This is a genomic window from Streptomyces sp. NPDC058701, assembly GCF_042715295.1.
Classification (GTDB): domain Bacteria; phylum Actinomycetota; class Actinomycetes; order Streptomycetales; family Streptomycetaceae; genus Streptomyces.
The window spans coordinates 54,086-165,627 of sequence record NZ_JBHXSY010000015.1 but is presented as its reverse complement, the minus strand read 5'-3'; the positions used below and the strand labels follow the sequence as shown (position 1 = coordinate 165,627).

Annotated in this window: 97 protein-coding genes, 2 tRNA genes and 2 pseudogenes; 66 read left to right on the top strand and 35 right to left on the bottom strand. The window is 73.1% G+C overall.

Translation table 11 applies throughout. The annotated features are described in order from the left end of the window. Nucleotides 1-124, bottom strand: a pseudogene (locus ACFWW8_RS18895) (RdlA protein); the annotation flags it as partial. A 269-nt stretch (nucleotides 125-393) separates the two neighbouring features. On the opposite strand from ACFWW8_RS18895, the gene ACFWW8_RS18890 reads away from it, so the two are divergent. Beyond that, the gene (locus ACFWW8_RS18890) at nucleotides 394-867 is read left to right on the top strand and encodes a hypothetical protein (protein WP_386530092.1); all 474 of its coding nucleotides are present in this window, start codon (nucleotides 394-396) and stop codon (nucleotides 865-867) included. Between the two features lie 156 nt (nucleotides 868-1,023). After that, the gene (locus ACFWW8_RS18885; protein ID WP_386530091.1) at nucleotides 1,024-1,263 is read left to right on the top strand and encodes a chaplin; all 240 of its coding nucleotides are present in this window, start codon (nucleotides 1,024-1,026) and stop codon (nucleotides 1,261-1,263) included. Nucleotides 1,264-1,347: 84 nt separating this feature from the next. Here the strand turns inward: ACFWW8_RS18885 and ACFWW8_RS18880 are convergent, their stop codons facing one another. From ACFWW8_RS18880 to ACFWW8_RS18865, 4 genes are all read right to left on the bottom strand, one after another. After that, nucleotides 1,348-1,695, bottom strand: coding sequence for a hypothetical protein (locus ACFWW8_RS18880; RefSeq protein ID WP_386530090.1), 348 nt, complete (start codon nucleotides 1,693-1,695; stop codon nucleotides 1,348-1,350). Nucleotides 1,696-1,874: 179 nt separating this feature from the next. Next, a complete protein-coding gene (locus tag ACFWW8_RS18875; protein WP_386530089.1) occupies nucleotides 1,875-3,023 on the bottom strand; it encodes a chaplin in 1,149 nt (382 codons plus the stop codon). A 121-nt stretch (nucleotides 3,024-3,144) separates the two neighbouring features. After that, complete coding sequence (locus ACFWW8_RS18870) at nucleotides 3,145-3,378, bottom strand: chaplin (RefSeq protein ID WP_383923061.1); 234 nt, start codon at nucleotides 3,376-3,378, stop codon at nucleotides 3,145-3,147. Between the two features lie 238 nt (nucleotides 3,379-3,616). After that, entirely contained in the window at nucleotides 3,617-4,027 is a 411-nt protein-coding gene (locus tag ACFWW8_RS18865) for a rodlin (RefSeq protein WP_267721697.1), read from the bottom strand. Nucleotides 4,028-4,510: 483 nt separating this feature from the next. On the opposite strand from ACFWW8_RS18865, the gene ACFWW8_RS18860 reads away from it, so the two are divergent. The 9 genes from ACFWW8_RS18860 to ACFWW8_RS18820 all read left to right on the top strand — a co-directional run bounded on the left by ACFWW8_RS18860 (nucleotide 4,511) and on the right by ACFWW8_RS18820 (nucleotide 15,686). Further along, the gene (locus ACFWW8_RS18860) at nucleotides 4,511-5,617 is read left to right on the top strand and encodes a DUF3344 domain-containing protein (RefSeq protein WP_386530088.1); all 1,107 of its coding nucleotides are present in this window, start codon (nucleotides 4,511-4,513) and stop codon (nucleotides 5,615-5,617) included. Between the two features lie 19 nt (nucleotides 5,618-5,636). Further along, nucleotides 5,637-6,824, top strand: coding sequence for a glycosyltransferase (locus ACFWW8_RS18855; protein ID WP_386530087.1), 1,188 nt, complete (start codon nucleotides 5,637-5,639; stop codon nucleotides 6,822-6,824). Continuing rightward, nucleotides 6,821-8,353 carry an exopolysaccharide biosynthesis polyprenyl glycosylphosphotransferase gene (locus tag ACFWW8_RS18850; RefSeq protein WP_386530086.1) on the top strand — a complete coding sequence of 511 codons (1,533 nt, stop codon included), beginning with the start codon at nucleotides 6,821-6,823 and terminating at the stop codon, nucleotides 8,351-8,353. The genes ACFWW8_RS18855 and ACFWW8_RS18850 overlap by 4 nt, the downstream gene beginning before the upstream one ends. Continuing rightward, nucleotides 8,353-9,729 (top strand): O-antigen ligase family protein, encoded by a 1,377-nt coding sequence (locus ACFWW8_RS18845; protein WP_386530085.1) that lies wholly within the window; start codon nucleotides 8,353-8,355, stop codon nucleotides 9,727-9,729. Before ACFWW8_RS18850 ends, ACFWW8_RS18845 begins: the two co-directional genes overlap by 1 nt. Then, on the top strand, nucleotides 9,726-11,726 hold the full coding sequence (locus ACFWW8_RS18840; protein WP_386530084.1) for a lipid II flippase MurJ: 2,001 nt from the start codon (nucleotides 9,726-9,728) through the stop codon (nucleotides 11,724-11,726). The genes ACFWW8_RS18845 and ACFWW8_RS18840 overlap by 4 nt, the downstream gene beginning before the upstream one ends. After that, entirely contained in the window at nucleotides 11,716-12,492 is a 777-nt protein-coding gene (locus ACFWW8_RS18835; protein ID WP_386530083.1) for a polysaccharide deacetylase family protein, read from the top strand. The genes ACFWW8_RS18840 and ACFWW8_RS18835 overlap by 11 nt, the downstream gene beginning before the upstream one ends. After that, a complete protein-coding gene (locus ACFWW8_RS18830) occupies nucleotides 12,489-13,751 on the top strand; it encodes a glycosyltransferase (RefSeq protein ID WP_386530082.1) in 1,263 nt (420 codons plus the stop codon). Before ACFWW8_RS18835 ends, ACFWW8_RS18830 begins: the two co-directional genes overlap by 4 nt. 73 nt (nucleotides 13,752-13,824) lie before the next feature. Next, nucleotides 13,825-14,547, top strand: coding sequence for a lipopolysaccharide biosynthesis protein (locus ACFWW8_RS18825; RefSeq protein WP_386530081.1), 723 nt, complete (start codon nucleotides 13,825-13,827; stop codon nucleotides 14,545-14,547). Next, entirely contained in the window at nucleotides 14,544-15,686 is a 1,143-nt protein-coding gene (locus ACFWW8_RS18820) for a GNAT family N-acetyltransferase (RefSeq protein ID WP_386530080.1), read from the top strand. The genes ACFWW8_RS18825 and ACFWW8_RS18820 overlap by 4 nt, the downstream gene beginning before the upstream one ends. 5 nt (nucleotides 15,687-15,691) lie before the next feature. Here ACFWW8_RS18820 and ACFWW8_RS18815 read toward each other — a convergent pair whose 3' ends face one another. Together ACFWW8_RS18815 and ACFWW8_RS18810 are read right to left on the bottom strand one after the other, a co-directional pair. Continuing rightward, a complete protein-coding gene (locus ACFWW8_RS18815; protein WP_386530078.1) occupies nucleotides 15,692-17,233 on the bottom strand; it encodes a glycosyl hydrolase in 1,542 nt (513 codons plus the stop codon). A 51-nt stretch (nucleotides 17,234-17,284) separates the two neighbouring features. Then, complete coding sequence (locus ACFWW8_RS18810) at nucleotides 17,285-17,500, bottom strand: hypothetical protein (RefSeq protein ID WP_386530076.1); 216 nt, start codon at nucleotides 17,498-17,500, stop codon at nucleotides 17,285-17,287. Between the two features lie 78 nt (nucleotides 17,501-17,578). On the opposite strand from ACFWW8_RS18810, the gene ACFWW8_RS18805 reads away from it, so the two are divergent. The 5 genes from ACFWW8_RS18805 (at nucleotide 17,579) to ACFWW8_RS18785 (ending at nucleotide 22,987) form a co-directional block, all read left to right on the top strand. Then, the gene (locus ACFWW8_RS18805) at nucleotides 17,579-19,018 is read left to right on the top strand and encodes an ATP-grasp domain-containing protein (protein WP_386530074.1); all 1,440 of its coding nucleotides are present in this window, start codon (nucleotides 17,579-17,581) and stop codon (nucleotides 19,016-19,018) included. Nucleotides 19,019-19,043: 25 nt separating this feature from the next. Further along, nucleotides 19,044-20,327 (top strand): NAD(P)-binding domain-containing protein, encoded by a 1,284-nt coding sequence (locus tag ACFWW8_RS18800; RefSeq protein WP_386530073.1) that lies wholly within the window; start codon nucleotides 19,044-19,046, stop codon nucleotides 20,325-20,327. A 23-nt stretch (nucleotides 20,328-20,350) separates the two neighbouring features. Then, a complete protein-coding gene (locus tag ACFWW8_RS18795; RefSeq protein ID WP_386530071.1) occupies nucleotides 20,351-20,632 on the top strand; it encodes a hypothetical protein in 282 nt (93 codons plus the stop codon). A gap of 98 nt (nucleotides 20,633-20,730) precedes the next feature. Beyond that, nucleotides 20,731-22,734 (top strand): SpoIIE family protein phosphatase, encoded by a 2,004-nt coding sequence (locus ACFWW8_RS18790; protein ID WP_386530101.1) that lies wholly within the window; start codon nucleotides 20,731-20,733, stop codon nucleotides 22,732-22,734. A gap of 85 nt (nucleotides 22,735-22,819) precedes the next feature. After that, on the top strand, nucleotides 22,820-22,987 hold the full coding sequence (locus ACFWW8_RS18785; RefSeq protein WP_383921939.1) for a hypothetical protein: 168 nt from the start codon (nucleotides 22,820-22,822) through the stop codon (nucleotides 22,985-22,987). 36 nt (nucleotides 22,988-23,023) lie between these two features. On the opposite strand, the gene ACFWW8_RS18780 is transcribed toward ACFWW8_RS18785, so the two are convergent. After that, complete coding sequence (locus ACFWW8_RS18780; RefSeq protein WP_386530068.1) at nucleotides 23,024-23,470, bottom strand: DUF6299 family protein; 447 nt, start codon at nucleotides 23,468-23,470, stop codon at nucleotides 23,024-23,026. A 178-nt stretch (nucleotides 23,471-23,648) separates the two neighbouring features. On the opposite strand from ACFWW8_RS18780, the gene ACFWW8_RS18775 reads away from it, so the two are divergent. Together ACFWW8_RS18775 and ACFWW8_RS18770 are read left to right on the top strand one after the other, a co-directional pair. Continuing rightward, on the top strand, nucleotides 23,649-24,245 hold the full coding sequence (locus ACFWW8_RS18775) for a DUF4352 domain-containing protein (RefSeq protein ID WP_386530066.1): 597 nt from the start codon (nucleotides 23,649-23,651) through the stop codon (nucleotides 24,243-24,245). A gap of 56 nt (nucleotides 24,246-24,301) precedes the next feature. Beyond that, nucleotides 24,302-24,799: a DUF5949 family protein gene (locus ACFWW8_RS18770; protein ID WP_386530064.1), complete on the top strand. Its 498-nt coding sequence runs from the start codon at nucleotides 24,302-24,304 to the stop codon at nucleotides 24,797-24,799. Nucleotides 24,800-24,946: 147 nt separating this feature from the next. Here ACFWW8_RS18770 and ACFWW8_RS18765 read toward each other — a convergent pair whose 3' ends face one another. Next, the gene (locus ACFWW8_RS18765; protein ID WP_386530062.1) at nucleotides 24,947-26,212 is read right to left on the bottom strand and encodes a cytochrome P450; all 1,266 of its coding nucleotides are present in this window, start codon (nucleotides 26,210-26,212) and stop codon (nucleotides 24,947-24,949) included. Between the two features lie 133 nt (nucleotides 26,213-26,345). Further along, complete coding sequence (locus ACFWW8_RS18760; RefSeq protein ID WP_386530060.1) at nucleotides 26,346-27,512, bottom strand: low temperature requirement protein A; 1,167 nt, start codon at nucleotides 27,510-27,512, stop codon at nucleotides 26,346-26,348. 316 nt (nucleotides 27,513-27,828) lie between these two features. On the opposite strand from ACFWW8_RS18760, the gene ACFWW8_RS18755 reads away from it, so the two are divergent. From ACFWW8_RS18755 to ACFWW8_RS18710, 10 genes are all read left to right on the top strand, one after another. Then, nucleotides 27,829-29,235: a NarK family nitrate/nitrite MFS transporter gene (locus ACFWW8_RS18755; protein WP_386530058.1), complete on the top strand. Its 1,407-nt coding sequence runs from the start codon at nucleotides 27,829-27,831 to the stop codon at nucleotides 29,233-29,235. A gap of 207 nt (nucleotides 29,236-29,442) precedes the next feature. Further along, nucleotides 29,443-31,713, top strand: a complete 2,271-nt coding sequence (gene pflB, locus ACFWW8_RS18750) for a formate C-acetyltransferase (RefSeq protein WP_386530056.1) — start codon at nucleotides 29,443-29,445, stop codon at nucleotides 31,711-31,713. Between the two features lie 132 nt (nucleotides 31,714-31,845). After that, entirely contained in the window at nucleotides 31,846-32,736 is an 891-nt protein-coding gene (pflA, locus tag ACFWW8_RS18745; RefSeq protein ID WP_386530054.1) for a pyruvate formate-lyase-activating protein, read from the top strand. 68 nt (nucleotides 32,737-32,804) lie between these two features. Continuing rightward, on the top strand, nucleotides 32,805-33,914 hold the full coding sequence (locus ACFWW8_RS18740) for an MFS transporter (protein ID WP_386530052.1): 1,110 nt from the start codon (nucleotides 32,805-32,807) through the stop codon (nucleotides 33,912-33,914). After that, nucleotides 33,911-36,247 carry a molybdopterin oxidoreductase family protein gene (locus tag ACFWW8_RS18735; RefSeq protein WP_386530050.1) on the top strand — a complete coding sequence of 779 codons (2,337 nt, stop codon included), beginning with the start codon at nucleotides 33,911-33,913 and terminating at the stop codon, nucleotides 36,245-36,247. Before ACFWW8_RS18740 ends, ACFWW8_RS18735 begins: the two co-directional genes overlap by 4 nt. A gap of 7 nt (nucleotides 36,248-36,254) precedes the next feature. Next, nucleotides 36,255-36,854, top strand: coding sequence for a 4Fe-4S dicluster domain-containing protein (locus tag ACFWW8_RS18730; RefSeq protein ID WP_386530048.1), 600 nt, complete (start codon nucleotides 36,255-36,257; stop codon nucleotides 36,852-36,854). After that, entirely contained in the window at nucleotides 36,851-37,510 is a 660-nt protein-coding gene (locus ACFWW8_RS18725; protein ID WP_386530046.1) for a ubiquinol-cytochrome c reductase iron-sulfur subunit, read from the top strand. Before ACFWW8_RS18730 ends, ACFWW8_RS18725 begins: the two co-directional genes overlap by 4 nt. Beyond that, nucleotides 37,462-37,875, top strand: coding sequence for a hypothetical protein (locus ACFWW8_RS18720; protein ID WP_386530044.1), 414 nt, complete (start codon nucleotides 37,462-37,464; stop codon nucleotides 37,873-37,875). The genes ACFWW8_RS18725 and ACFWW8_RS18720 overlap by 49 nt, the downstream gene beginning before the upstream one ends. Before the next feature lie 2 nt (nucleotides 37,876-37,877). Beyond that, nucleotides 37,878-39,305, top strand: a complete 1,428-nt coding sequence (locus ACFWW8_RS18715) for a NarK family nitrate/nitrite MFS transporter (protein ID WP_386530042.1) — start codon at nucleotides 37,878-37,880, stop codon at nucleotides 39,303-39,305. 55 nt (nucleotides 39,306-39,360) lie between these two features. Continuing rightward, complete coding sequence (locus ACFWW8_RS18710) at nucleotides 39,361-39,594, top strand: hypothetical protein (RefSeq protein WP_386530041.1); 234 nt, start codon at nucleotides 39,361-39,363, stop codon at nucleotides 39,592-39,594. A 31-nt stretch (nucleotides 39,595-39,625) separates the two neighbouring features. On the opposite strand, the gene mscL is transcribed toward ACFWW8_RS18710, so the two are convergent. The 6 genes from mscL to ACFWW8_RS18680 all read right to left on the bottom strand — a co-directional run bounded on the left by mscL (nucleotide 39,626) and on the right by ACFWW8_RS18680 (nucleotide 45,648). After that, nucleotides 39,626-40,153 carry a large conductance mechanosensitive channel protein MscL gene (gene mscL, locus ACFWW8_RS18705; RefSeq protein ID WP_386530040.1) on the bottom strand — a complete coding sequence of 176 codons (528 nt, stop codon included), beginning with the start codon at nucleotides 40,151-40,153 and terminating at the stop codon, nucleotides 39,626-39,628. Nucleotides 40,154-40,276: 123 nt separating this feature from the next. Further along, on the bottom strand, nucleotides 40,277-40,843 hold the full coding sequence (locus tag ACFWW8_RS18700) for a hypothetical protein (RefSeq protein WP_386530038.1): 567 nt from the start codon (nucleotides 40,841-40,843) through the stop codon (nucleotides 40,277-40,279). Nucleotides 40,844-41,054: 211 nt separating this feature from the next. Further along, nucleotides 41,055-41,888, bottom strand: a complete 834-nt coding sequence (locus ACFWW8_RS18695; RefSeq protein WP_386530037.1) for an S-methyl-5'-thioadenosine phosphorylase — start codon at nucleotides 41,886-41,888, stop codon at nucleotides 41,055-41,057. A gap of 68 nt (nucleotides 41,889-41,956) precedes the next feature. Then, nucleotides 41,957-42,271 carry an FmdB family zinc ribbon protein gene (locus tag ACFWW8_RS18690; protein ID WP_386530035.1) on the bottom strand — a complete coding sequence of 105 codons (315 nt, stop codon included), beginning with the start codon at nucleotides 42,269-42,271 and terminating at the stop codon, nucleotides 41,957-41,959. A 67-nt stretch (nucleotides 42,272-42,338) separates the two neighbouring features. After that, nucleotides 42,339-43,748: an MFS transporter gene (locus tag ACFWW8_RS18685; protein WP_386530033.1), complete on the bottom strand. Its 1,410-nt coding sequence runs from the start codon at nucleotides 43,746-43,748 to the stop codon at nucleotides 42,339-42,341. Between the two features lie 436 nt (nucleotides 43,749-44,184). After that, nucleotides 44,185-45,648 carry a potassium/proton antiporter gene (locus ACFWW8_RS18680; protein WP_386530031.1) on the bottom strand — a complete coding sequence of 488 codons (1,464 nt, stop codon included), beginning with the start codon at nucleotides 45,646-45,648 and terminating at the stop codon, nucleotides 44,185-44,187. 278 nt (nucleotides 45,649-45,926) lie between these two features. Here ACFWW8_RS18680 and ACFWW8_RS18675 point away from each other — a divergent pair, with 278 nt between their 5' ends. Next, a complete protein-coding gene (locus ACFWW8_RS18675) occupies nucleotides 45,927-48,785 on the top strand; it encodes a penicillin acylase family protein (RefSeq protein WP_386530029.1) in 2,859 nt (952 codons plus the stop codon). Here ACFWW8_RS18675 and ACFWW8_RS18670 read toward each other — a convergent pair. Next, entirely contained in the window at nucleotides 48,782-49,402 is a 621-nt protein-coding gene (locus ACFWW8_RS18670; protein WP_386530027.1) for a 5-formyltetrahydrofolate cyclo-ligase, read from the bottom strand. The two genes, ACFWW8_RS18675 and ACFWW8_RS18670, sit on opposite strands and share 4 nt — an antisense overlap. A gap of 94 nt (nucleotides 49,403-49,496) precedes the next feature. Between ACFWW8_RS18670 and galU the strand changes: the two genes are divergently transcribed. The 7 genes from galU to ACFWW8_RS18635 all read left to right on the top strand — a co-directional run bounded on the left by galU (nucleotide 49,497) and on the right by ACFWW8_RS18635 (nucleotide 54,951). Then, a complete protein-coding gene (gene galU / locus ACFWW8_RS18665; protein WP_386530026.1) occupies nucleotides 49,497-50,399 on the top strand; it encodes a UTP--glucose-1-phosphate uridylyltransferase GalU in 903 nt (300 codons plus the stop codon). 4 nt (nucleotides 50,400-50,403) lie between these two features. Beyond that, the gene (gene glp, locus ACFWW8_RS18660; RefSeq protein ID WP_386530024.1) at nucleotides 50,404-51,756 is read left to right on the top strand and encodes a gephyrin-like molybdotransferase Glp; all 1,353 of its coding nucleotides are present in this window, start codon (nucleotides 50,404-50,406) and stop codon (nucleotides 51,754-51,756) included. A gap of 75 nt (nucleotides 51,757-51,831) precedes the next feature. Next, nucleotides 51,832-52,311 carry a cyclic pyranopterin monophosphate synthase MoaC gene (moaC, locus tag ACFWW8_RS18655; protein WP_383922013.1) on the top strand — a complete coding sequence of 160 codons (480 nt, stop codon included), beginning with the start codon at nucleotides 51,832-51,834 and terminating at the stop codon, nucleotides 52,309-52,311. A gap of 41 nt (nucleotides 52,312-52,352) precedes the next feature. Then, nucleotides 52,353-52,901: a molybdenum cofactor biosynthesis protein B gene (locus ACFWW8_RS18650; RefSeq protein WP_386530100.1), complete on the top strand. Its 549-nt coding sequence runs from the start codon at nucleotides 52,353-52,355 to the stop codon at nucleotides 52,899-52,901. A gap of 17 nt (nucleotides 52,902-52,918) precedes the next feature. Next, entirely contained in the window at nucleotides 52,919-53,527 is a 609-nt protein-coding gene (locus ACFWW8_RS18645) for a GNAT family N-acetyltransferase (protein ID WP_386530022.1), read from the top strand. Between the two features lie 212 nt (nucleotides 53,528-53,739). Beyond that, entirely contained in the window at nucleotides 53,740-54,801 is a 1,062-nt protein-coding gene (locus ACFWW8_RS18640) for a hypothetical protein (RefSeq protein WP_386530020.1), read from the top strand. Nucleotides 54,802-54,877: 76 nt separating this feature from the next. Further along, a tRNA-Ala gene (locus ACFWW8_RS18635) sits at nucleotides 54,878-54,951 on the top strand. 217 nt (nucleotides 54,952-55,168) lie between these two features. Here ACFWW8_RS18635 and ACFWW8_RS18630 read toward each other — a convergent pair. Continuing rightward, nucleotides 55,169-55,666: a GNAT family N-acetyltransferase gene (locus tag ACFWW8_RS18630; protein WP_386530018.1), complete on the bottom strand. Its 498-nt coding sequence runs from the start codon at nucleotides 55,664-55,666 to the stop codon at nucleotides 55,169-55,171. Between the two features lie 38 nt (nucleotides 55,667-55,704). On the opposite strand from ACFWW8_RS18630, the gene ACFWW8_RS18625 reads away from it, so the two are divergent. Then, a complete protein-coding gene (locus ACFWW8_RS18625; protein WP_386530016.1) occupies nucleotides 55,705-56,508 on the top strand; it encodes an exodeoxyribonuclease III in 804 nt (267 codons plus the stop codon). Here the strand turns inward: ACFWW8_RS18625 and ACFWW8_RS18620 are convergent. Continuing rightward, a complete protein-coding gene (locus ACFWW8_RS18620; protein WP_386530014.1) occupies nucleotides 56,493-57,242 on the bottom strand; it encodes a MerR family transcriptional regulator in 750 nt (249 codons plus the stop codon). The two genes, ACFWW8_RS18625 and ACFWW8_RS18620, sit on opposite strands and share 16 nt — an antisense overlap. Before the next feature lie 152 nt (nucleotides 57,243-57,394). On the opposite strand from ACFWW8_RS18620, the gene ACFWW8_RS18615 reads away from it, so the two are divergent. The 4 genes from ACFWW8_RS18615 (at nucleotide 57,395) to ACFWW8_RS18600 (ending at nucleotide 61,159) form a co-directional block, all read left to right on the top strand. Then, complete coding sequence (locus ACFWW8_RS18615; protein ID WP_386530012.1) at nucleotides 57,395-59,077, top strand: flavin-containing monooxygenase; 1,683 nt, start codon at nucleotides 57,395-57,397, stop codon at nucleotides 59,075-59,077. Continuing rightward, the gene (locus ACFWW8_RS18610; protein ID WP_386530010.1) at nucleotides 59,074-60,000 is read left to right on the top strand and encodes an alpha/beta fold hydrolase; all 927 of its coding nucleotides are present in this window, start codon (nucleotides 59,074-59,076) and stop codon (nucleotides 59,998-60,000) included. The genes ACFWW8_RS18615 and ACFWW8_RS18610 overlap by 4 nt, the downstream gene beginning before the upstream one ends. Continuing rightward, on the top strand, nucleotides 59,997-60,878 hold the full coding sequence (locus ACFWW8_RS18605; protein ID WP_386530008.1) for an SDR family oxidoreductase: 882 nt from the start codon (nucleotides 59,997-59,999) through the stop codon (nucleotides 60,876-60,878). The genes ACFWW8_RS18610 and ACFWW8_RS18605 overlap by 4 nt, the downstream gene beginning before the upstream one ends. 92 nt (nucleotides 60,879-60,970) lie before the next feature. Further along, a complete protein-coding gene (locus ACFWW8_RS18600) occupies nucleotides 60,971-61,159 on the top strand; it encodes a hypothetical protein (protein WP_386530006.1) in 189 nt (62 codons plus the stop codon). A 73-nt stretch (nucleotides 61,160-61,232) separates the two neighbouring features. Here the strand turns inward: ACFWW8_RS18600 and ACFWW8_RS18595 are convergent, their stop codons facing one another. Beyond that, complete coding sequence (locus ACFWW8_RS18595; protein ID WP_386530005.1) at nucleotides 61,233-64,514, bottom strand: S41 family peptidase; 3,282 nt, start codon at nucleotides 64,512-64,514, stop codon at nucleotides 61,233-61,235. A gap of 152 nt (nucleotides 64,515-64,666) precedes the next feature. On the opposite strand from ACFWW8_RS18595, the gene ACFWW8_RS18590 reads away from it, so the two are divergent. Then, nucleotides 64,667-65,257, top strand: a complete 591-nt coding sequence (locus ACFWW8_RS18590) for a TetR/AcrR family transcriptional regulator (protein ID WP_386530003.1) — start codon at nucleotides 64,667-64,669, stop codon at nucleotides 65,255-65,257. Between the two features lie 122 nt (nucleotides 65,258-65,379). Further along, a complete protein-coding gene (locus ACFWW8_RS18585) occupies nucleotides 65,380-67,578 on the top strand; it encodes an MMPL family transporter (protein WP_386530001.1) in 2,199 nt (732 codons plus the stop codon). Between the two features lie 70 nt (nucleotides 67,579-67,648). On the opposite strand, the gene ACFWW8_RS18580 is transcribed toward ACFWW8_RS18585, so the two are convergent. Continuing rightward, the gene (locus ACFWW8_RS18580; protein ID WP_386530000.1) at nucleotides 67,649-68,050 is read right to left on the bottom strand and encodes an SsgA family sporulation/cell division regulator; all 402 of its coding nucleotides are present in this window, start codon (nucleotides 68,048-68,050) and stop codon (nucleotides 67,649-67,651) included. 182 nt (nucleotides 68,051-68,232) lie between these two features. On the opposite strand from ACFWW8_RS18580, the gene ACFWW8_RS18575 reads away from it, so the two are divergent. The 4 genes from ACFWW8_RS18575 to ACFWW8_RS18560 are packed head-to-tail and all read left to right on the top strand — an operon-like array spanning nucleotide 68,233 to nucleotide 72,028. Then, nucleotides 68,233-69,297, top strand: coding sequence for an energy-coupling factor ABC transporter permease (locus tag ACFWW8_RS18575; RefSeq protein ID WP_386529998.1), 1,065 nt, complete (start codon nucleotides 68,233-68,235; stop codon nucleotides 69,295-69,297). 1 nt (nucleotide 69,298) lies between these two features. Further along, complete coding sequence (cbiQ, locus tag ACFWW8_RS18570) at nucleotides 69,299-70,060, top strand: cobalt ECF transporter T component CbiQ (RefSeq protein ID WP_386529996.1); 762 nt, start codon at nucleotides 69,299-69,301, stop codon at nucleotides 70,058-70,060. After that, the gene (locus ACFWW8_RS18565; RefSeq protein ID WP_386529994.1) at nucleotides 70,048-70,809 is read left to right on the top strand and encodes an energy-coupling factor ABC transporter ATP-binding protein; all 762 of its coding nucleotides are present in this window, start codon (nucleotides 70,048-70,050) and stop codon (nucleotides 70,807-70,809) included. The genes cbiQ and ACFWW8_RS18565 overlap by 13 nt, the downstream gene beginning before the upstream one ends. Before the next feature lie 40 nt (nucleotides 70,810-70,849). Further along, on the top strand, nucleotides 70,850-72,028 hold the full coding sequence (locus ACFWW8_RS18560; RefSeq protein WP_386529992.1) for a serine hydrolase domain-containing protein: 1,179 nt from the start codon (nucleotides 70,850-70,852) through the stop codon (nucleotides 72,026-72,028). Nucleotides 72,029-72,065: 37 nt separating this feature from the next. On the opposite strand, the gene ACFWW8_RS18555 is transcribed toward ACFWW8_RS18560, so the two are convergent. Both ACFWW8_RS18555 and ACFWW8_RS18550 read right to left on the bottom strand, forming a co-directional pair. After that, nucleotides 72,066-72,551, bottom strand: coding sequence for a YbaK/EbsC family protein (locus ACFWW8_RS18555; RefSeq protein WP_386529990.1), 486 nt, complete (start codon nucleotides 72,549-72,551; stop codon nucleotides 72,066-72,068). Nucleotides 72,552-72,885: 334 nt separating this feature from the next. Then, a complete protein-coding gene (locus ACFWW8_RS18550; RefSeq protein WP_386529989.1) occupies nucleotides 72,886-74,517 on the bottom strand; it encodes a penicillin-binding transpeptidase domain-containing protein in 1,632 nt (543 codons plus the stop codon). A gap of 140 nt (nucleotides 74,518-74,657) precedes the next feature. Between ACFWW8_RS18550 and ACFWW8_RS18545 the strand changes: the two genes are divergently transcribed. Beyond that, nucleotides 74,658-75,320 carry a histone deacetylase gene (locus ACFWW8_RS18545; RefSeq protein WP_386529987.1) on the top strand — a complete coding sequence of 221 codons (663 nt, stop codon included), beginning with the start codon at nucleotides 74,658-74,660 and terminating at the stop codon, nucleotides 75,318-75,320. Nucleotides 75,321-75,369: 49 nt separating this feature from the next. Here the strand turns inward: ACFWW8_RS18545 and ACFWW8_RS18540 are convergent, their stop codons facing one another. Further along, nucleotides 75,370-77,139 carry a dolichyl-phosphate-mannose--protein mannosyltransferase gene (locus ACFWW8_RS18540; protein ID WP_386529985.1) on the bottom strand — a complete coding sequence of 590 codons (1,770 nt, stop codon included), beginning with the start codon at nucleotides 77,137-77,139 and terminating at the stop codon, nucleotides 75,370-75,372. A gap of 165 nt (nucleotides 77,140-77,304) precedes the next feature. Here ACFWW8_RS18540 and rsmI point away from each other — a divergent pair, with 165 nt between their 5' ends. The 13 genes from rsmI to ACFWW8_RS18475 all read left to right on the top strand — a co-directional run bounded on the left by rsmI (nucleotide 77,305) and on the right by ACFWW8_RS18475 (nucleotide 93,561). After that, complete coding sequence (gene rsmI, locus ACFWW8_RS18535; protein WP_386529983.1) at nucleotides 77,305-78,234, top strand: 16S rRNA (cytidine(1402)-2'-O)-methyltransferase; 930 nt, start codon at nucleotides 77,305-77,307, stop codon at nucleotides 78,232-78,234. A 139-nt stretch (nucleotides 78,235-78,373) separates the two neighbouring features. Continuing rightward, nucleotides 78,374-78,895 (top strand): hypothetical protein, encoded by a 522-nt coding sequence (locus ACFWW8_RS18530; RefSeq protein ID WP_386529981.1) that lies wholly within the window; start codon nucleotides 78,374-78,376, stop codon nucleotides 78,893-78,895. 10 nt (nucleotides 78,896-78,905) lie between these two features. Then, nucleotides 78,906-79,781, top strand: a complete 876-nt coding sequence (locus ACFWW8_RS18525; RefSeq protein ID WP_386529979.1) for a TatD family hydrolase — start codon at nucleotides 78,906-78,908, stop codon at nucleotides 79,779-79,781. 595 nt (nucleotides 79,782-80,376) lie between these two features. After that, nucleotides 80,377-81,588, top strand: a complete 1,212-nt coding sequence (locus tag ACFWW8_RS18520; protein ID WP_386530099.1) for a ubiquitin-like domain-containing protein — start codon at nucleotides 80,377-80,379, stop codon at nucleotides 81,586-81,588. 82 nt (nucleotides 81,589-81,670) lie between these two features. Next, complete coding sequence (gene rsmA / locus ACFWW8_RS18515; RefSeq protein ID WP_386529977.1) at nucleotides 81,671-82,591, top strand: 16S rRNA (adenine(1518)-N(6)/adenine(1519)-N(6))-dimethyltransferase RsmA; 921 nt, start codon at nucleotides 81,671-81,673, stop codon at nucleotides 82,589-82,591. Next, nucleotides 82,588-83,496, top strand: coding sequence for a 4-(cytidine 5'-diphospho)-2-C-methyl-D-erythritol kinase (locus ACFWW8_RS18510; protein ID WP_386529976.1), 909 nt, complete (start codon nucleotides 82,588-82,590; stop codon nucleotides 83,494-83,496). Before rsmA ends, ACFWW8_RS18510 begins: the two co-directional genes overlap by 4 nt. A gap of 116 nt (nucleotides 83,497-83,612) precedes the next feature. After that, entirely contained in the window at nucleotides 83,613-84,962 is a 1,350-nt protein-coding gene (locus tag ACFWW8_RS18505) for an acyltransferase (protein WP_386529975.1), read from the top strand. Between the two features lie 28 nt (nucleotides 84,963-84,990). Continuing rightward, nucleotides 84,991-86,793, top strand: coding sequence for an ABC-F family ATP-binding cassette domain-containing protein (locus ACFWW8_RS18500; RefSeq protein ID WP_386529973.1), 1,803 nt, complete (start codon nucleotides 84,991-84,993; stop codon nucleotides 86,791-86,793). A 155-nt stretch (nucleotides 86,794-86,948) separates the two neighbouring features. After that, the gene (locus ACFWW8_RS18495) at nucleotides 86,949-88,640 is read left to right on the top strand and encodes a PQQ-binding-like beta-propeller repeat protein (protein WP_386529971.1); all 1,692 of its coding nucleotides are present in this window, start codon (nucleotides 86,949-86,951) and stop codon (nucleotides 88,638-88,640) included. A gap of 41 nt (nucleotides 88,641-88,681) precedes the next feature. Then, a complete protein-coding gene (locus tag ACFWW8_RS18490; RefSeq protein WP_386529970.1) occupies nucleotides 88,682-90,388 on the top strand; it encodes a hypothetical protein in 1,707 nt (568 codons plus the stop codon). A gap of 155 nt (nucleotides 90,389-90,543) precedes the next feature. Continuing rightward, nucleotides 90,544-91,236, top strand: a complete 693-nt coding sequence (locus ACFWW8_RS18485; protein WP_386530098.1) for a LuxR C-terminal-related transcriptional regulator — start codon at nucleotides 90,544-90,546, stop codon at nucleotides 91,234-91,236. A gap of 103 nt (nucleotides 91,237-91,339) precedes the next feature. Further along, entirely contained in the window at nucleotides 91,340-92,299 is a 960-nt protein-coding gene (gene galE / locus ACFWW8_RS18480) for a UDP-glucose 4-epimerase GalE (RefSeq protein WP_386529969.1), read from the top strand. A 494-nt stretch (nucleotides 92,300-92,793) separates the two neighbouring features. Beyond that, entirely contained in the window at nucleotides 92,794-93,561 is a 768-nt protein-coding gene (locus tag ACFWW8_RS18475) for a LuxR C-terminal-related transcriptional regulator (protein WP_386529968.1), read from the top strand. Here the strand turns inward: ACFWW8_RS18475 and ACFWW8_RS18470 are convergent. Beyond that, nucleotides 93,520-94,017, bottom strand: coding sequence for a MarR family winged helix-turn-helix transcriptional regulator (locus ACFWW8_RS18470; RefSeq protein WP_386529967.1), 498 nt, complete (start codon nucleotides 94,015-94,017; stop codon nucleotides 93,520-93,522). The two genes, ACFWW8_RS18475 and ACFWW8_RS18470, sit on opposite strands and share 42 nt — an antisense overlap. A gap of 160 nt (nucleotides 94,018-94,177) precedes the next feature. On the opposite strand from ACFWW8_RS18470, the gene ACFWW8_RS18465 reads away from it, so the two are divergent. Beyond that, complete coding sequence (locus ACFWW8_RS18465; protein WP_386529965.1) at nucleotides 94,178-95,035, top strand: trans-aconitate 2-methyltransferase; 858 nt, start codon at nucleotides 94,178-94,180, stop codon at nucleotides 95,033-95,035. 87 nt (nucleotides 95,036-95,122) lie between these two features. On the opposite strand, the gene ACFWW8_RS18460 is transcribed toward ACFWW8_RS18465, so the two are convergent. The 3 genes from ACFWW8_RS18460 to ACFWW8_RS18450 all read right to left on the bottom strand — a co-directional run bounded on the left by ACFWW8_RS18460 (nucleotide 95,123) and on the right by ACFWW8_RS18450 (nucleotide 98,757). Beyond that, nucleotides 95,123-96,913 (bottom strand): FG-GAP repeat domain-containing protein, encoded by a 1,791-nt coding sequence (locus ACFWW8_RS18460; RefSeq protein WP_386529964.1) that lies wholly within the window; start codon nucleotides 96,911-96,913, stop codon nucleotides 95,123-95,125. Between the two features lie 192 nt (nucleotides 96,914-97,105). After that, the gene (locus ACFWW8_RS18455; protein WP_386529962.1) at nucleotides 97,106-97,780 is read right to left on the bottom strand and encodes a TetR family transcriptional regulator; all 675 of its coding nucleotides are present in this window, start codon (nucleotides 97,778-97,780) and stop codon (nucleotides 97,106-97,108) included. Next, nucleotides 97,777-98,757, bottom strand: a complete 981-nt coding sequence (locus ACFWW8_RS18450; RefSeq protein WP_386529960.1) for an acyl-CoA desaturase — start codon at nucleotides 98,755-98,757, stop codon at nucleotides 97,777-97,779. Before ACFWW8_RS18450 ends, ACFWW8_RS18455 begins: the two co-directional genes overlap by 4 nt. A gap of 388 nt (nucleotides 98,758-99,145) precedes the next feature. Here ACFWW8_RS18450 and ppc point away from each other — a divergent pair, with 388 nt between their 5' ends. Beyond that, on the top strand, nucleotides 99,146-101,917 hold the full coding sequence (gene ppc / locus ACFWW8_RS18445) for a phosphoenolpyruvate carboxylase (RefSeq protein WP_386529958.1): 2,772 nt from the start codon (nucleotides 99,146-99,148) through the stop codon (nucleotides 101,915-101,917). A 61-nt stretch (nucleotides 101,918-101,978) separates the two neighbouring features. On the opposite strand, the gene pth is transcribed toward ppc, so the two are convergent. The 5 genes from pth to ACFWW8_RS18420 all read right to left on the bottom strand — a co-directional run bounded on the left by pth (nucleotide 101,979) and on the right by ACFWW8_RS18420 (nucleotide 106,172). Further along, a complete protein-coding gene (pth, locus tag ACFWW8_RS18440) occupies nucleotides 101,979-102,569 on the bottom strand; it encodes an aminoacyl-tRNA hydrolase (RefSeq protein ID WP_386529956.1) in 591 nt (196 codons plus the stop codon). Between the two features lie 91 nt (nucleotides 102,570-102,660). Then, nucleotides 102,661-103,242: a 50S ribosomal protein L25/general stress protein Ctc gene (locus tag ACFWW8_RS18435; RefSeq protein WP_386529954.1), complete on the bottom strand. Its 582-nt coding sequence runs from the start codon at nucleotides 103,240-103,242 to the stop codon at nucleotides 102,661-102,663. 190 nt (nucleotides 103,243-103,432) lie between these two features. Further along, nucleotides 103,433-104,410 carry a ribose-phosphate diphosphokinase gene (locus ACFWW8_RS18430; protein ID WP_383806071.1) on the bottom strand — a complete coding sequence of 326 codons (978 nt, stop codon included), beginning with the start codon at nucleotides 104,408-104,410 and terminating at the stop codon, nucleotides 103,433-103,435. Nucleotides 104,411-104,545: 135 nt separating this feature from the next. Beyond that, nucleotides 104,546-105,991 (bottom strand): bifunctional UDP-N-acetylglucosamine diphosphorylase/glucosamine-1-phosphate N-acetyltransferase GlmU, encoded by a 1,446-nt coding sequence (glmU, locus tag ACFWW8_RS18425; RefSeq protein ID WP_386529951.1) that lies wholly within the window; start codon nucleotides 105,989-105,991, stop codon nucleotides 104,546-104,548. A gap of 109 nt (nucleotides 105,992-106,100) precedes the next feature. Further along, nucleotides 106,101-106,172, bottom strand: a tRNA-Gln gene (locus ACFWW8_RS18420). Nucleotides 106,173-106,323: 151 nt separating this feature from the next. Between ACFWW8_RS18420 and ACFWW8_RS18415 the strand changes: the two genes are divergently transcribed. Further along, nucleotides 106,324-107,589, top strand: a complete 1,266-nt coding sequence (locus tag ACFWW8_RS18415) for a sensor histidine kinase (RefSeq protein ID WP_386529949.1) — start codon at nucleotides 106,324-106,326, stop codon at nucleotides 107,587-107,589. Between the two features lie 132 nt (nucleotides 107,590-107,721). Here the strand turns inward: ACFWW8_RS18415 and ACFWW8_RS18410 are convergent, their stop codons facing one another. Continuing rightward, nucleotides 107,722-108,231, bottom strand: a complete 510-nt coding sequence (locus ACFWW8_RS18410; protein ID WP_386529947.1) for an SUKH-3 domain-containing protein — start codon at nucleotides 108,229-108,231, stop codon at nucleotides 107,722-107,724. Nucleotides 108,232-108,233: 2 nt separating this feature from the next. Next, complete coding sequence (locus tag ACFWW8_RS18405; RefSeq protein ID WP_386530097.1) at nucleotides 108,234-108,698, bottom strand: YwqJ-related putative deaminase; 465 nt, start codon at nucleotides 108,696-108,698, stop codon at nucleotides 108,234-108,236. A gap of 437 nt (nucleotides 108,699-109,135) precedes the next feature. Between ACFWW8_RS18405 and ACFWW8_RS18400 the strand changes: the two genes are divergently transcribed. Both ACFWW8_RS18400 and ACFWW8_RS18395 read left to right on the top strand, forming a co-directional pair. Next, entirely contained in the window at nucleotides 109,136-110,131 is a 996-nt protein-coding gene (locus ACFWW8_RS18400; RefSeq protein ID WP_386529945.1) for an SMI1/KNR4 family protein, read from the top strand. A 7-nt stretch (nucleotides 110,132-110,138) separates the two neighbouring features. Further along, nucleotides 110,139-111,542: pseudogene (locus ACFWW8_RS18395) on the top strand (hypothetical protein); the annotation flags it as partial.

The following is a 111,542-nucleotide window of genomic DNA, read 5'->3' as shown; positions in this document are numbered from 1 at the left end:
CGTTGCCGTTGACGGTGTTGACCCCGTTGTCGTTGCCGATGGCCATGGCCGGGGCCGCGGCAGCAGCGCCCGCGCCGACCGCAACGGCGGTGACCGCGGCGGCGGTCATGAACTTCTTGAACATCTTGATCCTTCTGTCGCACGAGTGCCCGCTGATGGAGCGCCCTGGTCAACTGCCCCACCGGGGGGTTGGTTCCGTTGCTTCACTCAAACGGCCTGCCCGGGCCGGACTTTTCCCCGACCCGGGTGAGACACCTCCGGACGCCTGCGCGAAGCCCGTACGCAGCCAGCACCGCACGCGCTCCTGTTGCGCTCCGTGCGAGGTGTTCGCACGGTGGGTAAGGAAGCGGATCGATCGGGTCCGTTTCTGTGCCACCAGGAGAAGGAACACCCATGCACCGCACGAAGCCGTCCCGCGCCCGCCTCCTCGTCCCGTCGGCCCTCGCCGTCGTCATACTGTCCGGCGCGGCCGCCCCCGCGGTCGCCGCGGAGGGTTCCGGCTCCGCCGAGATCACGAAGCGGGTCGCGGCCGTCCAGCAGAAGATCGAGACGATCGAGGGGCGCGCCGCGGCCGGTCCGATCGACGACCTCCTCGCCGGTCTCTCCAAGACCATCGCGGACCTCCTCAAGTCCCTGGAGGGCCTGCTGCCCGCCGGGGTGAAGATCCCGCCGATCGAGCTGCCGAAGCTCCCGGCCCTGCTGGCCGTACCGGGCCTGCCCGACCTCAAGCTGCCCCCGGTGGAGGTGCCGGCGCTGCCGCCGGCCGCCGGGGTGCCCGCGGTGCCGCCCGCCGCCCAGGTGCCCGCGCTGCCGGCGGATCTGATGCCCGCTCTCCCCGCCCTGCCCGAGATCCCCGCCGTCCCCTAGGGCGCCGGAACGCGGCCGGAGTTTCGCACCGGTGACGACCATTGGGCTGAACAGGTCTGATCGCGTGCGGAACCGTGTCCTCTGGGAAGCTGGAGCGTTTCGCTCGGTGTGAGCCCCGGGATCGGGGCAGAACATCGAACAGAAGGTGCACTTCCCATGAACTCTGCCAAGAAGGCCGCCCTGGTCATGGCCACCGCTGGTCTCGCCGTGGCCGGTGCCGCCGGTGCAGCCTCCGCCGACTCCTCGGCCGAGGGCGCGGCCGTGGGCTCCCCGGGCGTTCTGTCCGGCAACCTGGCCCAGGTTCCGGTCCACATCCCGGTCAACGTCTGCGGCAACTCCGTGAACGTGGTCGGCCTGCTGAACCCGGCGTTCGGCAACGTCTGCATCAACGACTGACGTCAGCCGCACCACCGCCTGTGGGCGCCCCGGCCTTGCCGGTGGCGCCCACAGTCATGTCGGCAGGTGTTCAGCCGGGACGGGTCAGCTGGTGCCGCCGTTGAGGGTCACGCCGCCGAGCATCGGGTTCGACTTGGTGGCGCCGTTCGCCAGGCCGAGGACCTCGCCGGGAAGGTCGTTGCGGGCCTTGTTGACCTTCTGGACCGTTCCCACGACCTTGTTGACGTGGTCACCCTGCTCGGCCAGTCCGTTGCCCACGGTCTGCGGGAGGGACTCGGAGACGGGGCCCACGGCGTTCAGGGTCTCCGTCACCCCGCCGGTCAGGCTCATGGGGGGCATCGCGGCGGGTGCCTCGGCCGCGAAGGCGGGAGCGGAGGCGCCGAGGGCGGCGACGGAGCCGACGACGACAGCGGCGATCTTCGTGAGCTTCATTATCGAAATCCTCTTCTTTCATGGACAGAGGTGTCAGCGGCGACCGTCGCGCCGCTATCGCTTTGGCTAACGATTCCCCGTCGCTGCGGAAACGCGGTCGCGCGGGTACACGGCAACGGCCGGAGAATCCGACAAGGAATTCTCCGGCCGATGTTTTTTCTGCTGACCGGTATTGCCGCTCAGGAGAGCCGGGACCGCCGGTACAGAATGGCGCCGCCCAGGATCAGGGCCGACGCCAGCGCGGCCGCCGCCGCGGGCTGGCCCGCGCCGGTCTCCGCCAGGACGGGAGCGGTGACCCGCGCCGGCGCGGGCGCCGGTTCGGGGGCCGGGACCGGGGCGGGAGCCGGCGCGGGCGCCGGAGCCGGGGTGGCGTGGACGGGGGCGTCACCACCCGGGGCGGCCGGCGGCTGGTCGGCGGGCGGCCGTACGGGCTCGGGCGCCGGAGCGGGGGCCGGGTACACCACGGGCATGCTCCCGTGCGGCGGCCCCGAGGGGCCCTCCTCCGGTCCGGGCGCCGGTGCGGGCAGCGGCTGCGGGGCCTCGACCGGGACCGGTGCGGGCTCCGGGAGCGGCGCGGGAAGCGGTACGGGAGTCTGCGCCTCCGGAGCCGGCAGCGGGGCGGGCGCCTCGTCGACCGGCGGCGGCTGCGGGGCCGGGTGCTCCCCGACGGGCTCGGGCCCCGGCTGCCCGGGGGCCGGCGGGACGTGGTGCGCGGGCGGGTGCGGCGCGGACCCGGGGTGGTCGTCGCACTCCTCCTCGGCCCGCTGCTCGCCGGGGCCGCCGTAGCCGCCCCGGTGCTCCTGCTCCTCGTGGCGCGGGGCCGCGTGCCGGGGGCCCGGCCGGGTCGGCTCGGCGTGCCGAGGAGCTTCGTGCCGCGGGGCTTCGGACTGCGGGATCTCGTGGCGCGGGGTCTCGTGGCGCGGGGCCGCGTGCCGGGGGCCCTCGTGCCGCGGCTCCCCGTGGCGCTGCTCCGGCACCGCGTGCCGGGCGTCGCGCTCGTCGAGGTAGCGCTCCAGGGCCTCGGCGTTCTCCGGGCTCAGGTGGCGCGCGTAGTCGTGGCCGGAGTCGCCGGTGGTGGTGACGCACCGGTTCCCCATCGCGGGGTTGAGCGCCGCACCGCCGTCCACGCTGTTGCCGCACACGTTCGGGGCGAAGGTGACCGGTACCGAGACGCTGTTGCCGGACAGCACGCCCGGCGAGTGCGAGGCCTCGGCGGCCGCTCCCTGGTGCGCGTAGGCCGCGCCGGTCGCGATCGACAGCAGGCTCGACGCGGCTGCCGCCGTGAGCATCCCCTTGCCCAGTACTTGTCGGCTCAGTACCTGTCGCATGGGTCCTTCCCTGTCTACCGGCGGTGCTGCCGGTGCTGAATCGAAGGTGGCCTCGGAGTGCACCGCCGTGCACTCCGAGGCCACCCCGAGGAGGTTCGCCCTCGCGGGCGGAGGCGCTTCGTCAGGCGTTGACGCAGGTGTTGCCGAACGCGGGGTTCAGCAGCGCGATCACGTTGACGGTGTTGCCGCAGACGTTGACCGGGACGTGCACCGGGACCTGGAGCAGGTTGCCGGACAGGACGCCCGGGGAACCCACGGCCGCGCCCTTGGCGTCGGCGTCGGCCATGGCGGGGGAGGCGGCACCGGCAGCCATCAGAACGCCGGCGGTCAGCACGAGTGCCTTCTTGTACGTCATTTGATTTCGATCCTTTCCCGCAGAGGCGTATCCACTGCAGAATTAACAACGAGCGGGTTCGGGAAAAGAAACCGCATGTTTTTGGCGGCGGTTCGGTAATTCACCCCGATGCGCGGCGCGAATTGGGGGCGGGTGGGGGACATGAGTCGCCCTTCGCGTGGGCGGTCGGCCCCGGCCCTACATGCGGCGAGGCCGCCGCGACCCGTGGGTGCGGCGGCCTCGCTGGCGCGGACCTCGGTCAGCTGCCGGAGGAGACGTTGCCCGACAGGACCGGGATGTTGCTGAGGATGTGCGACAGGGCCTCGTCACCCTTGGCCTGGGTGGAGTTCTCGGTGCACTGCTGGTTCTGCGGGCTGGACAGGACGGGGATGTCCTGGACGCCGACGTTGACCAGGGCCAGCACGGACTGCACGTTGGCCTTCGCGGGGAGGGCGATGCAGGGCTTGTTGAACGAGCCCTGGATCAGCGCCATCTGCGGGCTCATGTTGCCGTAGGTGGCCTGGTTGCCGTAGATCTGCGCGGCGTTGTTGCCGTTCGAGGTGTTGACGCCGTTGTCGTTCCCGATGGCCATCGCCTGCGGCGCCATGGCGGCACCCATGCCCACGACCGAGGCCGCAACCGCTGCCGTGGCCATCATCTTCTTGATCATTGTCGTCCCTTTTTTGCAGGATTGCCCGGTACTGGAGCACTCGGATCAACGGACCGGACCCTGTTGGGGTTGCGTGGCTTCACCCGGATGCCGACGTTTCGGGTGGCGCGGTTGACGTTCCGGTGCCCGGGCGTTGACGGCGGCGCCGCCGAACGGGGGTGAACCGGAGGGGGAACGGGGGCTCGGATCCGCCACGTCCGTTCACCGGGGCGCCGGGCGCCGGGTGCCGGGTGCGGCCCTCGTGTCGCCGGGCGGCGGAGCCGCGTCCGGGCCGGCCGTGGCCGGGCCCCGTGCCGGTGCCCTCTTCCTCTTCGCTTTTCCTTTTCATTCGAACAATGGTGCCTGCGATAACGATCCGCCCGCTTTGAGGGTGCGTGCTATCGCCCGAAAGGCCGTACAGGCGAGTCCGACGTGATTTCCAGCCTGATTTCTGACAAAGTTCACTCCTGTTTTGTCCCCCTGATCGAAAATGGAGACAGGGTCATGGGTTCCTCCCGCAGAATCCTCGGCACGCTCGGTCTGCTGTCCTGCCTCGCACTTTCCGTACACGTTCCCGCGGCGGTGGCGGCGGCCGCAGCTCCGGGAGTTCCCGCCTCCAGGGAGCTGGCCCGGGTTCCGTTCACCGAGCGTTACCAGGCCGTGCAGCACGGCGGGCTGGTGAGGGCCTCCAACTCGAGCATCGGCTGCCGCCGGGAGGAGTCCCCGGACGCCGAGCCGTGCGCCGAGGTCAAGCGGGGCGCGGCCGGGGTCAACGGCGACTTCGAGATGTTCTACAGCGACGTCGACAAGGACCCCGACACCTACAACTCCACCCGGGCCGAACTCAAGGTGCCCCAGGGGGCGAAGGTCTCGTACGCCCGCCTCTACTGGGGCGGCAACCTGCGCGTCGGTGAGCAGAAGCCGCCGCAGGACAACGGTCGGGTGCTGGTCGCCGAGCCGGGCGGCGCGTACAAGGAGGTCCTCGCCGACACGGTGACGGGCCACCGCGTGGACGCCGGCAGCGACGCCTACCAGGCCAGCGCGGACGTGACCCCGCTGGTCCGCGGGGGCGGCGCGGGGATGTGGACGGTGGCCCAGCTCAACATCGCCAGGGGCCACTCCGAGGTCGGGGCCTGGGGCGGCTGGACGCTGGTCGTCGCCTACGAGCACCCGCGGGAGCCGCTGCGCCGGATCTCGCTGTGGGACGGCTTCGAGGTGCTGGCCGCCCGGGCCGGTGACAGGACCGTCGAGGTCCGGGGCCTGGACGCGCCGCCCGGCTCGGCGGGGCGGGCCGGTGTGGTCGGGTACGACGGGGACCGCGGTGTTCTCGGGGACTCGCTCACCGTGACGGCGGACAGCGGCCGGAGGGTCAAACTCGGCGATTCAGAAAATCCTTTTAATGATGTTATGAATTCCACGATCACGGAATTCGGGCGTCACTCGTTCGTGCGACAGCCCGAACATATGAATAGTCTCGGATATGACGCGGACGTGTTCGACCTGAGTCCCGCACTGTCCGGTGGCGCCCGCAGCCTGAGCTTCAGGTTCACGGGCGAAAGTCAGGGTCATTTCCTCGGTGTGCTCTTCGTACAGACAGACGCGCGCCGCTGAACCCAGGGGACCACTCCACGTGCCCACACAGCCTTTGGCAGCTCAGCTGCCGACCGTCCTCCACCTCGTCCAGCCCGTCGACGGCGGGGTCGCCCGCGTCGTCGTCGACCTCGTCCGTGCGCAGAGCGCCGCGGGCCTGCGCGCCGTCGTCGGCTGCCCGCCCGGCGGCTTCCTCGCCGGCGCGGCCCGGGACGCCGGCGCGCAGGTCCTGCCCTGGCGCGCCGGGCGGGCCCCCGGGCCCGGACTGCCCGCCGAGGTGATCGGCGCCCGGCGGCTGCTCCGCCGCGTCCGTCCCGACCTGCTGCACGCGCACAGCGCGAAGGCCGGACTGGCCGGCCGGCTCGCCGCGCGGGGATCCGTACCCACCGTCTTCCAGCCCCACGCCTGGTCCTTCGACGCCGTCGGCGGGGCCACCGGCGCGCTCGCCCTGCGCTGGGAGCGGTACGGGGCCCGCTGGGCCGACCGGGTGCTCTGCGTCAGCGAGGCCGAACGCCGCGCCGGGGAGTCCGAGGGGATCACTGCCCGATGGTCGGTGGTCCGCAACGGCGTCGACCTCGGCCACTTCGGCCCGGGCGGGCCCGACGCCGACCTCGTCCGCGCCGGCGCGCGCGCCGAACTGCCCCTGCCCGCCGCCTTCCAGGGCGACGGGCCGCTCGTCGTGTGCGTCGGCCGGATCTGCCCGCAGAAGGGCCAGGACGTCCTGCTGCGGGCCTGGCCGGAGGTGCTGGGCGCGGTGCCCGGGGCCCGGCTCGCCCTTGTCGGGGACGGCCCCGACAGCGAACGGCTGCGCCGCACGGCGCCGCCCGGAGTCCTCTTCGCGGGCCCCGCCCCCGACATCCGACCGTGGCTTCGGGCCGCCGATCTCGTTGTACTGCCGTCGCGGTGGGAAGGCATGGCGCTCGCCCCGCTCGAAGCCATGGCCTGCGGCCGCCCGGTCCTGGTCTCGGATGTCAGCGGAGCCCGGGAGAGCCTGCCGTCCGGCCAGGGACGGCTGTGCCTGGTGCCGCCGGAGGACCCGACGGCCCTGGCCAAGGCCCTGGGACGGCTGCTCGCCGAACCGCGGCTGCTCGCCGAACTCGGCGAGCAGGCCCGGCAGCACGCCCGGACCGAATTCGACGTGCGGCGGACCACGGACGCGGTCACCGGCCTGTACCACGAACTGCTGGGCAGGCCCCGGCCCTTGAACCAGGAGCGCATCAGCCGATGACGATGGACAGCGCACCCGCCCGGCACACCGGGCAGGGCGGCACGGGGCACGGCGGCACGGCCGCCGGAACCACCGCCGTCCGCCGTTCCCGGGCCGCCATCCACCCCCCGCGCGGGCCCAGGGCCGACCAGGCGCGGCCCGCCCTGCGGCCGCGGCGGGTCCGCCGCCGGGACGGGGTGCTCCCGCTGCTCGCCGCCGACGCGCTCGCCGCCGTCCTCACCGCGGCGGCCCTGCCCGCGGCCGCCCCGCCGGGGACGGCGGCGCTGCCCGCCGCCGCGGCCGTGCCCGCCGCCGTGCTGCTGGCCGCGCTGCACGCGCAGGCCGGGCTGTACCGGCCGCGCCTCGCCCCCTCCGCCCTCCTCGAACTGCCCGCCCTCGCCGGGCGCTCCGCCGTCCTGTGGGCCGGCACCGCCGCGCTCGTCGCCGCCGTGGCCCCGGGCCGGGCGCTGGGCTGGGCCGCGCTGCTGACCGCCGTCTGCCTCCAGGCCGTCCTGGCGTGCGCGGGCCGCGGGCTCGTCAACCAGCTCAGGCGCCGCACCGCCGTCCGCCGGCCCGACTCCGCGCTCGTCGTCGGTCCCCTCACCGGGGCCGGGGCGGTGGCCGCCGCCCTGCACGGCCGCCCCGAGTACGGGCTGCGCCCCGTCGGCCTCGCCGACACCGCTTCCGGGGACGGAACGGACACCGGCCCGCTGCCCGTCCTCGCCACCCACGAGGACGTGCGCCGCGCCGTCATCCAGAACTCGGTGCGGCACGCGGTGTTCACCCGCCCGCCGGAGGCCGACGAGCGCACCGCCTCGCTGGTCCGCCTCTTCCACGACCACGGCTGCCGGCTCTGGCTCGCCGACCCGGCCGGGACCGCCAAGGTCACCGGCATGCGGGTGGCGCACCCCGCCGACCAGCTGTGGGGGTACGCCGTCCAGCCGCTGCTGCCGCGCCCCGCGCGGCCCCTGGAGCGCTGGGCCAAGCGCGGCATCGACGCCGCGCTCGCGCTGGTCGCCCTGGCCGCCGCCGCGCCCGTGATGCTGCTGTGCGCGCTGGCCGTACGGACCTGCGACGGCCCCGGCGTCATCTTCCGGCAGGAGCGCGTCGGCCTGTACGGACGGCCCTTCACCCTGCTGAAGTTCCGCACCCTGCGCGCCGACGCGCACGAGTCCGCCACCCGCTGGACGGTCGCCGGCGACCGCCGGATGAGCCGGGTCGGCTCCTTCCTGCGCAAGTCCTCGCTGGACGAGCTGCCGCAGCTGTGGAACGTCGTGCGCGGTGAGATGAGCCTGGTCGGCCCGCGGCCCGAACGGCCCTTCTTCGTGGCCAAGTTCTCCACCGTGCACCCCGGCTACGAGGCACGCCACCGGATGCCGGTCGGCATCACCGGCCTCGCCCAGATCAACGGCCTGCGCGGGGACACCTCCATCGAGGACCGGGCCCGCTTCGACAACCACTACATCGACACCTGGTCGCTCTGGCAGGACCTGTGGATCCTCGCCCGGACCGCGGCCTCCTTCTTCCGCTTCCGGCTGGGGGGCAGCTGATGAGCCTCGCCGTCCCCCTCGACGGCGTGCGGTCCGAGGTGCCGGGCCTGCTGCGCCGGCACTGGCCGCTGCTGCCGCTCGCCGCGACCGTGCTGTTGCTGCTCGCCCCGCTCCCGGCGGGCGACGCGACCGCCTCCGGCAAGGTGGGACCCGCCGACGCCGCCTCGCTGCTGCTGGTGCTCGTCTGCGCGGTCCAGGCGCTGCGCGGGCGGGTGCGGGAACTGAGCCCGCTCGGCGTGCTGGTCCTCGGGATGCCCGCCGTGGGGCTCGCCGTGGCGACGGTGACGGCGGGCGACCCGTACGCCGCCCTGCCGGGCTTCGTGCGCTACCTCCAGGTCTTCGTCCTGGTTCCGGCGGCCGTGGTGCTGCTGGTGCGCGACGCCGGGGAGTTCCGGATCGCCGCCGGGTGCTTCGTGGTGCTGGCGCTGGTCCAGGGCGCGGTGGGAGTCGTGCAGTTCGCGACCCGCACCGGGGCCTCGTACCAGGGCGAGGACATCCGGGCCGTGGGCACCTTCGGCCCCGGCGACGTCATGGGCATGGCCACCGTGGTGGCGTACGGGCTGATCGTGGCGACCGCCGCCGCGCTGTCGCCGGGGCTGCCCCGCACGGTCCGCCGGGTGGCCGCGGGCGCGGCGCTCGCGGCCACCCTGCCGCTGGCGCTGTCGTTCAGCCGGGGCGCCTGGATCGCGACCCTGGGCGCGGCGGTGCTCGTGATGGTGCTGGCCGGGATCCGGCGGGCGCTGAAGGTGCTCCTCGCACTGGCCGCGACGGGCGTGGTGCTGGTGGGCGGGCTCGGGGTCGGTTCCGAGATGGTCGCGGAGCGGCTGACCTCCATCACGCAGGTCTCCAGCGCCCCCGACCAGTCGGTGACGGACCGGTACACGATGTGGGCCGCCGCCGAGTCGATGTGGCGCGAGCGGCCGGCGGCGGGAGTGGGCCTCAAGGGGTTCCCCGCCCACCGCGACGGGCACTCCTCGCTGGGGCTGTCCTCCGGCAGCGACACCGCCGGCGCGGGGCAGGCGTACATCCGCCAGCCGCTGCTCTCCCCGCACAACATGTACCTGCTGATCCTCAGCGAGCAGGGGCTGATCGGACTGGTCGCGCTGGTGGGCGGCTGGGCGGCGCTGCTGGTGGCGGGCCTGCGACGGCTCGCCGTCGGCGGGTCGGTGCGGGACTGCGGGCTCATCGCGGTCGGCCTGCTCGTGTGGCAGCTGACCGACTTCCTCTACGCGGACATCGGCGGACCGTCCACCGTCCTGACCGGGGTGATCATCGGCCTGGCCGCCTGGTGGGCCCTGCCCCCGCGGGACACCGCGGCCGGGCGCACCGGCCCCGCGGCCGGACCGCGCGCCGTCCCCGGTGCGGCCCGCCGGTGACGGACACCACGCCCTGGCGGCCCGCCTCCGGCCCTCCGGCCGGGGCGGGCCCCGCCCGTGTGCCGGGAATCCCGCACGGCGCCGCCGGACCGGATCCGGCCCGCCCGCCGGGGGAGCCCGCCGGGGCGGCCGCGGCGGACGGCGGCCGCCGCCGTGACGTCCGCAGCGTGCGGGTCGTGGCCCGGTCCGCGACCGGCGCCGACGCCGACGCCGCCGCCGGGTCCGCGACCGGATCCGGCGCCGGCGCCCGGTCCGGCACCGCACCCGGGCCGCCCGCCGGACCCGCCCGGTACGCGGGCGGCGCCGCCCCGGGGGTCCGCACGGCCCCCCGCCGGGCCGCCGCCGCGGTCCCCCGCCCGGCGGCCTCCCCGGGCGGGAACGCGCCCGCGCCGCTGGGGCGGTTCCTCGCCAGGGCCGCCGCCGTCACCGCGGGGCTCACCGCCGCCGGGGCGGTGTTCGGACTCGTACGCGACCAGACCATCGCGCACCTCTTCGGCGCCGGGCCCGACAGCGACGCCTTCCTGATCGCGTGGACCGTGCCGGAGATGGCCTCGACGCTCCTCATCGAGGACGCCATGGCCCTGCTGATGGTCCCCGCCTTCAGCCACGCCCTGGCCCGCCGGGCCACCGGACGGGCCGGCCTCACCCGCCAGGAGGCCCGCGCCCAGGACCCCGTACGGATGCTGGTGGCGGCGACCCTGCCGCGGCTGGCCGTGTTCCTCGCCGCCGTGGCCTCCGTCCTCATCGTGGCCGCGCCGCTCGTCGTCGCCGTCCTCGCCCCCGGCCTGCCCGACCCCGGGCTCGCCGTGCAGTGCACCCGGCTGACCGCGCTGACCGTGCTCTCCTTCGGCATCGCCGGCTATTTCAGCGCCGCGCTGCGGGCGCACCGGTCCTTCGTACCGCCGGCCGCGATCTACGTCTCGTACAACGTCGGCATCATCGGCACCATGCTCGCCCTGCACGCCCTGTGGGGGGTGCGGGCGGCGGCCGCCGGAGTCGCCGTCGGCGGGCTGCTGATGGTCCTGGTCCAACTGCCCGCCTTCATCCGGAACGTGGGATTCGGGCCGACCCGGGCCAAGCGCGCCCCGCGCAGCCGGCGCGACCGCGACCGGCCCACCCTCATCGCCTTCGGCCTCATCGCCCCCGTGATCTTCTTCGCGGTCTTCCGGCAGTCCCAGGTCCTGGTGGAGCGGTTCCTCGCCGCCTCCCTGCCCTCCGGCGCCATCTCGCACCTGAACTACGCCCAGAAGGTGGCGCAGATGCCGATGGTGCTGGCGCTGATGATCTGCACCGTCACCTTCCCGGTGGTGGCCCAGGCCATGGCCGCCGGCGAGCGCGAGAAGGCCCGCCGCCGGGTCGAGCAGGACCTGGCGCTGGCCTCCCTCGCCGTCCTGATGGGCACCGCGCTGGTCATCGGCTACGCCCCGCAGATCATCCAGGTCCTCTTCGAACGCGGTGCCTTCACCCACCAGGACACCCTCGCCACCGCCTCCGTCATGCGGGTCTACGGACTCGGACTCCTCGGCCACTGCCTCGTCGGCGCGCTGTCCCGGCCCTTCTTCTCGACCGCCCGGCCCACCTGGTTCCCGGCGCTTGCGATGGGCGCCGGCCTCCTCGTCAACATCGTGGCCGGAGCCTTCGCCGTCGGCTGGTGGGGCACCCGGGGCATCGCCGCCGCCAACGCGGCCGGCATCACCACCACCGCCGTCCTCCTCCTCACCGGCCTCGGCTCCCGGATCGTGGCCATCCAGGTCCGCCGGGTCGCCGTCAGCATCGGCCGGCTCGCCGTCGCCGCCGTCGCCGCCTGCGGCACCGGCTGGATCGCCGGCCCGATGATCCCCGACCCGACGGTCAGCGCCGCCCTCGGCTGCCTGCTCGTCCCCGCCATGTTCGGGGCCACCGGCATGGCCATACGGGCGCTCGAAGTCACCGCCCTGCCCGGCCAGATCGCCCAGTTCTCCTCCCAGCTCACGCAGAGGTTCCGCAATGTCCGCTGACTCCGACACGGCGCCCGCCGCCGTGGTGGTCCCCGCCCCACGGTCCGCATCGCCGTGGGTCCTGATGTACCACTCGGTCGCCGAGTTCACCGACCCCGCCGAGGACCCGTACGGGATCACCGTCACCCCGCGCGCCCTGGAGGCCCAGCTGCGGTGGCTCCGCTCCCGGGGCCTGCGCGGCGTGTCCGTCGGGGAGCTGCTCCGGGCCCGGGCCGCCGGACGCGGCGACGGGCTCGTCGGCCTCACCTTCGACGACGGGTACACCGACTTCCTGACCCGGGCCCTGCCGCTGCTGCGCCGCTACGACTGCACCTCCACCCTCTTCGTGCTGCCCGGCCGGCTCGGCGTCGACAACGTGTGGGACCCGCTGGGCCCCCGCAAGGCCCTGCTCACCGCCGAGGGCATCCGCGAGGTCGCCGCCGCCGGACAGGAGATCGGCTCGCACGGGCTGCTCCACCAGGACCTCACCGCAGCCGCCGACGACGTGCTCCTGCAAGAGCTGCGGGGCAGCCGCGACCTGCTGCGCGAGCTGACCGGGACCCGGCCGGAGGGCTTCTGCTACCCGTACGGACACCTCGACGCGCGGGTCGTCGACGCGACGCGGGCCGCCGGGTACGGCTACGCCTGCGCCATCGACCCGGGCCGCCTCGCGGGACCGCACGCGCTGCCCCGCACGCACGTCAGCCAGTCCGACGGCGGGGCGCGACTGCGGGTCAAGCAGCTGCGCCACCAGGTCCGGGAGCTCCGGCGGGGGGTGCGCCGGTGAAGGACGTGCGCAAGGACGTGCGGGAGGCCAGGGCGCTCCACATCATCACCGGGCTCGGAGTGGGCGGCGCCGAGCAGCAGCTGCGGCTGCTGCTGCGGCACATGCCCATGCCCTGCGACGTACTGACGCTGACGAACCCCGGGCCGGTCGCCGAGGGGCTGCGCGCCGACGGGGTCCGCGTCGTCCACCTGGGGATGACGGGCAACCGGGACCTCGGCGCGCTGCCGCGGCTGGTGAGGTTCATCCGCCGCGGCCGGTACGACCTCGTGCACACGCACCTGTACCGGGCCTGCGTGTACGGGCGGCTCGCGGCCCGGCTCGCCGGGGTCGGGACGACCGTGGCCACCGAGCACTCCCTCGGCGAGGGCGAGATCGAGGGCCGGGCGCTGTCGGGCGGCGTACGGGCGCTGTACCTGGCCAGCGAGCGCCTCGGCGCCGCGACCGTGGCGGTGTCGGACACCGTGGCGGCCCGGCTGGAGGGCTGGGGTGTGCCGGCCGCGCGGGTGCACGTCGTACCCAACGGCATCGAGGCCGTCCGCTTCCGCTTCGACGGGGGCGTCCGGCGCTCCACCCGGGTCCGCACGGGGCTGCCGGAGCGGGCCTTCGTGGTCGGCGGCGTCGGCCGACTGGTGCCGGGCAAGCGGTTCGACGTCCTGGTCCGGGCCGTCGCGGCGCTGCCCGGGGCGCACCTGCTGCTGGCCGGCGACGGCCCGGAGCGGGCCGCGCTGCGGCTGCTGGCCGCCGAGCTGGGCGCGCAGAGCCGCATCCACCTGCTGGGGGAGCGGGACCCGCTCGGCGACAGCGCCGACGGCCGCACCCCGGGCATCCCGGCGCTGCTGGCCGCCATGGACGTCTTCGTCTCCCCGTCCCGGGAGGAGGCGTTCGGCCTCGCGGTGGTGGAGGCGCTGGCCGCCGGCCTGCCGGTGCTCCACGTGACCTGCCCGGCCATCGACGACCTGCCGGCCGCCCAGGCGCCCGGCGCCCGGCGCATCGGCCCCGGCACGGAGGAGCTGGTCGCGGCCCTGCGCGGCCACATGGAGGCGGGGGCCCGCCGGCTGCCGCCGCCGCCCGTGGTCCGCCGCTACGACATCGCCCGCAGCGCCCAGCAGCTCCTGGACGTCTACGCCCTCGCGCTGGCCGCGCCGGCGGACCGGTCCCGGACGGTCCCGGCCGCCGCGTCCCCGCGGTCCCCGGCGGGGCCGGGCCCGGGCCGCCCCCGCTCCGGACGGGACGGGTCCGGCGGCCCCGGGCCCGGCTGATCCGCACCCACCCGGCCGGGGAACGGCCGGTACCCCGAGAACGCCCCTCCACTCCCAGGAAGCGAGCACGCCCATGGCCGACACCGCCGACCAGAAGAAGTCCGACCACCGCTCGGAGCAGAAGAAGGCCGCCCGGCGCAGGCCCGGGCCGCCGCCCGCGTGGTGGCCGCTGCCCGCCTGCGCCCTGCTCGGGCTGGCCGCGGGCGGTGCGTACGGGGTGCTCAAGGCCCCCGAGTACGCCGCCACCAGCTACGTCGTCGCCGTCCCCGACGACACCACCGAACCGGCCACCGCGCTGGGCTTCGCCCAGGCGTACGCCCGGATCGCCACCAGCAGTTCCACCCTCGCGTACGCCCAGCCGCGCGCGGGCGTCACCGTCCGGCAGCTGCGGACCCAGGTGCGGGCGGAGACCTCCCCCGAATCCCCGATGATCGCCATCACCGGGACCTCCGAGAGCCCCGCCGGGGCCGCCGACATCGCCAACGCCGTCGCGGACGCGTTGTCCCTGAGCAGCAATCAGGCCGCGAAGAACACGGGCGTCCAGCTGCTGCTGTTCAGCCAGGCCGTGGCCCCCGCCGACCCGGCCTCCCCGTCCGCCCCGATCAGCGGCGCCGTCGGGATGTGCGCGGGCGGCCTGCTGGGCGGGCTGTGGCTGCTGGCCCGGCCGGCGCGCGGCCGGCACCGGGACCAGACCGACGGCGCCGCCGTCGCGGGCGCGCCCGCGGTCGGGGAGTACGCCACGCTCCCGGCGCAGGGCGACCACGCCGAGAACAAGGAGAAGGAGCCCGTGCGATGAGCCCGGGCTCCGCGGGGGCCCTGGCGGTGACGCTGTGCCGCGACCCCCGGCAGTTCGCCGCGCTGGAGGAGCCGTGGAACCGGCTCGTCCGCGGCTGCCCCACCGCCACCCCCTTCCAGAGCCACGCATGGCTGCACTCCTGGTGGCTGTCGTACGGGAAGGAGGGCCGGCTCCGGATCGTCCTCGTGCGGCGCGACGGGGAGCTGGTCGGCGCGGCCGCGCTGATGCTCGTCCACCGGCCGCTGCCGCTGCTGGTGCCGCTCGGCGGCAACATCACCGACTACTTCGACGTGCTCGTGGCCGCCGAGCACGCCGGCCAGGTCGTCCCGGCGCTGGCCCGCGGGCTGCACCGGGCCGCCCGGAGCGCGGTCGTCGACCTGCGCGAGGTGCGTCCGGGGGCCGCCGCGGAAGGCGTGTACGAGCACTGGGCCGGGGCCCGCAGCAAGCTCACCGACTCCACCTGCATGGAGCTGCCGACGCTCCCCTTCGACGAGCTCGTCAAGCGGATGCCGGCCTCCGGGGGCCAGCGGGTGCGGGCCAAGCTCCGCAAGACGGACGCGGCCGGGATCGAGGAGCACGAGGTCACCGAGCAGGAGGTGCCGCGCGCCGTACGGACCTTGCTGCGGCTGCACGAGAAGCAGTGGCGCGGCCGCGGGGTGACCCCCGAGCACCTGAGGCCCCGGTTCGCCGAGCACCTGACCCGGGCCACCCGGCGGATGGTGCGGGCCGGGGAGGGCCGGCTGACGGAGTTCCGCCTCGACGGCGAGGTGGTGGCGGCGAACGTCACGCTGCTGTCGGCCGGGCTGAGCGGCGGCTACCTGTACGGCGCCGACCCGGACCTGCGCACGCGCAAGGTGGACGTGGCGACGCTGCTGCTGCGCCACGAGACGGGCCGGGCGCTCGCCGACGGCCGCCCGGTGGTGAGCTTCCTGCGCGGCAGCGAGCCGTACAAGAACCACTGGCGGCCCGAGACGGTCGTGAACCAGCGGTTCCTGCTGGCCACGGCCGCGCTCGCGCCCCTGCTGCGACTGCACGAGTCGCAGCTCACGGGGCGCGGGCGGGCGGTGAACGCGCTGCGGGAGGCGCTGCCGGTCGCCAGGGACTGGCGGGCGCGGCTCAACGACCTGCGGGTGCGATGACCCGGCTAGAAGGGCCAGAAGCGGAAGTCGTCCTTCCAGTCGACCTGGACGCAGAACGACTGCTTGCCGACGAGCTTGGAGAGCCACTCGCCGAAGTTGACGGGCACGCACCACTGCTTGCTGTTGACCGGCGGCTTCGGCTTCGGCGGCTGCGGCTGGGGCTTGGGCGCCGTGGGCGCGGGCGGCGGGACGAGCGGGCTCGGCGCGGCGGGCGAGGGCGCCGGGCTCGCGGGCGACGGGACCACCGGCGAGGGGACGGCCGGCGAGGGGACCGCCGGGCTCGGGGTGACCGGCAGCGGCACCAGGGGCGACGGGACCACCGGCGAGGGCACGGCCGGGCTCGGGACCTCCGGGCCCGGCACCTGCGGCGTCGGGACGAGCGGGCTCGGGGTGACCGGCGTCGGCGCCTCGGGCGTCGGGACCTGCGGGGTGGGGACCTGGGGCGTCGGGATCTGCGGCGTCGGGATCTGCGGGGTCGGGACGACCGGTGTGGGAACCACGGGCGTCGGGACCACCGGGGTCGGGATGACGGGCGTCGGGACCACCGGGGTCGGGATCACCGGGCCGGGCTTCTCGGGCGTCAGCGCGTCGCGGAAGACCTTCGCCGAGTCCGGGTTCTGCTTGCACTGCCACACGCCGTGCGGGCAGTAGTCGGTGATGGTGTGGTAGAGCGGCTTGTGCTGCTCGATCCACTTCAGCATGCGCCGCACGTACTCCGGATTGTCCCCGTGGCGGTACAGCCCCCACTCCGGGTACGAGATCTGCTTGCCGTGTGCCTTCGCGAAGTCGACGTGCTTCTGGAGCCCGTACGGCTGGGTGATCTGGTCGTCGAAGGTCCGGCCGGGAGCCTGGTCGTACGAATCCATCCCGATGATGTCGACCACGTCGTCACCGGGGTAGCACGCGGTCCAGCCGATCGCGTCCGTCCCCCGGTTCGGGGCGAAATCGAACTTGAACTTCTGTCCCGGCACCGACCGCATCGTGGTGACGACGCGCTTCCAGTACGTCTTCCAGCCCTCCGGGTCCGGCCCGCAGCGGTGGGTGTAGGTGGTGCCGTTCATCTCCCAGCCGAGCACGATCACCGTGTCGGGGACGCCCAGCGCCACCAGTTTCTCGGCGAGCCTGCGGAAGTGCCGGTCGTACTGGCCCTCCGCGCCCGCCCGGATCAGCTGGGCCACCTGGTAGTCGGGCACCCGCTCCTCGTTCCGCGCCTGCATGGGCACGTTGAGGACGAACATCCGGTCGTCGTCGGCCAGCCGCCAGGCGGCCCAGTCCGCGAGGAACGAGACGTTCCCCTCGATGCCCGCCCACTGGTCGCCGGGGAGATAGGTGTGCCCCACCCGGATCTCCCTGCCGCCCAGCCAGCGCGACAGGAGCGGGATGCGGGCCACTCCGGGCGGCCCGTAGTCGAGATAGGCGCCCATGGCGATGTCGGAGCCCCTGGGCCGGTCCTCCTCGGGTGCCGCGAGCGCGGCACCGGTCGCGAGCAGTCCGGCCGTGACCGTACCGATGCAGGTGCTCGCCAGTCGGCGGCGTGGTCTGGGCATGGCGTCTCCCGAGCTTTCCTGAATCGGTGTGCTTACCGAAGACGTTAGGCATCAGATCTGACGAATGGCCTGTTCGGTCACCACCGCATAGGCCATTCGCAGGTGCGCACCACCCCCGCTTGGTCCGACTAGGTGAAAGACACCGTTTCCATGCACGCGTTCACCGGCCATGTGCCCGCCGTCCTGCTCAGACTCGATCGCAATCCGTTCCACCACGGAACCCTCGGCGCCGTCAGATCCCTTGGCCGCAAGGGCGTGGAGGTCCATGTCGTCGTCGGGTCCGGGGGAGGCCCCGTGGTGCGTTCGCGGTACCTGCGCGCCGTGCACGCGGGACCTGACGGAGGGTTGGATCCTGCAGCCCCCGAGGCGCTGCTGGAGTGCCTGGCCGCGGTGTCCGAGCGGATCGGGCGGCCCGCCGTCCTCATCGCCATGGACGATCTGAGCGCCATCGCCGTGTCCCGGATCGCGGCCGGTCTGACGGACCGTTTCCGCACCCCCCATCAGCCCGACAACCTGCCCGCCCGGGTGGCCGACAAGGCCGAGCTGTCCCGGCTCTGCGCCCGGTGGGACGTCCCGCACCCGGAGACCGCGATCCCGGCGAGCGGGGCGGAGGCGGCGGAGGCCGCGTGGAGCCTGGGGCTGCCGGTGATCGCCAAGTGGAGCCGGCCGTGGCTGCTGCCCGCGGGGGCCGGGGGGCTGCGCAGCACGCTGCTCGTGCACAGCGTCGCCGAGGCGCGCCGGCTCTACGAGCGCTCCGCCGAGGCCGGGAGCAGGCTCCTGCTCCAGCGGTTCCTGCCGGCCGGGCCGGACACCGACTGGTTCTTCCACGGGGCCTTCAGCCGCGGCGGGCGCCCGCTGCTCGCCGGGTCGGGCCGCAAGGAGCTGTCCTGGCCGGTGCGCACCGGCCTGACGGCGGTGGGCCGCTGGCTGCCGGACCCGGCGGTGGAGGAGGCCGGGCTGAGGCTCGCCGAACGCCTCGGCTACCAGGGGATCCTGGACCTGGACTTCCGCCGGGACGAGCGCGGCACCTTCCGGCTCGTGGACTTCAACCCCCGCCCGGGGGCGCAGTTCCGGCTGTTCACGGACGCGTCCGGGCTGGACGTCGTCCAGGCGATGTACCTGGACCTGACGGGCCAGCGGGTCCCGGAGCCCTCGGGCGGCCCGGGCCGCGTGTTCGTCGCCGAGAACTACGCGTTGCTCGCGGTGCTGCGCGGCGGTTCGCTGCCGCGACGCCTCCCGGCGGCCCCGAAGTCCGCCGCCCCGAAGTCCGCCGCCCCGAGGCCCGCCGCTCCGATGCCCGCCGCGGCCGCCCCGGGCGGGTCTCCCGTACCTCCCGTCCTGCCCGCCGTGGGAGCCCAGGCGGTACCCGGCCGGCGGGCCGGGCCGGTGGTGGCCGGGCCGCGGTCCGCGCCCGGCGCGGTGGCTCCGGCTCCGGCTCCGGCCCCGGCCCCGGCAGCGGCCGGTACGGCGGGCGCGGCCGCGGGGCACGGGCCCCTGCGGGCGCTGCCCCGGGGGGAGCGGGGGCGGGTGGAGGCGGCCTGGTTCGCGTCCGACGACCTGCTGCCGTTCCTGGCGATGCTGGCCGCCTTCCTCGGCCGCGGCGCCGACAAGGGCGTGCTCGCCCTGCGCGGCGTGCCCGCCCACGGCCGCCGGACCGCCCGCGCGGTGGTCCGCGCCCCCCGCCAGCGCGGTCGCGACCGGCAGGGCGTCGCGGGCGGTGGCACGGCCTCCCGGCCGGCCCCGCCGGAGGCCCCGGCCGAACCGGACGAGCTGGTGACCCGTTGACCGTGGAGAGGGAGGGACGGCGGCCGTGACGCGGACGGACGATCTCGTGGTGGTGGGCGCGGGCCCGTACGGGCTGTCCATCGCCGCGCACGCGGCGGGCGCCGGGCTCGACGTGCGCGTGCTGGGACGGCCCATGGCCTCCTGGCGCGACCACATGCCCGGCGGCATGTACCTGAAGTCGGAGCCCTGGTCCTCCAACCTGTCGGCGCCGGACGGGCGGCACACCCTCGGCGACTACTGCGCGATGCTCGGGACGGCCGCGGAGCACGGCACTCCGCTGCCGATCGGCACGTTCAGCGCGTACGGGATGTGGTTCGCCCGCCAGGCCGTGCCCGAGGTGGAGGAGGTGACCGTCACGGAGGTGACCCCGCACGGCGGCGGCTTCCGCGTCCACACGGCCGAGGGACCGCCGCTCCTGACCCGTACGGTCGCCCTCGCGGTCGGGGTGATGCCCTTCGTCCACCACCCCCGGGCGCTGCGGGACCTGCCTCCCGCGCACTACTCGCACAGCAGCGGCCACCGGGACCTGGCCCGCTTCGCCGGGAGCGAGGTCGCCGTGCTCGGCGCCGGACAGGCGGCCCTGGAGACCGCCGCCCTGCTGGCCGAGCAGGACGCCCGGCCGTGCCTGGTGGCCCGGCGTGCCCGGCTGAACTGGAACACGGTGCCGCAGCCGCTGAGCCGGACCCCGCTGCGCGCCCTGCGCGAACCGCACAGCGGGCTGGGCACCGGCTGGCGCAGCTGGGTGTGGTCGGAGCTCCCCTGGGCGGTGCACCGGCTGCCCGCCGCCACCCGGGAGCGGATCGCGGCCACCGCCCTGGGCCCGGCGGGCGCCTGGTGGTTGCGGGAGCGGTTCGAGCGGCGCGTACCGGCCCTTCTCGGGTACCGGCTGCACCGGGCGTCGGCCGTGGGCGACCGCACCCGGCTGGAGTTGACCTCCCGGGCCGGGGAGCCGCTGGTGCTGGACGCCGCGCACGTCATCGCGGCCACCGGGTTCACCCCTGACCTGGACCGGCTCGACCTGCTCGACGCGGGGCTGCGGGGCGCGCTGGAGACGGTGGGGCGGAGCCGGACGCCGGAGCTGAGCGCCGGATTCGAGTCCTCGTGGCCCGGACTCTTCTTCGCGGGGCTGCTCACGGCTCCCTCATTCGGCCCTTCCATGCGATTCGTACACGGTGCGGGCTTCACGGCGGGGAGACTGGTGGGTGGAGTCCGCAGGCGCCTCGGTGCCGGGGGCCCGCTGCCGGGCTCCACCGGCGCCGCACGGACCGACCGCGCCACGGCCGGGCATCCGAAGACGTACCTGCGGTGAGAGCCGCGTGAGAGGGGTCCGCGATGAGCGGGGAGCGAGCACAGGGCAGAGGCTGGGTACGGATCCCCGCCAGCCGCGGGGAACAGCCCGCGGCCGGGAACGCCGGGTACGACCGCCCCGCCCACGCGACGGCCGCCGGGTACGACCGTCCCCCGTACCCGTACCCGGCGCCCGCCCACCCCGCCCAGCCGCCGATCTACCTGTCCCTCGTCACGCGCTGGCGGGAGGCCGGGCGGACCCTTCCGGGGCATCCTGACGAGGAGTGGGAGCGGCTGATCTCCCAGCCGTGCTGGCCCGGCCGTTAGGTGGTGTGAGTCTCTTGGCAGCGGCGGAGCGAGACAGCCCCGGGAGGCGCCGGCGGTCCCCCGTGACCGGACCGGGCGAGCGGCTCGCGCTGAACGGCATGGGCAGCTTCGAATGGGACCTCGGCGACGGGACCCTGGTGCTGGACGAGGCCGGGATGACCGTCTTCGACCTGGAGCCCGCCGATTTCGACGGCACGCCCGAAGGGCTCGGCGCGCGGATCGCGCCCGAGGACGGCGCCCGGCTGGGCGAGACGGTGCTGGCCGTCCTGGACGGCGGCGGCGAGACGTACGGTGCGTACTTCACGGTGCAGCGCAGGGACGGCCGCGACCAGTGGACGCACACCCAGGGCCGGGTGCTCCGGGACGCGGCCGGGCGGGCCTACCGGATCGTGGGCATCGTCCGCGACGCCACGGCCGAACTGGCCCAGGCGACACAGCTGCGCAAGCTGGAGTCGGCGCGCGCCCAGCAGTCGACGATCGTGCAGCGGACCACGGACGCCCTGTCGCGGGCGGTGACCGTCGACGACGTGACGGCCGCGCTGACCGGGGCCGGCGCACTGGAGCGGCTCGGCGCGGACGGGCTGGCCCTGGGCCTCGTCGAGGGCGGCACCATGAAGATGATCGCGATGAGCGGGGAGTCCCTGGAGATCCTCGGCGAGCGCAGCATGACCCGGCTGGACGGATCGCTGCCTCTGTCGCAGACGGTCCTCACCCGCAGGGCCCGCTTCGTCACCTCGCTCGCCGCGCTCGGCGATGAGTTCCCCCTGCTGCGGGACTACCTGGGCCGCATCCGTTACGACGCCGCCGCCTACCTGCCGCTGATCGCGCAGGCCCGGGCCATCGGCGGGCTGGTGCTCTTCTACCGGCGGCGCACCGAGTTCAGCCCGGAGGAGCGCAACCTGTGCCTGGGCCTGGCCGGCATCGTGGCCCAGTCGCTCCAGCGGGCGCTCCTGTTCGACCAGGAGCGGGAGTTCGCCACCGGCCTCCAGGCGGCGATGCTGCCGCGCCGGATCCCCGAGATCACGGGCGGGGAGATCGCGGTGCGCTACCACGCCGCGTGGAGCGGGCGGGAGGTCGGCGGGGACTGGTACGACGTGATCTCCCTGCCCCGCGACCGGGTCGGCATCGTCGTCGGCGACGTACAGGGCCACGACACGCACGCGGCCGCCATCATGGGCCAGCTGCGGATCGCGCTGCGGGCGTACGCGGGGGAGGGCCACCCGCCGTCCACGGTGCTGGCGCGGGCCTCGCGCTTCCTGGCCGAGCTGGACACCGAGCGCTTCGCGACCTGTATGTACGCGCAGGTGGACCTGGAGTCCGGAGGCGTACGGGCGGTCCGCGCCGGCCACCTCGGACCGCTGATCCGGCACACGGACGGGCGTACGGGCTGGCCCAACGTGCGCGGTGGCCTGCCGCTGGGCCTGGCCACGCACTTCGAGCAGGAGGAGTTCCCCGAGACGCGCCTCGACCTCGTCCCCGGGGAGACGCTGGTGCTCTGCACGGACGGCCTGGTGGAGGAGCCCGGCACCACCGTCACCCAGGGCATGGAGTCCCTCGCGCACGCCGTGCGCAGCGGCCCGCAGGGGGCCGGGGCGCTCGCCGACCACCTCCTGGACCGGCTGTGGGAGCGCTGGGGCTCCGGGGACGACGTGGCCCTGCTGGTGCTGCGGCGGGCCCCCGACCCGGGCACCCACCGGGCGCCGCGCATCCACCAGTACATCCACCAGGCCGACCCCGAGGGGCTCTCCGAGGCCCGCTACGCCCTGCGGCAGGCGCTGCGCGACTGGGGCATGCCCGAGCTCGCCGACGACGTGGAGCTGGCGGCCGGGGAGCTGCTGGTCAACGCCCTGCTGCACACGGACGGCGGGGCGGTGCTGACCATGGAGGTGCTGCCGGAGCCGGTGCGCCGGATCCGGCTCTGGGTCAAGGACCGCTCCAGCGTGTGGCCGCGCCGGCGCACCCCGGGCGAGGCCGCCACGACGGGGCGCGGCCTGCTGCTCGTGGATGCGCTGGCGTCGCACTGGGGCGTGGAGTCCCGGGGCGACGGCAAGGCCGTCTGGTGCGAGTTCGCCGTCGGGGGCAGCCCCCGGAGCGCGGGGTGACCACACGGACACGCCGAGTTGTGGAGCGCCGGGGGCGGGGTGATGATGCGGTCATGGAACGCAAGTCTTCGAGCCGGACCGTGTCGTGCGCAGGCTGAGCAAAGGAGCCGCGACGGGGATCCTGGCGCTGCTCCTGCTGGCGGCCGGAGTGCCGACGGTCGTGGACTGGACGACGGGGCGCCCGCACGCGGACCCCGGGTGCCAGTCGACGGCGTTCATGTCGATGACGGGCGTCGCGCCCGAGTGCCGGTAGCGGCGGCCGACGGTTCCGCGCGCGGGACCGTTCCGGTCAGCGGTACGCGTGCAGTTCGACGTCCCGGCGGTCCTCCGCGACGGTGCTGAGCCGCGTCGGGAGCAGTCCGCCCGAGCGGCCGATCTCCTGGAGGCGCACCTCGGCGCCGGCCCGGCCCGGGTGGACGTCGGGCGTCAGGCGCAGCGTGCCCGTGGCCTCCCAGTGGTGCACCCGGCCGTCGCAGTCGGCCTCGCCGCCGCCGAAGCCCAGCTTCGTGCCCTCCTGGACGAGGGTGGCCGCGATCTGAACCGTCCCCATGGGTGACGGCGGGGCACAGCGGTAGGTGCCGGAAAGGGTGACGGTGCCGTGTTCGCCGATCTGCGCATCGCGCTGTACGGAAATCTCATTACCGTTGTGGGCCGCGCTCGCGGAGGCGGCCAGAACGGTGGCGGCGGCCAGCGCGGAAAGGGCCGTCAGGGCCAGGCGGGGTCCGGAAACGCGCATGAATTCCTCCAGGATGACGCGGGTGTGGACAGGATGCGGATTCGGTCGTCGGGAATCCGCCGGAACGCATTGTGCTGGCACAGGGGCGGCAGCGGGCTCCACACCGTCGTGTCGCTGTGTGCAATTGCCCGCTCGGGCGCGTGAGACTGACCGCAATACATCCCCGAAGGGATTCCGCATGCGCCAGTCCGCCGTCCCGGCCCCGCTCCTCGCCGCCGCCCTGCTCCCGCTCCTCCTGTTCGGCGCCACGGCCTGCCAGCGTGCCCCCGAGGGCGCCGCGCTCGCGCCCGCCGCGGCGCCCGCCGTCCCGGTGGACGACGGGGCGCCGGGGGCCGCGGGGAAACCCGGGCGGCCCGGCGTGAAGGACGCCCGTGTGGGTGACTCCGTACGGGTGCACGGGCAGCGGGTCGGCCGTCACCTCCAGGCGGTGCTGAACGCGTACGTGGACCCGGCGGTCAGCGTGGAGAAGAACTTCGCGCCGCCCGCCGGCAAGCGCTGGGTGGCGGCCTCGATGGCGTTCGTCAACGTGGGCGGGGACTCGTACGGGGCCCTCGGACGCATGTGGGCGCACGACAGCGCGGGGCAGCGCCACGCGGTGGTGCCCACCGGCGAACTGACGACCGGCGAACCGCTCGTCTTCGATTCCCTCGCGGTGGGTGAGCGGGCCGAGGGATGGGTGGTGTTCGAAATCCCGGAAAACGTCTCCGTCGCACGCCTCCAGTACCAGGACGCGAACATGCGGGCGAATTCCGGAGAGGGTTTCTGGGCCGTCTAGCCCGCCCGGGTGAAAGGCCGTGAAAGGGCCGGGCGCCGGGCCACTAGGGTGCGCGCATGACTTCTACTCAAGCCGAGATCGACCGGTCCCACCTCGGCACCCTTTCGGTGCTCGCCTGGATCGGCGACCCCTCCGACGGGCACGACATCCCCTACCTCCTCGCCTACACGCTCGGCGACGGCCCCGAGGGCCCGGAGGCCGGGGAGACGGCCGCGCGCGGGCTGCTGGAGGAGATCGGCCTGCCCATCGGCGACGTGGTCATGGACGGTACCCGCAGCCCGCGCACCTTCGCGGTCCAGATCGTGCTGATGGCCGGCAACCAGGTCACGCTGACCCTTCCGGGGCTCAACGCCACCTGCACCGCCCCCGACGAGTGGGTCGCGGCGGCCAACGAGAGCGGCCAGGCCTACTTCCTCTTCGCCACGCGCGCCTGGCCGGAGGCGGTTCCGGGACGCCCGGTGACGGCGGAGGTCCTCCAGGCCTTCGCGGGCGACGAGGAAGTGCTCACCAGCAGCGCCCACTGCGTCCTCGCGGTGCAGACCCTCCAGGTCTGACCCCGCGAGGGGCCGGGCGCCGGCCGCCGGGCCCCCAGCCTGCCCGGTGGCCGGCCCCGGCCGGGGGCATCGGGGCCCGGTCGGGGGTTCGGGGGCCCCCGGGGGCCTTCGGGGTGCGACGGCCGTCGGGGGTGACGGCCTTCGGGGTCACGGCCGTTCGAAGGCGAACCTGAGCGAGCGGACCCGGTTGTCGAAGTTCGACCCCGCCAGGTCCGGCAGACCCACCGCGCGCAGCCCGACCGGCCGGGTCAGCAGCTCGCGGAAGAGCGCCCGCATCTCCACCCGCGCCAGGTGCGCGCCCAGACAGAAGTGCGGTCCGCCGCCGCCGAAGCCCAGGTGCGGATTGGGCGAGCGGGTGATGTCGAAGGCGTCCGGGTCCGGGAAGACGGCCTCGTCGCGGTTGGCGGAGGCGTAGTACAGGACCACCTTGTCGCCCGGGCTGAACAGGTGCCCGTCCATGGTGTGTTCGGCGACGACCGTCCGGCGGAACTGGATGATCGGCGTCGAGTGACGGATGATCTCGTCCACCGCGCCGTCCGCGTGCGCCTCGAAGTCTGACAGCAGCAGGTCCCGTTGGGCGGGATGGTCGGTCAGCAGCGTCAGCCCGTGGGTGATCGCGTTGCGGGTGGTCTCCACTCCGGCGACCATCAGAAGTGAGAAGAACGCGCCGAGTTGGCGGGCGCCGAGCGCCTGGCCGTCGACGTTCGCGCAGACCAGGGCCGAGATGAGGTCGTCGGTGGGGTTCTTGCGCCGCTCGCGGCCGATGCCCGCCACCATCCGCTGCATCCGGGCCAGCGCCCGCAGGCCGCGCCCGGGCACCCGCAGCCGGGCGGCCAGGCCCCGTTCCACGCCGATGTGCTCGGAGGCGTGGTTGACGCGGTCGGCGATCTCCGCGCGGTAGCGGTCCGGGATGCCCATCATGTTGCAGATGACCTCCAGGGGCAGCCGGGAGGCCACCGCCGAGACGAACTCGTCCGGCCGCGCGTCGAGCACGTCGTCCACGATCCGGGCCGCCACCGCGTGGATGTCCTCTTCGGCGGCCGCCAGCAGGCGGGGCGTGAAGGCCCGTTGGACGATCTTGCGGAGCCGGGCGTGGTCGGGTCCGTCCAGGTTGACCATCGAGTCCCCGAACAGCGCGCGCACCCACCGGGCCGGTTCGGGGGTGGTCACCCCGGGAGCGCTCGCGAACACCTTGGGCAGGCGGCTGGCCTCCTGCACCTGCGCGTGCCGTACGAGGGCCCAGTGCCCGGGCCCGGCCCCCTCGGGGACGAACACCGGTGCGCCGAGGGCGCGGAGGCGGGCGAACACCGCCAGGCGGTGTTCCGGCGGGAGCTGCCAGAAGCCGGGCTCGGCCAGTTCCCCTCCGGGGCCGGGTTCCGTTCCGGTGCCGTGTCGCTGAGCCGGGAGTGTCATGGCCGTGCCTCTTCCTGTCGCGCCGTCGTGCTGCGCTGGAGAACGGTCGCGGCGGCGCGGGGGTGACGGCCCGGCGCGGAGCCGTTGCCGGGGCTCCGCCGGGGCGGCGGGCCGGGGCCGCCCGCCGCCTGGGTCAGAGCACGACGTGGTCGGGGCGGGCGCCCCGGCCGGCCAGGGTCAGGCCGACGGCGATCGTGGCCGTCGCGGCGAGGCCCGCGTACAGGACGGCGTACGGGCCCGCCCAGGTGCACGCCAGGATCACGAGGGCGGAGACCGGCAGGGTCAGCTGCTCGGCGACACCGCGCTTGAAGTAGCGCGAGTGCAGCAGCCACACCATCAGCAGGAACAGCGCGGACGGGACGGTGACGGCGGCGTTCGCCGCGGCCTGGGAGATGTGCGCCTTGCCGACCGCGTGCTCGACCGCGACCTCGATGCCCGCCCCGATCGCCGCGCCCGAGGCGAAGATCAACAGGTGGCCGTAACCCCACGGGATGGCCTCGCGGTTGGAGCTCAGCCGCTGGTGCATGGGGACGGCGAAGTAGATCCACCACGCGGCGAAGACGATCAGCAGGCCGCCTGCCGCGATGGGCAGCAGTTCGCCCAGGGCCTCGTGCTCGTCGAGCGCCGACTTCACCGCGACCGTGCTCGCGGCGATCGTCTCGCCCAGCACGATGATGGTGAACAGGCCGTACCGCTCCACGATGTGGTGCGCGTGCCAAGGCGTCTGGTGGCCGCGCTCGGCCACCACCGGCACCAACAGCTCGGCCGCCGCCACCACCAGGAACAGCCACCGCATCAGGTCGCCGGGGGCGAACAACAGCGCCACCCAGCCCGCCTGGCACACCACCAGTCCCGCGGCGTAGGTCAGGGCCGCCCTGCGGGCCGGCCCGCTCTCCCCGGCCGCGGCCCGCAGCCACTGGGCGGTCAGCGCCACGCGCATGATCAGGTAGCCGATGACGGCCACCGTCCAGTCGTTGTCGTCGGAGGCCCGGGTCACGCCCGCCGCGTAGACGAGGACGCCGGCGATCTGGACCAGCGTCGCGATCCGGTACGGGACGTCGTCGCAGTCGTAGGCGGAGGCGAACCACGTGAAGTTCATCCACGCCCACCACACGCCGAAGAAGACGAAGAAGTAGCCGATCACCCCGGTCAGGGGGTGCCCCTCGGCCACCGCGTGCACCAGCCGGGAACCGCACTGGGCGATCGCGACGACGAAGCACAGGTCGAAGAACAGCTCCAGCGGGGTCGCCGCACGGTGCCCCTCGTCGGGACTGCGGGCGATCATGGGTGAGTAGGCCATGCCGGCCAGCAGACCAGGAACGGCGCCTTCGGCAGGCCAGGCGCGCTGCCCCGACCGCTCCGGTGCCCCGCGCGGAGGCCTCGTACCGGGCCGGCACCGGCCGGGCCACGCGCGGGTGGCGGCCGGCGGCTCCGGACGCGTGGGGCCGCGGGAGGCGGAGGGCCCTGCGCGCGGCTTACCAACGGACCGGGGGCGAGGGGACTTCGGGCCGCCGCCCCCGGTGCGTTGTCCTCTGCCCCGAGCGCGCCGGTCAGCGGAGTCTGGATAGGTCAGGACCTTTCTCGCAGGTCAGGCCCCTTTGACTTCAGGAAGTGCAATGAGTACCGCCACGAAGGAAGCGCAGAGGTCGCTCGCCGATCCGGCGCAGTACCGCCCCGGCCGCACCATCACGGACTGGACGCCGGAGGATCCGTCCTTCTGGCGGTCCACGGGGAAGAAGGTCGCGACCCGCAACCTGTGGATCGCGGTGCCCGCCCTGCTCGTGGCCTTCGTGGTCTGGCAGGTCTGGAGCATCACGGCGACCAACCTCAAGGACGTCGGATTCGGCTTCTCGCAGTCCCAGCTGTTCTGGCTGACGGCGGTCCCCGGCATCACCGGCGGCACCGCGCGGATCCTCTACACGTTCATCGGTCCGATGATCGGCCAGCGGCGCTTCACCGCGATCTCCACGGTCGTGCTGGTCGTCCCGCTGCTGTGGCTGGGCTTCGCGGTGCAGAACCCGGACACCCCGTACAGCACGATGATCGCGATCGCCGCGCTCTGCGGCATCGGCGGCGCCAACTTCTCCTCCTCGCTGGCGAACATCGGCTTCTTCTACCCGAAGCAGGAGAAGGGCAACGCGACCGGTGTCAACGGCGGCCTGGGCAACCTCGGCGTCTCGGTCGTCCAGCTCCTGACCCCGATCCTGATCACGTCCTCGGTCCTCGCGATCGGCGCGGGCCAGAAGAAGGCGGACGGCTCGGAGATCTACCTGCAGAACGCCGCCTTCGTGTGGGTGCCGGTCCTGATCGTCCTGGCGGCCGTGGCCTGGTTCGGGCAGAACGACCTGAAGGTGGCCTCCACGCCCTTCAGCCAGCAGAAGGTCATCTTCAAGCGCAAGCACAACTGGGTGATGACCTGGCTCTACGTCGGCACCTTCGGCTCCTTCATCGGCTTCGCGGCGGCGCTCCCGCTGCTGATCAAGACCACGTTCCCGGCGTACTCGGTGGCGACCTACGCCTGGATGGGTCCCGCGCTGGGCGCGCTGGCCCGCTGGGCGGGCGGCTGGATCGCCGACAGGCTGGGCGGCGCCCGGGTGACGATCCTGTCCTTCGTGGGCATGGGCGCGTCGATCATCGGCGTGATCACCTTCCTGCCGGCCGGTTCCGACCAGGGGTCGTTCCACGGGTTCTTCCTCTGCTTCCTGTCGGCCTTCCTCTTCTCGGGCATCGGCAACGGCTCGACGTTCCGGCAGATCCCCGTGATCTTCCGCGGCCAGCACCTCAAGGGCCTGACGGAGGGCACCCGGGAGCACGCCGCCGCCCTGAAGCAGGCGGAGATCGAGTCCGGCGCGGTGACCGGCTTCACGGCCGCCATCGCCGCGTACGGCTTCTTCTTCATCCCGGCGATGTTCGCGAACTTCGCCGTGACCAGCGCGATGTGGGGCTTCGTGGCCTTCTACGCCTCGTGCGTGGTGGTGGCCTGGTGGTTCTACGCCCGCAAGGGCGCGGAAGCGCCCAGCTAGACCCCGCGCATTCTTGTGAATGTTTTCACAAGCGCGCGAGGGACCATCGGCCTGCCCGAAATAGCAGGTCACGCCCGGTGGGGGAGGGGGGAGAGCGGGAATCGCGGGACCTTCGGGCCCCAGCTCGGGACCAACGCGGCGCCAAATGATCGATCAAAAGGCGTGCAATGGATACAAGCAACGAGGCGACTGAAGAAGGTGCGGGCGATGACTGTCACTCCTGCGGTAACCACGAAGAACAGCGATGCCTGGGACGGCTTCAAGGGCGGTCTCTGGCGCGACACCGTCGACGTCCGCGACTTCATCCAGCAGAACTACACGCCGTACGAGGGTGACGACGCCTTCCTCGCCGGCCCCACCGAGCGCACCACCGCCGTGTGGAAGGCCATCACGGACAAGTTCCCGGAAGAGCGGGAGAAGGGCGTCCACGACGTCGCGTACGACATCCCGTCGACGATCACCGCGCACGCCCCCGGCTACATCGACCGCGAGAAGGACCTCATCGTCGGCCTCCAGACCGACGCCCCGCTGAAGCGCGCGATCATGCCGTACGGCGGCTGGCGCATGGTGGCCGGCGCCCTGGAGACGTACGGCTACCCGGTTTCCGAAGACCTGGAACGCGTCTTCACCGAGTACCGAAAGACCCACAACGCCGGGGTCTTCGACGCGTACACCCCCGCGATCCGCGCCGCCCGCAAGGCCGGCGTCGTCACCGGCCTGCCGGACGCCTACGGCCGCGGCCGGATCATCGGCGACTACCGCCGCGTGGCCCTCTACGGCGTCGACCGCCTCGTCTCCGTCAAGAAGGAGGAGAAGGAGGGCCTGAACTCCCTCCCCGCGGGCGATCGTTCGCTGGAGGAGACGATCCGCCTGCGCGAGGAGCTCTCGGAGCAGATCCGGGCGCTCGCCGAGCTGAAGGCGATGGCCGCCTCGTACGGCCACGACATCTCCGCACCGGCCGCCACCGGCCGCGAGGCCATCCAGTGGATGTACTTCGCGTACCTGGCCGCCGTGAAGGAGCAGAACGGCGCGGCCATGTCCCTGGGTCGGACGTCCACCTTCATCGACGTCTACCTCCAGCGCGACATCGAGGCCGGGCTCCTCACCGAGGAGCAGGCCCAGGAGCTGGTCGACGACTTCATCATCAAGCTCCGCATCGTCCGCTTCCTGCGCACCCCCGAGTACGACCAGCTGTTCTCCGGCGACCCGACCTGGGTCACCGAGTCGATCGCCGGCATGGGTGAGGACGGCCGTCCGCTGGTCACCCGGACCTCCTTCCGCTACCTCCAGACCCTCTACAACCTCGGCCCCGCCCCCGAGCCGAACATGACGGTCTTCTGGTCGCCGCGGCTGCCGCAGGGCTTCAAGGAGTTCTGCGCCCGCGTCTCGATCGACACCTCCTCGGTGCAGTACGAGTCCGACGAGCTGATGCGCCCGCGCTTCGGCGACGACACCGCCATCGCCTGCTGCGTCTCGGCGATGCCCGTCGGCAAGCAGATGCAGTTCTTCGGCGCCCGGGTGAACCTCGCCAAAACCCTGCTCTACGCGGTCAACGGCGGCCGGGACGAGAAGTCCGGCGCCCAGGTCGGCCCCGAGACCGGCGCCCTGACCTCCGAGGTGCTGGACTACGACGAGGTCATGGCGAAGTTCGACGAGCAGATGGAGTGGCTCGCCGAGACCTACGTCCACGCCCTGAACGTCATCCACTACATGCACGACCGGTACGCGTACGAGCGCATCGAGATGGCGCTCCACGACCGCGACGTGCGCCGCACCATGGCCTGCGGCATCGCCGGCCTGTCGGTGGCCGCCGACTCCCTGTCCGCCATCAAGCACGCCAAGGTCACCGCCCTGCGCGACGAGACCGGGCTCGTCACCGACTACACCGTCGAGGGCGACTACCCGGCCTACGGCAACAACGACGACCGCGTCGACGGCATCGCGGTGTGGCTCGTCGAGGAGTTCATGAGGAAGATCCGCAAGCACGAGACCTACCGCGGCGCCGAGCACACGCAGTCCGTGCTGACCATCACCTCGAACGTCGTCTACGGCAAGAAGACCGGCAACACCCCGGACGGACGCCGCGCCGGCGAGCCCTTCTCCCCGGGCGCCAACCCGATGAACGGGCGCGACACCCACGGCTACGTCACCTCGGCGCTGTCCGTCGCGAAGCTTCCGTACGGGGACGCGGAGGACGGCATCTCGCTGACCAACACCGTCACCCCCGACGGCCTGGGCCGCACCCCCGAGGAGCGGATCAAGAACCTGGCGGGCGTGCTGGACGGCTACACGGCGGTCGACGGTTTCCACATGAACGTGAACGTGCTGAGCCGCGACACGCTCATGGACGCCATGGAGCACCCGGAGGACCACCCGCAGCTGACCATCCGCGTCAGCGGCTACGCGGTGAACTTCGTCCGGCTCACGCGGGACCAGCAGCTCGACGTGCTGAACCGCACCTTCCACGGCTCCCTGTAGGGCCCCGCCGGCCCCGCCGGCCCCGCCGGCCGCGCCGGCCCCGCCGGCCGCGCGGCCCGGGCCGGCCCTCACCCCGGCCCCGGGGCCGCGCGACTCCGACGGACCCACCGGATCACCTCTGGAGCACCCGCCATGACCGTCCTCTTCGGTACGAGCATTCCCGTCGGCCAGGCCGGCGCAGCCGTCGTCGGCCCCGGACCCGGCTCCTCCGCCGGCTTCTCCGCCGGACCCGCCGCCGGACCCGCTTCCGCCGGCGCGGCCCGGACGCCGGCCGCCGCCGCGACCCAGCGGCCGAGCGAGGGGTCGGTGCACTCCTGGGACCTGTCCACCGGGGTCGACGGGCCCGGGACCCGCTTCGTGACGTTCCTGGCCGGCTGCCCGCTGGCCTGCCTGTACTGCCACAACCCCGACACCCTGCGGATGCGGGGCGGCAGGCGCACCTCCGCGGACGACGTCATCGCCGAGGCCCGCAAGTACACCCGCTTCATCTCCGCCGCGGGCGGCGGCGCCACCGTCTCGGGCGGCGAACCGCTGCTCCAACCCGTGTTCGCGGGCGAGCTGCTGCACCGGATGAAGAACGACCTCGGGCTGCACACCGCCCTCGACACCTCCGGCTTCCTCGGCGCGCGGGCCACCGACGCGCTGCTGCGCGACGTCGACCTGGTCCTGCTGGACGTCAAGTCCTGGGACCGGGAGACCTACGTGAAGGTGACCGGCCGCCCGCTGGAGACCACCCTGGACTTCGCCCGGCGCCTCGCCGACCTCGGCAAGGAGGTGCACCTGCGCTTCGTGCTGGTGCCGGGGCTGACGGACGCCCGGGAGAACGTGGAGGGCGTCGCCGCCTTCGCGGCCGGCCTCGGCAACGTATCGCGGGTCGACGTGCTGCCGTTCCACAAGCTCGGCGAGAGCAAGTGGGAGGCGCTGGACATGCCCTTCACCCTCCACGACACGCCGTCGCCCACCGCGGAGCAGGTGGCCGCGGCCAAGGCCGTCTTCGCGGCACGGGGTCTGGCCGCCGTCTGACCCCGTACGGCCTAACCCCCACCGGGGCATAACGGGCTGAAACCGTACACACCACCTAGCTTGGTGCTGTGTCCGAGCCCACAGAAGTCCTTGCCGCCGCCCCACCGCCGCCACCGGAGCGGACCGAGCCGCCCGAGGCGCCGCCCGCGGCCCGGCGGTCCGTCACCGCTCGGGCCTCCCTGGCCGGCACCGTCGTCTCGCTCCTGCTCGTCGTCGCGATCGTGCTGGGCAGCAGGCTGCTGCGCGACTTCGACTCGGCGCTGCTGCCGTACGCCGTCGCCACCGTCTTCCTTGCCTTCGGCGTCGCCTACCGGTACACCGTTTGGGTCTCGGCTCCGGGTGCGCGCCGCCTCTTCAGGAAGGGCTTCGGCAGCTTCTTCTCGGCTGCCAACTTCCGCAAGGCCCCCACCGCCCTGCCGAAGATGATCGCCACCTACCTCGGCTTCCAGAAGTTCCTCGGCGCCCGCTCGCGCGCCCGCTGGGCCGCCCACCAGCTCATCTTCTGGGGCTGCATCCTCGCGGCCCTCATCACCTTCCCCCTCACCTGGGGCTGGTTCACCTTCACCTCCGCAAGCGGCTCCGGGCCCGGCTACGAGATGCGCGTCTGGGGCGTCAAGGTCCTCGGCTTCGACTCGCTGAGCATCCTGGGCTGGCTGATGTTCCACGGCCTGGACGTCGCGGCCGTCCTCGTCATCCCCGGGGCCTCGTACTTCCTGTGGCGGCGGATGAAGGACCGCGGGGCCATGACCGGCCAGCGCTTCGCCTACGACCTGCTGCCGCTGATCTGCCTCATCGTCATCTCGGTGACCGGGCTGCTGCTGACCTTCTCGTCGATCTTCCTGCACGGCGGCGGATACGAGTTCCTCGCCATCCTGCACATGGTGTCGGTGGTGTTCACCCTCATCTACATCCCGTTCGGGAAGTTCTTCCACATCGTCCAGCGCCCGGCCGCCGTCGGCATGCAGCTGTTCAAGTACACGGCCCGCCAGGACGAGCAGGTCTTCGCCTGCAAGCGCTGCGGCGAACCGGTCGACACCGCCCCGTACGTCGAGAACCTGCGCGGCACGATGAAGGACCTGAAGCTCGACTTCGACGCCTGGGCCGAGTACTGCCCCCGCTGCAAGCGGGTGCTGCGCGGCAGCGCCTACCTGACCCACGTCAAGAAGGGCTTCAAGTGACCGCGACGGACCCCTCCGAGGCCGCCGCCCGGCCCGCGCCCGCACCGATCTCCATCGACCCCTCCATCGCCCCGCCCGGCACCCGCAACTTCCGCGACGCCGGCGGCATCCCCGCCGACCAGTGGCACGCCGACCAGAACGGCGAGACCCTCGTCCCCACCCACTGCTGCTTCTGCGGCGTGCAGTGCGGGATGTACCTGCGCGTGGACAGGGGCGGCAAGGTCTTCGGCGTGGAGCCCCGCAACCACGACATCAACCGGATGCGGCTGTGCCCCAAGGGCATCAACGCCTACCAGCAGGTCAATCACCCGGACCGGCTGACCGCACCGCTGATGCGCCGCTCCCGCGACGAGGAGTTCCGGGAGGCCTCCTGGGACGAGGCGCTCGACTTCACCGTCTCCGAGATCCGGCGCATCCAGGAGCAGTACGGGAACGACGCCTTCGGCCTGCTCGGCGGCGCCAGCCTGTTCTCGGAGAAGACCTACCTGGTCGGCAAGTTCGGCCGGGTCGCGCTCAAGACGAAGCACGTCGACTACAACGGCCGGCTGTGCATGGTCAGCGCCGCCGGCGCCAACAAGCTCGCCTTCGGCATCGACCGGGCCGGCAACCCGTTCTCCGACATCCTCCTCAGCGACTGTCTGCTCATCGCGGGGTCGAACGTGGGGGAGTGCTTCCCCGTGATGACCCAGTACCTGTGGGGCGCGCGGGACCGCGGCGCCTCGCTGATCGTCATCGACCCCCGCGAGACGGCCGTCGCCCGCACCGCGGACATCCACGTCGCCCTCAAGCCTGGCACCGACTCCGCCTTCTTCAACGCCGTCCTGCACGTGGTCGTCGCCGAGGGCCTCACCGACGAGGCGTACCTCGCCGCCCACGCCACCGGCTGGGAGGAGGTCAAGCGGACCGTCGCCGCCTACCCGCCCTCCCGCTCCGCCGAGATCTGCGGGATCCCGGCCGAGCAGATCGTCCAGGTCGCCCGGGTCTTCGCCGCCGCGGACCGGGCCATGGCCTGGCACGCCCGCGGCATCGAGCACCACTCCCAGGGCGTCGAGAACTGCCTCTCCGTCATCAACCTGTGCGTGGCCACCGGCAACATCGGCAAGCCGGGCGCCGGCTACGGCACCATCACCGGCCAGGGCAACGGCCAGGGCGGCCGCGAACACGGCCAGAAGTCCGACCTCCTCCCCGGCGGCCGCTCGATCACCAACCCGGAGCACCGGCGCCAGATCTGTCAGATCTGGGGCATCGAGGAGTCCGAACTGCCCGGCGCCGGCACCTCCATGATGGAGATGGTCTGGCAGATGCAGCGGAAGGAGATCCGCGGCCTCATCGGCATCTGCAACAACCCGTTCGTCTCCCTCCCCAACTACGGGGTGGTCAAGGACGGCTACGACACCGCCGAGTTCCACGCACAGTTCGACTTCTTCCTCTCCGAGACCGCGGCCAACGCCCACGTCGTCTTCCCCGTCACCACCTGGGCCGAGGACGAGGGCGTGATGGCGAATGCCGAGGCCCGGGTGGTCAAGCACAACAAGGCGCAGGAGCCGCCCGCCGGGGTCCGCACCGACACCTGGGTGATGTGCGAGCTCGCCCGGCGCCTCGGGGCCGGACGCCACTTCGACTTCCCCGGCTCCCGCGAGGTCTTCGAGGAGCTGCGGGTCGCCTCCGCCGGTACGGTCAACGACTACTACGGCATCACGTACGACCGGCTGGAGGAGACGGGCGGGATCGCCTGGCCCTGCCCCTCCACCGACCACCCCGGCACCCCGAGGCTGTTCGAGGACGGGCGGACCTACCACCCCGACGGGAAGATCCACCTCCAGGTCGTGGAGTGGCATCCGCCGATGGACGCCTACACCGAGGAGTACCCCCTCTCCCTCACCACCGGCCGTACCGTCGCGCACTTCCTCTCCGGGAACCAGACCCGGCGCCTGGGCGCCCTCGTCGAGCAGACCCCCCGCCCGTGGGTGGAGGTCCACCCCTCGCACGGCTTCCGCGACGGCGACCCGGTCCGGGTGGTCACCCGTCGCGGCAGCGAGGTCTTCCCGGCGCTGGTCACCGAGGCCATTCGCCCCGACACCGTCTTCATCCCGTACCACTGGCCCGTGCCCACGGCCGCGAACGCCCTGACCATCGACGCCCTCGACCCCCGCTCGAAGATCCCCGAGTACAAGGTCTGCGCCGCCCGGATCGAGGCCGCCGGTCGGATCGACGAGGTCCCCGCGCCGCCCACGGCCCCGGGACACGAGGCCTATCCGGAGACCCAGGTCTCCCGCACCGACCCCCTGCCGCCCACGGCCCCCCAGGGCCGCGGCACGGCGGAGAGGAGCTGACCCCGCCATGATGGGCCGCACGATCTTCATCGACCCGGGTCGGTGCATCGGCTGCCAGGCGTGCGTCTCGGCCTGCCGCGAGTGCGACTCGCACCGCGGCAAGTCGATGATCCACCTGGACTACACCGATCCCGGCACGTCCGTCGCCTCCCTCCCGACCGTCTGCATGCACTGCGAGGACCCGGTCGCGCCCTGCGCCGAGGTCTGTCCCGCCGACGCGATCCTGGTGACCGCGGACGGGGTGGTCCAGCAGGCCGACACCACCCGCTGCATCGGCTGCGCCAACTGCGTCAACGCCTGCCCCTTCGGCGTCCCCAAGATCGACCTCCAGGCGAAGCTGCAGATGAAGTGCAACCTCTGCTACGACCGCACCGCGTACGGCCTGGCCCCCATGTGCGCCACCGTCTGCCCCACCGGCGCCCTCTTCTACGGAACGCTCGAAGAGCTCCAGGCCGAGCGCCCCGGCGTCCAGGTCGCCGACTCGTTCGTCTTCGGCGACGTGGTGGTCAGCACCGGCGTGGCGATGGTCGTCCCCGCCGAGAAGGTCCAGTGGCCCGTCCCCGGCGGCCTGCCCGTCGTCGAGATCAACGGAGTGGACGTCCGATGAGCGTCACCGAACAGCCCGCCCCGCACTCCGGCCCGGGCCCCGACGGCGACGCCGCCGCCGATCAGCTCCGCGACCGCATCAGCGCGGACTCCCTCACCACCCGCCGCGACTACCTGCGGATCGTCGCCACGGTCTCCGGCGGCCTGGCCATCGGAGGCGTCGGCGTCGCCGCCGGCATCCTGCACCGGCACGGGGACAGCGAGTCGATGCCCGAGGCCAAGAAGGTCGTCGACGAGCTGCCACCCGGCCGGTCCGTGGCCTTCCGGTTCCCCGGCGAGGAGGACCGGGCCCTGGCCGTACGGCTGGAGGACGGCTCCCTCGTCGGCTACTCCGCCGTCTGCACCCACCTGGCCTGCGCCGTGCTCTGGCGCGAGGACCGGGGACCGGACGGGGAGCTGTACTGCCCGTGCCACGAGGGCGTTTTCAACGCCCGCACCGGCGAGGTGACGGCCGGGCCGCCGCCGCGCCCCCTCCCGAGGATCTTCCTGACCGAGCAGGCCGACGGCAGCGTCTGGGCCGTCGCCACCGCCCGGTCGGGAGAGCCGGCGAAGGACGCCCTCTGCCGGCAGTTCGGCGATTCCCGCCCCGAGTTCTCCGCACAGCTGGGATGCCCCGGGGAGGCTCGCGCCAAGTCGACCGAAAGCGGGCGGACGTGAGTGACGCACAGCTGCCTCCGCGCCCGGACTACCACCCGGGCAGTGCCCAGCCCCGGCTGAACCGGCCGCTGCGGGAGCGGTATCCGCAGATCCGTCCCACCAGCGGCTACGGCGACCCGCGGATCCGGCACACGGGCCCCGGCCCGGGCGCCGGCACCGAACAGGAGCCGGAGCGGTCCTCCAAGCTCAACGCCCGTCTGGTGCTGGCCCTCACCGTGGTCGTCGGCCAGCTCTGGGCGCTCACCGTGACCGTCAACGAGTGGATGGAGGGCAATACCGGCACGGCCTGGTGGGGAGCGGGATTCCTGGTCCTGTCCTTCCTCGTCGTGATCGCCCTGTGGCTCCTCGACCCGAAGGACCGATGACCATGTCGATACCCCCGCCCGCTCCCAACCCGGTGCGCTCGCACCGCGCGGAGACCTACCAGCCCGGCGCCACCATCGGCGACTGGCGGCCCGAGGACGACGGCTTCTGGCAGTCCACCGGCCGCAAGGTCGCCCAGCGCAACCTCTGGGTCTCGATCCCGGCACTGATGCTCGGCTTCGTGGTCTGGCAGGTCTGGTCGGTGACCGTGGTCAAACTGAACGACGTCGGCTTCGGGTTCTCCAAGTCGCAGCTGTTCTGGCTGACCGCCATTCCCGGCATCACCGGCGGCACCTTCCGGATCCTGTACACGTTCATCGGGCCGATCTTCGGCGAGCGGAAGTTCACCGCGTTCAGCACGATCATCCTGATCGTGCCCATGCTGTGGCTCGGCTTCGCGCTCCAGGACACCGGCACCCCGTACTGGGAACTGGCCCTTATCGCGGCCGTCTGCGGCATCGGCGGCGCGAACTTCGCCTCCTCGATGGCCAACATCGGCTTCTTCTTCCCCAAGCGGGAGAAGGGCAGCGCCAGCGGCCTCAACGGCGGCCTCGGCAACCTCGGCGTGAGCGTGGTCCAGCTGGTCGCCCCGCTGGTGGTCACCGCCGCCGTCCTGGGCGCCCCGGCGGGCGGCCCGCAGTACGACGGCAAGAAGGACACCGACATCTGGCTGCAGAACGGCGCCTTCCTGTGGGTGCCGCTGCTGGTCATCATGGCGCTGCTCGCCTGGTTCCTGATGAACGACCTCAAGGTGGCCGCGGCCCCCTTCAGCCAGCAGAAGATCATCTTCAAGCGCAAGCACAACTGGCTGATGACCTGGCTCTACGTCGGCACCTTCGGGTCCTTCATCGGCTTCGCCGCGGGCCTTCCCCTGCTGATCAAGAACAACTTCGAGGCGCAGGGCTACCAGGCCACCACCTATGCCTGGATCGGCCCGTTCATCGGCGCGCTCATGCGCTGGGCCGGCGGCTGGCTCTCCGACAGGATGGGCGGAGCCAGGGTCACCATGCTGTCCTTCGTGGGCATGGCCGCCGCGCTGGTCGTGGTGGTCTACGCCCTGCCCTCCGGCGGTGACCCGGGCAGCTTCTGGGCCTTCTTCATCGGCTTCCTCGCGGCCTTCGCCTTCTCCGGCCTCGGCAACGGCTCGACCTTCCGGCAGATTCCGGTGATCTTCCGGGACCAGCACATGCGGGAGGCCGAGGGCAAGGGACCGGAGGCGCAGGCCGCCGCGCTCAGGCAGTCGGAGATGGAGTCCGGCGCCGTCACCGGCTTCTCCTCGGCGATCGCCGCCTACGGCTTCTTCTTCATCCCGGCGATGTTCGCCGCGATGGCGGTCACCAACGCCCTGTGGATCTTCATCGCCTTCTACGCCACGTGCCTCGCGGTGTGCTGGTGGTTCTACGCCCGCAAGGGCGCGGAAGCCCCCAGCTGAGCGGGCCCGGGTCCGGGACCCGGGGAGGAGGAGGGGGCGGCCGTACCCTGGAGGCATGAGCCCCGCCCCCGCCTCCGACCCGCACTTCCCCCAGCCGTCCCCGCAGCCTGCCGAGCCGTCGCCGACCGGCGCCGCGCCCCGGCCGAAGCCGCGGCTGGTCTTCGACGACCCGCTGGACCAGCAGTCCTCGGACGACACCGACCGCGGCTGGGGCGAGCGGCCGCCCGCCGGCGGAGGCGCGGCCGACCTGGCCCGCTTCCTCGACGAGAAGCCCCCGCACCACATCTGAGCCCCTCCGGGGGCCCCTGCGCCCGGGCCGCCTAGAAGGCGTCGCGCGACCCCGCGGGACCCGTGACCGTGGGACCCGTGCGCGCGGGGCCGGTGCCCCCGCCGTTGACGCGCTGGGAGACCAGGGTGTCGCGGATCTCCTTGAGGACCTCCAGCTCGGTGATCTCCATGGTCTCCTTGACACCCTCCTTGGCCTTGCGGCGCGCCTCCACCTTGGCGAGGTACTTCGCCATCGGCAGCACCATCAGGAAGTAGACGACCGCTGCGGTGATCACGAAGGTGAGCGCCGCGTTGAGGACCGAGCCCCAGAGGATCTCGACACCCGTCGGCTGTCCGTTCCCGTCGATGCCGCACGGGTCCTTGAGACACGACTTGTAGACGTCGAGGTTCTTGGTGCCGATCGCGCCGACCAGCGGTCCGATGATCCCCTTGACGATGGAGTTCACGATGTTCGTGAACGCGGCGCCGATGACCACCGCGACCGCCAGGTCGACCACGTTGCCGCGCATCAGGAAGGCCTTGAAGCCCGCCAGGACGCTCTCCTTCTTCTTCTCGCTCACCACTGAGCCTTTCTTCACATGTGCCGATTACGGAGCCAACGGTTCCGAAAGCTACGGCAGTCCGGACCCGGCCTGTCCAATCGGGGCGCACCTCAAGGTGACTTGACTGCGCGCCTGTGCGAATCAGCACAACGTCACCGCCAGTCGGGCCGTGGCTCCCGCCCCCACGAGGGCCCGCGCCGTGTCCCGCGGTACGGACAGGACCACCAGCGCCCCGCCGTCCCCCGCACCCTCCTGGGGCGCGGGCACGTCGGCGACGCGCGCCCCCGCGGCCACCACCCTGGGCGGTCCCGCGCGCTCCGCCGCCACCACGTCGACGCGGTCCCCGGGCCGCAGGAGCCGCACGGTCGCCGCGTCCGCGATGCGCACCGGCGCCGACACCAGCCGCACGGCCGCCGGCGCGGCCTTCACCACCGGTGGCGCGGCGCCGCGCGAGGCCTGCGCCTCGGTGCCGCCCACGGCCAGGGCCGCCGCGACGACGGCCAACCCGGCAGCGGCGGCCCGCCGCCTGCGCCGCACGGCCCGGCCCAGCCGGTACCCGCCCCGCCCCACCCGCAGCGGCGGGAAGGCCGGAACCGGGCGCGCGGGCGGATACGTGGGGGGACACGTCGGCGCGCCCGGCGAAGGGAAGAGCGACGGACCCGGGGAAAGCCGAGGAAGAGGCGAAGAGGCCGGAGGAACGAGGGACATGAGGACCACCACCGAGCTGAACGGGTTGCGAGGTCCGGACCGGGCGTCCGGACCCGTCCCACGATCCGGCCTCCCGCGGAAACCCGCTCCGGCCTGTGGACGGCCCTCTGGTTGTGGACAACCGCGTCACCCCCACGGGTCACCCCGCGCCCGCCGCCCCGGACGGCGTCACCGTCCGATTCCCCGCAGCCGGCCCGGCCCCCGCCCCGTCCTACGGCAGCTCGATCCCCAGGTCCCACCCGTCGTGCGCGTGCGTGCACAGGCAGGCCCGCGACTCCGTCGTCGGCAGGGCCGCCACCGCGTCGAAGAGGACCTCGCGCAGGCGGCCGACGTTCTCGCCGAACACCTTCAGGACCTCCGTGTGGGACACGCCCTCCCCGGTCTCGGCTCCCGCGTCGAGGTCCGTGACCAGCGCCATGGAGGTGTAGCAGAGCCCCAGCTCACGGGCCAGGACCGCCTCCGGGTGGCCCGTCATGCCGACCACGGACCAGCCGGCCGCCGCGTGCCACCGGGACTCGGCGCGCGTGGAGAAGCGGGGCCCCTCGACGACGACCATGGTGCCGCCGTCCACCGGCTCCCAGTCGCGCCCCCGGGCCGCCGCCAGGGCGACCGAGCGGCCGACCGGGCAGTACGGGTCGGCGAAGGTGGTGTGGACGACGTTCGGCACGCTGCCGTCGGGCAGCGGCTCCCCGTCGAAGAACGTCTGCGCCCGGGCCTTCGTACGGTCGACCAGCTGGTCGGGAACGAGCAGCGTGCCCGGACCGTACTCGGCCCGCAGGCCGCCGACCGCGCACGGGCCGAGCACCTGGCGCACGCCGACCGAGCGCAGCGCCCACAGGTTGGCCCGGTAGTTGATCTTGTGTGGCGGGACGGTGTGTCCGCTGCCGTGCCGGGGGAGGAAGGCGACCCGGCGGCCGGCCAGCTCGCCGATGTGCAGGGAGTCGCTGGGGGGTCCGTACGGGGTCTCCACCCGGACCTCGGAGACGTCCTCCAGGAAGGAGTAGAAGCCCGAGCCGCCGATGACACCGATCTCTGCGTTCACCATGCGGTCACCCTAGCCGGGCATGCGGAAGACCCCGCTGCCCGGTGGGCGGCGGGGTCTCGCGACAGCTGTCAGGCGGCCGAGGTGGAGCTGCTGCTCGCACTCGACGACGCCGTGGAGGACGAAGCGGCAGGAGCGGACGCCGCGGTCGTCGTCGTGGACGACGGGGTCGAGGCCGGCTTCGAGGCAGGGGTGCTGCTCGACGAAGAGCCGCGACTGTCGTTCCGGTAGAAACCGGAACCCTTGAAGACGATGCCGACCGCGGAGAACACCTTCTTCAGGCGTCCGTCACAGCTCGGGCACACGGTCAGTGCGTCATCGGTGAACTTCTGCACGGCCTCAAGGCCCTCACCGCACTCGGTGCACTGGTACTGGTAGGTCGGCACGAATTTCCTCCTGGCACTCTCACTCAATGAGTGCTAACGACGCTCCATGGTGACGTATTCCGGCCGATCAGTCCACCGTCACCGGCACGCGGTGACCGATCCCACGCTCGTTCACCCGGTTCCGGGCGGCCGACGGGGACGTGCGCGACGCCGTGTTCGACGCTGCCGTGTTCGACGACGTCGTGTTCGGCGACGTCACGCTCGGGGACGTCGCCTTCGGCGAGGCCGCGTCCGACGACGAGTTCACGATCAGGCTCGGGGCCTTCGGCGCCAGCTTGCCCCGCAGGGCCAGCAGGACGACCAGCGCGAGGGCGGTGGCGGCCATCGGCACGAGGAACCCGGCGGCCGAGCCGTACGCGTCGGTCAGCCGGCCCGCGACGGTGACGGCGGCGGCCTGGCCCAGGGCGACCGCGCCGGTCAGCGCGGTGAACGCCTCGGTCCGGGCGGAGGCCGGGACCAGCTGCTCGATCATCGTGTAGCCGGTGATCAGGGCGGGGGCGATGCACAGGCCGACGACCAGGCCGAGCGCGCCCAGCAGGACCGCGGAGTTCGCGGCCCACAGGACGGACGCGGCGGCGGTGAGGCCGACGTAGCCGAGGATCAGCCGGCGGCGCGGGCCGATCTTCCAGGCGATCGTGCCGCAGGCGATGCCCGCGATCATGTTGCCGCCGGCGAAGACGCCGTACAGCAGGCCGTTGGCGCCCGGGTTGCCGATCTCGTTGGAGAACGCGGCGAGCGAGATCAGCATGCCGCCGAAGACGGCGCCGATCCCGACGAAGGCGATGACCAGGACGCGCAGACCGGGGATGGACAGTGCCGAGACGTGCTTCTCGCCGCTCGCGAGCCGCGGGGCGGGCTTGGGTTGGGTACCGCGCTGGGCGGCGAACAGCAGGCCGCCGAGCAGCGTCAGGGACGCCTCGGCGATCAGGCCGGCGGAGGGGTGGATCGTGGTGCACAGGAAGGTCGCGAGCACCGGGCCGACGACGAAGGTCAGCTCGTCGGTGACGGACTCGAACGCGGCCGCGGTCGGCAGCAGCGGGGAGCCCTCCAGCTTGGCGGCCCAGCGGGCCCGGACCATCGGCCCGACCTGCGGTACGGAGGCACCCGCCGGTACGGCGGCCAGCGCCAGCGCCCACATCGGCGCGCCCAGCAGGGCGAGCGCGGTCAGGGCGCCGATGGCGGCGGCGTGCACGAAGACGACGGGGACCAGGACGGCGCGCTGGCCGCGGCGGTCGGCGAGCTTGCCCATCTGGGGGGCGAAGAGGGCCATGGACACACCGGTGACGGTGGCGACGATGCCGGCGTCCCCGTACGAGCCGGTGGTGTGCTGGACCAGCAGCACGATGCCGATGATCAGCATGGCGAAGGGCTGGCGGGCGGCGAAGCCGGGAAGCAGGAAACCGAGGGCGCCGGGCGTGCGCAGGAGCTGTCCGTAGCCGGGGCGGGCGGACGTGTCGGTCGTGACCGCGGATGTCACGGCCTGGCCTTTCCGCTGCCTGGTAGAACTCCCCGTCTGCGGACGATGCGCCGCCTCGTGAGCGACCGCACCCGTACATGTGGGAGCCCCGAGAGCTGTCCTCTTGCGCAATACCGAGTGATACCTGGGCGCCCACTGCGGGAGGGTGCCACGGCCGCTTTGCGGTCGCGCCAGCTCTGCGTCAGGCAGAGTTGGTTCGATGTGGTGTGCCTTCATCGTACAGGGAATGCGGCCATCACGCCCTGTGATTCCGGCGACAGGGCGGGGCTTCACCTGCGATTAACGGAAACTTTGCAGGTAGGAGCCCCTAAAACGCGGGCAAAACACCCCACACACCCCCGGAAATGGCGAATTAGAACGTCGCTCTAATTCAAACTCGTACGAAGATCCATCGGAATGCGGACGCCGAGCGCCGTTTTCCGGACGGTGTCCGGCCTCAGTGCCGAGCCGTCCCGCCGCCCGTCCCGAGCCATCCCGCCAGCTTGCCGCCCTTGGCCACCGCCCGCAGCCGCGCCTCGGCCGCGTCCCGGACCGGATCGGTGGCCACCACCAGCAGCTCGTCCCCGCGCCGAAGCACGGTGGACGGCGCCGGTACGAAGCTCTTCGCGTCCCGGACGACCAGCGTCACCGACGCCCCGGGCGGCAGCCGCAGCTCGCTCACCTCGACGCCGTGCATCCGCGAGGCCGACGGGATCGCGAACGACAGCAGGTGACCGCGCAGCTTCTCCAGCGGCGCCGACTCGATGCCGAGATCGGAGGCGGCCTCGTCGCTGTCGCCGAGCTCCAGCTTGCGCGCCAGCCACGGCAGGGTCGGCCCCTGCACCAGGGTGTAGACGACGACCAGCACGAAGACGATGTTGAAGACGCGGTCGCTGCCCTCGATCCCGGACACCATGGGGATGGTCGCCAGGATGATGGGGACGGCGCCGCGCAGGCCGGCCCATGACATCAGGGCCTGCTCCTGCCACGGCACCCGGAAGGGCATCAGGCTGAGGAAGACCTCCAGTGGCCGCGCCACCATCGTGAGGACCAGCCCGATGATCACGGCGGGCCAGAAGTCGTGGACCAGCTCGTGCGGGGTGACCAGCAGGCCCAGCAGGACGAACATGCCGATCTGCGCGATCCAGCCGAGCCCGTCCGCGAAGCCCCGGGTGGCCGACCAGTGCGGGAGCTTGGCGTTGCCCAGCACCATGGCCGCCAGGTAGACGGCGAGGAAGCCGGAGCCGTGCGCCATCGCGCCGGCCGCGTACGCCGCGACCGCGATCGCCATCACCGCGATCGGGTAGAGGCCGGAGGCGGGCAGGGCCACGTGCCGCAGGCCGTACGCGCCCAGGAAGCCGACTGTCAGGCCGATGAGCGCGCCGATCGTCAGCTCCAGCGCGATCTTGCCGAGGAGGACGTACCACTCGTCCACGGGTCCGACGGTGGCGAAGGCCACCACCAGGATCACCACGGGGGCGTCGTTGAAGCCGGACTCGGCCTCCAGGACGCCGGTGATCCGTGACGGCAGCGGGACCTTGCGCAGGACCGAGAAGACGGCCGCCGCGTCGGTCGAGGAGACGACCGCGCCGATCAGCAGGGCCTGGCGCCATTCGAGTCCGACGAGATAGTGCGCCCCCGCCGCGGTCACCCCCACGCTGACCGCGACGCCCAGCAGCGACAGCACGATCGCTGCCGGCAGGGCGGGTTTGATCTCTTTCCACTTGGTGCCCAGACCGCCCTCGGCGAGGATCACGACGAGCGCGGCATAGCCGATGACCTGGGTCAGCTCGGCGTTGTCGAATACGACGTTGCCGATGCCGTCCTGGCCTATCGCGATGCCTATGCCGAGGTAGATGAGCAGGCTGGGAAGGCCGCTGCGCGAGGAGACGCGCACCGCCGCCACGGCGATGAGCAGCACGAGCGAGCAGACCAGCAGGAGCTCATTGAGATCGTGGACAGTCAGCGGGCGGCCCTTTCCTCAAAGCGCACGGCGGATCGTTGCTCCCGCGGCGCGTCGACAAGTACTTCGTTACCTTACCTAATCTTTGACGCTTTCTTGACGTGATACTCACATTGTGAAACGCCCGCTCGCCCCTGTCCTCGGCAGCCCGACCCCTGGCGGATCAACGAACGGGGTCCTGCGCCTATGGTTGCTCCCAGCACTCCCAGGACCACCCTGCCCCTCTAAGGACAGCGATGCCCGCCAACGAATCCGCTCCTCCCGCCAAGAAGAAGGGGCGACGCGCCCGTCTGATCGTGCTCGTTCTGGTCCTGGCTCTCCTCGCGGGCCTCGGCTACGGGGCGTACTGGGGCGTGAACAGCGTGCGCGCCTCCTTCCCCCAGACCACCGGCTCCCTCGACGTGCCCGGCCTGGCCGGGACCGTCGACGTCAAACGCGATGCCCACGGCATCCCCCAGCTCTACGCGGACAGCGACTCGGACCTCTTCCGCGCGCAGGGCTTCGTCCACGCGCAGGACCGGTTCTGGGAGATGGACGTACGCCGTCACATGACCTCCGGCCGGCTGTCGGAGATGTTCGGCTCCGGCCAGGTCGAGACGGACGCCTTCCTGCGCACGCTCGGCTGGCGCCAGGTCGCGCAGGCCGAGTACGACGCCAAGCTCTCGGACGAGGCGAAGAAGAACCTGCAGGCCTACGCCGACGGTGTCAACGCGTACCTGAAGGGGAAGTCCGGCAAGGACCTCTCCGTCGAGCACGCGGCCCTGGGGCTCAGCGGGGACTACCGGCCCGAGCAGTGGACGCCGGTCGACTCGGTGGCCTGGCTCAAGGCGATGGCCTGGGACCTGCGCGGCAACATGCAGGACGAGATCGACCGCGCGCTGATGTCCGGCAAGCTCACGCAGGCGCAGATCGACGACCTCTACCCGCCCTACCCCTTCGGCCGGAACAAGGCGATCGTCGAGGGCGGCAAGACCGACAACGGCAAGTACACCCCCCAGGGCGCCGCGGGCAGCGGCTCCGGCGCTTCGGGCACCGGGACCGGCACCGGCGGCTCGGGCGCCAACGGATCGCAGGCCTCCGCGGCCCCGGGCGCCGCCACCGGTACGGGCACGGCCACCGGCCTCGCCGGCAACGCCGCCGCCCAGGGCGCGACCGTCGGCCTGAACACCCAGCTGACCGCCCTCGCCAAGACCCTGGACGAGATCCCCGCGATCCTCGGCCCCAACGGCAGCGGCATCGGCTCGAACTCCTGGGTCATCTCGGGCGCGCACACGACCACCGGCAAGCCGCTCCTCGCCAACGACCCGCACCTGTCCCCGCAGCTGCCCTCGGTCTGGTACCAGATGGGCCTGCACTGCCGTGCCGCCTCGGCCCAGTGCCAGTACGACGTGGCCGGCTACACCTTCTCGGGCATGCCCGGCGTGGTCATCGGCCACAACGCGGACATCGCCTGGGGCATGACCAACCTGGGCGCGGACGTCACCGACCTCTACCTGGAGCAGGTCAAGCCCGAGGGCTACGTCTACGACAACAAGGTGCTCCCCTTCGCCACCCGGGAAGAGGTCATCAAGGTCGCCGGCGGCGCCAGCAAGAAGATCACCGTCCGCACCACCAACAACGGACCGCTGATCTCCGACCGCAGCGACGAGCTCGGTACGGTCGGCGCCCGCGCCCCCGTCAGCAGCGCCGCCCCGGACCGCGGCAACGGCTACGCCGTCGCCCTGCGCTGGACGGCCCTGGACCCGGGTAAGTCGATGGACGCGGTCTTCAAGCTGAACAGGGCCAAGGACTTCGCCTCCTTCCGCCAGGCGGCCGCCGACTTCGAGGTCCCCTCGCAGAACCTGATCTACGCCGACACCAAGGGCAACATCGGCTACCAGGCCCCGGGCCGCATCCCGCTCCGCGGCCAGAACGACGGCCGCATGCCCGCCGCCGGCTGGGACTCCAAGTTCGCCTGGAAGGGCGGCAAGGACGGCGGCACGGGCTACATCCCGCAGAGCGAGCTGCCCTGGGACTACAACCCGTCCCGCGGCTACATCGTCACCGCCAACCAGGCCGTCGTGGAGACCGGCACCGGCGCCGGCAAGTACCCGAACCTGCTGACCACGGACTGGGGCTACGGCGCCCGCAGTCAGCGGATCAACGACCTCATCGAGGCGAAGATCAAGGACAACGGGAAGATCTCCACCGACGACATGCGCACCATGCAGATGGACAACAGCAGCGAGATCGCCGCGCTGCTGACCCCGATGCTCGCCAAGATCGAGGTGTCCGACCCGGACGTGCGCTCCGCCCAGAAGCTCCTGGAGGGCTGGAACTACACCCAGGAGCCCGACTCGGCGGCCGCCGCCTACTTCAACGCGGTCTGGCGCAACATCCTCAAGCTGTCCTTCGGCGACAAGCTGCCGAAGGAGCTGCGCATCGAGGGCAGCTGCATGAACGTGCGCGGCAACGGCACCGGCCCGGCCGACGACCTGGCCGAGACCGTCCGCGAGTGCGGCGCCCGCGACGCCGTATCGGCGCAGCCCGACGGCGGCGACCGCTGGTTCGAGGTGGTGCGCCGCCTGGTGAAGGAGGAGAAGTCGCCGTGGTGGACGGCGCCCGCGACCCGCAGGGAGCCGGCGGCCACCAGCCGTGACGAGATCTTCGCGCGCGCCATGGAGGACGCCCGCTGGGAGCTGACCGCCAAGCTCGGCAAGGACCAGTCCAGCTGGACCTGGGGCCGGCTGCACCAGCTGACGCTGAAGAACCAGACGATCGGCACCGAGGGCCCCGGCTTCATGCAGTGGCTCCTCAACCGCGGCCCGTGGAACCTGGGCGGCGGTGAGGCCACCGTCAACGCGACCGGCTGGAACGCCTCCGGCGGCTACGGGGTCACCTGGGTGCCGTCGATGCGGATGGTCGTGAACCTCAACGACCTGGACAAGTCCCGCTGGATCAACCTGACCGGGGCCTCGGGGCACGCGTACCACGGCAACTACACCGACCAGACGACGATGTGGGCCAAGGGCGAGCTGCTGGAGTGGCCCTACGGCAGGGAAGCCGTGGACAAGGCGACGGTGGACACCCTGACCCTGAAGCCCGCGGGCTCCTAGCGGTCGGAGCCGAAACGGCGCACCCCCGACGGGGTGGCGACGGCCTGAACGGGGTGGTCGTGCGGTTCCTCCGGGACCCGCGCGACCACCTCGTCGTCGTAGAGGAGCACGACCAGCGCGGGGTGCGCCCCGGCACGCTCCAGCCGCTCCAGCACCCGGTCGTACGAGCCGCCGCCGCGGCCGAGCCGCATGCCGCGCCGGTCCACGGCCAGCCCGGGGAGCAGTACGGCGTCCGCCCCGGTGACGGCGTCCGGGCCGAGCCGGGGCCCGGCCGGTTCCAGCAGCCGCATCTTCCCCGGGTGCTCGGCCCCGGCGAGGGAGCCGGGGCCCCCGTACGCGCCCCAGTCGAGGTCGTTGTCGGGCAGCAGGACGGGCAGCAGCACCCGCTTGCCGGCGGCGCGCAGCGCGTCGAGCAGTTCGCGGGTGCCGGGCTCGGCGCCGACGGAGACGTACGCCGCGACCGTACGGGCACCGGCCAGTTCGGGCAGGGCGAGGGCGGACCGGGCGAGCGCGCGGGCCGCCGCGGCGCGGTCGCCGGGGGACAAGGCCCGGCGGGCGGCGAGGAGTTCCCGGCGCAGCACGGCCTTCGCGGCGGGGGAGGGAGGGTTCTCTGCCACTGGTGACTCAAATATCCTTGTGAAGATGGACATATACGATGATTGCGACCGTGATCCGGCCTGACGTTCGGCTGGACCCACTATCGTTCCGCCCATGACTATGTTGCACCCCGTGATCAAAAAGGCCGTCATCCCGGCTGCGGGCCTCGGTACTCGGTTCCTCCCGGCGACCAAGGCGACTCCGAAGGAAATGCTCCCGGTCGTGGACAAGCCGGCCATCCAGTACGTGGTCGAGGAAGCCGTCTCGGCCGGGCTGGACGACGTACTCATGATCACGGGGCGTAACAAGCGCGCGCTGGAAGACCACTTCGACCGCAACTACGAGCTGGAATCCGCCCTCACCGCCAAGGGCGACGACGACCGGCTCAAGAAGGTGCAGGAGTCCAGCGACCTGGCCACCATGCACTACGTCCGCCAGGGCGACCCGCGCGGACTCGGCCACGCCGTCCTCTGCGCCGAGCCGCACGTCGGCCGCGAGCCCTTCGCCGTCCTGCTCGGCGACGACCTCATCGACCCCCGTGACCCGCTGCTCCGCCAGATGGCCGACATCTACGCCCGCACCGGCGGCACCGTCGTCGCGCTGATGGAGGTCGACCCCGCCAGCGTGCACCTCTACGGCTGCGCCGCCGTCGAGGCCACCGACGAGGAGGACGTGGTCCGCGTCACCGGCCTCGTCGAGAAGCCGGACGCCGCGGACGCGCCCAGCAACTACGCGGTCATCGGACGCTATGTCCTCAACCCCGCGATCTTCGACATACTGCGGGAGACCGAGCCGGGCCGCGGCGGGGAGATCCAGCTCACCGACGCCCTGCAGAAGCTGGCCGCCGACGAGACCATCGGCGGCCCGGTGCACGGCGTGGTCTTCCGGGGCCGCCGCTACGACACCGGGGACCGCGGGGACTACCTGCGGGCCATCGTCCGCCTCGCGTGCGAGCGTGAGGACCTGGGCCCGGAGTTCCGCACCTGGCTTCACCGTTACGTCACGGAGGAGATGTAGGACCTTGAGCAGTTCCGCACCGCAGGACACCGGGCAGGACCGGCGCGAGCAGCGCCTCTGGTCGGTGGACGAGCACCTCGCGGACGTCCTCGCCACCGTCCGGCCGCTGGAGCCCATCGAGCTCCAGCTGCTGGACGCCCAGGGCTGTGTCCTGGTCGAGGACGTCACCGTGCCCGTCGCCCTCCCGCCCTTCGACAACAGCTCCATGGACGGCTACGCCGTCCGCACGGTCGACGTCCAGGGTGCCAGCGAGGAGTTCCCGGCGGTGCTGACGGTCATCGGGGACGTCGCGGCGGGCAGCGGCGAGCTGCCCACCGTGGGCCCCGGCCAGGCCGCGCGGATCATGACCGGCGCCCCGCTGCCGCCCGGTGCGGAAGCCGTCGTACCGGTCGAGTGGACCGACGGCGGCACGGGCGGCGGAGCCGCCTCCGGCATGACCCCGGCCAGCTCCGCACCCGAGCGCGCGGGCGGCGAGGTACGGGTGCACCGGGCCGCCGAGGCGCGGGCGCACGTCCGGGCGCGCGGCAGTGACGTACAGGCCGGTGACCTGGCCCTGGCGTCCGGCACCGTCCTCGGTCCGCCGCAGATCGCCCTGCTGGCCGCGATCGGACGGGGCACCGTCCGGGTCCGGCCGCGCCCCCGCGTGGTCGTCCTGTCCACCGGCAGCGAGCTCGTCCAGCCCGGCGAGGCGCTGACCCCCGGGACGATCTACGACTCCAACAGCTTCGCGCTCGCGGCCGCGGCCCGGGACGCGGGCGCCATCGCCTACCGGGTCGGCGCCGTCGCGGACGACGCCGACACCCTGCGCTCCACCATCGAGGACCAGCTGATCCGCGCCGACCTTCTGGTCACCACCGGCGGGGTCAGCGTCGGGGCGTACGACGTGGTGAAGGAGGCGCTGACCTCCGTCGCCACCGGCGAGGACGGCGTCCACGGCGCCGGCATCGACTTCCGCAGGCTCGCCATGCAGCCCGGCAAGCCGCAGGGCTTCGGCGTCATCGGCCCGGACCACACCCCGCTGCTGGCGCTGCCCGGCAACCCCGTCTCCTCCTACGTCTCCTTCGAGCTGTTCGTGCGCCCCGCGATCCGTACGCTCATGGGCCTCCCGGAGGCCGGGGTCAGCCGCCCCAGCGTGCGCGCGGTGCTCACCGCCGACAAGGCGATCGGCTCCCCGGCCGGCCGCCGCCAGTTCCTGCGCGGCGCCTACGACGCCGAGAACGGCACGGTCAGCCCGGTCGGCGGATCGGGCTCCCACCTGATCGCCGCGCTGGCGCACGCCGACTCCCTGATCGTCGTACCGGAGGACGTCACCTCCGTGGAGCCCGGGGCCGAGCTGGAAGTGGTCCTGCTCGGCTGAAGTGCGGCGGGTGCGGGTAGCGTGTTGCATCACACAGGCCCCCCGGGGGCCCGGACGGAAGCGGCGCGCAGAGCTATGAGTACGCAGAGCAGGCTGACCCACATCGACGAGGCCGGGGCGGCCCGGATGGTCGACGTCTCCGGGAAGGACGTCACCGCCCGGACGGCCCGCGCCAGTGGACGGGTGCTCGTCTCCCCCCGGGTGATCGAGCTGCTGCGCGGCGAGGGCGTCCCCAAGGGGGACGCGCTCGCCACCGCGCGGATCGCCGGGATCATGGGCGCCAAGAAGACCCCCGACCTGATCCCGCTCTGCCACCCGCTGGCCGTCTCCGGCGTCACGGTGGACCTGAGGGTCGCCGACGACGCCGTCGAGATCCTGGCCACCGTCAAGACGACCGACCGCACGGGCGTCGAGATGGAGGCGCTCACCGCCGTCGCGGTCGCCGGACTGACCGTCATCGACATGGTCAAGGCCGTCGACAAGGGCGCCGTCATCACGGACGTCCGGGTGGAGGAGAAGACCGGCGGCAAGTCCGGCGACTGGGCGCGCGCGTGAACGCCCCGCGCGGCGGCGAGGTCCACAGCCACCTGCACGCCGTGCCCGCGGCGCCCGCGGAGACCGAACCCGAGACCGCCCCCGCACCGCTGCGGGCCCTGGTGGTCACGGCCTCCAACCGGGCCTCGCAGGGCGTCTACCCCGACCGGGGCGGGCCGCTGCTCGCCGCGGCACTGGAGGAGCTCGGCTTCGCGGTGGACGGCCCGCGGGTCGTCCCGGACGGCGACCCCGTCGAGCAGGCGCTCCGCGAGGGCGTGGCCGCCGGATACGACGTCGTCCTCACGACCGGCGGCACCGGCATCTCGCCGACCGACCGCACCCCGGACGCCACCGCGCGGGTGCTGGACTACGAGATCCCGGGCATCCCGCAGGCCATCCGCGCGGAGGGCCTGGCGAAGGTCCCCGCCGCGGCCCTGTCGCGGGGCCTGGCGGGCGTGGCCGGACACACCCTGATCGTCAACCTGCCGGGCTCGACGGGCGGGGTGAAGGACGGCGTCGCCGTCCTGTCCCGGATCCTCGTGCACGCCGTTGACCAGATCCGCGGCGGCGACCACCCCAGACCGGCGGGACCCTCCGGGAGCACGAGCTGAACGGCCCCACCTGGCCGGTGGTCCTGGCGGACGGCGACGTCACGCTCCGGCCGATAAAGCTGCGGGACCAGAAGGCCTGGCGCGAGGTCAACCGCCGCAACCGCGAGTGGCTCCGGCCGTGGGAGGCGACCATCCCGCCGCCCGCCCCGTGGGGGCCGGTGGTCCAGCGGCCGACGTACCGCCAGATGGTGCGCCACCTGCGGGCCGAGGCGAACGCGGGCCGGATGCTGCCCTTCGTCATCGAGTACCAGGGCCGGCTCGTCGGGCAGTTGACGGTCGCAGGCATCACCTGGGGCTCGATGTGCGCGGGCCACGTCGGCTACTGGGTGGACCGCGAGGTCGCGGGCCGCGGCGTGATGCCGACGGCGGTCGCGCTCGCGGTGGACCACTGCTTCGGCCGGGTCGGGCTGCACCGGATCGAGGTGTGCATCCGCCCGGAGAACGGGCCGAGCCGCCGGGTCGTGGAGAAGCTCGGCCTGCGCGAGGAGGGGCTGCGCCCGCGCTACCTGCACATCGACGGGGCCTGGCGCGACCACCTCGTGTACGCGGTCACCGTGGAGGAGGTCCCGGACGGGCTGCTGCGCCGGTGGCACCGGGCCCGGCATCCGGAGAGCCCGTCGAAATAGATATCCCGGACCGGGGAACTCGGGAGTGTGAGCCGCCCCGAACGGACGCCCCTCGAAAACCGAATAGCTGTTCGAATTAAGGGCCACTGAACCGATTCGCCCATAACCTGATCCGAAGAATCACAAAAAAAGTCCGTGATATCAGCGAGATCGTGCGACACACCGGCCCGATTGGCCGATCCCGTCGGTCCGGCCCCTCTACGGTATGAGGTGTGAGCAGCAGCGGCCTCATCTACGCAGTCATTGTCGGGGCCTGGGCCGCCTACTTGGTGCCCATGTGGCTCCGGAGGCAGGACGAGCTGAACGAAGCCCGTCCGACGGAACGCTTCTCCACTGCCATTCGGCTGCTTTCCGGCCGGGCGGGAATGGAGCGCCGTTACGCCAAGGGACTGCGTGAGCGCGGTGACGAGGAGGCGGAGCCCCAGGCCCGCGCGGACCCGGACGCCGCCACGGAGAAGATCGAATCCGTGGACGCCGACGCCCGGGCCTTCGTCGTGCCCCCGACCAGGTCGGAGCCGAGACCGGCCGCGGCCGAGCGCGAACAGCGCGAGCAGCGTGCGGAGCGTGCCCGGCGCGAGCAGCGCCTCCAGGTCCTGGCCCGCCGCCGGCGCACCACCGCGCTGCTGTTCCTCGTCTTCACCCTGGGCGCGATCGTCGCCGCGGTGGGTGGCCTGCGACTGCTCTGGGCCCCCGCCGTCCCGGCCTTCCTGCTGAGCGCGTACATCATGCACCTGCGGGTCCAGGAGCGGCGGCGCTACGAGTTCACGATGGACCGGCGCCGCGCCGAGGCCGCCGCACGGCACCTGCGCGAGAACCGCCCCCGCCGCCGCGAGCCCGAGGCCGCCGCCGGCGGCGATGCGGACCCTGCGCCACCGGTCTCCCCGCAAGAAGCCGGCCGCAGGGCGCTCGTCGAACAGACCGACCACGCCGAGTGGGTGGACCAGCAGCGCGAGCGCGAGCGCGGCCCCGCCCGCGGTGACAGCTGGGAGCCGGTCCCGGTCCCGCTGCCGACGTACGTGACCGCGCCCGTCGCCCCGCGCGCCACCGGCCCCGCGGCCCCGGACGCCTGGAGCTCGACCCGCTCCAGCGCCGCCGAACCGACGGAGCCGCGCCTGCGCGCCCAGCCCGCCGCCCCGGCACCGGAGCCCAAGCCCCCGGCGCAGGCCTCGGCGCAGACCCCGACCACGCCGCGCCCCCGCGGCCGCGAGCGGGGGCGCACGCCGCTGTTCGACCAGTACGAGAGCGACGAGCGCCCGCGAGCCGCGAACGAGTGAGCGGACCTGCGCGGACGCTCCCCGAATCCGGTTTTGGAGCACCCGCGGGGGGATGCTAATGTTTCACACGTCGCAAGGGCCTGTGGCGCAGTCTGGTAGCGCACCTCGTTCGCATCGAGGGGGTCTGGGGTTCAAATCCCCACAGGTCCACAAACGACAGTTCGCGAGTAGCTCTCGGGAACGGTGACGAGATCCCGTCCGATCGAAAGATCGGACGGGATCTTCGTCGTTTCCGGGGGCAGTTGATGCCGAAGCCGACAGGGCCCGCACCCCTGCCGAGTTCAGGCCGGGACGGGTGCCCGCGTGCCGGGCAGGCCGTGCGCGCGCCGCTGAGAGCGGCTGGCGGAGCGCGCGGGCCCCGGTGGGGTCAGGCGCCGAGGGGTTTGGTCATGCAGCGGCTGGAGTCGTGGAAGCGGTAGTGGCCGAACTTCGCCGACGGGGCGTAACCCGAGGAGAGGTAGAGGGCTATCGCCTCCGGCTGCTGGTCTCCGGTCTCCAGCACCATCCGGGTGCGGCCCGCCGTGCGGGCGTCCTCCTCCAGGACCGTCAGGATGCGGCGGGCCAGGCCCAGGCCGCGGGCCTCGGGGACGACGTACATGCGCTTCAGCTCGGCGTCGCCGTCCGCGTACCCCTCGTCGTTCTCGTCCTGGCTGCGCCAGCCGCCGCTGGCGATCGGGGCGTCGGCGAGGTCGTAGGCGATGAGGTAGAGGCCCCGCGGCGGGGCGAACATCATCGGGTCGAGGAACGTGACGTCGCCCTCACCCTGGTAGCGCTCCTGGTACTCGAGCTGGACCCGGTCGTTGAGTTCGACCGCGTCAGGGTGGTCGTAGGGCACGGCGCGGAGCTGGATCATCCCGTGAGACATTCGAATATCGTACGGAAGCATCCCGCTATCGTGCAGGGATGCTCACTGTGACCTCCGTGAATGTGAATGGGATCCGCGCCGCCGCGAAGAAGGGCTTCGTGGAGTGGCTCGCCGGCTCCGACGCCGACGTCGTCTGCCTCCAGGAGGTGCGGGCCGAGGAGGGCCAGATTCCCGCCGGGGCCAGGGAGCCCGAGGGCTGGCACACCGTCTTCGCGCCCGCCGCGGTCAAGGGCCGGGCCGGGGTCGCGCTCTACAGCCGGCGCGAGCCGGAGCGGGTGCGGGTCGGCTTCGGCAGCGACGAGTTCGACGCCTCCGGACGGTACGTCGAGGCGGACTTCCCCGGTGTGACCGTCGCCAGCCTCTACCTGCCCTCGGGCGAGGCGGGGACCGCGAAGCAGGACGAGAAGTACCGGTTCATGGGCGAGTTCCTCGCCTACCTCCAGGAGCTCAGGGTGCGGGCCGCCGCCGACGGGCGCGAGGTCGTCGTCTGCGGCGACTGGAACATCTGCCACCGGGAGGCCGACCTCAAGAACTGGAAGACCAACCGCAAGAACGCCGGCTTCCTCCCCGAGGAGCGGGAGTGGCTGGGCAAGGTCTACGAGGAGGCCGGGTACGTCGACGTCGTGCGCGGGCTGCACCCCGACGCGGAGGGCCCGTACTCCTGGTGGTCCTACCGGGGGCGGGCCTTCGACAACGACGCCGGCTGGCGGATCGACCTCCAGGTCGCGACCGAGGGGCTGGCCGCGAAGGCGGTGAAGGCCTTCGTCGAGCGGGCCGAGACGCACCCGGAGCGCTGGTCCGACCACGCGCCGGTGACCGTGGTCTATCAGCTCGGGGTCTGATCCGGGGCTTGGTCCGGGTCCGGGTCCGGGGCCTGGTCCGGGCCCGGGGAGGGCGCGGGAGGGGGTGGTGACGCGGCCAGGAGGCGGTCCATGGCCATCGTCAGCTCCGCCTCCACCACGCTCTTCGCCAGCGGGCGCAGGCGCGGGAGGGCATCCTGCGGGGTGTGGGCCGAAAGCAGCTCGGTGAACAGGGCGGCCAGCGCGTCCGCGTGCTCGCGGACCCGGCGGCCGGTCTCCAGGACGGCCGAGAGCGGGATCCCCTCGCGGACCAGGGCCGAGGAGACGTCCAGCAGCCGCCGGCTCACGTGCACGATCTCCTCGCCGTCGGTCGCGAGGTAGCCGAGGTCGAGGGAGGCCGCCAGGTTCTCCGGGGTGACCTCGCCCTCGAAGTAGTCGGCGAGGGCCTCGGGCGTCAGGCGGACGGGGGTCTCCTCCGACCAGCCGATGCCGAGGAGCTCGCCCAGTTGGCCGACGTCGCGGCCGCTCTCGAAGGCGGCGGTCAGTTCGGCGATGCCCCCGAGGGTGTGGCCGCGCTCCAACAGGGCGGCGACGGTGCGCAGCCGGGCCAGGTGGTGCTCGTCGTACCAGGCGATGCGGCCCTCGCGGCGGGGTGGCGGGAGCAGTTTGCGCTCGCGGTAGAAGCGCAGGGTGCGGACGGGGATGCCGGCCGCCTCGGCCAGCTCCTCCGTGCGGTACTCGCGCACTGTCTTCGCTTCCGTCTCGTCCTTCGCCACAGGCGCAGCCTATGGCGTACCGGCGGTAACTTTCCGGGCGCGACCCCTACCCATGAGTACGGGGCTGCTCTACCCTCCCGATTGTGCCAGTGATTGCTGGCAGTGTTGCGATGGTCTGGCAAGGCACTGCGGATGAAGCGGAGGCGGCGGGCATGGGCGAGCGCGAGAACGGGCGGCGTGAGCACGTACGGGTGGCGGTGATCGGGTCGGGCTTCGGCGGTCTCGGGGCGGCCGTACGGCTGCGGCGCGAGGGGATCACGGACTTCGTCGTCCTGGAACGGGCGGGGTCGGTCGGCGGGACGTGGCGCGACAACAGTTATCCGGGGTGCGCGTGCGACGTCCCGTCGCACCTGTACTCCTTCTCCTTCGCGCCCAACCCGGACTGGCCGCGGACCTTCTCGGGGCAGCCCGCCATCCGGGAGTACCTGGAGCACGTCGCCGACACCTTCGGGCTGCGCCGGCACATCCGCCTCGATTCCGAGGTGCGGATGATGCGCTGGGACGCCGAGGAGCTGCACTGGGAGATCGAGACCGCCGCCGGGGAGCTGACCGCCGACGTGGTCGTGTCGGCCACCGGACCGCTGTCCGACCCGAAGATGCCGGAGATACCGGGACTCGCGGAGTTCCCCGGGAAGGTCTTCCACTCGGCCCGCTGGGACCACGACTACGACCTCGCCGGCAAGCGCGTCGCCATGATCGGCACCGGCGCCTCCGCCATCCAGATCGTGCCCGCCATCGCCCCCGACGTGAAGCGGCTCACGCTCTTCCAGCGGACGCCGCCGTGGGTGATGCCGCGCACCGACCGGGCGATCTCCACCGCGGAGCGCTGGCTGCACCGCCAGCTGCCCTTCACCCGCGCGGCGCGGCGCGGGCTGCTGTGGGGGATCCGGGAGCTCCAGGTCAGCGCCTTCACCAAGCGGCCGAACCAGCTCGGGCTCGTCGAGGCGCTGGCCAAGGCCAACATGGCCCGCTCCATCAAGGACCCGGCGCTGCGGGCCAGGCTGACGCCCTCGTACCGGATCGGCTGCAAGCGGATCCTGCTGTCCAGCGAGTACTACCCGGCGCTGGCCCGGCCCAACGTGGACCTGGTCGCCTCCGGCCTGAAGGAGATCCGCGGCTCGGTGCTGGTCGCCGCCGACGGGACCGAGACCGAGGTCGACGCGATCGTCTTCGGCACCGGCTTCCACGTCACGGACATGCCGATCGCCGACCGGGTGGTCGGCGCGGAGGGCAGGACCCTCGCGGACGAGTGGAAGGACGGGATGCAGTCGCTGCGCGGCGCGACGGCGGCGGGCTTCCCCAACTGGATGACGATCATCGGCCCGAACACCGGGCTGGGGAACAGCTCGATGATCCTCATGATCGAGTCCCAGCTGAACTACATGGCGGACTACCTGCGCCAGTTGACCCTCCTCGACGGAGGCGGCGCGGGCGGGAAGGTCGCGCTGGCGGCCAGGCCCTCCGCCGTGAACCAGTGGAACCGGCACGTCCAGGCGCGGATGGAGCGGACGGTCTGGAACACCGGCGGCTGCACCAGCTGGTACCTGGACGCCCAGGGCCGCAACACCACCGTCTGGCCGGGCACGACCGGGGAGTTCCGCAAGGAGACGCGGACCGTGGACCTCGCCGAGTACGAGGTCGTCCGCGCCCAGGACCGTGACCGGGGACGGGAGCGGATGCCGGTGCCGGCGGGCGTGTCCGGGGGCGTGGCCGCGTCCCGGCCGGGCCGGGCGGCCACGGCCGTCGCCGAGACCCCCGCATCAGCCGGGGCCCCGGCGTCCGCCCCCGCCCCGGGACCCGCTGCCGCGTCCACCGCCGAGGAGGGGGCCGCGTGAGCCGCACCGCGCACGTCACGACCGGGCGCTACGCCCCGCCCGCCGCGCGGCGGGAGCTGGAGGCCGTCTCCGCCGACGGGGCCCGCCTGCACGTCGAGGTGCACGGGCCGGAGGGCGCGCCGGCCGTGGTGCTGGCGCACGGCTGGACCTGCTCCACGGCCTTCTGGGCCGCGCAGATCCGCGAGTTGGCCACGGACCACCGGGTCATCGCCTACGACCAGCGCGGCCACGGGCGCAGTCCCGCCTCCCGCGCGTGCACCACCACCGCCCTCGCCGACGACCTCGTGGCCGTGCTGAAGGCCACCCTGGCCGCCGGGGAGCGGGCGGTCGTCGCCGGGCACTCCATGGGCGGGATGACCGTCATGGCGGCCGCCCGCCGGCCCGAGTTCGCCGAGCACGCCGCGGCCGCCCTGCTGTGCAGCACCGGCAGCGGCCGGCTGGTCGCCGAGTCGCGGGTCATGCCGCTGCGCCCGGGTCGCGCGCGGACCCGTATCACCGGCGCGGTGCTGGGCTCGCGCGCCCCGCTCGGGCCCGTCACGCCGGTCGCCCGGGCGATCCTCAAGTACGCCACCATGGCCCCCGGCTCCGCGCCCGACGCGGTCGAGGCCTGCGCCCGCATCGTGCACGCCTGCCCCTCGGGGGTCCGCCGTGACTGGTCCCAGGTGCTGGCCGGGCTGGACCTGGACGCGGACGTCGCCCAGCTCACCGTGCCCACCGCCGTCGTCGCCGGTACCAGCGACCGGCTCACCCCCGTGGTGCACGCCCGGGGGCTCGCCGCCGCGCTCCCGGACTGCGTGGGGCTGACCGAGCTCACGGGGATCGGGCACATGACCCCGATCGAGGCCCCGGAAGCCGTCACCCGCGTCCTGCGCGAACTGACCTCCCTGTACCTCCCCACCGAAGAGAAGGAGAAGACCCCGTGAGCCGCAGGAGTCTGGAAGGCCAGGTCGCCGTCGTCACCGGCGCGGCCCGCGGGGTGGGCGAGCTGCTCGCCCGCAAGCTCTCGGCGCGCGGCGCGAAGATCGCGCTCGTCGGACTGGAGCCGGAAGCCCTCAAGGAGGTCTCCGAACGGCTGCACACCGAGAGCGCCCACTGGTACGCGGACGTCACCGATCACGACGCGATGGCCCGCGTCGCGCAGGAGGTCAAGGAGCGCTTCGGCAAGGTCGACATCGTCGTCGCGAACGCGGGCGTGGCCTCCGGCGGGCCGTTCGCCGACTCCGACCCCGACGCCTGGCGCCGGGTGATCGAGGTGAACCTGATCGGCGGGGCCGTCACCGGGCGGGCCTTCCTGCCCGTCCTGACGGAGAGCCGCGGCTACTTCCTGCAGATCGCCTCGCTCGCCGCGATCACCCCGGCGCCCATGATGACGGCGTACTGCGCCTCCAAGTCGGGCGTCGAGGCCTTCGCCCACTGCCTGCGCGCCGAAGTCGGCTACAAGGGCGTCAAGGTCGGCGTCGGCTACCTGTCCTGGACCGACACCGACATGGTGCGCGGCGCCGACCAGGACGACGTGATGCGGGAGCTGCGCCAGCGGCTGCCCTGGCCGTCGAACCGCACGTACCCGCTGGGGCCGGCCGTCGACCGGATCGTGGCGGGCATCGAGCGGCGCTCGGCGCACGTGTACGCGCAGTGGTGGCTGCGCGGGATGCAGGGCGTGCGCGGCTACCTGCCGGGGATCATCGCGGCCGTCGGGCAGCGCGAGATGAAGCGGTTCGAGCCGCGGCTGGCCTCCGTCTCGAAGGGACTCGTCGGGGCCGGCGGGGCCGCGGACGAGCAGGAGCGGGCCGCACGCCCCTAGGCCGTAGCGTGAACTGTCGGATGTGCGAGGTTCGTCCGGTCGTGCCAGGCTGGTCGCACCCGAGCCCCCCGACATCACGCTGGAGGTACGCCATGGGCCTGAGAGACCAGTTCCACGAGAAGGCGAGGCAACTGGCCGAGCGCGCAGGCGCCGAAGCCGGTCCCACCCGCGAGGAATCCCCGGAGGGTTCGGGGCAGCGGGCGCCGGACGCCCCGGGCGCGCCCGCCCGGCCGGAGCGGCGCCGTCCCGCCGAGGTCTTCGACGACGGCTTCGGCGCGTAGCGGCGCGACCGGACCGACCGACGGAAGGGGCGCGGCCCGCGGGCCGCGCCCCTTCCCCGTGCCCACCGCGCCGCTACGGCCTCGGCGGCAGCTCCGGGCGGCGCAGGTCCGGTACTCCCGTGTAGCCGGGCGGCACCGCCGCCGGGTCCTGCTCCAGCAGCTCCAGCGCCAGGTGCACCGCGTCGTCGAGCTGCGCGTGGCGGCCCTCGGCCCAGTCGAGCGGGGTCCGCAGGACCGCGAGGTCCGGCTCCACGCCGTGGTTCTCCACCGACCAGCCGTACTCCGGGAACCACGCCGCGTTCATCGGCACGGTGATCACCGTTCCGTCGCCGAGGGTGTGCCGGCCGGTCATCCCCACCACCCCGCCCCAGGTCCGCTGGCCGACCACCGGGCCGAGCCCCAGCAGCTTGACGGCCGCGGTGATCATGTCCCCGTCCGAGGCGGTCGCCTCGTCGGCCAGGGCGACGATCGGACCGCGGGGCGCGTTGGAGGCGTACGAGACCGGCTGGGCGCCCCGGGTGAGGTCCCAGCCGAGGATCGAGCGGGTCAGCTTCTCCACCACCAGCTCGCTGATGTGCCCGCCCGCGTTGCCGCGCACGTCCACGATCAGGGCCGGACGGGACATCTCCATCCGCAGGTCGCGGTTGAACTGAGCCCATCCCGAGCCGCCCATGTCCGGGATGTGGAGGTAGCCGCACCGGCCGCCGCTGATCTCCCGGACCACCGCGCGCCGTTTGGACACCCAGTCCTGGTAGCGCAGGGGCCGTTCGTCGACGAGCGGGACGACGGCGACCCGGCGGGCCCGGCCGGAGCCCTCCGCGGGCCGGAACGTCAGCTCCACGGTGGTGCCGCCGGCCGCCCCCAGCAGCGGGTACGGGCCGGTCACCGGGTCGACCGGGCGGCCGTCCACGTGGGTGAGCTCGGCGCCCTCCCGGATGCCCGTTCCGGCCAGCGGGGAGCGGGCCTTGGAGTCCGAGGACTCGCCGGGCAGGATGCGGCTGACCACCCAGGCACCGTCCCGGGAAACCAGGTTGGCGCCGAGCAGCCCGATGGCCCGCTGGTAGTGCGGGGGGCCCTCGTTGCGGCGGGCGGGGGAGACGTAGGCGTGCGAGGTGCCCAGCTCGCCGAGGACCTCGCGCAGCAGGTCGGCGAACTCGTCGGGCGAGGCGACCCGTTCGACCAGGGAGCGGTACTGGCGCAGCACCCCGTCCCAGTCGATCCCGCACATGCCCGGCTCCCAGAAGTACGCGCGGATGATCCGCCCCGCCTCCTCGAAGGCCTGGCGCCACTCGGCCGCCGGGTCGACCTCGTGCAGGATGCGCCGCAGGTCCAGGTAGACGGTCGAGTCGCTGTCGCCCGACTCGGTCGACGGGACCGCCCGCAGGTCGCCGTCGTCGTTGACGACGAGCCGCGTGCCGTCCCCGCTGACCGCGAACCAGTCCAGCCCGGAGGCCAGTTCGGTCTTGCGGGCCTTCGTCATGTCGAAGTGCTCCAGCGTCGGCTTGCCGCTGGTGTCCGCCGGGTTGGCGAAGGTCTCGCCGAGCGCCCCGGAGATGGGCCAGCGCAGCCACACCAGCCCGCCGCCGCTGACCGGGTACAGGGCCGAGTACTTCGACGCCGACACCGGGAACGGCGTCACCCGGCTCTCCAGCCCCTCCACCTCCACGGTCACCGCGCCGTCGCCCGCGTCCGGGTCCCCGTCGAGCGGGTCGAGCCCGCCGGCCGCGGGCCGCCCGTCGGGCGAGAACGCGAACGGCGAGGGGGTCGCCGAGGACAGCGGCACCAGGTAGGGGCGGCAGCCCAGCGGGAAGGACAGGTCCCCGGTGTGCACGTCGTACACCGGGTCGAAGCCGCGCCACGACAGGAAGGCGAGGTAGCGGCCGTCCCGGGTGAAGACCGGACTCTCGTCCTCGAAGCGGCCGTTCGTGACGTCGATGACCGTGGGGGTGCCGGGACCGGAGATCCGGGCCATCTTGATCTGCCGCAACGAGCGGCCGATGCCCGGGTGCGACCAGGTGAGCCAGCACCCGTCGGGGGAGAACGCCAGGTCGGTGACGGGGCCGTTGACCGACCGGATGAGCTCGGTGACCTCGCCGTCGGACTCCTCCGTCGCGTCGACGAGCAGCAGCCGCCCGTCGTTGGAGGCGATCGCGAGGCGCTCCCCGTCCGGGTCGGACAGCAACTCCAGTACGCGTCCCAGCTCGCCGGAGGCCAGCCGGCGCGGCTCCCGTTCCCCGGAGGCCCGCGGCAGGTAGGCGATCTCGACCGCGTCCTCGCCCTCGGCGTCGGTGACGTACGCGACCTGCCCGCCGCTCCCGAGCATCTCCGGCAGCCGCACCCGCACGCCGGGGGTGTCGGCGATGGTCCGGGCGGGCCCGTCGCGGTGGGTCAGCCAGTACAGGCTGCCGCGGACCACGACCGCGCTGGCCCGGCCGGTGGCGTCCACCGAGAGCGAGTCGACGTGGCTGGCGGCCGGCACCTGGTAGCTGCGACGGCCCGCGCGGGGACCCCCCAGCCGGACCCGCAGCCTGCGCGGTACCGCGTCGGGGGCCAGCGACTCCACCAGCCAGAGGTCCCCCGCGCACTGGTACACGATCCGGGAGCCGTCGCTGGAGGCGTGCCGGGCGTAGAACTCCCGGTGGTCGGTGTGGCGGCGCAGGTCGGTGCCGTCGGGCAGGCAGGAGTACACGTTGCCGACGCCCTCGTGGTCGGACAGGAAGGCGATCCGGCCGGCCACGAACATCGGCGAGTCCAGGTGGCCCTCGATGTCCTCCAGGAGCCGCGTGCCGTGCAGCCAGAGCCGGCCCGTGGCGCCGCCGCGGTAGCGCTTCCAGGCGGCCGGCTCGTGCGGGGGCTTTCCGGTGAGCAGCAGGGTGCGCCGTTCGCCGTCCTCGCCGTCGTGCACCTGGAGGTCGGAGACCGGCCCCCAGGGCAGACGTCCGCCGGGGCTGCCGTCGGTGGGGAGGCTGTACGCCCAGGCGAAGTAGGAGAAGGGCTGGCCGTGCGAGGAGACGGCCAGGATGTCGCTGCGGCCCTCCTCGTCGGGCGGGGTCCAGCCGCAGACGCGGGTGTCGGTGGCGCCCCAGTAGCTCAGCTGCCGGGCCGGGCCGCCGTCCACGGGGGCGAGGTGGATCTCGGGGTCGAGGCTGCGCCAGGTGGTGAAGGCGATGTGCCGGCCGTCGGGGGAGAAGCGGGGGTGGCTGACCCGGGTCCGGTCGACGGTGATCCGCCATGCCCGGCCGGGGGGCTGTCCGTCGGGGACCAGCGGGGCGACCCAGAGGTCGTCCTCGGTGGCGAAACACAGCAGGTCGTCGTGCAGGTGCGGGAACCGGAGGTACGCGACGTCGTGACTCACCCCCCAATGCTTTCCGCGGCAGGGGGGCCCGGCAACTCGTACAGGTGATCCATGCCACCCCCCGAAGCGAAACGGTACGGTTTCGTTTCGTTGGGTGCGGGGGTATGGTTTCAGCGTACGGAACAGTTTCGTTCGGACGGAGGGTGGCGGACATGACCGAGGCGATGGCGGCTCGGCGCAGCCGGATCACCCCCGAACGGCAGGCCGAACTGCACGAGGCGGTCCTCGACCTCCTGCGTGACGTCGGCTACGAGGCGCTGACCATGGACGCGGTCGCCGCCCGGACGAAGTCCAGCAAGGCCACCCTCTACCGCCAGTGGGGGAGCAAGCCGGAACTGGTCGCCAAGGCCCTGCGGTGCACGCAGCCCGTCTCGCTGCGCGAAATCGACACGGGCACCCTGCGCGGGGACTTCGCGCGCATGGTGGAGCACTCGGACGACGCGCAGATGGCCAAGGACACCGCGCTGATGCGGGGTCTGGCCCACGCCGTCCACGAGAGCCCCGAACTCCACCAGGCGCTGCGGGACCTGCTGGTCGACCCGGAGATCAACGGTCTCCAGCACATGCTGCAGCGCGCGGTGGACCGGGGCGAGATCCGCCCGGACTGTCCCGCTCTGAATTTCGTACCCCACATGCTCATCGGGGCGTTCATCGCGCTCCCGCTGATCGAGGACCGGCCCGTCGACCGGGCGTTCCTCGGTGACTTCATCGACGCCGTGGTGTTCCCCGCCCTCGGCGTCTGACCCTCCCCGTCCCCATCACCGCCTTCCGCTGCTCCTGACACGCCGCTCTCGTCGTCGGGCCGGCTCACCATGCCCTGATCCGCCTCGGATCCATCCCACGACCTGAACGGGAGAACCACGACGTGGCCACCTTCCTCTACCGGCTCGGCCGGGGCGCCTTCCGGCGCCGCCGCCTCGTCGCCCTCGTCTGGGTGGCGCTGCTGTTCGTCGCCGGCTTCGGCGCCGCATCGGCGTCCGCGCCCACCTCCGGCTCCTTCTCCATACCCGGCACGGAGGCTCAGAAGGCCTTCGACCTGCTGGACCAGCGCTTCCCGGGCATGGCCGCCGACGGCGCCACCGCCCGCATCGTGATCAAGGCGCCCGAGGGCGCCAAGGTCACCGACCCCGGGACCAAGACCGAGGTCGAGAAGATCGTCTCCGAGCTGAAGTCCGGCCCGGGCGCGCAGCAGATCTCCTCGGTCGCCGACCCGTACCAGTCCCAGGCCGTGAGCCAGGACGGTTCCACCGCCTACGTCAGCGTCAAGTACGACGTCAGCGGCATGGAGCTGAAGGACGAGACGCGCGAGGCGCTGAAGGACTCCGGCAAGGAGGCGACCGCCGCGGGGCTGAACGTCCAGATCGGCGGCGACGCCCTGATGGCCGCCCCCGAGACCGGGTCCGGCGAGATCATCGGCATCGCGGTCGCCGCGATCGTCCTGGTCATCACCTTCGGCTCGCTGATCGCCGCGGGTCTGCCGCTGCTGACCGCGCTGATCGGCGTCGGCATCGGCGTCTCCTCGATCACCGCGCTGGCCAACGTGCTGGACCTCGGCTCGACCACGTCCACCCTCGCGATGATGATCGGCCTCGCGGTCGGCATCGACTACGCCCTCTTCATCGTCTCCCGCTACCGCGCGGAGCTCGCCGAGGGCCGTGAGCGCGACGAGGCCGCCGGCCGGGCCGCGGGGACCGCCGGCTCCGCCGTCGTCTTCGCCGGTCTGACCGTGGTCATCGCCCTCGTGGGCCTGGCCGTCGTCAACATCCCGATGCTGACCAAGATGGGCTTCGCGGCCGCCGGAACGGTGGTCATCGCGGTCCTGGTCGCCCTGACCCTGGTCCCGGCCATCCTCGGCTTCGCGGGCCGCAAGGTCCTCCCGGCCGGTACGAAGAGCAGGCTGTTCGGCAAGGGCCGCCCGGCCGGGGCCGAGCCCAAGGCCAACGGCGGCACCCGCTGGGCCCGCTTCGTGCTGCGCCGCCCCGTCATGGTGTTGCTGGCCGGCGTGATCGGCCTCGGGATCGTCGCGATCCCGGCGAGCAAGCTGGAGATGGGCCTGCCGGACGACGGCGCCCAGCCGGTCTCCACCACCCAGCGCCAGGCGTACGACCTGCTGTCCGACGGCTTCGGCCCGGGCTTCAACGGCCCGCTGATGGTGGTCGTCGACGGCGACAAGGCGCTCGCCGACAAGACCGTCGACCGGATCAAGGGGCTGGAGGGCGTGGCCGCGGTCACCCCGCCGAACCTCAACGAGGCCGGCGACGCGGGCGTCATCACCGTCATCCCGAAGGACCGTCCGTCCTCGACGCAGACCGAGGACCTGGTCCACGAGATCCGCGCGGTCAGCGGCGACGAGGTCCTCGTGACCGGCGCCACCGCGATGAACATCGACTTCTCGCAGAAGATGAACGACGCGCTGCTGCCCTACCTGGCGCTCGTGGTCGGCCTCGCCTTCCTGCTCCTGATGCTGGTGTTCCGCTCGATCTTGGTCCCGCTCAAGGCCGCCCTCGGCTTCCTGCTGTCGGTCGTCGCGGCCCTCGGCGCGGTCGTCGCGGTCTTCCAGTGGGGCTGGCTCGGTTCGCTGTTCGGGGTGGAGCAGACCGGCCCGATCATGTCGATGATGCCGATCTTCATGGTCGGCGTGGTCTTCGGCCTGGCCATGGACTACGAGGTCTTCCTCGTCACCCGCATGCGCGAGGCGTACGTCCACGGCGAGCGCCCCGGCCAGGCGGTCGTGACGGGCTTCCAGTACAGCGCCCGGGTGGTCGTGGCCGCCGCCGTCATCATGATCGCGGTGTTCGCGGGCTTCATCGGGGCCAGTGAGCAGATGGTCAAGATGATCGGCTTCGGGCTCGCCGTCGCCGTCTTCTTCGACGCCTTCGTGGTCCGCATGGCCATCGTCCCGGCCGTCCTCGCCCTGCTCGGGCACAAGGCCTGGTGGCTGCCGAAGTGGCTGGACAAGCTGCTGCCGAACGTGGACGTGGAGGGCGAGAGCCTGCGCAAGCACCTCGCCGGCGCCACCCCGCCGGAGGGTCCGGACAAGGACCGCGAGCTGGTCGACGCCTGACGGCTCCGGCCCGACGGCCCGGCCCCGTACCGCCTGTTCGCCGGGTGGTACGGGGCCGGGCCGTTTGCGCCTACCGGGTGACGGAGGCGTACGTACGGCGCAGGAAGCGGCGCAGCACGGCGATGTCGAACTGCACCACGGCGACGCCCTCGGGGGAGTGGAACTCGACGACCGCCTGGACGCGGCCGCAGGGCCAGACGCGTACGTCCCCGGTCCCCGTCGGGGTCACCAGGCCGGCCTCCAGCAGGGCGCGGGGGAAGACCCATTCGTTGTCCGTGCCCTCGGGGGAGAGGTCCGCGGGGAAGACGATCCGGACGGCGAGGGGTTCGTCGGGGTCGAAGCGGAGGAAGGCCGGGACGGTCCGGTAGAACGGGTCGTCGGTGATCACGCGCGCCCTGGCGCGTTCCTCGACGGCGGCCGCGGTCGCGGTGGCCGCTCCGGCGGCGGGCGGATTCTCGGCGGTCGCTGACATCGACACGACTCCTCGAAATCGGAACATTTGAGTCCGTTTGTCCGTCCAGCCTCGCACATTCCGACGAAAGCGCACCGCTCTCTTTGTGACCGAGACGCTCTTGCCAACGGTTTGCAAGTGGGCACTATTCTTAAACGGTTAAAGACTTTGTAAGTCTGTGTGTGAGGAAGCGGAGCCATTCCATGCATGTGCCCGACGGATTCATCAACGCACCCGTCTCGGTGGCCGCCGGGGTGGTGGCCGTCGCCGCGGTGGGCGTCAGCCTGCGCGGCGCGCGCCGCGAACTCGACGAGCGCACCGCCCCGCTCGCCGGCCTCGTGGCCGCGTTCGTGTTCGCCGTCCAGATGCTGAACTTCCCGGTGGCGGCCGGAACCAGCGGCCACCTGCTCGGCGGGGCGCTCGCCGCGATACTCGTCGGCCCCTACACCGGCGTGCTGTGCGTCTCGGTGGTGCTCCTCATGCAGGGCATCCTCTTCGCCGACGGCGGGCTGACCGCGCTGGGCGTGAACATCACCGTCATGGGCGTCGTCACCGTGGTCGTCGCGTACGCGATCTTCCGCGGGCTGCTCACGGTGCTGCCGCCCACCCGCCGCTCCGTGACCGCCGCCGCCTTCACCGGCGCCCTCGTCTCGGTGCCGGCCGCCGCCGCGGCCTTCACCGCCGTCTACGCCGTCGGCGGCACCACCGACGTCCCGCTCGCCAAGGTCCTCACCGCCATGGTCGGCGTGCACGTCCTCATCGGCATCGGCGAGGCCGCCATCACCGCCGCCACCGTCGGCGCCGTCATCGCCGTCCGCCCCGACCTGGTGCACGGGGCCCGCGGGCTGCACGCGCCGCTGAAGCTGCGCGTCGGCGGCGAGCTCGTCGACGTCCCCGCCGTCCGGGCCCCCGCGCCGGCGGCCCACCGCTCCACCCGGAGGTTCTGGCTGACCGGGCTGGCCACCGCCCTCGTCCTCGCCGGATTCGTCTCCTTCTACGCCTCCGCCAGCCCCGACGGCCTGGAGAAGGTCGCCGCCGACAAGGGCATCGACGCGAAGGCCGAGGACCACGCGGCCGCCGGCTCCCCGCTCGCCGACTACGGCGTCAAGGACGTCGAGGACCCGCGCCTGTCCGGCGGTCTCGCCGGGGTCATCGGCGTCGGCGCGACCGTCGCCGCCGGAACCGGCGTCTTCATCGCCGTGTCCCGCCGCCGCCACCGCTCCGACGAGCTCACCGCCGCCTCCACGGCGCCCACCGCGGCGAGCTGACATGGGAGCCGGCCACGCCCACACGCTCTACCGGCACGGGCACTCGCCGGTCCACCGCCTTCCGCCGCACTGCAAGCTCGCCGCGACCTTCGCCTTCGTGCTGGTCGTCGTGTCCACACCGCGGGAGGCGGTGTGGACCTTCGGCCTGTACGCCGTCCTCGTCGCGTGCGCCGCCGCCGTGGCCCGCATCCCCGCGGGCTTCCTGCTCCGGCGCCTCGTGATCGAGGTCCCGTTCGTCGCGTTCGCCGTCCTCATGCCCTTCGTGGCGGAGGGCGAGCGGATCGAGGTGCTCGGCATGTCGCTCAGCGTCTCCGGGCTCTGGGGCGCCTGGAACGTCCTGGCCAAGGGCACCCTCGGCGTCGCCGCCTCCGTGCTCCTCGCCTCCACCACCGAACTGCGGGCGCTGCTGCTCGGCCTGCAGCGGCTGAAGCTGCCGCCGCTGCTCGTACAGATCGCCTCCTTCATGATCCGCTACGGCGACGTGGTCACCGACGAGCTGCGCCGGATGTCCGTCGCGCGCCGCTCGCGCGGCTTCGAGGCCCGCGGCGTCCGGCACTGGGGCGTGCTCGCCAAGACGGCCGGCGCCCTGTTCATCCGCTCCTACGAGCGCGGCGAGCGGGTGTACCTGGCCATGGTCAGCCGCGGCTACGCCGGCTCCATGCCGGTGATCGACGAGGTGACGGCCACGCGCACCCAGTGGGCGTACGCCGCCGCGCTCCCGGTGACGGCGCTCGCCGTCTGTCTGATGGGATGGACCCTGTGACGACCGCACCCTCCCTGGAGATCTCCGGCCTCGCCTACGCCTACCCCGACGGTCACCAGGCCCTCTTCGGAGTGGACCTGACCGTCGGGCGCGGCGAGCGCGTCGCCCTGCTCGGCCCCAACGGCGCCGGCAAGACCACCCTCGTCCTGCACCTCAACGGGATCCTGGCCGGCGGCGTCGGCTCCGTCACCGTGGCCGGGCTGCCCGTGGAGAAGCGGAACTTCGCCGAGGTCCGGCGCCGGGTCGGGATCGTCTTCCAGGACCCCGACGACCAGCTGTTCATGCCCACCGTCCGGGAGGACGTCGCCTTCGGCCCGGCGGCGGCCGGCCTGCGCGGCGCGGAGCTGGAGGAGCGGGTCCACGGGGCCCTGGAGCAGGTCGGCATGTCCGGCTTCGCCGACCGGCCCCCGCACCACCTGTCCTTCGGGCAGCGCCGCCGGGTCGCCGTGGCGACCGTACTGGCCATGCGGCCCGAGATCCTCGTCTTGGACGAGCCCTCGTCCAACCTGGACCCGGCCTCGCGGCGGGAGCTCGCCGACGTCCTGCGGTCCCTGGACGTGACGGTGCTGATGGTCACGCACGACCTGCCGTACGCGCTGGAGCTGTGCCCGCGGGCCGTGATCCTCAGCGGAGGCGTCATCGCCGCCGACGGCCGCACCCAGGACCTGCTGTGCGACGAGCAGCTGATGCGGTCCCACCGCCTGGAGCTGCCGTTCGGCTTCGACCCGCGCTCCGTGCACGTGGCGTAGGCCGTGGCATAAGGGCGCGGCGCCGGGTGTTGGACCGCTCGTGAACATCCAGGGTGAGGTGGCGGAGGGTTTCGAGGCCGTCCGCGAGGCATTCGTACGCAACTTCGAGGTGCTGGGGGACCGGGGCGCGGCCGTGGCCGTGTACCGGGACGGGCGCCGGGTCGTCGACCTGTGGGCCGGGCCGAAGGACGCGGACGCCAGCACGGGAGGCTCCGCCGAGCCGTGGGGAGCGGGGACCGCGCAGGTGGTCCGGTCGGCCACCAAGGGGGTCGCGGCCGCCGTACCGCTGCTGCTGCACCAGCGGGGGCTGCTGGACCTGGACGCGCCGGTGGGCTCGTACTGGCCCGAGTTCAAGGCGGGCGGCAAGGACCGGGTCCTCGTACGGGACCTGCTCGCGCACCGGGCCGGGATAGCCGCGCTGGACCGGAGCCTGACCCCGGCCGAGGCCGTCGACGGCACGTCCGGGCCGCGCGCGGTCGCCGGACAGCGGCCCTTCTGGGAGCCCGGCACCGACCACGGCTACCACGCGCAGACGTACAGCTGGCTGCTGTCGGAGCTGGTGCTGCGGGTGACCGGCACCTCGATCGGCCGGTGGCTGGCGGCCGAGGTCACGGGCCCCCTGGGACTGGACTTCTGGATCGGCCTGCCCGCAGCCGAGGCGGCGGCCGGCCGGGTGGGCCGCGTCGCCCCGGTGGAACCCCCCGAGCGGGCGGGCTCGCTGCGGATCCGGCCGCGCAGGAACGTTTCCGAGGCGTACGCCGACCCCGCCTCCCTGACCCGGCGCGCCTTCGCCGCCATCGACCCGCTGCCGGACGAGAACGCCCCCGAGTACCGGGCCGCCGAACTCCCCGCCTCGGCGGGCACCGGCACGGCCCGGGCGCTGGCCGGCTTCTACGCGGCGCTGCTGGACGACACCGAGGACGGCGGCCGCCTGTTCACCCCGCGGACCACCGCCCTCGCCGGGACGGAGCTGTCCGCGGGCCCGGACCGGGTGCTCGTGGTGAACACCCGCTTCGGCCCCGGCTACATGCTGCACGGCGCCGCCTCACCGCTGCTGTCCCCGGCCTCCTTCGGACACCCGGGGCGCGGGGGCTCGCTGGCCTTCGCCGATCCGGAGGCGGGCGTCGGCTTCGGGTACGTCACGAACGCCCTGGCCAAGTCGGTCACCGCCGACCCGCGGGCGCAGGCCCTGGTCCGGGCGGTGCGCGCCAGCCTCTAGGTGTGTTGTCCGGACAGGCTAGGGCGGTGGCGGGCCGTCAGGCGCCGGCCGGCCGTTCGCGTACGTCGGCCAGGACGGCTCCCGCGTGCGCGACGAGCTCCTTCGGGGGCATCGGGAACACGGTGTGGGGGGTGCCGGCGGCCGCCCAGACGACGTCGTGGTCGAGCAGCGCCCGGTCGGCCAGCACGCGGGTCCGGGTGCGGTGGCCGAACGGCGGTACGCCGCCGATGGCGTACCCGGTGGTCTCGCGGACCACGGCGGCGTCGGCGCGGGTGACGCGCGCGGCGCCGAGTTCACGGCGGACCGCCTCGACGTCGACCCGGGAGGCGCCGTCGACGAGCACCAGCACCGGGACCCCGTCCGCCGCGAAGATCAGCGACTTGGTGATCTGGCCGAGCGCGCAGCCGATCGCGGCGGCGGCGTCGGCGGCGGTGCGGGTGCCGTCCGGGAAGCTGCGGACGGCCGACGCGTCGAGGCCGAGGCGGGTGAGGGCCTCCGCGAAGAGGGGGTGCGGGGTGGTCATGGGGGCACGGTATCCCCACGGGGCGGCGGGCGGGTACGGCCCGACGTGGCCGGGGCTGACGGGGCTCGGCCCCGCGCCCCGGGGGCTGCCCGGTCCCGGTCCCGCTTCCGGGCGGTTGGGCCGGCGGGTGCGGCGCCGTTGCCGGGGGCCCTGCCCTCGGACCCCCGCGCCTCAGACGCCGGCCGGGCCGGAAGGGACGGGGCCGGGCCCCGGCTCGTGGTGGGCGTGGTACTGATCCAGGGCCGCCGAGCCGTGAACGCGGCGGACGCGAGTGCCCTGCGGCCCGCCGCGTTGTGAGCGCCGGTGGGCCGCAGGACCCCCGCGCCCCGGCGGGTCAGCGGGAGGCGAGGACCGTGGCGACGATCGGGCCTGCCGCGTCGCCGCCGTGGCCGCCGCCCTCGACCATCGCCGCCGCGGCCACGTCGCCGCTGAACCCGGTGAACCAGCTGTCCGGGCTGCCCGCGCCGTCGACCTCCGCGGAGCCGGTCTTCGCGCCCTTGTCGCCGCCGACCGGCGCCATCGCCTTGGCGCCCGTACCGCTGGTCGCCGTCAGCCTCATCATCGACACCAGCTGCTGCTGCACCGCCGGCTTCATCCGCCGCTCGGCCGTGGCGACCGTACGGCCGTCGAGGTCCGGGGAGACGAGTAGCGGCTGGCGGAACACCCCGGTGCGCGCGGTCGCGGTGATCGACGCGACGTTCAGGGGGTTCATGGTGATCCGGCCCTGCCCGATGTACGCGGCGGCCTCCTCCGCGCCCGTCGCCGTCGGCACCTTGCCGTCCGTGGACTTGATGCCCGTCTTCCAGTCCAGCCCGATGCCGAACACCTCCTGGGCCTCCTTGGACAGCGCCGCGTCGTCGCGCACGTCGTCCACCGGCTTGATGAAGGCGGTGTTGCAGGACTGGGCGAAGCTCTTCGCGAAGGTCGCGCCGGGCAGTTCGAAGTTCTTCAGGTTGTGGAAGGTGCGGCCGCCCCAGACCACCTCCTTCGTGCACTCCGCGGGCTTGTCGGCCGCGACCAGGCCGCGGTCCAGCAGCATCGCGGCCGTCACGACCTTCATCGTCGAGCCCGGGGCCCGGTTGCCCGTCATCGCCGCGTCGTAACCGTCCGCGCGGTGGTTGGCGATGGCCAGGATGTGCCCGTTGCTCGGCTTGACGGCGACCACCGACGCCTCGGGGTACTTGGCGACGGCCTGCTCGGCCGCCGCCTGCACCTTCGCGTCCAGGTACGTCTTGAGGGTGCTCGGCTCGCCCTCCACCAGCGTGAGCAGGGTCCGCTTCGCCCCGTTCCCGTCGCCCGGCCCGATCCACAGCTCCACGCCGGGCTTGCCGCCGCCCTTGGCCCCGTACGTCTCGCGCAGCTGGGCCAGGACCGTCCGCAGCGAGGGGTACTTCTCCGCGGTCAGCTCCTCGCCGTTGCGGTCCACGGCCTTGACCGGCGGGTTCGCGGGCGCGCCGGCGCGCAGCGCGTCGCCCGGGCCCAGCGCCGGATGGATGATCGAGGGCTGCCAGTCGACCAGGGCCTTTCCGCTGGTCAGGCCGCGCACCACGGTCAGCTTGGAGTCGTACGCGAGGGGCTTGGTGACACCCTCGTACGTGATCTCCGCCGCGACCTTGAAGGGCACGGTGGTGCCGGTGGGCGGGCCGGGGGTAATCACCGCCTTCGACACGTACGCCTTGGTCGTGAAGTCGCCCACCGCGGTCTGCGCGGCCGCGGCGTTGTTCGTCAGGTCGGCGGCCGCCCTGCCGTCGCCCGCGGCCCACGCCGTCAGGAAGGCCGTCGCGGTGGCGGTGGCCTCCTTCTCGCCGACCGGCCCACTGGCCTTCTCCGACCGGACCTCGGTGCCGGTGGACGCGCCACCGCCCCCGCCGTCGTCCCCCACCAGCGCGTACACCCCGTACGCGGTCCCGCCCACCATCGTCAGGAACACCCCGCCGATGACGGCACTCTTCGCTGCCCCGTTCACTTCTGGTCCCTCCCCCGGGAAAACACATCGTTTCTCTGAACATGTTCAAAGAACCTCAGGTGCAGACCTTACGCTGTGCATACACAGTCATTCACCCTTGTTACCGGACCGGAACATCTCCCAGGAGCCCCATGCGTCCCATGAGCGTCGTGCACGAGGTGGAATCGGCCCGGGTGGACGGGCCGCAGCCGGACCTGGTCTGGTACACGGCGTACGGCTCGAACATGCACCTGGACCGCCTGAACTCCTACATCGCCGGCGGCGCCCCTCCCGGGTCCTCCCACCAGCACCCCGGGTGCCGCGACCGGCGCGCCCCGGCGCGGTCGGTCCCCGTGGAACTGCCGGGCCGGCTGTACTTCGCCACGGAGTCCGCGGTGTGGACCGGCGGCCGCGGTTTCTACGATCCGGCGCCGCCGGGGCGGACCCGGGCGCGGGCCCACCTGGTGTCGGCGCGGCAGTTCGCCGACATCGCGGCCCAGGAGATGTACCGGGAGCCGGGCGCCGACCTCGACCTGACCACGGTCCTGCGCACGGGCCGCGACGTGCTGGGGCCCGGCCGGTACGAGACGCTGATCTGCCCCGGCGTGCTGGAGGGCGTTCCGGTGCTGACGTTCACCGCGCCGTGGGCGATGGGGGACGTGCCCTGGGTCGAGCCCTCCGCCGCGTACGTGCGGCTCCTGGCGACGGGCCTGCTGGAGGCCGGCGCGTGGGACGAGCGCTCCGTCGCCGCGTACCTCGCCCGCTGCCCTGGCGCGGCCGGCGCCTGGACCGAGGCCCGGATCACGACCCTCCTGAACCCCTGAACTTCTGCCCCCCTGAACCCCGCCCGACGCCGCCGCCGGGCGGGACCCGCTACACCCAGGTGTCCAGCCACATGCGGCCCCGCCAGGAGTCCATGGGCAGGGTCTCGCCCGTGTAGATGGGCCAGAAGTAGATGAAGTTCCACACGATCAGCAGGACCAGTACGCCCGCCCCGATCGCGCCCAGGGCGCGGCGGCGTTCCGAGGAGCCCGCCGGGCCCAGCAGGGCGCCGATCATCATCGCGACCGCCAGGCACAGGTACGGGACGAAGACCACCGAGTAGAAGAAGAAGATCGTCCGCTCCTGGTAGTTGAACCAGGGCAGCAGACCCGCGCCCAGCGCGCACGCGATCGCGCCCGCCCGCCAGTCGCGGCGGAAGAACCACCGCCACAGCACGTACAGCAGCGCGAAACAGCCCGCCCACCACAGCAGGGGGGTGCCCAGGGCCAGGACCTCGCGGGCGCACTTGCCCGCCTCCGTCGCGGGACAGCCGTCCGTGCCGGGGCCGGGGGACTCGTAGAAGAAGGAGACGGGCCGGCCCAGGACCAGCCAGCTCCACGGGTTGGACTCGTAGGTGTGCCCGGAGGTCAGGCCGACGTGGAACTTGTAGACCTCGGTCTCGTAGTGCCACAGGCTGCGCACCCACTCCGGCAGGAACGACAGCGTGCTGCCCTGGTCGTACTTGGCGGCCCAGTCGCGCAGGTAGCCGCCCTTGCCGTTGTCCGGGCTGAGGATCCAGCCCGACCAGGAGGCCACGTACGTCGCCACCGCCACCGGAACCGTCGACACGAAGGCGGGCAGCGCGTCGCGCCGCAGCATCGAGGCGTACGGGGCGCCCGAGCCCGCGGTGCGGCGCGCGGCCGCGTCCCACAGGACGGTCAGGACGCCGAAGAAGGCCAGCGCGATGAAGCCGTTCCACTTCGTGCCCGCGGCCAGACCCAGGCAGACGCCGGCCAGGATGCGGTACGGCCGCCAGCCCAGCCCCAGCGTCTCGGCGATCTTCGTGTCGGGCCGGGTCCGGCCCTCCTCGTCCACCGGCAGCGCGCCGGCGAGTCTGGCCCGGGCCCGGTCCCGGTCGATGAGCAGCGCCCCGAACGCGGCGAGCACGAAGAACATCAGCACCAGGTCGAGCAGCGCGGTCCGGCTCATGACCAGGTGCAGGCCGTCCACCGCCAGCAGCGTGCCCGCCAGGCAGCCGAGGAACGTGGAACGGAAGAGGCGGCGCCCGATCCGGCACAGCATCAGCACCGACAGCGTGCCGAGCACGGCGGTCATGAACCGCCAGCCGAAGGGGGTGAGGCCGAACATCCACTCGCCGAGCCCGATGACCCACTTGCCGACCGGCGGATGCACCACGTAGCCGGGGTCGACCGGCAGCGGCACCCCGTCCGGGTTGGCGAGGATCGACTTGTCGATGTCCTTGGGCCAGCTGGCCTCGTAGCCCTGGCGGATCGTGGCCCAGGCGTCCTTGGCGTAGTACGTCTCGTCGAATATCACCGCCTTCGGGCTGCCCAGGTGCACGAAGCGGAGCACGCCGGCGACCAGCGCCACCAGCAGCGGACCGGCCCACGCGACGATGCGCCGCCAGGTGCCCCACACCTCGGGGGCCAGCCCGAAGGTCGCCCACAGCTGCGCCGACGGCTTGGCGTACGGGGGCACAAGGCGGGTGCGGACGTCCGGGCGCGGCCCGGTCCCCGCCGGGGGCGCGTAGCCGAAACCGCGCAGGCGGCGCAGCCACGGGGGCGGCTCTTCTGCGCGTCCCGCGGGCGGGGCGGGCGGGGCCCCCGCGGGGCTGGGCGGCGGCGTCGCGGTACTGGTCACCGGGTCATGGTAGGGAACCGATCTGTGGGAGCCCCAGTCGCCGCGGGCCCGCCGGGCCTCCGGCGCCGGACGGACGGGGCCCCGGAGCCACCGCCGGACCACCCCCGACGAGCCCCCGCCCCCGCCGCGGGCCGGGGCGGGCGGACGGGCTGAGAGGATGGGCCGGTGACAGCTGACCAGCCCCGCGGCCCCGAACCCGTCCACACGCCCGCCGCCCAGGCAGGCGTCCTCGTCCTCGCCGGGACCCCGATCGGCGACCTGGCGGACGCCCCGCCGCGGCTCGGCGCCGAGCTGGAGCGGGCGGACGTGATCGCCGCCGAGGACACCCGGCGGCTGCGCCGGCTGACGCAGGGGCTCGGGGTGCACACCACCGGGCGGGTGCTCTCGTACTTCGAGGGCAACGAGTCGGCCCGCACCCCGGAGCTCGTCGAGGCCCTGGAGGCGGGCAAGCGGGTGCTGCTGGTGACCGACGCGGGCATGCCCTCCGTCTCGGACCCCGGCTACCGGCTGGTCGCCGCCGCCGTGCAGAAGGACATCAAGGTCACCGCCGTGCCGGGCCCGTCCGCGGTGCTCACCGCGCTCGCGCTCTCCGGACTGCCGGTGGACCGGTTCTGCTTCGAGGGCTTCCTGCCGCGCAAGGCGGGCGAGCGTCTGGGCCGCCTGCGCGAGGTCGCCGGCGAGCGGCGCACGCTCGTCTACTTCGAGGCCCCGCACCGGCTCGACGACGCCCTCGCCGCCATGGCGGAGGTCTTCGGCGCCGACCGGCGGGCGGCCGTGTGCCGCGAGCTGACCAAGACGTACGAGGAGGTCAAGCGCGGCGGGCTCGGCGAGCTCGCGGCCTGGGCCGCCGAGGGCGTCCGCGGCGAGATCACCGTCGTCGTCGAGGGCGCGCCGGCGGCCTTGCCCGGCGACGTGGACGCCGAGGAGCTGGTGCGCAGGGTGCGGGTGCGCGAGGAGGCGGGGGAGCGGCGCAAGGAGGCCATCGCGGCGGTCGCGGCCGAGGCCGGGGTACCCAAGCGCGAGGTCTTCGACGCGGTGGTGACGGCAAAGAACGAGGCTCGAAAGGTGCCCTCGTCCGGTAAAGAGCTAACCTGAAAGGCAAAGCTCAGACCGCGCACCGGGCGCTTTGGGCATGAGTCGCCCAAGGACCGTCCAACACTCGACCCAGCCTGATGCGCTCCCGCCCGGAGAGGCGTCCACTGGCCATGGCACCAGTGGAACAAGAGGAGCTGGCATGAGTGAGATCGCAGACACCCCGGTACCCGTCGCCGCCGCGGTTCCCCGCGCCGTGTCCACCCCCGCCCTGCAGATCGTGCACGAGGCCTACTCGTTCGCCTGCATGAGGTGCGGCTACGGCTGGGAGCAGGCGTACGAGATAGAGCACCGCGTCGACGGCGCGGGACGCCCGTTCATCACCTACACGGCCGACCGGGAGCGGGTGCCCTCCCCGCTGTCGAACCCGACCTGCCTGAACTGCGGCGGGCACGTCGTACGGATCATGCGGGCGGGGCAGGTCTCCTCCGTGCTCGGGATGATCGACCAGCTCTACCACCACCCCGTCGCGCCCGGCATCGCCGGACCCGTCCCCGCGGGTCAGAACGTCCCCAGGGCCCCGAAGTCGCCCAGGCCGCCGAGGGCCCCGAAGCCGCGCAGGGCCTCCCGGCTCCACGACGCCCCCGGACCGGTCGCCGTGGACGCCGCCGGCGAGCGCCGGGGACCGCTCGCCCGGCTGAGGGGGCTTTTCCGCCGGTCATAGGATCGGCGGCATGAGCACCGCTTCGAAGGACGCCCCGCCGCCGCTGCCCGAACCGCTGCGGGTCGCGGTGGCCGACTCGCACACCCACCTCGACATGCAGGCCGACACCGTCGACGAGGGCCTCGCCAAGGCCGCGTCGGTGGGCGTGACCACGGTCGTCCAGGTGGGCTGCGACGTGAAGGGGTCCCGCTGGGCCGCCGAGACCGCGGCCCGGTACCCGAACGTCCACGCCGCCGTGGCGCTTCACCCGAACGAAGCCCCCCGCATCGTGCACGGGGACCCCGACGGCTGGTCCCGGCAGGGAGCCCGGACCGGTGGCGGCGAGTCCGCGCTCGATGACGCGCTGGCCGAGATCGAGGCGCTCGCCGCGCTCGGCCATGTGAAGGCGGTCGGGGAGACCGGCCTCGACTACTTCCGGACCGGCCCGGAGGGCGCGGCCGCGCAGGAGCGTTCCTTCCGCGCCCACATCGAGATCGCCAAGCGGCGGGGCAAGGCGCTGGTCATCCACGACCGGGACGCCCACGCGGACGTGCTGCGCGTCCTGCGCGAGGAGGGCGCCCCCGAACGGACCGTCTTCCACTGCTACTCGGGGGACGCCGAGATGGCCCGCGCGTGCGCGGCCGCCGGGTACTACATGTCCTTCGCCGGGACCGTCACCTTCAAGAACGCCGCTCCCCTGCGCGAGGCCCTCGCCGTGGCCCCGCTGGAGCTGGTGCTCGTCGAGACGGACGCCCCGTACCTGACCCCGGCGCCGTACCGCGGACGTCCCAACGCGCCCTACCTCATTCCGCTGACCGTACGGGCGATGGCCGCCGTCCGGGGCCTCGACGAGGACGCCATGGCCACCGCCCTGGCCGCCAACACGGCGCGCGCCTTCGACTACTGACGCCCCGCCGGACCCGGCCCGCCGGTCTCCCCGGAACCCGGTCCGGACATCCGCGCGATCGCCACGCTGTGTAATCGAACAGCTTGGGAGCGTGACGGATCCTCCGCTAAGGTGCCGTGCCCGAACCAGCGGGGGCCGGACCAGTGGAGCGAGCGTCGTGAGCGATACGCAGGGCAGTCACCGCCGTGGCGGTCCCGTGCCGGAGGCGTACGAGGACGAGGCCCGGGGCCGGCCGGCCGCCCCGTGGGACCCGGCGGAAGCGGACGCCCCGACGGCAACCGCGGCGGCCCCGGACGCTCCGGCGGGCCGCCGCCGCCGGGGGGCCCCGGCCGCCGCCGTGACGCTCCCCGGCGCCGTGACCATCCCCGCCCCCGGCGGCGAACCGGGCACGGGCCGCCGCCGCGGGGCCGGGGAGCTCGCCGACGCCGCGGCGGCCGCCCCGTCCGGCTCCGGCAGACGCCGGGGCAGCGCCGCCGAAGCCGCGGGGCCGGGGATCCTGCCCGCACCCGCCGGACCCGGCCGGCGCCGGGGCGGCCGGCCCGACGTACCGCTCGCGGGCTCGGGCTCCGGCCGCCGCCGGGGTCCCGCCGAGGCGGTGGCGGCCCCGTTCGCGCCGGCCGTCCCCGCGCCGGCCGTCCCGGCGCCGGCGCCCGGGGGGCCGGCCGGGGCTCCCGGCGCCGGACGCCGGCGCGGCGCCCGTACGGCGGGGACCTCCGCCCGCGGCGCGACCTGGCGGCGGATCGTCCCCCAGGCGCTGGTCGTCGCCTTCCTCGCCGGCGGCACCACCGCGTTCGTCGCCGCGGACAAGGCCGTACGCCTCACCGTCGACGGGGTCTCCCGCGACCTGCACACCTTCGCCGACGACATCGGCGAACTGCTCGCCTCCGAAGGACTCGGCACCGGCCCCCACGACCTCGTCGCCCCCGCCCGCGACGCCCGTCTCGACGACGGCGAGGAGATCGTCGTCCGCTACGGCCGCCCGCTGCGCCTCACCCTCGACGGCAGGCAGCGCGAGGTGTGGACCACCGCCCGCACCGTCGAGGGCGCCCTGCGCCAGTTCGGCATCCGCGCCGAGGGCGCCTACCTCTCGGCTCCCCGCACCGCGCCGGTCCCGCGCGCCGGCCTCGCCCTCAGCGTCCGTACCGAGCGCAGCGTCACCTTCCTCGCCGACGGCCGCGAGCGCACGATCCGCACCAACGCCGCCACCGTCCGGGACGCCCTCGACCAGGCCGGCATCACCCTGCGCGGCGAGGACACCACCTCCGTGCCCTCCACCGCCTTCCCGCGCGACGGCCAGACCGTCACCGTGCTCCGGATCACCGGCAGCCGCGAGGTCCGCGAAGAGCGCGTCCCCTACACGACGGAGCGGGTCAAGGACCCCACCCTGTTCGCCGGCACCGAGGTCGTCGAGCGGGTCGGCCGGCCGGGCGCCCGCCGGGTCACGTACAGCCTGCGCACCGTCAACGGGGTCCGGCAGAAACCCCGCCGGATCGCCGAGGAGACCGTCCGCGAGCCCGTCCGGCAGCTCGTCAAGGTGGGCACGAAACCGCTGCCGACCTCGGTCGCCGGCGCCGACGGCCTCAACTGGGCGGCGCTGGCCCAGTGCGAGTCCGGCGGCCGCCCCTCCGCCACCGACCCCTCGGGGACCTACGGCGGCCTCTACCAGTTCGACGTCCGCACCTGGCAGGGGCTCGGCGGGAGCGGCCGCCCGCAGGACGCCCCGGGATCGGAGCAGACGTTCCGGGCGAAGAAGCTCTACGTCCAGCGGGGCGCGAGCCCCTGGCCCCACTGCGGCCGCCGGCTGTAGGCCTTCCCTCCGCCTGCCGTCCCCCCGCCTTCCCCGTCCCTCCCGGCGCGGGCCCGCCCGTTCGATCTGAGACGCTTTACCGGTGAGCACCGCAGAGCAGCAGCCCGAGAACCCCGAGAACCCCGAGACCCCCGCATCCGACTCCCTCCTCGGCCCCGCCGACATCCGGGAGCTGGCCGCGGCCCTGGGCGTACGCCCGACGAAGCAGAAGGGCCAGAACTTCGTCATCGACGCCAACACGGTCCGCCGTATCGTGCGCACCGCCGGGGTCCGCCCCGACGACGTGGTGGTCGAGGTCGGCCCGGGCCTGGGCTCGCTGACGCTCGCGCTGCTGGAAGCCGCGGACCGGGTGGTCGCGGTGGAGATCGACGACATCCTCGCGGCTGCGCTGCCCGCCACCATCGAGGCCCGGATGCCCGCGCGCCAGGACCGCTTCGCGCTGGTCCACTCCGACGCGATGCTGGTCACGGAGCTGCCCGGCCCGCCGCCCACCGCGCTCGTCGCGAACCTGCCGTACAACGTGGCCGTGCCCGTGCTGCTCACCATGCTCGACCGCTTCCCGAGCATCGAGCGGACCCTGGTCATGGTGCAGGCCGAGGTCGCCGACCGTCTGGCCGCCGAGCCCGGCAACAAGGTCTACGGAGTCCCCTCCGTGAAGGCCAACTGGTACGCGCACGTCAAGCGCGCCGGGTCCATCGGCCGCAAGGTCTTCTGGCCCGCGCCGAACGTCGACTCCGGCCTCGTCTCGCTCGTCCGCCGCACGGAGCCCGTCAAGACCACCGCCACCAAGGCCGAGGTCTTCGCGGTCGTGGACGCGGCCTTCGCCCAGCGCCGCAAGACGCTGCGCGCCGCCCTGGCCGGCTGGGCCGGCTCGGCGGCCGGCGCCGAGGCGGCCCTGGTCGCCGCCGGCGTCTCGCCGCAGGCGCGCGGGGAGTCGCTGACGGTGGAGGAGTTCGCGGCGATCGCCGAGCACAAGCCGGCGGTGCGGGAGCCCGCGCTGTGAGCGGCGCCGTGACCGTACGGGTCCCCGCGAAGGTCAACGTGCGCCTCGCGGTGGGCGCGGCCCGCCCCGACGGCTTCCACGACCTGGCCAACGTCTTCCTGGCCGTCTCCCTCTTCGACGAGGTGACGGCCACCGCGGCCGACGCGCTGACGGTGACCTGCGAGGGCCCCGACGCGCACCGGGTCCCGCTGGACCGCGGCAACCTCGCGGCGCGCGCCGCCGAGATGCTGGCGGAGCGCGCCGGCCTCGACCCGGCCGTCCACCTGCACATCGACAAGCGCATCCCGGTGGCGGGCGGCATGGCGGGCGGCAGCGCCGACGGCGCCGCGGCCCTGCTGGCCTGCGACGCCCTGTGGGGCCTGAGCACCCCGCGCGCCGAACTCCTCGACATCTGCGCGGCCCTGGGCAGCGACGTCCCGTTCAGCCTGGTGGGCGGCGCCGCGCTCGGCACCGGCCGCGGCGAGCTGCTGACCCCGGTGGACGCGGGCACCTTCCACTGGGTGTTCGCGGTCGCCGACGGCGGACTGTCGACCCCGGCCGTCTTCCGCGAGTTCGACCGCCTCGCCGCCGCCTCGGGTACGGAGGTCCCCGCGCCGGTCGCGCCGCCGGAGCTGCTGGCCGCCCTCGCCTCGGGCGACCCGGACGCGCTGGCCGCGACCCTGGCCAACGACCTGCAGCCCGCCGCCCTCTCGCTGCGGCCGGGGCTGGCCGGCGTCCTGGCCGCGGGGGCCGACGCCGGAGCGCTGGCCGGGCTGGTCTCCGGATCGGGCCCGACCACGGCGTTCCTGGTCCGGGACGCGGAGGCCGCCGCCAAGGTGGCCGCCGGGCTCGACGCCTCCGGGACCTGCCGCGCCACCCACGTGGCGTCCGGCCCGGCGGCCGGCGCGACGGTCCTGCCGGCCTGACCCCGCTCGCCCGGGCCCCGGCAACGGGCCCCGGGGAGCCGCGGGCGGGCGTACCCAGGCCGGAACTGAGTACCCGTACCCTGTCGCGGGCCCCGGCCGGCCGCGATGTTGGGGACATGACCGTCAGCTCCAGCGCCATCGCCGCCGCGACCCCCGCCACGCGGGACCGGTACGTCGACCTGCTCCGCGCGGCCTCCCTCGGCACCGTCGTGTGCGGCCACTGGCTGATGGCGGCCGTCAGCGGCGACGGCATGGGGAACCTGCTCGCCCTCGTGCCCGGGCTCCAGGTCCTCACCTGGGTGCTCCAGGTCATGCCCGTCTTCTTCTTCGTCGGCGGCTTCTCGCACGCCCTGTCCTACCGCTCCCTCGCCCGCCGGACCGACGGCGGCGCGTACGCGGGCTTCCTGCGGGCCCGCCTCCGGCGGCTGCTGCGGCCCACCCTCGTGTTCGTCCTGGTCTGGGGCGCGGCCGCCCTCGCGCTCCAGCTCGCCGGCGCCGGCGGCGGACGGCTGACCGGAGCCGCCCTGCGGCTGGTCACCCAGCCGCTGTGGTTCATCGGGATCTACCTCGCCATGGTCGCCTTCACCCCGCCGCTGCTGCGGCTCCACGAACGCTTCGGCTGGGGCGCCTTCGCCGGGCTGGCCGGGGCGGCCGCCCTCGTCGACGTGCTGCGCTTCGCGCTGGGGGTGCCGTACGCCGAGTTCCTGAACTTCGCCTTCGTCTGGCTCGCCGTGCACCAGCTGGGCTTCCTGCGCGCCGACGGCCGTCTGGGCGGTCTGCGCCGGCCCGCGGCCCTGGCCGCCGCCGGACTCGGCGGGGCCGTGCTGCTCGTCGCCTACGGGCCGTACCCGCTGTCCATGGTCGGGATGCCCGGCGAGAAGGTGTCCAACATGGCGCCGCCCACCCTCGCCCTGCTCTGCCACGGCCTGTGGCTCGTCGGAGCCGTCCAGCTCCTCGCCGGACCCGCCACCGCCCGGCTGCGCCGCCCGCGCGTCTGGCGCGCGGTCGTCGCCGCCAACGGCATCGCCATGACCGCCTTCCTCTGGCACCTCACCGCGATGCTGGGGGTGTACGCGGCCCAGCTCGCCCTGGGCCTCGCCCTCCCGGTCCCGGCCGACGCGGCCTGGTGGGCGCAGGTCCCCGTGCGGCTCGCCTTCGCCGCCCTGCTGACCGCGCTCCTCGTCGCGGTGTTCCGCCGCTTCGAGGCCCCGGCCCGGCCGGGGCCCGCCGAGCCCCCGGGGAGCGCCCCGGCCGGTGGCGGGCCGGCGGCCGCCCTCGGCGTCACGCTCTGCCTCCTGGGCGTCCTCGGCCTGTCCATGACCGGCCTCGGCGGCCTGCTGGAGGGCCACAGCGCCGTACTGATCGCCGTCCCGGTCACCGCGCCCGCCGCGATCGGCATGACGCTCGCGGGCTGGCTCCTGGTGGAACGGTCGGGCCCGGCCCGGAGGGTTAGGCTGAGGGGCTGATCCACACCCCTTCCCTGGAGCGCGTCTGATGGCCGTCAATCTGGTCAATGTCGAGGCAGTCAGCAAGGTGTACGGCACACGTACCCTGCTCGACGGCATTTCCCTCGGCGTGTCCGAGGGGGACCGGATCGGCGTCGTCGGTCGCAACGGCGACGGGAAGACCACCCTCATCCGGATGATCGCCAAACTGGAGGAGCCCGACAGCGGACGGGTCACCCAGAACAGCGGACTGCGCATGGGCGTCCTCACCCAGCACGACTCCCTCGACCCCGCGGCCACCGTCCGCCACGAGATCATCGGGGACATGGCCGACCACGAGTGGGCCGGCAACGCCAAGATCCGCGACGTGCTCACCGGCCTCTTCGGCGGGCTGGACCTGCCCGGCTTCGGCCAGGGCCTGGACACCGTCATCGGCCCGCTCTCCGGCGGCGAGCGCCGCCGGATCGCGCTGGCCCAGCTGCTCATCGCCGACCAGGACCTGCTGATCCTCGACGAGCCCACCAACCACCTCGACGTCGAGGGCATCTCCTGGCTCGCCAAGCACCTCCAGGAGCGCCGCTCCGCGCTCGTCTGCGTCACCCACGACCGCTGGTTCCTCGACCAGGTCTGCACCCGCATGTGGGACGTGCAGCGCGGTGACGTGCACGAGTACGAGGGCGGCTACAGCGACTACGTCTTCGCCCGCGCCGAGCGCGACCGCATCGCCGCCACCGAGGAGTCCAAGCGGCAGAACCTGATGCGCAAGGAGCTGGCCTGGCTGCGCCGCGGCGCTCCCGCCCGGACCTCCAAGCCCCGCTACCGCATCGAGGCCGCCAACGAGCTCATCGCCGACGTGCCGCCGCCGCGCGACACCTCCGAGCTGATGAAGTTCGCCAACGCCCGCCTCGGCAAGACGGTGTTCGACCTGGAGGACGTCACCGTCCAGGCCGGCCCGAAGACCCTGCTGGAGCACCTGACCTGGCACCTCGGCCCCGGCGACCGCGTCGGCCTGGTCGGTGTCAACGGCGCCGGCAAGACCTCCCTGCTGCGCGCCCTGGCCGAGGCCGCCCGCACCCAGGGCGAGGTCCAGCCCGCCGCGGGCAAGGTCATCGTGGGCAAGACCGTCAAGCTCGCCTACCTCTCCCAGGAGGTCGGCGAACTCGACCCCTCGCTGCGGGTCCTCGAAGCCGTCCAGCGGGTGCGCGACCGCGTCGACCTCGGCAAGGGCCGCGAGATGACGGCGGGTCAGCTGTGCGAGCAGTTCGGGTTCACCAAGGAGAAGCAGTGGACGCCGGTCGGCGACCTCTCCGGCGGTGAGCGGCGACGGCTGCAGATCCTGCGCCTGCTGATGGACGAGCCGAACGTCCTCTTCCTCGACGAGCCCACCAACGACCTCGACATCGAGACCCTGACCCAGCTGGAGGACCTCCTCGACGGCTGGCCCGGGTCGATGATCGTGATCTCCCACGACCGGTTCTTCATCGAGCGCACCACCGACACGGTGATGGCCCTGCTCGGCGACGCCAGCCTGCGGATGCTGCCGCGCGGTCTGGACGAGTACCTGGAGCGCCGCCGGAGGATGATCGAGGCGGCCGCGCCGGCGCCCGCCGCCGCCCCGGCCGGGGCCAAGACGTCCGCCTCCGGCGAATCCCGCGCCGCGAAGAAGGAGCTCCAGAAGATCGAGCGGCAGCTGAACAAGCTCTCCGACCGCGAGAGCAGCCTGCACGCGCAGATCGCCGAGAACTCCACCGACTACGACAAGGTGGCCAAGCTCGACGCGGAGCTGAGGGAACTCCTCTCCGACCGCGACGACTTGGAGATGCGCTGGCTGGAGCTGGCGGAGGAGGCGTAGCCTCCGGCCGTCCTCCGGACCGACTGGCCGGATAACGACGGCGTCACGGGCCGGTCCTCCCTTGGGAACAGGGGGCGGACCGGCCCGGCACAAGGAAGGCGTGAGTGATAGAAAGGCATCCCCCACGACCTCCCCGAAGCCGAAAGCGTGCGCTGATGACCGAGCCGCCCCAGCCGCCGAACCAGCCGCCGACACCCTCCGGTTACGGTCACCTGCCCGGCCCGCCCCAGCCCGGCTACGGATATCCGCCGCAGGGCGCGAACCCGTACGCGCAGCAACCGCCGTACGGCCAGCCGCCGCAGCAACAGCCGCAGCCGGCGCCGCAGCAGCCTCCGCAGTACCCCCAGCAGCAGCCCCCGCCCGGCTACGCCTATCCGCCGCAGCCCCCGACCGTGCACTCGGGCCAGGCGCTCGGCGGCTCCGGCACCCCGCCGAAGAAGAAGGCGACCGTCCTGATCGCGGCCGCCGTCGCCGGCCTCCTCGTCCTCGGCACGGGCGGGTACCTCGCCTTCTCCGGCGGCGACGGCGCGGACCCCGAGAAGCCCGTGGCGCAGGGATCCGCCCCCGCCGACCCCAAGCCCTCGGCCCCGGCCGAGGCCGACAAGGGCGACGGCACCGGCAACGGCGCCGGGGAGGAAGACCTCAACGCCGGCCGCCAGCAGGGCGAGGACAAGGTCCTGTGGCTGAAGACCGCCAAGATCGACGGCCCCGGCATGGGAGTCGAGTCCGAGGGCCAGTGGGTCGTCGGCGACACCGTCGTCAAGAGCGTCTGGAAGTCCCTCACCGGCTACGGCGTCGCCGACGGCAAGGAGAAGTGGACGCTTTCCTTCCCCGCCGCGGTCTGCTCCGTCACCCCGCAGACCACCGCCGACAACAAGACGGTCGTCATGTACCGGGAGAGCGAGGCGGAGTCCGCCGCCTGCACGCAGATGCGCGTGGTCGACCTCGCGTCGGGCAAGGAGGTCTGGTCCAAGGAGGTGCCCAAGGAGCAGCTCTTCGACATCTTCACCAGCCCGACCGTCGCCATCACCGGCGACACCGTGGCCATCAGCCGCGCCGGCACCGCCAGCGCCTTCAAGGTCAGCAGCGGTGACAAGCTCTTCGCCAGCACCCAGGCCGAGGGCTGCAAGCCCAGCTCCTACGCGGCCGGCAACGGCAGGATGGTCGGCCTCGCCACCTGCCTCGACGACGACAAGACCGCCGAGATCCAGGGCACCGACCCGGTCACCGGCAAGCGCGGCTGGACCTACCGGGTCCCCAAGGGCTTCAAGGTCACCAGCGTCTACTCGCTGGACCCGCTCGTCGTCGACCTCGGCAACGAGGCGACGAAGGAACGCGTCATCACGGTGATCGGAGCCGACGGGAAGCAGGGCCCCAACCTCTCCGCCGAGGGGAAGTTCCCGCTCGGCTGCGGGGACACCGGCATCTTCCGGTCCCTCTCCGTCTGCTCCTCGGCCGTCGTCGACGGCGGGGCCCTCTACCTCGCGACCGCGCGCGACCCCGTCGCGGGCAACGCCGTCGTCGCCTTCGACCTGTCCACCGGCAAGGAGAAGTGGCGCACCCCGGCCGGGGCCGAGCGCACCCTCACCCCGCTCAAGGCCGCCGGCGGCCAGCTCATCGCCTATCGCAAGGCCGAGTACGACAAGGGCGGCGAGATCCTCTCGATCCCGGCCGGCGGCGCCACCCCCACCGCGCTCCTGCGCAACCCGTCGGGCGCGGCGGCCCCGGTCGAGAGCGCCTTCCACACCCCCAGGCTCGACTACGTCGACGGGCGGTTCTTCCTCTCCGTATCGCGCCTGCAGGCCCGGGGCAAGGACGAGAAGTTCCTGATGGTCTTCGGCAAGTGAACGCGTCCAACGAGCCGCCCACCGAGAGGCAGTAGCAACCGATGAGCACCCCGCCGCCCCCCAGCCAGCCGCCGTCCGGCGGCTTCGGAGCGCCGCAGGATCCCCCGCCGGGCGGATTCGGCGCGCCCGTGCCGCCGCCCGTGCCGCCGACGCCCCCCCAGCAGCCCCCGGCCGGGTACGGATACCCGCAGCAGCCCCCGGCGGGCTACGGATATCCGCAGCAGCAGCAGCCCGGCCCCGGCACCCCGCCGCCGTACGGGCAGCCGCCCGCCGTGCCGGTCCAGGCCGCCCGGCCCCCGGCCGGCGGCAACGACAAGCGCACCCAGCTGATGATCGTCGGCGCGGCCCTGCTCGCCATCGTCATGATCGTCGGAGGCGGCTTCTGGTACGTCTCCGGCGACGGCGGCGGCACCGGCGGGCAGCCCACCGCGAGCGGCAGCCCCAGCGCCGGCCCCGACGGCAAGCCCCAGGGCGCGGGCGGCTCCGAGAAGGTGCCCGCCAACCCCAAGTCGAAGCCGCTGCTGAACCAGCCGAGCCCGCAGCCGGCCGACATCGCGAACGTCGCCGGCTCCTGGCTGACCGACTCCACCTACGTCAAGTCCGACGTGGCCAAGGTGGTCGGCTACAACGTCGTCGACGGCGGCAAGAAGTGGGAGCTGCCCTTCCCCGGCGAGCTCTGCGGCGCGTCCCGGCACGTCAGCGACAACAAGACGGCCGTCCTCTTCAAGGCGGTCATGCCCACGCCCGAGAACAAGTACCCGCAGTGCACCGAGGTCGGTGTCATCGACCTCGCCGCCGGCAAGCTCCTCTGGTCCGGCAACGCCAAGGGCGCCACCAGCGGCGACAAGCCCGTGTCCTACTACGAGGTCACGCTCAGCGGCCAGACCGTAGCGGCCGCGGGTACCGCGGGCGGCGCCGCCTGGAACCTCGCCGACGGCAAGTCCCTGTGGCTGCCCAAGATCGACGGTGAGGGCTGCCGCGACGCGGGCTACGCGGGCGGCGAGGCCCTCGGCGTCATCCGCAAGTGCGGCCGGAGCTCCAGCCCGACCCTGCACGCGCAGCTCCTCGACCCGGCCACCGGCGCGCCCACGGCCTCGTACAAGCTCGCGCCGGGCATCGAGTACGCCGGCATCGTCTCCACGAAGCCCCTGATCGTCGGGGCCGATGTCGGCAAGACCGCCAAGAACGCCACCGGCGTCAGCGACCTCTTCGTCATCGCGCCCACGGGCGAGCTGAAGGCGCGCATCTCGCTCGCCGACGGCACGTTCGCCGGCAAGTGCGCGGCCACCGAGGTCGAGAAGTGCTCCAACATGGTCGTCGGCAACGGCAAGATCTACGTGCCCTCCTACGAGCACCAGGGCGGCGCGTCCGCCAGCGGCCGCACGAACGAGCTGCTCTCCTTCGACCTGGAGACCGGCAAGCAGACCACCGACCGCGCCGACGCCGGCGACGGGTTCACGCTGTCCCCGCTGCGCATGGACGGCTCGAACGTCATCGCCTACAAGAGGCCCCCCTACGACAAGGGCGGCCAGATCGTCAGCATCGACGGGACGACCATGAAGGAGACCCTCCTCATGCAGAACCCGTCGGAGAAGACGAGCCAGCGCATCGAGACCGCCTTCTCGCCCGAGTACTCCGAGTACCGCTACCACAACGGCAAGCTGTTCATCTCGCGCACGACGGCCCGCAAGCCGTACTCGGACAAGAGCGACCCCGAGTACCTCTTCGTCTCCTTCACGGCGAGCTGACCGCTCCCGCACCCGCGTCCCGGCCCCGCCGGACCCGCGCCGCCCCGAAGCCCCCGGAAGGTCCGCCTTCCGGGGGCTTCTGCGCGGTATCCCCCTCGCACCGTCGAACAAGCGTGTAGCTTGCCGGGTCAGAAGGGTCGGGGGTGGATGCCTTCATGGGCGTACGGGTCGTGGTGGTCGACGAGCACCGCCTGCTGGCCGAGGCGCTCGCCTCTGCCCTGAAACTGCGCGGGCACCGGGTGCTCGCCGCGGCCGCCCCGGCTGCGGGCGCCGCCGAACTGGTGATCAGCCGGGCCCCGGAGGTCTGCCTCTTCGGCACCGCGTCCCCGGCCGGGCCGGGCGTCTTCGAACCCGTGCTCCGCGTGAAGCGGGAGCGCCCGCAGATCGCCGTGGTCGTCCTCGGCCCGGTGCCCAGCCCGCGAGGGATCGCGGCCGCCTTCGCCGCCGGCGCCTCGGGGTACGTACGCCAGGACGAGCGGATCGAGGGCGTGGAGCGGGCCCTGGCCAAGGCCCGGGCCGGCGAGGTGGCGATCTCCCCGCAACTCCTCCAGGGCGCCTTCGCGGAACTCCTGAACCCGGCCGTCCAGCCCGACGACGAGGGCAGCCGGCTGCTGCGCCTGCTCACCCCGCGCGAGGTGGAGGTCCTGGTCCGGGTCGCCGACGGCGAGGACACCCGGCTGATCGCGGCCGGGATGGAGATCGCGCCCAGCACCGCCCGTACGCACGTGCAGCGGGTGCTGATGAAGCTGGGCGTGGGGTCCCGCCTGGAGGCGGCGGCCCTCGCCGCCCGTACCGGACTGCTGGACCGGGCGGCTCCCGCTCAGCCGCCCGCCGGGGCCGGCGGCTGAGCGGATCGGGCCGCCGATTTCCCTGCGGGCGTCCGATCGGGTAAGCCAGTCTCAGCACGCGCACGCACCCAGCGCGCGTTTCCCCGCGAGAGGCAGTAGGCGAGTGAGCAAGTACCTGGTAACCGGTGGCGCCGGATACGTCGGCAGCGTGGTCGCTGCCCACCTCCTGGAGGCCGGCCACGAGGTCACCGTCCTCGACGACCTCAGCACGGGCTTCCGCGCGGGCGTCCCGGAGGGTGCCACCTTCATCGAGGGCCGGATCCAGGACGCCGCCGAGCACCTCGACGGCTCCTACGAGGCGGTGCTGCACTTCGCGGCCTCCTCGCAGGTCGGCGAGTCGGTGGCGAACCCGGCCAAGTACTGGGAGAACAACGTCGGCGGCACCCTCGCGCTGCTGGGCGCCATGCGGGACGCGGGTCTGCGCAAGCTGGTCTTCTCCTCCACCGCCGCGACCTACGGGGAGCCGGCGGAGGGCCTGCTGACCGAGGCGTCCGTCACCGCGCCGACCAACCCGTACGGGGCCACGAAGCTCGCGGTGGACCACATGATCGCGGGGGAGTGCGCGGCGCACGGCCTGGCCGCCGTCTCGCTGCGCTACTTCAACGTGGCGGGCGCGTACGGGCGGTTCGGGGAGCGGCACGCCCCCGAGACCCACCTGATCCCGCTGGTCCTCCAGGTCGCGCTCGGCGAGCGGGAGTCGATCTCGGTGTTCGGCGAGGACTACCCGACCCCGGACGGCACCTGCGTGCGCGACTACATCCACGTCGCGGACCTCGCGGAGGCCCACCTGGCCGCGCTGGAGAACGCCACCGCCGGTGAGCACCTGATCTGCAACCTCGGCAACGGCAGCGGCTTCTCGGTCCGCGAGGTCGTCGAGACGGTCCGCAAGGTCACCGGCAAGGAGATCCCCGAGATCGTCGCCCCGCGCCGGGCCGGCGACCCCGCCGTCCTGGTCGCGTCCGCCCGTACGGCCCACGAGCGCCTCGGCTGGACCCCGAGCCGCTCGGACCTCACCGGCATCATCTCGGACGCGTGGAACTTCGCGCGCACGCACGCTTCCTGACCCGCGCACGCCTCCCGGCCCACCGCCGCCGCCGGTCACACCGCTGTCGCGCACGCCCTCCGCACCCTCGGGTACGGGGGGCGTACGCGTGTCCGCCGGGCGCCGTGAGCGGGAGTCGTGCGCGGGCGCCCGGCGTGCACGCGCGGGGTGACATGCCCCCCGTGCAACTGCCCGCGGCACAGGCCGGGCCGGAAGCGGCCATCCGGACCTTCGGGGCAGTCGAAATCAAGCCATGACAAAGCCCGTTCGGAGCGGCCGCGTGGGAAAATCCCTGGGAAAACTTCTGCAATTCGGCCAACTGCCAGCCGCCCCGGCCCTACGCTGTTGCGTGACACCGGTGGGGGCCGGTGTTGATTCAGGGGTCGAGACACGTCGGGTACGGCGTCCGGTCCGGGGTAGTGCAGAGGTGTCTCGGCGGCGGCCGCGACAGCTGCGGATCACCCGGTCCGGGCGCCGTACCCGCCGCCGTCCGTTCCCCTACCCTTGGGGGTTTTGTGGTTCGTATCCGGGTTCTCGTGGTGGACGATCACCGCATCTTCGCCGAATCGCTCGCAGCCGCGCTCGCGGCCGAGCCGGACGTGGACGTGTCCGCGGCCGGCAGCGGCCCCGCCGCGCTGCGCTGCCTCGAACGCGCGGTGGCCGAGGGCCGCCGCTTCGACGTCCTGCTGGTCGACGCCGATCTCGGCGCCGCGGCCGGGGCCCTACCCGCCCAGCGCGAGTCGGGTTCGGGACCGCCGCCGGGCGTCCCGGACGGGATCGCCCTGGTCGCCGGGGTGCGGGTGTCCCATCCCGGGGTCCGCACCGTGGTCCTCGCCGAGCGGGACGAACCCCGCCGGGCCGCACTGGCGTTGCAGGCGGGAGCCTCGGGCTGGGTGGCGAAGGACTGCTCGCTCTCGCGGCTGCTGGCCGTGGTCCGCGGTGTGCTGCGCGAGGAGACGCACCTCCCGCCCGCACTGCTCACCGGAGTGCTCCGCGAGCTGACCGCGGCCCGCAAGCACCGTACGGACAGTGAACGGCTCGTGGAGTCGCTGACCCCGCGCGAACACGAGGTGCTGCGCTGCATGGTGGCGGGGCTGGGGCGCAAGGACGTGGCGGCGCGGCTGTTCCTGTCCCCGCACACGGTCCGCACCCACATGCAGAACGTGCTGGGCAAGCTCGGCGTGCACTCGACGCTCGCCGCGGTGGCACTGGCCAGGCGGGCCGGCGTACGTCCCGCGGAGCTAGCCGGGGACGTTGTCGAACGGAGCGGTCAGCTGGCGTAGCAGCCCGGCGAGGTCGCCCCGCTGGCCCTGCGAGAGCTGGGCAAGGATCGCCCGCTCCTGGGCCAGCAGTCCGGCGAGGGCCTGGTCGGCGCGGTCCCGCCCCTCGGGGGTGAGCCGCACCAGGACTCCGCGGCGGTCGCTGGGGTCCGGGAGCCGCTCGACGAGCCCCTTCTTGGCGAGCCGGTCGATGCGGTTGGTCATGGTGCCGGAGGTGACCAGCGTCTGGGTCAGCAGCTGACCCGGGGAGAGCTGGTAGGGCGCGCCGGCGCGCCGCAGCGAGGTGAGGACGTCGAACTCCCACGGCTCCAGGCCGTGCTCGGCGAAGGCGAGCCGGCGGGCGCGGTCGAGGTGGCGCGCGAGCCTGCTGACGCGGCTCAGCACTTCGAGCGGTTCCACGTCGAGGTCAGGGCGCTCCCGCCGCCAAGCCGCGACCAATCGGTCGACCTCGTCCTCCATGCCGATCAGTGTAAGGGGTCTGTCGACGTGAAGTCTCTTCATGTCGTGTATGTCGATATCAAGCATCTTGACGTCGAGATATAAACGGGGCGACCATGGGGCAGGGAGGGTCCGGAACCGCTTCCGCTTCCGACCGCCCCGCCAGCAGGGAGGCTTGCCCATGCATTCCGATACCGCGCAGGACCGGACCCCCACGGCCACCGGACCCTCCGCGCCCACCTGGGACCCCCAGCAGTACCTCCGGCACGCCGAACACCGTGCGCGCCCGTTCGTCGACCTCCTGGCCCGGATACCCGAGCTGCCGGGCCGGCCCGCACGCATCGCCGACCTCGGCTGCGGCCCCGGCAACGTCACCGCCCTGCTCGCCGACCGCTGGCCCCAGGCCCGCATCACGGGCTTCGACCTCTCCCCGGAGATGCTCCGGCGCGCCACCGACGAGTACTCCGGCCCCACCGCCGGCGGCGGCGTCCTGGAGTTCCGCCGCGCCGACCTCGCCGACTGGCTCCCCGAGGAGCCGTACGACCTGATCGTCTCCAACGCCGCCCTGCAGTGGGTGCCCAACCACCCCGCCTCCTTCGCCGTCTGGACGAACGGCCTGCGCCCCGGCGGCACCCTGGCCTTCCAGGTCCCGGGCAACTTCACCGCCCCCAGCCACGCGATGCTCGCCGAGCTGTGCGACTCCCCGCGCTGGCGCGCCCGCCTCGCCGGTCTCGGCGCCCATTACGTCCACCTGTGCGAGCCCGCCGAGTACCTGGCCCGTTTCACCGGGCTCGGTTGCGCCGTCGACGTCTGGGAGACCACCTACCACCAGCTGCTGCAGGGTCCCGACCCGGTGCTGGACTGGGTCAAGGGCACCGCCCTGCGGCCCGTGCTGACCGCGCTCGGGGACGACCGGGAGGCGGCGGACGCGCTGCTGACCGAATACCGCGACCTGCTGCGCGCGGCGTACCCGACCGGGCCGCGCGGCACCGTCTTCCCGTTCCGCCGGATCTTCGTCGTCGCCCGGAAGGACGGCTGACCGCCCGGCCCGCGGGCACGGCGGCACGACGGCGCCCCGCCACCGGAGGATCCGGTGGCGGGGCGCCGTCGTGCAGGTGTCGGGAGGTCAGCCGATGGAGCGGTAGGTCAGGTTGCCCTTGAAGAAGACGGGCCCGGTGAGGACCTCGCTGCCGAAGAGGCTCTTGCCGCCCTCGGAGCGGAACACGTTGCCGCCGGCGTCGGTCAGGACCAGGTCCGCCTTGCCGTCACCGGTCAGGTCGCCGGGGGACACGGCGTCCTTGTAGGTCTGGTAGCCGCCGCCGACCAGCCAGCGGGCCGCGAACGGCGCGTTCGCCTTGCCGGCGCCCGGGTGGAAGTACAGGTCGCCGCTGTTCGTGATGCCGACCGCGTCGGCGTAGCCGTCGCCGTTGAAGTCACCGGAGGCGATCAGCCTGTACTGGTCCCAGCCGTTGCCGACGTTGACCGGGGCGGCGAAGGCGTTGCCGGTGCCGTTGCCCTGGTGGACGTAGAGGCTGCCCCAGACGTCACGGGTCAGCAGGTCGCCCTTGCCGTCGCCGGAGACGTCGCCGCCGCCGACGACCAGGTTCGTGACGCCCCACCAGTCACCGGCGATCGACTGGTTCGTGGTGCGGTTGGTCAGGCCCCACTGGTTGAACTGGAACTTGTGGCCCCAGTTCACCTTGTCCAGGCCGGAGGCCACGACCAGCTTCGACCCGTCGTCCGGCCAGACGAAGTCGCCGGTCTTGCGCGGCTCGAAGACCGAGCCGTCGCTCTTGGCGTCGTGCGACCAGTACTGGCCGCCGGCGTCGAGGGTGCCGACGTTGTGCTTGCCGTAGACCGGCGTGACGCCCGAGCCGAGGAAGAGCTCGGTGCTCTTCCAGTTCGAGCCGCAGTCGTACTGCGGGGAGAACAGGCCGTTGCCCTCGGAGAAGTGGCAGAAGAGGTCACCGGTGACGGTGACGCCCATCATGTCGGCCCTGCCGTCGCCGTCGAGGTCGTCGGCCGCGATGATCTGCGTGTAACCGGTCCAGCCGCTGGCGATCTGGTTCCGCCACTCCAGCGGGCTGGCGCCGTTGCCGGTGCCCTTGTGGACGAACAGGTCGCCCGTGTACGTGCGGCCCATGACGTCGCCGTCGCCGTCGCCGTCGATGTCGCTCAGGCCGACGATCTGGTCGTACTGGTTCCAGCCGCCGCTGACCTTGACCCGGTCCGCGAACGGGTTGGAGAGGTTGCCGGTGCTCCTGTAGTAGTACAGGTCGCCGGCGTGCGTACGGGCGAGCAGGTCCGGACGGCCGTCCTTGTTCAGGTCGCCCGCCGCGATGACGCGGTTGTAGACCTGCCAGCCGGTGCCGGTCCACTTCGGAGCGCCGGCCGTGCCGCCGGAGGTCTCGCGGAGCTGGAGCTTGCCGTCGAAGGTGAGCGTGAGGATCTCGGGGTTCCAGCCGCCGCCGACGTTGCCGAGGGCGATGATGTCCTTGACCGTCTCGGTCTCGTCGCCCTCGATGCGGAAGTCGGTGGACGGGTCGCCCGCGGGCGCGCCGGTCGCGAAGACACCGGTGTAGCCGAGCGTCGAGCGGAAGACCAGGTCGCTGAAACCGTCGCCGTCGAGGTCCAGACGCGGCTGCGCCACGCTGCTCGCGGCCGCCAGGCTCTGCGGGGCCGCTGCGCGCGCGCCCGTGTCCTTGGCGGTCGCCCTCTTCGGTGCAAGGACGCCCGGCGCCGGGGTGGCGGCGTGCGGGACGGTGGACTTGGGGGCGGTCGATGCCTTGGCCGCGGCGGGCGCCGGGCGGTCCGAGGCCTTGCCGGCGGCGGTCGCCTGGCCGACGGAGAGCAGGGTGCCGGCGGAGAGGGCGAGTGCGGTGCAGGCCGCGATGCGGCCGAGGCGCGAAGAGCGCAAGAGGGTTCCCCCGTGATCGCAGGTAGAACCGGGTGGCCGTCACGACGACCGGCGCACGCGGAAACGCGGCGCTGCGGATCGTCCGTAGGTCCCCCCCGGGAAGTGATCACACAGTACCGCCGCGTTTCCCGAGGTAGAAGTGGTTTTCCGTACAACCTTTCGGGCTCGGGGTGACGCGTGTCCGCCGCCCGCTCAGCTCTTGCGGCGGCCCACCAGCTGGGGCTTCGCCTCCAGGTTCTCCAGCCCGTGCCAGGACAGGTTCACCAGGTGCGCCGCGACCTCGGCCTTCTTCGGCTGCCGGGTCTCCAGCCACCACTGCCCGGTCAGCGCCACCATCCCGACCAGCGCCTGCGCGTACAGCGGAGCCAGCTTCGGATCGAAGCCCCGGGCCTTGAACTCCAGACCGAGGATGTCCTCCACCTGCGTCGCGATGTCGCTGATCAGCGACGCGAAGGTGCCCGTCGACTGCGCGACCGGCGAGTCGCGCACCAGGATCCGGAAGCCGTCCGTGTACGACTCGATGTAGTCCAGCAGCGCGAACGCCGCCTGCTCCAGCAGCTCCCGCGGGTGCCCGGCCGTCAGCGCGCCCGTCACCCCGTCCAGCAGCTGGCGCATCTCGCGGTCCACGACGACCGCGTACAGGCCCTCCTTGCCGCCGAAGTGCTCGTACACCACCGGCTTGGACACCCCGGCCTTCGCCGCGATCTCCTCGACCGACGTGCCCTCGAAGCCCTTCTCCGCGAACAGGGTCCGGCCGATGTCCAGCAGCTGCTGGCGCCGTTCCACGCCCGTCATCCGCACCCGGCGGCCGCGCCGCGGCTTGTCGCTGCTGGATGTACCGCCCTCGTTCGCCACGTCCCCCATCATGCCGCGTTCGACTCGTCTTCCCTGCGCCGGGCGTCGATGCGGGCCGCGGACGGCCAGCGCACGTCCGTGGCCCAGCCCAGCTGCTCGAACCAGCGGATCAGCCGCGCACTGGAGTCGACCTGGCCGCGCAGCACCCCGTGCCGGGCCGAGGTCGGGTCGGCGTGGTGCAGGTTGTGCCAGGACTCCCCGCAGGACAGCACCGCCAGCCACCACACGTTGCCCGAGCGGTCCCGGGACTTGAACGGCCGCTTGCCCACCGCGTGGCAGATCGAGTTGATCGACCACGTCACGTGGTGCAGCAGCGCCACGCGCACCAGGGAACCCCAGAAGAACGCCGTGAACGCGCCCCACCAGGACATCGTCACCAGACCGCCCACCAGCGGCGGGATCGCCAGCGAGAACATCGTCCAGAAGATGAAGTCGCGCGAGATCCGGCGGATCGCCGGGTCCTTGATCAGGTCCGGGGCGTACTTCTGCTGGTCGGTCTGCTCCTCGTCGAAGAGCCACCCGATGTGCGCCCACCACAGGCCCTTCATCAGGGCGGGGAGCGTCTCGCCGAACCGCCACGGCGAATGGGGGTCGCCCTCGTGGTCGGAGAACTTGTGGTGCTTGCGGTGGTCCGCCACCCAGCGCACCAGCGGGCCCTCCACGGCCATGGAGCCCATGACGGCCAGGGCGATCCGCAGCGGCCGCTTCGCCTTGAAGGAACCGTGCGTGAAGTAGCGGTGGAACCCGATGGTGATGCCGTGGCACGTCAGGAAGTACATGAAGACCATCAGGCCGAGGTCCAGCCAGCTCACCCCCCAGCCCCAGGCCAGCGGCACCACCGCCAGCAGCGCCAGGAACGGGACGGTGATGAACAGCAGGAGGGCGATCTGCTCGACGGACCGCTTGCTCTCGCCGCCCAGGGTCGCTGACGGCGCGGGGGCGTCGGAGGGCGCCGAGGCGTCCTCGATCAGATCGGGCCTGGTGGTCATGGGGGTCCCCTGGGGGTGAGGAGTCGGCGAGGGGGCACCACCCAGCGGTGCTGGGGGAACCGGGGGAGCACGGAGCCTACGGACCCGTAACCTACGGCATCGTAAGTATGGCAAATCAAGGGGTGAGGGCAAGAGGAGCGCGGCCGGAGCGAGTCGCCACACGCCGTGCACACGCCGTACGCGCGACGTCCACAGGCCCTGCACGGCACGCGTCGCGGCCGCCTCGCGAGACAACTGACCGGACAGGGGGATCGGACACCTATCCTGTTCTCGTCGGACAGCGCGGTCCGCACGGGCAGCCCGGGCTGCGCATCAGGAGCGGCAGTGCCGCGTGCGACCGGGAGCCCACCGCCCAGTAGCGCTCGAAACACTGCAAGGAGCCGCACCTGTGAGCAGTGCTGACCAGGCCCCCCTGGCCTCCCAGCCGGCAGCCCCCCTCACCCCGGCCGCCACCGCGAACGCAGAACTGCGCGCGGACATCCGCCGCCTCGGCGACCTCCTCGGGGAGACCCTCGTACGCCAGGAGGGCCAGGACCTCCTGGACCTCGTCGAACGCGTCCGCGCCCTCACCCGCACCGACGGCGAGGCCGCCGCCGAGCTGCTCGGTGACATCGATCTGGAGACCGCCGCCAAGCTGGTGCGCGCCTTCTCCACCTACTTCCACCTCGCCAACGTCACCGAGCAGGTGCACCGCGGCAAGGAGCTGCGCGCCCACCGCGCCGCCGAGGGCGGTCTCCTCGCCCGCACCGCGGACATGCTCAAGGACGCCGACCCCGAGCACCTGCGCGAGACGGTCAGGAACCTCAACGTCCGCCCGGTCTTCACCGCGCACCCCACCGAGGCGGCCCGCCGCAGCGTCCTCAACAAGCTGCGCCGCATCGCCGCGCTGCTGGAGGAGCCCGTCACCGGCGCCGGCGACCGCCGCCGCCACGACCTGCGCCTCGCCGAGAACATCGACCTCGTCTGGCAGACCGACGAGCTCCGCGTGGTCCGCCCCGAGCCCGCCGACGAGGCCCGCAACGCCATCTACTACCTCGACGAGCTGCACGCCGGCGCGGTGGGCGACGTCCTGGAGGACCTCGCCGCCGAACTCCAGCGCGTCGGCGTCGAGCTGCCCCCCGGCACCCGCCCCCTGACCTTCGGCACCTGGATCGGCGGCGACCGCGACGGCAACCCGAACGTCACCCCCGACGTCACCCGCGACGTGCTGATCCTGCAGCACGAGCACGGCATCACCGACGCCCTCGAACTCGTCGACTTCCTGCGCGGGCTGCTGTCCAACTCCATCCGCTACACCGGCGCCACCGAGGAGCTCCTCGCCTCGCTCCAGGCCGACCTGGAACGCCTCCCCGAGATCAGCCCGCGCTACAAGCGGCTGAACGCCGAGGAGCCGTACCGCCTCAAGGCCACCTGCATCCGGCAGAAGCTCGTCAACACCCGCGAGCGCCTCGCCCGGGGCACCTCCCACGAGGAGGGCCGCGACTACCTCGGCACCGCCGAGCTGCTCGCCGACCTCACCCTCATCCAGACCTCCCTGCGCGAACACCGCGGCGCGCTCTTCGCCGACGGCCGCATGGACCGCACCATCCGCACCCTGGCCGCCTTCGGCCTCCAGCTCGCCACCATGGACGTGCGCGAGCACGCCGACGCGCACCACCACGCGCTGGGCCAGCTCTTCGACCGGCTCGGCGAGGAGTCCTGGCGCTACGCCGACATGCCGCGCGAGTACCGCGGCAAGCTCCTCGCCAAGGAGCTCCGCTCCCGGCGCCCGCTGGCCCCCACCCCGGCGCCGCTCGACGCGGCCGGCCAGAAGACCCTCGGTGTCTTCGGCGCCATCAAGGACGCCTTCGAGAAGTTCGGCCCCGAGGTCATCGAGTCGTACATCATCTCGATGTGCCAGGGCGCCGACGACGTGTTCGCCGCCGCCGTCCTCGCCCGCGAGGCCGGCCTCATCGACCTGCACGGCGGCTGGGCCAAGATCGGCATCGTGCCGCTCCTGGAGACCACCGACGAGCTGCGCGCCGCCGACGTCATCCTCGACGAGATGCTCGCCGACCCGTCCTACCGGCGTCTGGTCTCGCTGCGCGGCGACGTCCAGGAGGTCATGCTCGGCTACTCCGACTCCTCCAAGTTCGGCGGCATCACCACCAGCCAGTGGGAGATCCACCGCGCCCAGCGCCGGCTGCGCGACGTCGCGCACCGCTACGGCGTGCGGCTGCGCCTCTTCCACGGCCGCGGCGGCACCGTCGGCCGCGGCGGCGGCCCCTCGCACGACGCGATCCTCGCGCAGCCCTGGGGCACGCTGGAAGGCGAGATCAAGGTCACCGAGCAGGGCGAGGTCATCTCCGACAAGTACCTGGTCCCGTCCCTGGCCCGGGAGAACCTCGAACTGACTGTCGCGGCCACCCTGCAGGCATCCGCCCTGCACACCGCGCCCCGCCAGTCCGACGAGGCCCTCGCCCGCTGGGACGCGGCCATGGACACCGTCTCCGACGCCGCCCACGCCGCGTACCGCGCGCTCGTCGAGGACCCGGACCTGCCCGCGTACTTCTTCGCGGCCACCCCCGTCGACCAGCTCGCCGACCTGCACCTGGGCTCGCGCCCCTCGCGCCGTCCCGACTCCGGGGCGGGCCTCGACGGACTGCGCGCCATCCCGTGGGTCTTCGGCTGGACCCAGTCCCGCCAGATCGTCCCCGGCTGGTACGGCGTCGGCTCCGGCCTCAAGGCGCTGCGCGAGTCCGGTCACGCGGACGCGCTGACCGAGATGGGCGAGCGCTGGCACTTCTTCCGCAACTTCCTGTCCAACGTCGAGATGACGCTGGCCAAGACCGACCTGCGGATCGCCCGCCACTACGTCGACACCCTCGTGCCCGACGACCTCAAGCACGTCTTCGCCCGCATCGAGGCCGAGCACGAGCTGACCGTCCGCGAGGTCCTGCGCATCACCGGCGGCGAGAAGCTCCTGGACTCCCACCCGGTGCTCCAGCAGACCTTCTCCGTCCGCGACGCCTACCTGGACCCCATCTCCTACCTCCAGGTCTCCCTGCTGGCCCGCCAGCGCGCCGCTGCCGCCCGCGGCGAGGAGGCGGACCCGCTGCTCGCCCGCGCCCTGCTGCTCACCGTCAACGGTGTCGCCGCGGGCCTGCGCAACACCGGCTGACCCGCCGCACCACGGCACACGGGAGCCCCCGCACCCTTCCGGTGCGGGGGCTCCCGTTGCGTTACGAGTTGTACGTGGACTGCGCGCGCTCCAGGCCCTCGGAGACCAGGCTCTCCACGGAGTCGGCCGCCCGGTCCACGAACCAGTCGAGCTCCTTGCGCTCCGTCGAGGAGAAGTCCTTCAGCACGAAGTCCGCGACCTGCATCCGGCCCGGGGGCCGGCCGATGCCGCAGCGGACCCGGTGGTAGTCGGGACCCATCGACTTCGTCATCGACTTCAGGCCGTTGTGGCCGTTGTCCCCGCCGCCCAGCTTCAGCCGCAGCGTCGGGTAGTCGATGTCCAGCTCGTCGTGGACCGCGACGATCCGGTCCAGCGGCACCTTGTAGAAGTCGCGCAGGGCCGTCACCGGGCCGCCGGACAGGTTCATGTACGTCATCGGCTTGGCCAGCACGACCCGGCTGCCCGCCGGTCCGGGCGGTCCGATGCGGCCCTCGACCACCTGGGCCCGGGCCTTGTGCGCCTTGAACTTCCCGCGGATCCGGTCCGCCAGCAGGTCGGCCACCATGAACCCGATGTTGTGGCGGTTGCCCGCGTACTCCGGTCCGGGGTTGCCGAGGCCGACGATCAGCCAGGGCGCCGCGTCGTCCGACATCAAAAGCTCCTTAAGCGGGAACGACCGCCGTCCCGCTCCAGTGGAGCCGGACGGCGGTCGGTCAGCAACTGCTGAGGGGTGAGGGGGAGGCTCAGGCCTCGGTGCCCTCGGCCTCGGCGGCCGGCTCCTCGGCCTGCGGGGCGACGACCTGCAGGACGGCGATGTCGCCGTCGACGGCCAGGGTGGTGCCCTTGGGGAGGACCAGGTCCTTGGCGTGGATGGTGTCGCCGGCCTGGAGGCCCGCGATGGAGACGGTGACCTCGGTCGGGATGTGCGTGGCCTCGGCCTCGACGGAGATGGTGTTCTGGAGGGTCTCCAGCATGTTGCCGCCGACGGCCAGCTCGCCCTCGGTGACGATCGCGACGTCGACGGTGACCTTCTCGCCCTTCTTGACGATCAGGAAGTCGACGTGGGAGATCGAGCGCTTCAGCGGGTGACGCTGCACGGCCTTCGGGATGACCAGCTCGGTGCCGGCGCCCGCGATGTCCAGGGAGAGCAGGACGTTCGGGGTGCGCAGCGCGAGCAGCAGGCCGTGGCCCTCGACGTCGACGTGCTGGGGGGCGGTGCCGTGACCGTAGATGACGCCGGGAACCTTGCCCGCGATGCGGGCCTGGCGGGCGGAACCCTTGCCGAACGACGTGCGGAGCTCGGCGGAAAGCTTGACCTCGGACATGCTCACTCCTCGTGGGGTGACGGAAGAACGGACTGGTCACCCGGCCGGAACGGCCTGCTACGAAGAGCGCGTCGATAACGGAGCATCCGTACCGGAAACAGGTACGGCCTCCCTCGCCGAGCAACTCATGGAGTGTACCCGGCGGGGGAGGCCGTACCAAAAAGGATCTACCGCGTCCGCTGACGAACGCTTACTGCTGCTCTTCGAACAGGCTGGTGACCGAGCCGTCCTCGAAGACCTCGCGCACCGCGCGCGCGACCATCGGGGCGATCGAGAGCACCGTGATCTTGTCGAGCTCCAGGTCGGACGGGTCCGGCAGGGTGTTCGTGAACACGAACTCGCTGACCTTGGAGTTCTTCAGGCGGTCGGCGGCCGGGCCCGACAGGATGCCGTGCGTGGCCGTCACGATGACGTCCTCCGCGCCGTGGGCGAAGAGCGCTTCGGCCGCGGCGCAGATGGTGCCACCGGTGTCGATCATGTCGTCGACCAGGACGCAGACGCGGCCCTTGACCTCGCCGACGACCTCGTGGACGGTCACCTGGTTGGCGACGTCCTTGTCGCGGCGCTTGTGCACGATGGCCAGCGGCGCGTCCAGGCGGTCGCACCAGCGGTCGGCCACGCGCACGCGGCCGGCGTCCGGGGAGACGATGGTCAGCTTGCTGCGGTCCACCTTGGCGCCGACGTAGTCCGCGAGGACCGACAGGGCCGAGAGGTGGTCCACCGGTCCGTCGAAGAAGCCCTGGATCTGGTCCGTGTGCAGGTCGACCGTGAGGATGCGGTCCGCACCCGCGGTCTTGAGCAGGTCGGCGACCAGGCGGGCCGAGATCGGCTCGCGGCCCTTGTGCTTCTTGTCCTGGCGGGCGTAGCCGTAGGACGGGACGATCACGGTGATGGAACGTGCCGACGCGCGCTTCAGCGCGTCGATCATGATCAGCTGCTCCATGATCCACTTGTTGATCGGAGCCGTGTGGCTCTGGATCAGGAAGCAGTCCGCGCCGCGAGCCGACTCCTGGAAGCGGACGTAGATCTCGCCGTTCGCGAAGTCGAAAGCCTTGGTCGGCACGAGGCCGACTCCCAGCTGGTGTGCGACCTCCTCGGCCAGCTCGGGGTGGGCGCGGCCGGAGAAGAGCATCAGCTTCTTCTCGCCGGTCGTCTTGATTCCGGTCACAGCACTGTCTCCTCAGACGTGTGGGAAAGCTGCTCGCCCCCGTGTGCGTCCGTCCCGCGCACGGTGAGCCAGCCGAATTGCGTGCACCTATCACGGTACGCCGTCGGGGGCGCAGCCGTTTCCGGTCAGTTCACCTCAGTGATGGCCGGTGTCCTCCGGGGCCGCCGACTGCGCCGCGGTCGCGGCGGCGCTGCCGGGGCGCTTGCGCGCCACCCAGCCCTCGATATTCCGCTGCTGGCCGCGGGCCACGGCCAGCGCACCGGGCGGTACGTCCTTGGTGATCACGGAGCCGGCCGCCGTGTAGGCGCCGTCCCCGATGGTGACGGGTGCCACAAACATGTTGTCCGAGCCCGTCTTGCAGTGTGAGCCGATGGTCGTGTGGTGCTTGTGTTCGCCGTCGTAGTTCACGAACACGCTGGCCGCGCCGATGTTGGTGTACTCGCCGATCGTCGCGTCGCCCACGTACGACAGGTGCGGCACCTTGGTGCCCTCGCCGATCGTCGCGTTCTTCATCTCGACGTACGTGCCGGCCTTGGCCTTCGCGCCGAGGTTCGTGCCCGGACGCAGGTACGCGAACGGCCCCACGGTCGCCGACTCGCCCACGACCGCGCTCTCGGCCACCGTGTTGTCCACCCGGGCGCCCGCGTGGACGGTGGTGTCCCGCAGGCGGGTGTGGGGGCCCACCTCGGCCCGCTCCGCGATGTGGGTGGCGCCCAGGAGCTGGGTGCCGGGGTGGATCAGCGCGTCCTGCCCGAAGGTGACCGTCACGTCCACGAAGGTGCTGGCCGGGTCCACGACCGTCACGCCCGCGAGCATGGCCCGCTCCAGCAGGCGCGCGTTCAGCAGCGCGCGGGCCTCCGCGAGCTGCACGCGGTTGTTGATGCCGAGGATCTGACGGTGGTCGCCGCCGACCGAGGCGCCGACGCGGTGCCCGGCTTCGCGCAGGATGCCGAGGACGTCGGTGAGGTACTCCTCGCCCTGGCTGTTGTCGGTGCGGACCTTGCCGAGGGCGTCCGCGAGGAGGGTGCCGTCGAAGGCGAAGACCCCGGAGTTGATCTCACGGACGGCGCGCTGGGCGTCGGTGGCGTCCTTGTGCTCGACGATGCCGGTCACGGCGCCGTCGGCGCCCCGGATGATCCGCCCGTAACCGGTGGAGTCGGGCACCTCGGCGGTGAGCACGGTGACGGCGTTGCCGTCGGTCTCGTGCGTGCGCGCGAGTTCGCGGAGCGTCTCCCCGGTCAGCAGCGGGGTGTCGCCGCAGACGACGATCACGGTGCCGGTGACGTTCCCGCCGAGCTCCTCCAGGGCCATCCGGACCGCGTGGCCGGTGCCGTTCTGCTCGTACTGGACGGCGGTGCGGACCTCGGCGTCGACGGTGGAGAGGTGCGCGGTGACCTGCTCGCGGGCGTGTCCGACGACGACGACGAGGTGGGCGGGGTCCAGCTCGCGGGAGGCGGCGACGACGTGACCGACGAGCGAGCGCCCGCAGATCTCGTGCAGGACCTTGGGGGTGGCCGACTTCATGCGGGTGCCTTCCCCCGCTGCGAGTACGACGACGGCTGCCGGGCGGTTGGCGCTCACGGGTAGGCCCTTCGGCTTCGGGGGTGGACCCGTGAAGGATAGCGGGGGGCCCGTGCCCCCCAACGAAGGCGGGTCCAGACCGTGGAGGTCGGGACCCGTACGTGCGCAGCTCCCCCGCCAGGACTCGAACCCGGACATAAGGCACCAAAAGCCTCAGTGCTGCCAATTACACCACAGGGGATGGTCGGCGACTTGACCGGACATCACGGCGTCGTGGTCGAGTCGACGGCACCTACTATGCCGCACCGGGTGCCCCCGACGCGACGGTCTTCGCCGTCGCTTCGGCCGACGCGACCCGGCCGTACGAGGGGGCGCTGGCTAGGGTGGAGCGCATGACCGGTACGGGGGAAGTGAAAGGCCGGGCTGGGCCGCCTTCGTGGTGGGTGCGGCGCCGGGATCTCTGGGTGGACCTGACGCTCGGCGCGCTGTCCGTCGTCGAGTGCGGGTGGGAGGGCGTACTCTTCGCGCGCGAGGCGGGGCTGCCGACCGCGGTCGGGGTGCTGTTCGGCATCGTGGTGGGGGCCGTGATCGTGCTGCGGCGGCGGTGGCCCATCGCCGTGGTGCTGGTCGGGATCGCCGTGGCTCCGGCCGCGATGGGGTTCCTGCTCGGAGTGGTGGGGCTGTACACGTTGGCCTCCTCCGAGGTGCCCCGGCGGATCATCGCGACGCTGACCTCCATGTCGCTCGCCGCGACCTTCGCGGTGATGTACATGCGGACCCGCGGGGACGTGGAGGCCGATCCGACGCTGGTGGTGGTGCTGTCCGGTTTCGTGGCGGTGGCGCTGACCGTGCCGCCCGTGCTGTTCGGGCTGTACATCGGGGCCCGGCGGCGGCTCATGGAGAGCCTCCAGGAACGCGCGGACTCCCTGGAACGGGAACTGTCGCTGCTGGCCGACCGGGCGGAGGAGCGGGCCGAGTGGGCCCGGACCGAGGAGCGGACCCGGATCGCGCGGGAGATGCACGACGTCGTCGCACACCGGGTCAGCCTGATGGTGGTGCACGCCGCGGCCCTGGAGGCGGTGGCGCTGAAGGACCCGGCGCGGGCCGTGAAGAACGCCGCCCTGGTGGGGGACATGGGGCGCCAGGCGCTGACCGAGCTGCGGGAGATGCTCGGCGTGCTGCGGGCCGCCGAGAAGCCGAAGCCCGTCCCGGCGCCCGTGGCGACCACCGTGGCCGTGACCGCGGCGCCGGCCGGGAGCTTCGAGGACGGGCCCGCGCTCGTCGAGCTGGACACGCTGGTCGGACAGTCGCGTACGGCCGGGATGACCGTCGAGATGGTGGTGCACGGGGAGGGGGCGGCGTACGCGGCGGAGGTGGAGCAGACGGCGTACCGGGTGGTTCAGGAGGCGCTGACCAACTGCCACAAGCACGCCCCGGGCGCGCGCGTCGTGGTCCGGCTGGCGCACCGCGACGGGGAGGTCGCGATGCAGGTGGAGAACGGGCCCTGCGACGGGACCTCCGCCGAGCACGGACTGCCCAGCGGGGGCAACGGGCTCGTCGGGATGCGGGAACGGGTGCTCGGGCTGGGCGGGGTCTTCGTGTCGGGGCCGACGGACGAGGGCGGCTTCAAGGTGTCGGCGGTCCTGCCGGTCCGCTAGGCCTGGTGTGTCGGCGACCGGCGAGAACGCCGCGGGGCGCGGTGCCGGACACCCCGGGCCCGCCATGATCCGAAAGACACGGCAGGCCTCGGCGGGCGGCCCCGGGCGCGGGCCGGGGCCCGACCCCGCCGGTCAGCCGGTGGTGAGGCGGGTGGGCTGGAGGCCCGTCAGGAGGAGCGTCAGGGCCTCGTCGACGCTCGCCCCGAGGTACCAGTCGCCGGTGTGGTCGATGCCGTACACCCGGCCCTCGGCGTCGAGCGCGAGGTGGGAGCCGCCGTCGGACTCGACGCCGAGCGGGCACAGCGCGGTGGACAGGGCCCGGCCGAGGTCGGCGAACGTACGGGCCAGGTGCAGGCCGGTGAGCGGGTCGATCCGGACGGGGACCGGCGCTATCTGGCGCCCCGGGCCCGGGGCGGTGACCGTGAGGCCGCCGAATTCGGCCCAGGCCTCGACGGCGGCCGGGAACACCGTGTGCCGGTGCCCGGCGGGGGTGGTGTGGTCCCGGAGGGCGTCGGCCCAGTACTCGGCCTGCTTGATGTCCCAGCGGCCGGGTTCCCAGCCGGCGATGCGCAGGGCGGAGTTCACGGCGACCGGGAAGCGGGTGGCCGCGGAGCGGTCGTAGGACGCGGAGGTGCTGGTCATGGCTACTCGGCTGGGGTGAGGTCGACGGAGCGTACGCCGAAGTGGGCGAGGAGGGCCTCGCAGGAGCGGCAGGGGGGTGCGTAGCTGCCGTGGAGCGGGTCGCCGTCCTCGCGGATGCGGCGGGCGGTGATCTTCGCTTGCTTGAGGGAACGCCGGGCCTCGCTCGCGGCGAGGGGCTTGCGGGAGGCGCGCTTGGAGCGGGCGCCCTCGACGGCCGCCAGGTGGCGGGAGAGGAGGAGCGCCTCCGGACACCGGCCGGTGAACCGTTCGCGCTGGCCGCTGGTGAGGGTGTCGAGGAAGTCCTGGACGAGGGGGTGCAGGACGGGGGGCTGGTCGGCCTTGCCCGCGGTGCCGGTGAGCGTCTCGCCGCGTACGGAGAGGGCCGCGGCGACCGTGGGCAGGATCCCGTCGCGGCGGAACCGCAGGACCGGCGGGGCCGGCCGGCCGTCGGCGCCGCCCCAGCGCAGGCGGGGATCGCCGGCGGGACCGCCCCCGTCGGCGGCGCCCGCGGGTGCTCCCCGGTCCTGCGGTGCCGCTTCCCGCTCTTCCGTGGGCCTCGTCCCTTCCCGTGCCGGTGTGCCTTCGGGTCCTTGCGCCGCCGCTCGGTCTCCCGGTGTTCCCGGGCCTCCCGCGGCGGTCTCGGCCGGATCCGGCCGTGTTGCCGTGTGGTGCATGGTCGCGCTTTCCCTCCCGTGGCGGCGGTGGTGGCCGCTGTCGCGCACGCCCCCGTGCCGCGGGGACAGCCTGCCAAATGTCTCTCGTCCTGTGGAAGCGGGGTCGAATTTTCGTATCAATTCGGATGTTCCTGGCCGGAGCCCGGAGGTGTGGCCTACGCGCGGGTGAGCCTCTTGCCCCAGCGCATAGGCTGTGGCGAACCAGCCAGATCCAGCAGGGGGCTACCGCCATGACGACAGGTCGGCTCGGGCAGCAGGCCGCGCCACCCAACGCCGCTTACTCGGGGCAGGTCGTGCATTTCCCGGACCCCGTCCGGGCCGCTCGGCATCCCCACGGTGTGCGGATGGACGGCAACGGCCATCCGGACTTCTCCGCCTACGCGCGTGCGGCGGTCGAGATCGCCGACCCGCCCGAGGGCTTCGGCGTGGACGAGCTGCGGCTGACGGACTGCGTCTCCGCGAACGCCGCGATGCGTGCCGCCGGGCACGAGCTGTGGGACACGGTCGGTCCGGTGGCGACCCCGCACGGCTGGACCTGGCACCACGTGTCGGGTTCGCGGCGCATGGAGCTGGTCCCGGTCGAGGTGAAGGCGCTGCTGCGGCACCACGCGGGACTGGTGACGGCCCCGGTGGACCACGACAAGCGCGGGACCCGGGCCCTCCAGGAAGTGCGCCCGGTGCACCTGGGGCTGCCGAAGTCGGTGGTGTCGGTGTCCGAGGAGCAGGTGCAGGGCGTCGAGGAGGACCTCGGCTACCGGCTGCCGGAGGCGTACCGCTCGTTCCTCAAGGCCGCGGGCGGTTGCGCGCCGGTCGGCGCGGGCCTGGACGTGGACCTCGGCCTGCTGGTGGACCAGCCGTTCTTCACGGTGCGCGAGGAGGCGGCGGTCAACGACCTCGTGTACGTCAACAAGTGCCTGCGGGACCACCTGACGAAGGACTACCTGTGCGTGGCCTTCGTCCAGGGCGGGCTGCTCGCGCTGAAGGTGAGGGGCGAGGGCACCGGGTCGGTGTGGTTCTCCCCGTATGACGACGCGCGCGACCGGGACGGCTGGTCGGTGCAGGAGCGCGTGGAGCGTTTGTTGTTGCCGTGCGGCGCTGATTTCGATGCCTTCCTGGATCGGCTCGCGGGCAATCCGCCGGAGCTGGAGACGGTGGCCGGTCTGATGGTGGACGGCGGATTCGCACGGTCGGTTCCCGTGGCGCGTACCGGTTCGGATGAGGGGTGACGGCGCGGTGGTGACGTTTGCGCAGGCGCAGGAGCGCGCCGAGGAGTGGATCAACGGGGACGTTCCCGGCTACCAGCACCGCGAGGTGCGGGTGCGGGAGTTCGGGCTCGGGTTCGTGGTGTGGGCGGAGGACCGGGCGGCCGGCCCGGTGTCCGGGGGCGGCCGGCAGCGGCTGGTCATCGCCCGGGACAGTGGTGAGGTCACGCTGTGGCCTGGTCTGCCGGTGGGTGAGGTGATCCGCCGGTACGAGGAGGAGTACGGGGCGACGGCCGCGGCCGCGGCCTCGGAGGCCTCCGTTCCGCCGCCGCGGATCGACTCGGAGCAGACCTCGTTCATGCTGAGTCCCCCGGAGTGGCTGCAGGAGGCGGCGGACCGGGCCGGGATCCCGCGCGGACCGTCGTCCTCGTCGTCCTCGTCGTCCTCTTCCGCTTCCTCATCGCCTTCGTCGCCCTCGTCGCCGGATCCGGCCTCGGTCCCGGTGCCGGTCTCCTCTTCTTCCTCGTCCTCTTCTTCCCCTTCCTTCTCCTCGCCGGATGCGGTGGCCCCGGAGCCTGCCGACGGTCCGCCGGCGTCCGTGCACGCGGTGCCGCTGCGGCGCGGGGGCGAGATCCCGTACGAGCCGACCGCCAACGACGGTGTCCCGTCGGCCGTGCCGACCGGGGCGACGCCCTGGGCCGGTACCGACGTGACCCCCGGTGCGGACGACGTGTCCGTGCCGCTGCCCGCGACCGTGTTCGCGCCCCCGCTGTCCGGGTCGGACCTGGAGGACGGGCCCCCGTCCGGGGTGGCCCCGGAGGCGCAGACCACGCTCATGGCCGGGGGCAGCGCGCTCCCGCGCACGGCGGTCGTGCCGGCGCTCGGGCCGGATGCGGGCGACATCGCCGACGCGCCGACCAGCAAGGCCCAGATCTCCCGGCCGGGCTCGCGCGGCTCCGGCCAGACGCCCGTGCCGCCGGGCCCGCCCAGTGCTCCCGGTGCTCCCAGTGCTCCCGGTGCTTCGATCGGTGGGCAGCCGCCCGCCGCCCCCGGTGCTCCGGGCGCCCCCGGCGCCGGGGCGAACCACGCCGCGACCATGCTGGCCGGTCCCGGGGTTCCGGGTACGGGTCAGCCGCCGGCTCCTCCGGGTCCGCCCGGGGCTCCCGGTGAGGGCGCGCACCACGCCGCGACGATGCTGGCCGGTCCCGGTGTGCCGCAGCCGCCCGGTCCGCCGGGTGCTCCCGGTGCTTCGAGCGGCGGCTTCGACCACGCGGCGACGATGCTGGCCGGTCCCGGTGTGCCGCAGCCCCCGGGCCCGCCCGGTGCACCCGGTACGGGTCAGCCGCCGGCTCCTCCGGGTCCGCCCGGGGCTCCCGGTGGGGGCGCGCACCACGCCGCGACGATGCTGGCCGGTCCCGGTGTGCCGCAGCCGCCC

Excerpts from the sequence above, each read along its gene's own strand:
- ACFWW8_RS18890 (WP_386530092.1), top strand. The coding sequence starts at position 394 with ATGCACCGCACGAAGCCGTCCCGCGCCCGCCTCCTCGTCCCGTCGGCC.
- ACFWW8_RS18885 (WP_386530091.1), top strand. The coding sequence starts at position 1,024 with ATGAACTCTGCCAAGAAGGCCGCCCTGGTCATGGCCACCGCTGGTCTC.
- ACFWW8_RS18880 (WP_386530090.1), bottom strand. The coding sequence starts at position 1,695 with ATGAAGCTCACGAAGATCGCCGCTGTCGTCGTCGGCTCCGTCGCCGCC.
- ACFWW8_RS18875 (WP_386530089.1), bottom strand. The coding sequence starts at position 3,023 with ATGCGACAGGTACTGAGCCGACAAGTACTGGGCAAGGGGATGCTCACG.
- ACFWW8_RS18870 (WP_383923061.1), bottom strand. The coding sequence starts at position 3,378 with ATGACGTACAAGAAGGCACTCGTGCTGACCGCCGGCGTTCTGATGGCT.
- ACFWW8_RS18865 (WP_267721697.1), bottom strand. The coding sequence starts at position 4,027 with ATGATCAAGAAGATGATGGCCACGGCAGCGGTTGCGGCCTCGGTCGTG.
- ACFWW8_RS18860 (WP_386530088.1), top strand. The coding sequence starts at position 4,511 with ATGGGTTCCTCCCGCAGAATCCTCGGCACGCTCGGTCTGCTGTCCTGC.
- ACFWW8_RS18850 (WP_386530086.1), top strand. The coding sequence starts at position 6,821 with ATGACGATGGACAGCGCACCCGCCCGGCACACCGGGCAGGGCGGCACG.
- ACFWW8_RS18845 (WP_386530085.1), top strand. The coding sequence starts at position 8,353 with ATGAGCCTCGCCGTCCCCCTCGACGGCGTGCGGTCCGAGGTGCCGGGC.
- ACFWW8_RS18835 (WP_386530083.1), top strand. The coding sequence starts at position 11,716 with ATGTCCGCTGACTCCGACACGGCGCCCGCCGCCGTGGTGGTCCCCGCC.
- ACFWW8_RS18825 (WP_386530081.1), top strand. The coding sequence starts at position 13,825 with ATGGCCGACACCGCCGACCAGAAGAAGTCCGACCACCGCTCGGAGCAG.
- ACFWW8_RS18820 (WP_386530080.1), top strand. The coding sequence starts at position 14,544 with ATGAGCCCGGGCTCCGCGGGGGCCCTGGCGGTGACGCTGTGCCGCGAC.
- ACFWW8_RS18815 (WP_386530078.1), bottom strand. The coding sequence starts at position 17,233 with ATGCCCAGACCACGCCGCCGACTGGCGAGCACCTGCATCGGTACGGTC.
- ACFWW8_RS18810 (WP_386530076.1), bottom strand. The coding sequence starts at position 17,500 with ATGGACCTCCACGCCCTTGCGGCCAAGGGATCTGACGGCGCCGAGGGT.
- ACFWW8_RS18795 (WP_386530071.1), top strand. The coding sequence starts at position 20,351 with ATGAGCGGGGAGCGAGCACAGGGCAGAGGCTGGGTACGGATCCCCGCC.
- ACFWW8_RS18790 (WP_386530101.1), top strand. The coding sequence starts at position 20,731 with ATGGGCAGCTTCGAATGGGACCTCGGCGACGGGACCCTGGTGCTGGAC.
- ACFWW8_RS18780 (WP_386530068.1), bottom strand. The coding sequence starts at position 23,470 with ATGCGCGTTTCCGGACCCCGCCTGGCCCTGACGGCCCTTTCCGCGCTG.
- ACFWW8_RS18775 (WP_386530066.1), top strand. The coding sequence starts at position 23,649 with ATGCGCCAGTCCGCCGTCCCGGCCCCGCTCCTCGCCGCCGCCCTGCTC.
- ACFWW8_RS18770 (WP_386530064.1), top strand. The coding sequence starts at position 24,302 with ATGACTTCTACTCAAGCCGAGATCGACCGGTCCCACCTCGGCACCCTT.
- ACFWW8_RS18765 (WP_386530062.1), bottom strand. The coding sequence starts at position 26,212 with ATGACACTCCCGGCTCAGCGACACGGCACCGGAACGGAACCCGGCCCC.
- ACFWW8_RS18760 (WP_386530060.1), bottom strand. The coding sequence starts at position 27,512 with ATGGCCTACTCACCCATGATCGCCCGCAGTCCCGACGAGGGGCACCGT.
- ACFWW8_RS18755 (WP_386530058.1), top strand. The coding sequence starts at position 27,829 with ATGAGTACCGCCACGAAGGAAGCGCAGAGGTCGCTCGCCGATCCGGCG.
- pflB (WP_386530056.1), top strand. The coding sequence starts at position 29,443 with ATGACTGTCACTCCTGCGGTAACCACGAAGAACAGCGATGCCTGGGAC.
- pflA (WP_386530054.1), top strand. The coding sequence starts at position 31,846 with ATGACCGTCCTCTTCGGTACGAGCATTCCCGTCGGCCAGGCCGGCGCA.
- ACFWW8_RS18730 (WP_386530048.1), top strand. The coding sequence starts at position 36,255 with ATGATGGGCCGCACGATCTTCATCGACCCGGGTCGGTGCATCGGCTGC.
- ACFWW8_RS18725 (WP_386530046.1), top strand. The coding sequence starts at position 36,851 with ATGAGCGTCACCGAACAGCCCGCCCCGCACTCCGGCCCGGGCCCCGAC.
- ACFWW8_RS18720 (WP_386530044.1), top strand. The coding sequence starts at position 37,462 with ATGCCCCGGGGAGGCTCGCGCCAAGTCGACCGAAAGCGGGCGGACGTG.
- ACFWW8_RS18715 (WP_386530042.1), top strand. The coding sequence starts at position 37,878 with ATGTCGATACCCCCGCCCGCTCCCAACCCGGTGCGCTCGCACCGCGCG.
- ACFWW8_RS18710 (WP_386530041.1), top strand. The coding sequence starts at position 39,361 with ATGAGCCCCGCCCCCGCCTCCGACCCGCACTTCCCCCAGCCGTCCCCG.
- ACFWW8_RS18700 (WP_386530038.1), bottom strand. The coding sequence starts at position 40,843 with ATGTCCCTCGTTCCTCCGGCCTCTTCGCCTCTTCCTCGGCTTTCCCCG.
- ACFWW8_RS18695 (WP_386530037.1), bottom strand. The coding sequence starts at position 41,888 with ATGGTGAACGCAGAGATCGGTGTCATCGGCGGCTCGGGCTTCTACTCC.
- ACFWW8_RS18675 (WP_386530029.1), top strand. The coding sequence starts at position 45,927 with ATGCCCGCCAACGAATCCGCTCCTCCCGCCAAGAAGAAGGGGCGACGC.
- galU (WP_386530026.1), top strand. The coding sequence starts at position 49,497 with ATGACTATGTTGCACCCCGTGATCAAAAAGGCCGTCATCCCGGCTGCG.
- moaC (WP_383922013.1), top strand. The coding sequence starts at position 51,832 with ATGAGTACGCAGAGCAGGCTGACCCACATCGACGAGGCCGGGGCGGCC.
- ACFWW8_RS18630 (WP_386530018.1), bottom strand. The coding sequence starts at position 55,666 with ATGTCTCACGGGATGATCCAGCTCCGCGCCGTGCCCTACGACCACCCT.
- ACFWW8_RS18625 (WP_386530016.1), top strand. The coding sequence starts at position 55,705 with ATGCTCACTGTGACCTCCGTGAATGTGAATGGGATCCGCGCCGCCGCG.
- ACFWW8_RS18615 (WP_386530012.1), top strand. The coding sequence starts at position 57,395 with ATGGGCGAGCGCGAGAACGGGCGGCGTGAGCACGTACGGGTGGCGGTG.
- ACFWW8_RS18600 (WP_386530006.1), top strand. The coding sequence starts at position 60,971 with ATGGGCCTGAGAGACCAGTTCCACGAGAAGGCGAGGCAACTGGCCGAG.
- ACFWW8_RS18590 (WP_386530003.1), top strand. The coding sequence starts at position 64,667 with ATGACCGAGGCGATGGCGGCTCGGCGCAGCCGGATCACCCCCGAACGG.
- ACFWW8_RS18580 (WP_386530000.1), bottom strand. The coding sequence starts at position 68,050 with ATGTCAGCGACCGCCGAGAATCCGCCCGCCGCCGGAGCGGCCACCGCG.
- ACFWW8_RS18575 (WP_386529998.1), top strand. The coding sequence starts at position 68,233 with ATGCATGTGCCCGACGGATTCATCAACGCACCCGTCTCGGTGGCCGCC.
- cbiQ (WP_386529996.1), top strand. The coding sequence starts at position 69,299 with ATGGGAGCCGGCCACGCCCACACGCTCTACCGGCACGGGCACTCGCCG.
- ACFWW8_RS18565 (WP_386529994.1), top strand. The coding sequence starts at position 70,048 with ATGGACCCTGTGACGACCGCACCCTCCCTGGAGATCTCCGGCCTCGCC.
- ACFWW8_RS18555 (WP_386529990.1), bottom strand. The coding sequence starts at position 72,551 with ATGACCACCCCGCACCCCCTCTTCGCGGAGGCCCTCACCCGCCTCGGC.
- ACFWW8_RS18545 (WP_386529987.1), top strand. The coding sequence starts at position 74,658 with ATGAGCGTCGTGCACGAGGTGGAATCGGCCCGGGTGGACGGGCCGCAG.
- ACFWW8_RS18530 (WP_386529981.1), top strand. The coding sequence starts at position 78,374 with ATGAGTGAGATCGCAGACACCCCGGTACCCGTCGCCGCCGCGGTTCCC.
- ACFWW8_RS18525 (WP_386529979.1), top strand. The coding sequence starts at position 78,906 with ATGAGCACCGCTTCGAAGGACGCCCCGCCGCCGCTGCCCGAACCGCTG.
- ACFWW8_RS18505 (WP_386529975.1), top strand. The coding sequence starts at position 83,613 with ATGACCGTCAGCTCCAGCGCCATCGCCGCCGCGACCCCCGCCACGCGG.
- ACFWW8_RS18500 (WP_386529973.1), top strand. The coding sequence starts at position 84,991 with ATGGCCGTCAATCTGGTCAATGTCGAGGCAGTCAGCAAGGTGTACGGC.
- ACFWW8_RS18495 (WP_386529971.1), top strand. The coding sequence starts at position 86,949 with ATGACCGAGCCGCCCCAGCCGCCGAACCAGCCGCCGACACCCTCCGGT.
- ACFWW8_RS18490 (WP_386529970.1), top strand. The coding sequence starts at position 88,682 with ATGAGCACCCCGCCGCCCCCCAGCCAGCCGCCGTCCGGCGGCTTCGGA.
- ACFWW8_RS18485 (WP_386530098.1), top strand. The coding sequence starts at position 90,544 with ATGGGCGTACGGGTCGTGGTGGTCGACGAGCACCGCCTGCTGGCCGAG.
- ACFWW8_RS18470 (WP_386529967.1), bottom strand. The coding sequence starts at position 94,017 with ATGGAGGACGAGGTCGACCGATTGGTCGCGGCTTGGCGGCGGGAGCGC.
- ACFWW8_RS18465 (WP_386529965.1), top strand. The coding sequence starts at position 94,178 with ATGCATTCCGATACCGCGCAGGACCGGACCCCCACGGCCACCGGACCC.
- ACFWW8_RS18455 (WP_386529962.1), bottom strand. The coding sequence starts at position 97,780 with ATGATGGGGGACGTGGCGAACGAGGGCGGTACATCCAGCAGCGACAAG.
- ACFWW8_RS18450 (WP_386529960.1), bottom strand. The coding sequence starts at position 98,757 with ATGACCACCAGGCCCGATCTGATCGAGGACGCCTCGGCGCCCTCCGAC.
- pth (WP_386529956.1), bottom strand. The coding sequence starts at position 102,569 with ATGTCGGACGACGCGGCGCCCTGGCTGATCGTCGGCCTCGGCAACCCC.
- ACFWW8_RS18435 (WP_386529954.1), bottom strand. The coding sequence starts at position 103,242 with ATGTCCGAGGTCAAGCTTTCCGCCGAGCTCCGCACGTCGTTCGGCAAG.
- ACFWW8_RS18415 (WP_386529949.1), top strand. The coding sequence starts at position 106,324 with ATGACCGGTACGGGGGAAGTGAAAGGCCGGGCTGGGCCGCCTTCGTGG.
- ACFWW8_RS18410 (WP_386529947.1), bottom strand. The coding sequence starts at position 108,231 with ATGACCAGCACCTCCGCGTCCTACGACCGCTCCGCGGCCACCCGCTTC.
- ACFWW8_RS18400 (WP_386529945.1), top strand. The coding sequence starts at position 109,136 with ATGACGACAGGTCGGCTCGGGCAGCAGGCCGCGCCACCCAACGCCGCT.